Source organism: Erwinia phyllosphaerae, from assembly GCF_019132875.1.
GTDB classification, from domain to species: Bacteria; Pseudomonadota; Gammaproteobacteria; order Enterobacterales; family Enterobacteriaceae; genus Erwinia; species Erwinia phyllosphaerae.
This window is the reverse complement of the sequence record NZ_JAHSPF010000002.1, coordinates 171215-281532: the sequence shown is the minus strand read 5'-3', so window position 1 is coordinate 281532 and position 110318 is coordinate 171215. Positions and strand designations below refer to the sequence as shown.

The window sequence follows — 110318 nt, the reverse complement described above, 5'->3', positions numbered from 1 at the left end:
TTCCCTTACTGAGTTTTAGAAATGCGGGTTTTTGCCAGTGAGACAACAGCGTCCCATTCCGCCTCAACGTCATGGCCCAGCTTAACCAGCAGACCTTTCAACTCTGCCAGCAGGCTTTCGTTAGTCGAAACGGTAGTGGTCGTGGTGGTCGTTGCCGCTGGCGTAGTCACTTCAACCGGAGCTGCTACCGTGGTAGTGGTTGCGGTGCTGGTATCTGCGGTGGTTGTGGTTGCGGTAGTGTCGGTCACAGGATTTTCCTTTTTAGTCGTGAGCCATAACCAGGCTCGCTTAAAAATGTTCATTTGTTTTCTCCGCAGACGCGGGTATAGGTTTCATTGTGAATGGTGATTTCACGAACGGTGCGGATGTCCATCACGTCTGCATCTTTGCCGTATGTGTAGATGGGGCCAAACAGCGTGCAGCTAGAATCGGCGATCGTCGAGGGATTACTCTGGCCGGTTGAAACTGGACTGGCGCAGCTTGTCCCGAGCAGCGTCATCGCTGAGAGCAGAATTATTCGTCTGAACATCTTTCACCACCTTCACGTTTTCTTTCTGCTTTTCAGCGACTGCGGACACCTGAGCCGATTCAACCTTTGCCGCCGTCACATCAGCCTTAGCCTGTGTCTGCACGTTGCCGACTTTCTTACCACCGAAGTAACTGGCCGCCAGCGCAGCAACGACAGCCAGTCCGGCGAGGATGTAATTCCAGCCGCCTGACAGCAGGGAGAGAATTTCATTCATGGCTGACCGTCCATCTGCTGTTTTTTCTCCAGCAGCCGGTGCTGGCGAATGAACTGAGAGATAACCGCCATCGCCACCATGAACGCGCCAATCAGTCCGAGGTAGTTCTGCGGCAGGAAGGATTTAATATCAGGCGGCAGCATGTTCCAGGCGTTCATTGCGGCGTCCGGGAATGACTGTACCCAGGCACTGATGGCCGAGCCAACAGAAGCCAGCCACACAGACCAGGCTTTAAACAGCAGCCGGGCATGGGCGACAAACTCCAGAGAGCTGTATTTGCGGATCAGCAGCACCGCGATGATTGCCACCAGCACAATCAGGAGCCATACGATAAACGTCATATCAGCCCCTTGTAGATGTCGTAAGTGCCGGTGCGCATCACTTCGGAATGTCGCTGGGCGCGCTGTGGTGTCTGCTTTGCCCAGAGGCTTTGCAGCATGGCGCTGGATGCTCCGGTAAAATTGCCGTTGGATATCATCACCAACGTGTTTTTGAAGCTCGCCAGGCCAGCAATGCCCATTTGATAGGCCATCGAGTAGATGATGTCTGCGCGCGCCGGATTACACTGCTTCAGCGCGGCGTAAATCAGTGGATTCGTGTTGCACTGCGAGATAACCGAATCGACAAACGCCTGCAACCAGACATCGCCCACCTTTCTCGGCACCGAAAAGGTATAGCTATTGATGCTGTTTCCCTTGGGGCCAATCTTGATACCGCAGCCAACCGTTGGGTAGCCTTCCGTGTCGATGTAGGGCTTTTCTCGATAACCTTCTTCGTACGTGAGGATTGGGATAATCTGACTCATTTGCGCGCGTCCTGTTTTACGGCCTGCTTTAGCTCCTGCTGCGTCGGAAGCTGGTCTACCTGCTTTTTGATTTCATTCACGACCTTGTCACGAGCATCCGCTTTAGCCAGATACTCGCCGCGGAAATAGAAATAACCCGATACCGCGCCGCACGCGTAAATGCCAAAAGTTGTGGCCAAAATAACAACCAGCATCTGCCAGGTGATTACAGGCTCGCCATTCTTATCTTTAATCATCGCGAGACCCTCAATTCGTTACGCATCTCAGCAATCTGAGTTACGAGGTTCATATTTGATGTGGTCAGCTCTCTCACCTGGGCCTTCAGGCTTTCGTTCTGCTCTTCCAGATGCTTCTGTGAGCTTTCGATAATCTGCAGGCGGGCCTGAGTGTCAGCGATGGTCTTCCAGTACTGCCGGATAGTTTCATCCTTGGCGGCATTGTCTGCACGTAGCTCGCTGTTGGTTTTCTCAAGGCGCTCAATGTATTTTTCCTGCTTGTCGAGCATGTCGATCTGCTGATTATCGTTAGCGTTCCGCGCTTTGTTGCTGATCCAGTACCGGCTGAATGCCAGCCAGCCATTGATACCCACCGACAGTGCACCGCCCAGGCCAAGGAGTATCTCTTTTGAAAAGTATTCTGCTGCCATAAGCCGTCTCCGGCGATCCCGGTAAGACCGGCTCTTTTGCTGTGGAATAAAGTGCGCCATCCCGACAAATTCACAGGAGTGGGTTTTTTAATGATTCGGGAGGCGCAAAAACGAGAAAGGCCGCTCTGTGGCGACCTTGGATTGTTCATTTTTCAACTACCAGATGACATCTGATAGTTCGATTTGGTGTGTGGTGGCCGGTGCTGATTTCCGACATTCCCGTCGGCCGGGACTCTTTGTGCACAAGGGCGTATCAGCCTACGCATTCACCACAACGGCCAAGAGCAATCGGCGTCTCTAAAGCGCTCGAAAGCACCCACCGATAACTCTTGCCGTTGTGCGCCCATTATTAATCACACCGGGCCAGTGCGCCGAATTTGGTGGCGGGGGAACGGAAGACCCCGTGCTCGCTGGTTTCTTAGGCCGCTTGCAACATCAAATCATCGTTTGCATTTACTTTTTGTGGTCAGTTTCTTAAAACCCGCAAAGCCGCGAACCATGACGAAAACCCAATAAAAAAGCCCCAACCGGTGAAGGTCAGGGCTTTCGTTTATTCATTCGCTCAGTACGCTTTACTTCCCGAGCATATATTCAATTTGCCAGGTTTATTGCCCAATGTCTTTAACATTTCGTGCTATTAAGCAGCAATTGCAGATATTTCCCGATCCATTTCGCGCTTTACTGCGTAATAAAGCTCTCCTTCTAAGATATCAGCGGCCCATTCCATGCGGTTCCTTGCTTCCTTTTGAGTAATGCCGGTGAAGTAAATTAGCGAAGCAGCGATGTTTTGCGCGCTCTTGCACTTGCAGTATCGTAATCTGGCTACAGAGCGGATCGGGTTATCCCGTCCGAATGTTTTCACAATGACCGATTCCATAAAGGCGGCATCATCTGATTCTTTGGCGAGAGCGATGATGTTGCCTGTGGCAGATTGTGGAATCAGGATATCGCGCGCTTTACGCAATAGCTCATCCCCTCTGTAGCCTTCGCAGTGTAGCTCTGTTACGACCTTCTCAATTTGCTTAGCCTTCTGCTCGCTCCATTCGCAGCGCATCATCAGTCGGCCAATAACGTTAACCTGCCCGCGCTCGTATTCATCGCCGGACATGTGATCGCCCCATACTGCCAACAGGTGTCGTACCCATGCCTGCTGTGATTTGTTAATCGTCTTCCACCCGGTGCCGAACAAGCGTCGCATATCAGATGCGCTGCGTACGCCAGCCAGGCGAACAATTTGCTGATAATCGCGCTCTATTCTCATCGCTTCTTCCTCAGTCTGGTGTTAACGGGATAGCTGCCGGGTTTGCCTGGCTGCTGAATTACCTGGACGATTGGCCGGAACAGATCTAGTAATCGGATTAGGTGGTTCATGCTGAGCCTCCACTGAGCCTTTTTAACGTCCGATATTTGCTGCTAAAGCGATGACCTTTGTTTATGGCCCTGAGCGATCGCATCCGCCTTTTGTGTTTCCTGTAATGCAATGGCAACCAGACGAACAGGAAGGCCGCCCAGATAAGCAGGTTTAAAATCATGTCCCATGTCATGCTGCCTCTCTTTGTTTAATCAGCGCCCGCAATTTAGCCCTGTAAAACGCACGTAGCGTGTCCAGTTTTTCGCGGGTGTATCGATGAGAGTTGTTGTCAGATTCGAGCGCTAAGACGCGCTGAAGGCCGATTTTTTCGATAAGTTTGATGCGGTATGGCCCAATGTTGCCGGAGTGATGCGTATTGCACGCTGAACACTGGCTGTGGACATTGTCCTCGTTGAACCGTAACTGTGATGCCGCCGCCGTTGTCCTGAAGTGTCCGGCATGATAAGCAATCGCCGTTGTGCTGCCGCAGCTGATACAGATTTCCCCGTCCCGTGCCCGGATGTAGTCGTTAAAAGCGCGCTGAGTCATATTTATCCAATGGGATAAAGGCTTTACGTCTTTTTTCCTCTCATTCCAAGCCTTTCGCGCTGATGTAGATTCGAGCTTTTTCTTGCGCTCGGATAACTGGTTAGCGAGTTGGATTGCACAATTGGGAGAGCAGACGGTTTGCAGGCTATTGCGGGGGATGAACTTCTCAGGACAGCATTTGCACTTCTTCGGCTTCGGCGGTTTCGGCTTAATGCCTCTACCCATGCGTTAGCTCCTTCTGTCGCTCACCTTCGTGGCTGAAGTCTTCGCCGTCAATGGGCATTAGTTGCGAAGGTCTAAATATCACTAAATACTCTTCGAGGTCACACAGCCAGCCAACGCCATTCGCTTTAAAAATGTGTCGTTTTCCCTGATAAATGAATGGTCCAGGGCTTAATAGTTCAATCAGTGTTACGCATCTCCCTATAAGCTCTTGCTTTGAACTGCGAATAACCAGCGCCAGCCCACCAGCTTTTAACTCACTCATCATCGTCTCCCGTCATATCCGCGTGCGGATCGGTCATTTCGTAAAATGCACAGCAATCAGCACAGCACCAGGTTTCGTCTTCGCTGAGGGCCATTCCGCAATCTAGGCATACTCTTTCAGTTGGTTCGCTCATCTCGTCCTCCTCATCCGATCCCATTTGGCGCGCAAAAGGGTATAGCAATAATCGAAAGTGATTATTTCGCTGGCGGCCGGGATGGGTTTTCGTTTGCTGCGGGTTCGTGCGGTAGGCTGGTATATCAGGTTATCGAGGGCTTTCTGCGTGGGGCTAACTCGTCGCTGCATTGGCGCGCCTCCGCATGTGCTCACCGGTAGAACCTCGGCTTATCATCAAAACGCCATTCACAATGACATGCCCAATGGCCCCTACATCCCTGCAATACTTTCTGATTGTGCAACGGTTAGTGCCCAGAACCCTGGCTGCTTCAGTCTGATTGCCGCGCGTTTTAACAAGCAGCTCCGGAATTGTCGTTATCTTCCCTTCGAAGCTGACCGTGTTTGCCTCTTTCAGTCGCTCGTTTGTGTCCTTCATTATCTCTGAAAAGGCCTCGGTAACCTGGTTCAGCAGCGATTCGATACGATACTGCTCTTGCATAATATTCATGCCCGAACCTCACGAATTAGTCGGTCAAACGCGGATAGCTTTTCGCTGACACCGAAAGTTTCCTGACTTTCTGGAACGTAGTTTTTGAGGTACAACACCCCGCGCGGGATATCCGGATTTTCTTTTCGCTTAATGGCACCGGAGCGAACCAGGTTAGTTAGCGCTGCTCTTACACCGGCAGGGGAGTATTCAAGCTGCTGTGCTATTTCGCCGGAGGTCATCCAGTGCTCTGTTGATATTGCGTCTGATACTGCTTTGATGGTTTTGGTCATTACGCCACCTGTTTTTGTCTGAGTTGGTTGTATTCGCTATCGGCCGGCACGGTAAGTCTGCACCCGACATTGAGCGCCCACGCCTCCACCTGCGTGAGGTAGTGGTGCATATCGCCTGTGTCGAGGTCTGCCGTATGCCGCAGCGTGTGCGTCTGGGTTCGTTCGCCGGTTTTCACGTTGACCATGTCCCGCACTTCGTATCCCAAAAAGGTGTGCTTCATCGCATCCTTAACCCATTCTGGAGACGCAAAGGGCTTGCCGCGCCTGATGAGATAAGCGCTTAGCTCTGCGTACCACATGTGCTGTAGAGAGTTCTGAGGGATGCTGCGTTGGTCACGCCATTCTGTGATTTTGATGCGCCAGCGTTTGCCGGAAGAGACGAGGTCGAAAAGGTGTTTGGTGAATTGGCCCAGGGTGGATTTGTGAAGACAGAAGTCCTGCACGGTTCACCTCCCCTTTAGCTGCTCCCGATAGTGCTGGAGATCGATTTCCATCTGTTCAGCCACCAGCCTGCGGGTTTGTTTGTTGTGGCCGCCGGTTCGCTCAAACATTTCCAGCAGCGTAAGCCCGGCCTTAACTTCTGCCAGGTAGTCTTTCTGCTTAATTGGGATGATTTCAGCTGTCATTTTCTCTCCGGTGCCGCCCACTGCATTGCGGCGATAATTTCTACCTGTATAGCTGCCAGCAACCTTCCTTCTGGCCAACCCTCTATTTCGGCGATTTTCTTCAGCTGCATAATGTGCTTTGCAATATGAAGGGCGTGGCTGTCGAATGCATAGTTAGCCATCATTGCTCTCCTGTCTGGCGCGGGCCTGCCATGCTTCACGAAGCATATCTTTCAGATATGGACCGGATTTATCCGGATGAAATTCGCGCTTAAACCACTTCTCAAAAGCCTGCCTTTCTTGCTCTTCACTGCACATGCACAACCCCCGTCCAGATTCCCAAAATGATCAGGATGAAAATTACCAAAACCAACAGGGCTATGGCCTTACATACGCGCTCTGATTGCATTTAGTTTTTCTCCTGCTGATTGCTGGCCCGCTCCTGCTGCTCCAGAATGGGGAGTGCAATTTCGAGAGATTCCAAATAGAGTCCTTCTTCTGTGGTTAAACCCATACTTGGCGACAACTGCTTAACGTTTAGGTAGCTAATTTCACGTCGTGCGACTTCTGCTGTTAGCTTTTTCAAAACTCACCCCCTTTCTTTGGCTTACCCTTCTGATCAGCCAGGTAGTCCTGTAAAATATCCAGCGCTAAACCAACGTTTTCTTCTGCGATATCGCGAAGAGTTAGGCTATTTTCATCAGCAACCCGGATGCCCCTTATGACATCGCACAGGTTAAGAAGGTGATTTCTGGCCTCTTCAACAGCGTCTGGCTCTTGGTGTAACGAAATGACGTCGCCCATCAGAACCCCCTCAAAGCGAACTCTGCGCGTAATGCCGCTGAAGCAGCTATACGCATAGCTTTTTGTCTGCTGTACTCCTGCTCTTCATCTTTTATCGGAGAAAGAGCGGCCAGCGTTGCGGTTATGGCCAGTAAAGCTCCATGAGCATCTTCCAAAGCGAGCTGGTCTGGTGTTTTTGAATGTGTCGTCATACATCTGCCCCTCTTGAGTAACGGCGACCTTGTGATTGCTCCTGCTGCTGTCCACGCCTACAAGCATTCTCGGCTTCCTGCTGATTTGTGGGCTTGAAATGCCCATGGCGGAACTCCTGGAATACAGTTCCCAGCTGCCCAAAGCGGTTCTTGGTCACGATGATTTCGGCGTATTTTGCTGCCGGAGACTCTTCGTCATAGACGGCCTCGCGGTAAAGCATGATGATGCTGTCGGCATCCTGCTCAATGCTGCCGGAGTCGCGTAGGTCTGCGTTGGTCGGGCGGCGCTGGCCTTTTGGTCTTTTCTCAACATCACGCGATAATTGACTGAGGGACATAACCGGCGTCTTCAGATCCTTTGCCATACGCTTCAGGCCTCCAGAGATATGGGCGATTGCCAGGTCATTACGATCGGCCTTGGGTTTATCTATCAGGCCCAGATAGTCGACCAAAATCAGAGAAAGCGCCGGGTAGGTACGCTTGTGGCGTTCAGCGATGGCGCGGATTTGCTCAACGTTCATCTTGCTGGCATCGACAATCCACACATCCAGATTCATGAGCCGACCCAGGCCGTTCGTCACTTTTGCCCAGCCTTCATCGTCCATCTTCGCCGGATTGCGTAGCGCTGAAACAGGAAGGTTCCCGGCCCCGGCAATCTGCCGCTCGACGATCTGGTTGGCGTCCATCTCCATGCTAAAAATCAGTACGCCGCGATTCTGGCTTGTGTTCGGCAACTTCTGGCTGGCCACCCCCTCGGCAACGGTCAATGCGAACTCTGTTTTGCCCATACCAGGACGGGCAGCAACGATTACCAGGTCAACGTTGTTTATTCCGCCAGTGATGCTGTCCAGCTCCGGGATTCCGGTCTTCAGCGTGTCTGAATCTTCCCCCCGCCTAACTCGCTTATCCAGCAATTCGCTATACCCTTCCAGGACGTCACGGATATGCATTGGACGAACCTGATCGCCTGGCCGGTCGATATCACTTAGCGATGCGATGAATTCACTGATGTGGTTCATTGCGATTTCATGGTTGCCAGAAGTGCTGATTGCGTCCTGCCCCCTGGCCAGCAACTCGCTGAAGCGTCGCACCGTAGCGTACTCACTGACGACACGGGCATATCCCTTCAGGTTTGCGGCACTCGGACAGCTACGCATGGTTTCCATGACATGAGCGAAATTTCCATTGCCCATGGCTTCAGCAACCATAAGGCCGTCAATCAGACCGCGCTGCTTTGCCTGGCGCTTAATTTCCCGGAAGGTTTCCCGGTACAGACCAATGGTGAACGCTTCTTCGTCCAAGGTGGCGATCACATCGCTGGCATCTGGCGTGTATCCGCCAATCAGCAGGCCGCCTATCACACTGGCTTCAATATCGGTATTAATCATGCTGGATCCTTATGGTCTGCAAACTTGCCTTCCCGAACGCCGGTTAGCGTTGAATCTCTCAGCAGGAAATCAAGGTCTGCTGACCAGCCAGTGTTGTTATCGCCGAAGTAAAACGGCTTTGCCTGGCACACGAAAGCCCGAACGTATGACCGGAACCCGGCGACGTTTGGCGTTTTCAGTTGGGGGATTAACTTTTTGAGTCGACGACGACGCTGGTCATTGGCTGATATGGCGTGGGGAAGTTTCTCACCAACCTCGTCGTTATAGGCCATGAGGTAAGATTCAAAATCGATGCGCTCTGCCTTCCGCTTTTCAGGCTTAGCCTGCTCGCCTTCCCGATCCCCCTCTGGGGGTATGGGGGTATTTTCTTTTGTCTTTTGTATATTGTCTTTTGTGGTTAGCAACTTCTGCGAAGGTCTGTTAGCAGCTTCTGCTAAGGTTTTCTTAGCAGGTTTAGCTAATGTTTTGCAGAATCCGTTATTCTTCGTTTCCCACTCAGAAATGTTGGTATTCATCCCAACTTTACGCCCTTCCTGAAGAAGGACTTTCTTCCTGACCAGATTGTTTTTAGCAGTAGAGCAATGGGTCAGATGCTTGCCGATCATGTCCTGCAACTGCTCGTTGCTAATCCAGTCCATTTTCTTACTGTATCCGTATGTTTTGCGCCATACGGCCATCAGGATGCAGAGTTCAGTTTCCGGCAGACCGGAGCTCATGGTTGCATCAAGGAGTTCGTTGGCCAGGCGCAAGAAACCATCTTCAAGCTGCGCCACTTTCTGCTCTCTTGCCTCCTGAAGAGGCTTTATCGGATGAACGGTTGCCAGATTGCTCATTTCCCCTCCTCCTTGCGCCGGTGCTCTTCCAGCATCTCTTTCAGCTTTTCTGCCAGAATCGGACTGCACGAGCGTAAGTACCGAGATCGGGTAATGATTTTGTGTGTTCCTGTTTGGTTCACATGCTTTCTCATGTATAATCACCATTAGAAATTGATCGTGATTTGTGAATCAGCCTCGGTTGCCGCCGGGGCTTTTTTATTTGTCAGCACAGCAGCAAACCGCCGCGCCAGTTCGACTATCTCCGTGTCGTCTACCCCGTACTCCAGGATCGCCAGCATCATGCTTGCCTTGCTGATAAAGTCCTCTTTCATCCTGCTTACCTGCGACTCATGGACGCCCATGAACTTTGCAAATTTGGCCTGACCAAATACGGCCAGCTTTCCGAGTAATTGCGTCTCTATCCGCATGGCTTTCTTGCGGTATCTTGCGTTTTCCATTGCTTATAATTTTCTTCGTTGAGTTAGTTACGTGTCGGCACCGTGGGGTGCCACATTTGGTTTTGCACCTGTATCGGCGCGGCCTGGTTGTATAAAGAGCGGTACTGCTTAAGCGGCGTTAAGTTCAGGTGGGAAAACGTCATCCAGTTGAACTTTCGCGCCAAAACTATTGAGCGCTTCAACGAGCATCCGGCAGGTTCTCAGATCCGGCTGGCGCCGACCTGATTCCCAGTGGCCGATTGCTCCCTGAGTACACCCAACTTTCTCCGCCAGGGCGGTCTGGGAAACCTTCATGGATTCCCGAAATTTCCGTAGATTGCTCATACGGGCTTCTCCTGAGTTGAGCTGTAAACGAATAATACATTTCGTACTGAAAAGATGCAAGGGAATAATACGCAATGTGCGTTGTTACTATTAATACAACCCGTAATAATCCGGGCATGAAAAGACAGTGGAACGAGCTGGCTAAGGCCAGGATGAAAGAAATTGGGATGACGCAGGAGCGACTTGCTGAATCTCTTCAAAAAACCCAAGGTGCTATCGGTCACTGGCTTAACGGCCGCAGGGAGCCAAGCATTGAAGACATTGCAGCTATCATGAAAGTTATTGGCTTGAAAGAGCTTGTGCTAAATTCAGATGGATCTGTAAATTATCCGGATGATGTTGTCGGAAACGTTGGCAACCCCACGCCGCATATTGAAGCAAGGAGGTATCCCCTGATTAGCTGGGTTAGCGCTGGGCATTGGTCTGAGGCTATTGAGCCTTATCAAATGCAAGATATTGAAAAATGGCCCGAGACGACCGCTAGCGCGGGGAAAAACTCCTTTTGGCTTACGGTTAAAGGCGATTCCATGACATCTCCTACAGGGCTGAGCATTCCTGAAGGGATGATGATTTTGGTAGATCCGAGCATTGAGGCTACTAATGGCCGGCTCGTTGTCGCCAAGCTTGATTCCGAAAACGAGGCAACATTTAAAAGACTGATAATTGATGCCGGTAACAAGTACCTTAAACCTCTAAACCCCGGCTACCGGATGATCCCCATTAATGGTAACTGCCGCATTGTCGGTGTTGTCATTGAAGCAAAATGGGAAGGACTTTAACGCGATGGGCCAGCATGGATTGAGGCTATTGATCTGGCTCTCTATGACTACAGCGATCTGTGTTCTGACTTGGATAGCTTTCAGGGGAAGCATTAAGCGTGCAAACCAGCAGCTGGCCAATGCAAAAAAAGAACTACATTCAGCTGAGTTTTCAGGCGACCGCGCAAGCACCGAGGATGCAAAACATCGGGTAGCTGTTTGGCTGAAGGAAAGCCGATCAATCTATAAACAAAGGAATGTTTGCATCTTAGCCATGCCTGGTATCGTTGCCATTATCCTATTGATATACCTCTAACCAACCCCAAAATTGAAAGCCCGCTCATTGCGGGTTTTTTTTACGCCACAAGAAAATAAATAGCCTTGGAAATCACACACATCGTATTTTTCTGTAATTTGGCAGTACAAATTGTATTGACGCATCTTAGTACATTATGTATTGTTTATCTCAACAGCAGGACGCTGAACAACACGAAACGGATAGCACGCTCTTTAACAATCAGACTGGCGCCGATACAGGCGCACCAAACCAGAGATGGTTTTGGGAAGGGTGAATGTGCAGGCTGATGCGCGACCGATGTATAAACAGCGCCCATGGCAAGCCGTAACCAACCGGCGCCTCAAGACAGAGTCACTGGTAGTGTGGGCGCTCTAACCAGTAAGCCGGAGATTAGCACCGGCCATCCTTCACCAAAATCATCATAGGAGTTGGACATGAATTCACGCGAACGCCGCGCCCAGGCTTACCGGGCAAAATGTGCAGCTGATAACAAGTTCGGCCGCAAGGTTGAAGCAGCGCTTACTGGTTGCTCTGACCGCGTACTGAAAGCAGTGAGCTGTACCGAGTACAAAATGAAGATGCGCAGCAAGCCAGTGCCGGAAGCTGTGACTCGTGAGAATCCTGAGTACCGCAAGGTGAACAACCCTTACGGCCAGGTCACAAATGCCCGCCAAAAGATGCGCGGCAAGAGCATTCCACTGATTTGAGGTGATGAAAATGACAAACTTTGTCAAGCCGCGCGGAGATAAACGCCGCATGCGCCGAATCTGGCGTCAATTTGCCGTAGCGAACATCGTTGATTTTGGGGATGTAGTTGAGGCGAGAGCCTGTAGAAAAACTGCTCGCAAAGTCACAAGAAATCAGAAAAATTCAATCGGAGAGGCTGCCTAACGGCGGCCTTTTTTATTGCCCAAATATCGGGGGAGCAATGACCAGTTATATCCGAAAGCACTTTCACGAATTAGCGGTCAGGGCTCACCGAATGGGCCTCAAATATCGCCGCGCCGGTGATTACGACATGGCATTCCGGTGCTTCACAGAGCGCCGTATTCAGATAGAGCGGAGTAAGCAATGATTCGGGTTAATGGAGAGATGCGCCGTGTCGTAAGGCTGGCGTGTGGGTACTTATACAGATTGAAGCCGGAAGATGCTGGCGTAAAGGGCCGCAACGGTGAAACGGTAAACAACGACCAGCTCAGAGCGGCGGTCAGGAAACATTATCTGGAGGGGAAATGAGTAAAGAAACAGGAGGCCCAGCTTACCCGCTACCGTTGGGTAGCGAGACGGTAGAAGGTCAAGAAGGTATGGCGCTGCGCGATTACTTTGCAGCGAAAGCTATCAACGGCATTCTGTCAGACCCAGACGCTGGGTTACTTGAAGATGACCTTAATCGCTACGCCGGCATTGCTTACCGGGTGGCTGACGCCATGCTGAAAGCCCGCGAAACTCAGTAAGGAGAGAAGATGGAAGATAAATTAGAACGACTTGAAGCGGCTATTTTGCTGCAGTTCATAACTGATGCTGGATTAGAGTATATCTATGAATATGCAGATGATTATGAAGTTGATGTTGATGCATTAATCGACAAACTCAAGAGAATATCAGCCTGAGTAACAACCCAAGCCGTTATCCAGATAGCGGCTGACGATGTTACCCGTTAACCAGAGAGGAATTTATGAACAAAGAAGACATTGAACAGGCAAGAATTTGCTGTGCTGATTATCAGGAAAGAGTAAACGCAGGGGAGAGCCTGACCGCTGATGAGCTTTATGATTGGACTGCCCAGCAAAAAATTATTGATGGAGAGTGATATCGCAGAGCTGATTTAAGAGTCAGCTCGACGATGTTACCCAACCACCGCTAAACCATTTGCCCGCCACCGTGCGGGCTTTTTTATTCCCATATCAAAGCGGCTTCAAAGAGGCTGCTCCGATATGAACACCAACCATTTTAAGGAATAGCCATGCAACAGTTTGCCGTTGCAGGGTGGCCTGTTGCTGGCCGCTCTGAATCACTACTCGACGTTATCACTCGCCGCGCGCGGAAATCGTTTCGCCGCTTTATCGACATGCTCAACCAGAGGGGTCAGCCATGATGGAAAGTATCGGCTTAGCCAGACAGATGGCGCACGTAGCTGTGCTTACCCGTGATTCCGGCATGTGGGAATCAGCTCACAATATGGCGCGGAGGTGCCTTCAATGCAGATAAATCAGCCAGCCAGAACCATACCAGAAAGCATCTCAAAGCGCCGTGGACACATTATTTCCGCTCTGCATTATCGCAGCTGCGGCAACCGTAAGGCGATGCAGGCGGCATTAAATCTTGCGCGCTGCGAGAAATTAAACCAGCTCTACTTTTTGGGTGAATGCCCGTTCTGAGGTGATTGTGGAAAGCAATAAAGTTTATGTCGCAATAAGCGCAGTGGCTCGTGAGTTGTGCGAGCAAGGCATCAAAAAAGGCAGCAAGAACCAGCAGCATGGTTTTATGTTCCGTGGCATTGACGCAGTTTACAATGCACTGGCACCGGCTCTTGTAAAGCATGGATTGCTTATCCTGCCTCGCATCACTGAGCGTGTTGTTACAGAGCGTGCCACGCAGAAAGGTGGCGTGCTGTTTTACGTGGTCGTTAAGGCTGAATTCGATTTCGTCTCTACTGAGGATGGCAGCAAGCACACAGTAACGACGTACGGCGAGGCAATGGATAGCAGCGACAAGGCAACGAACAAAGCTATGTCTATCGCCTACAAATATGCAGCGTTTCAGGCCTTCTGTATCCCGACCGAAGAGACGGCGATTGATGCCGATGCAGAGGTGCATAACGTCACCCCTCTCAGTCCGGATCAGCTGCTTTCTTCGTTTACTGAATTTGCCGGGCAGACCAATAGTGAGGCTGAGCTAAAAGCCGCATATGCCAAAGTCTGGGCAGCCCTGAATGGCTATCCAGAGCATCAGGAAAAATGCAAAGACGTCACTGGCATCCGCATTAAAGAACTGAAGCAGCCCGCCTAACCCACAGGAATCAACCATGCCCCATAACAATCCTCACCAGAGGGTCGCATCGTTGCGCCCTAAATCTGAGCGAGAGCGCCAGCTGGAAGCTATAGCCGCTGATTGTATGGCGGCATGGCGGGCTGCTAAGGATGGCGAGCAGCATGCGAGGCACGTCAGTCCGGTAGATAGCCGTGGCCTTGCAGAGACGGCAAGGATGGCGCGCGAGGCGGCACATTATCCGCAGCTTCCTCAAATCCTGATACCTGAACCATTCAACAACACGCCTGGCTATCACGACTACACAACGCGTATTCACGGTGCCGGTGGTGCAGAGAGACAGGAGTAAGCATGAAGAAAATCGCAATGTACCGGCGCTCCGGCGTCGGCAGCCCAAATGCAGGGCTGAAAGAGCGGATCCTCTGGCAGCTGAGTAAAGGGCCAATGACCGGCCATCAGCTGGCTGAAGCGCTCAAAGTGTCCCTGAGCACTATCCACGAAAACCTTTCCGACTCTGTTATCTCAAAAGCGAAGGTGGCGACCGTCACCGCTGGCGAGTGGACGATTAACGATGGTCGCCGGGACAGGACGTACACAGCGGTGCGCAATCCCAAACGCGTAGCAGTGAAGAATAAAACCATCGTCATCAGCAACCGGTCATTCGCCCAGGTCGGCGAAGAGAAACGGCAGAAAAACATCATCGCGGCACAGCGTCGCGCCCGTCTTATTGCCGCTGGTCTATGGTTATGTTGATATGACCGAAGTGTTAGATAAACGAAATGAAATCGTTGGAGACACAAAATGAGTGAAAAATATTACGCACTGCGCGACGCCATGAAAATGGATATGGCTGGTAATCACTACTCGCGTCACGTCAGCGCTATGACTCGCGAAGAACTTAACAGCAAATCAGACATAGCAGCCGAACTGGGATGGCGCGACTGGCAGATTGCAAAACTTCAGCAGCAGGTGAAAGAGCTGGCGGCTGAGAATGCGTTAATCCATACAGAACCTTCTTTTGCCGCAATGATGCAGGCTCTCGATGCTTTCTTCGCGGATGAAGGGGTTCCTGAAAGAGCAATGCTGGCCGCCCATAAGATTCTGCTGCCAAAAAGACTCCCAGCAACTGACGCAGTAATCAACGAGTGGATGGCGAAAGGTGCGATAGCGGTAAGGGATGCCATCGTCTTAGCTGAGGATGGATCGGATCTATACGAGACATGCACGACCGTCGCCGCACAACTTCGCGCACAGGGAGCCAGCAAAGATAAATGCAATATCCCGCCACAAGGATGGTATTGCACGCGACAAAGTGGGCACGAAGGCCCATGCGCCGCCCACCCGGCAGACGGAGGCAACAATGAGCACGATTGAGCGTAGTCCCGATGGCGGATTGGCGGAATGGATTGAGGTTATTGAAGATAATCCAGAAGATGGCGTACTTCTTTGCCTGCTTCTTGAGCTACGCCGTCGCCGGGTAAATGACGCGGAGAAGGATAAGCGCATCGCGGAACTGTCATCACCCGGAGAATGCGGATGGCGTTATGACGAGAATGATTACTTCTGGTCTTCATCTTGTGGTGAGGATTGGCAGTTTACAGTCGATGGCCCCGTAGAGAATCGGGTTAAGTTCTGCCAGGGCTGCGGCAAGCAGGTGCGCATCATTGAGGGCAACAAAGATGAATAATCAGGAGCTGATAGAAGCTGCTAACTATTTAATTGCAGAAAGTCTCTCTGGTATGTCTATCGACGCAGAGGGTTCAGCCAAACTGAAAGCGCTGGCTAAGGTAGCCCTGGCAGCACTGGAAGCGCCGCAGCCGGAGCCAGTGGGTGAACTTTACGCAGAACTGTACCAATTACGCGAAGATGCAAAAGGCCCTGATGGGTTTAATACCTGGAAAGATGCAGCAATAGCCGAAAAGAAAGCCAGAGTTGAATGTGAGGGACGTATAAGTCGATGTGGACTCGATATCGATTATCTTACCGCAATGGCGGCTTTCCATTCCGATGAATGGCATAAGATGGGTCCTATCACAGGATATATGCATGGGTGGAACGCAAGAAAAATCAATGTGACAGATTCGAGTATTCAGCGTGATGCTTTACGTTATCGCTTTCTGCGCGACAAAGATGCGTTTGGCGATGATGACGAGCCCGGACTGGTAAGCTGGGATGACCTTGTCGATCTCGAATTGAATGATTTCGACGCAGCTGTTGATGAAAGAATGACGCATCCTGATGTTGCATGGTTTGCAACACTCACCGCACCGCCAGCGCCGGCTATGCAGCCTGTAAAGTTCACTTATTGCGATTTTGGAGCCGTTTCACATATGAGCGGCGGAAGCAAAGACTACTGCAATGGCTTCGTGGATGGCACGCAAAACGCTATGAAATTAATCCGCGCCGCTGGCTACACGGTAGAAGAATGATAGCCATCAACATCGCATTCATAGCCCTTTGCATTGTGGCTGTGTGGAAAGACTGAGTCGCTTAAGCGGCTTTTTTTGTGCCTTTAATTCGGAGTAACAGATATGCACGCTGATATTTTAGATGAAGCCGCAGAACGCGAGCAGCAAATGATTGAGATTGCCCTGGCTAACCGGAAGCCGCCGCAGATGGTGTATACCGGAGAGTGCCACTACTGTGAGTCACCAATCGACAGCGGCCACTTTTGTGACGCAGATTGCCGGAAAGACCATGAAGCAATGGTGTGGGCTGCGAGCCAGAGGAGAGTTGTATGAGCAGCGAAATGGAAAGAATGAAGGCAGAAATTAAGAAGATGTTTGCTGGCATCCCTAACGTTAAAATCATAACAGGAGATTCACCTGTTACTTGGGATGGCGCAGGTCTGCCGCCGGTTGGTTGTGAGTGTGAATTAGTAAACTTTTACGGTGAAGATTTCCCTGCGTTTGTAGGTGAAGCTGGTGAAAAAGTGAAAATAATTGGGAATGGGTTCACCAACTCCCGCCCTGTCGCTTTTTACGAAGCCGATGGTGGTCGCGGCAGCATGCTGGCATACGCGGTCGCCAATTGCTTCCGCCCAATCCTAACCGAAGCAGAGCGCAGGCGTGATCAGCTAATCGTGGATTTAACCATGGCGTTAACTTCCTTACCTCGTGATCAGCACGTTATTGATTGGGCTGAAGCGCTGGTCAACAAAATCGCCGCCGGGAAAATTCCCGGCATAAGGCTGACCGATGACGCCGGAAGCTGACAACGCTATTAAAAGCACCGCCCGCACCGCACTGAAAGAATACGCAAACCCAAACAATACCCTCACGTACCGCCAGATACTCGACAAGCACTCACCGAAAATAGCCGCCCTTATCCCCGCAAAGCACCGCGGGCGGGCATGGCTATGGCTGAATTGTGTCTGTCATCAGGTGGCGCGTGGTGGGTGACCACCCTCCCCACATCGCAACCAAAAATAGAGGCAGTATGGAAGAAGAGATCTTCACGCGTGAGGAGGCTGCCGCATTCCTGAAAATCGACAAAGGAACGGTCACGCAATGGATTTGCTCAGGAAGGCTGTTTGCCACCCAGATAAACCCAAGCCGAAAGAAAAGCCCATATCGAATTTGTAAGTCCGACTGTATTGCGGCTTTGAAGAACCCGATCCACAATCGGGCCGTGAATGCGGTTGGTATGCCGGAGGATAAAGCATGTCAATCAAACAGCGTGCCGGTACGTGGCACTGCGACTTCGTTGCGCAAAGTGGACAACGAATTAGACGCTCTCTTGAAACAACGGACAAAAGGCAGGCCCAGGAACTGCATGACAAACTGAAGGCCGAGGCGTGGCGTGTTGACCGTCTTGGTGAGTACAAAGCCAGAACATTCAATGAAGCGTGCGTACGCTGGCTCAATGAGAAGCAGCATAAAAAAAGCCTGGATGATGATAAAAGCCGGATAGGTTTTTGGATGCTGCACTTTAACGGCAAGCACCTGTCCAGCATTACCGAGGACAGAATACTCGCTGCAGTCAGTGGGATGATTAACCGTAAGCACCTGATGAACTGGGAGGCGATGAGGGATAGCCGATTAAGGAAGGGGTTGCCCGTTCCGGCATACAAGGAGAAGCCAGCAGCCCAGGCGACAAAGGCAACACACCTTGCGTTCATTCGGGCTTTATTGCGGTGCGCGGCTAATGAGTGGCGATGGATAGAGAAAGCGCCAAACATTAAATGCCCGGTACCGAAAAATAAACGTATCCGCTGGCTGACAAAAGAAGAGGCAAAGGATTTGATAAGGGAGATGCCGGATCACTTCCGGCCGGTTGTCGTGTTTGCCCTGGCGACCGGGTTGCGCCGGTCGAATATTGTTGATCTGGAATGGTCGCAAATCGACATGCAGCGTAAGGTTGCCTGGATACATCCGGAGGATGCAAAAGCAGGTAGGGCGATTGGGGTCGCCCTTAATGACTCAGCCTGCAAGATACTTCGCGATCAGGTTGGCAAACACAACCGCTGGGTATTCGTTCACACGGAATCTTCAGTCCGACCTGACGGGACCAGGACTAAAGCTATAAGGAAGATGCGTAGCGATGCTAACACGGCGTGGCGGGCGGCGTTAAGGCGTGCCGGGATAGAAAACTTCCGCTTCCACGACTTGAGGCACACCTGGGCGAGCTGGCTCGTTCAGTCAGGCGTCCCTCTATCAGCGCTTCAGGAAATGGGTGGCTGGGAGAGCATTGAAATGGTGCAGCGTTACGCTCACCTGGCACCAAGTCATTTGACGCAGCACGCCATGCAAATCGACTCTTTTTTGGGAGGCAATGGCACAAATATGGCACAAGGTACTTTTGATGAGTTGGTCAGGATGGCTTAAGCGATTGATTTTACTGGTGCCGATAATAGGAGTCGAACCTACGACCTTCGCATTACGAATGCGCTGCTCTACCAACTGAGCTATATCGGCTTTAAAGAGAAGTCCTGCGGGGATATAAAGTAGGAAAAAGCGTGGAGAGAGTCAAGAGCCTGCCAGCTCAGGTGACGGTTTTCTCAGCAATTTTTCACCCGGACGGTCTGCAAGGCAAAAAAAAGGCGAGGCCGCAGCCTCGCCAAAAATTATACTGGAATCAATCGTAGTAAGGGATCTTGTGATCCGTACCATTGATATTCACCAGTACAAATCCAGTCGGCGTTGTTTTATTTGTTGGTGTCCCGGCCGCCGTTGCCAGGGTCAATACACCTTTCTCATTCGCACCGATACCCGCCAGTCCGTTGTGCAGCCCAAAGCGCGCCTGAGGTTTCAGCGTGCCCAAAGTGCTGGTATCTGTAACGACCGAGAAGTCAGGCTGGAACAAAGAACAGGAACCAGACTCAAAACGCGTTGGCCCTGTGGTTTCCAGGTTAAACATGGTATCGCCGCTGTTCGCCGCCAGTTTCACGTAAATAGCCACATAGGTTGTGCCTACACGCGTATAGCGAATATCCAGCACCGCTGGCGTTCCCATGTGATAAGCCTCTACCCACACCGTATCACCACGCTCCATATTGATGATGGTTCTACCGCTCCCTGGAGAAGTGATTGGGCTGGCCGCCGTACTGGATGGCGCCGTGGTATTGGCTTTACCGATCATCTCCATCACCCATTGCTGATTAGCTTTAGGGAAGAAGAATTGCCCCACTTTGTACCAGTTGTCGGTCGCAGTGGTGTTAGTGATTTTGTGACCGCTGTAATAGCCAGCTTTTAGCGAGCCAGAAAGATAGGAACCGAAGTTCTCATCACGGCGATAGCCATACTCAAACGTAGAGAGCCAGCGTCCTGTAGAAGTCAGGTTGGTCGAGATGGCTGCGCCCGCCTGCAGATTTAACTGACGTACCATCATGCGGCAGTTATCCAGCACCATTGGATTACTACAGCCTTCGATATTCAGCGTATCGATAGTCCAGCCGCCATCTGACAGGTCGCCAGGGAAACGGGTATGTTCTATCCAGACGTTACGAATAATCCCCTGAGTCATACGCGGCATATAAAGAGTGGCGTCGCCGTAACCGGTCTGGAAGTTGGCGTTGCTCAGCTCAATGGCCGTAGAGTGGTCCCAGGAGCCGCTGGCGGTATCCGACCAGCCCACATCAAAGACGCGGCTATAGGTTGAAACGGTATAGATTTGGTCAAACTTACTGTCGAGCGTATCCTGCAGTTTGAACACCGTACCGCCGGTATACTGTGCACGGAAGCAGTAAATGTTTACCGTCTGGCCCGCGGTAATAATGTTCTCAAAGAAGGGTTGGGTATTATTCAACATGGTCGCAGTAATAGCAGCCGTGTTGGTGGTGGTATTGGCAGTTGCCTGACCATCCCACTGAATACCTTTAAACAGTGTGCGGCGCGCATTCACTTTGAAAACGGTAGAAGTACTTTTGTCAGAGATGATGATGGTGCGTGGAATAGATCCCAAATCCACATCATCGCCAACAACCCCAAAGAAACCGTATTCAGTTGCGCTGATATCAATAGGCTTAATCAGGAACTTACCGCCCGGCAAACGCACCGGCAGATCGCGAATATTCGAGTTATATTTCAGCGTCCACGCCAGCATACGTTTAAAAGGCTCGGTATCATCAGCATAGCCGTCGCCTACTGCGCCAAAGTGGAGAATATTAATATTCTCCGGATTATCAATAATACGCTTCCAGTAAAAATTGGTGCCAACGGCGATAGTCCCGTTATCGTCAGTGACCGAAGGGGTAGTCAGATAGCCAACAAATTGACCGCCGCCGCGGAAATTACCATCGTTCGCACTCCAGCGTTTCAGATAAGCCGTATCACCCGTTTTGGTCGGTGCGGTGGTGCGCAGGTCAGCAAAGCTGTTTACATCAATCATAGATTCCTCCTCAGGAATACTCAGGCATAAAAAAAGCCCTGCGCAGCAGAGCTTTTTGACGGTAAAGATAAATCAGGGAGTCGGGGTCTTTTGACAAAGCAGATCCCAGGTTTCGTTGTGGGTAGTGATGGCTTTTACGGTGCGAATATCTAAAAGTTTTGCATCGTTGCCGTGGGTAGTAATGGGTGCTAACAGAGTACAGGCCGAGTCGCTGATAACCGGCTTACGGCTGGTTGTGTTTTGACTGCTGCAGCTTATCGCGAGCGGCAGCGTCATCAAGATTGCTATTAATTTGTACGACACGTTTCGCCTCCTGTTGATTTTGCTGCTGCTGTTGTGCAACGGCGGCGGCCTGAGCAACCTCTTTCCGGGCGCTTTCAGTATCGGATTTGGCTTTTTGCTGCACTTTGCCGATTTTTTTACCGCCGAAATAGCTGGCGCCAACCGCAACGACCAACGCCCCCAGCGCGGCCAGCCAGTGCCAGCCGCCGCCAATCAGTGTGTTGATGAAAGTCATTTTGTTTTTCCTTCTAATGCATCCTTTTGCTGTGCCAGTGATTTCTGCCTTACAAATTGCGCCATCACCCCCATCGCCACCATAAAAGCGCCGAGCATGCCGAGAAAGTTATGCGGCAAGAAACCTTTGACGTCTTCCGGCATGCCGTTCCAGGCATCAAGGGCAGACTGAGGAAAAGATTGCGCCCAGGCGCTGAGCGCTGAACCAAGCGAAGCCAGCCAGACCGACCAGGTTTTAAATAACAATTTGGCGTGCGCAACAAACTGCAGCGTGGTAAAGCGCTGCAAAAGCAGCAAAATAATAATCGCCAGTAAAACAGCGGTAAGAAACAGCATCCATTTCATATTAATCCCCTGTAGATATCGTAATTGCCAGTACGCATGACCTCGGCATGACGCCGTGCCCGGCCTTTATTGTTCTGCGCCCATGCGCTGTCGAACATTGCTTTGGCCGCCCCATGAAAATCCTCCTGAGCGATTAACTTCAGCATCTCTTTAAACTGTGCCAGATTTTCAATGCCAGGCTGGCAGGCCATGCTGTAAAGCACGTCGCTGCGGGCGCGGTTGCATTTCTTCAGCGCCTGGCTGATAAGGTCATATTTCTTCATTTCTTGCAGTTTGCTTTCCAGAATGCACAGCTTCCAGGTATCGCCCACTAAACGAGGCATAAGAAAGTGATAATTACTCAATGACGCGCCCTGTGGCCCAATACGAATCCCTCCCGCCACCGCCGGAAAGCCCTGAGTATCCAGATAGGGAGACTCCACGTAGCCTTCCTCAAAATTTAAAATAGCGATGATTTGGCTCATACATTTCCTCATTTAAATCAACAGACACACGAAAACGCCATATGGCTAAATGGCCTAAAAAGACGAAAAAAACATAAACACTGCTGATCAGTCCCGTTAATAAGGACAGCGTCACTGCCGTGACAATGAAGTCAGACTGAAGAATGAGAAAAAGAAAGATGTTCCAGTGAGAAATGGAAGTAACAAGGAATAGTGTTACGCCTGAAAGCGTTACCAGGACCAATGTTTAACGAATGGCGTAAAGGTGAACCAATGGTAAACAGCAGTTATCGAAACTTGCCTGATCGATAATTCGTTGACCGGGTGAGGTCACTGCACGGTCGACACGAGAAATAACCTGTCGCTGACAAATCCGTTCAGCGTTGCGTAACGTAAGGGTCTCCTGTTCGGTTGTAAACGCATTATCCATACTGCATTTGAGATGATTGTGAGACTGGCGCCGCCGATGGCGACGAGTACGCGCATTACCAACAAACACTGACTTACCGTAGTGAATGATCGCCATAACTCCTCCTGTGAATGAGTCTTTGGCGATGAGGCGGATGCGCATGCTTTCGGTTGCCCGAAGAGCCACAGAGTATCCTGCCACAATCACACCTACCCCGCCCGGCTGTAAAAACAGCCAGGAGAGGAGTGACGATTGAGGGGAGCAGGCATCTGAAGACGCTGCAATCTGCGCATCCACCCCATCCCAAAGCCTTATTTGCTTTCGGATGGTTTGTGTCGCGCTTGTGCAGCGCCTCAATTGTTTAAGAGCGGTACATCCGTGTGGGTCAATGTGTTTCATCCATGATCAAATTATTAACAGGTTCTTATGCTTTATCAAACACTGATGGTTAATTTTTTATTTACTGCTGGTTAAATTTTTGAATTACTGCCATTTATTTTTTTACTGACCCGCAGATGGAAAGGCACGGCGGGCCGGTTAACCCAGCAGTTGGTAGTCGCGAGACTGGCTCATAATCACTTTGGCGTGCACCTGCATCTCTGCCGCCTCATCGTGCGTAAGATACCAGGTTTCATAGCGTTTATTATCTGAAATGACAGCAATTTTCTTATGCTGCAGCTGAAGGCGTTTAAGGTAGAGCTGGTTATCCAGCGTAAAGAGGTAGATACCGTCACCGTCGAACATGCGGATACTGATGTCGACAAATAGCTGATCGCGGGGCGCAAAAGTGCCCGCCATAGAGTCGCTGTTGATAGCGATTAAGCGAAGATTTTCTGCCGGGCGACCGTTGAACAGAACCCTCGCCTCATCGAGGTCATACTCGATAGCCTGAATCGTCTCGACAAATTCGTCGCGAGTGTGCAGGCCGCTGGCGGTTTTCTGTCCAATATCCAGACTTTCAATACGAAATACGCCCTGATGCAGCGGCAGCGAAGTCAGCCCGGACGAAACGGCCGACTTCTCCATGCCGTACTGCAACCATTCAACGCGAACCCCCAACAGTTCGCTTAATGCCAGCAGGTTGGCATTATCGGGAATTGACTGTGCGTTAAACCATTTCCACACTCCCGGCGCGGAGATTTTACACCCCTCCTGCTGCAGCGCTTTCGTAATCTGTTTGTTACGTCCGTGTCCGATAAACCCCGCGCTATCGCAAGCGGCAATCAGCCTGGCAGTAAAAGCTTGTTTCGTACTTTCTTTTTTAACCATTAGTTAATAATCTGCCATAGGAAAAACACTTAATGTTATTTTCATTTTTGCTACCAGTTCATTTTATATTACCGTTTGTTTACTACCCAACAGCTTTTGTAAAGCATTCCTGATAATCATAATCTCCCTTGCGTTGCCCGGTGCCAGGAACGATTGCCATCAAAAATGAATGCAGTACGTTTTTTATGCTGCTTTTGTCAGCCTGCGGGTACGGCGCGCCTTTCTGGCTCTTTCTGACACCATTCGGACCATATAAAGATGGCAGAAGAGCAAAATCAGCGAAAATAAGTGGTCCGAAAAAAAACGGAGATAAAAAAAAGGCGCCCCTTTGGGCGCCCGTTTATTAAGCGGAAGGAAACTATGCGCGCAGGGAATCATCGCCCCAGGCTATCCATTTCCAGGTAGTCAGCGCCTCCAGCCCCATTGGGCCGCGCGCGTGGAGCTTCTGGGTACTGACGGCAACTTCCGCGCCCAAACCGAACTGGCCGCCATCGGTAAAACGGGTGCTGGCGTTAACGTAAACCGCCGCTGAGTCGACCTGGCTGACGAAGCGTTGCGCATTTTCAATGCTGCGCGTCAGGATGCCATCGGAATGCTGGGTACCGTGCTGGCGAATATGCGCCACCGCTTCGTCAAGGTTATCTACCAGACAAACGTTCAAATCCAGCGTCAGCCACTCATCGTCAAGGTCGCCATCGGCCAGTTCAACCACGCTGGCCGGACCGCTTTTCAGCTGCGGCAGCAGTTGGGCCTCGGCATGCAGCGGAATATTTTCCTGGGCCATGCGGGCGCTAAAGGCCGGTAAAAAGCGCGGCGCGATAGCCTGATGCACCAGCAGCGTTTCCAGCGAGTTACAGGCGCTTGGGCGCTGCTTCTTGGCGTTAACGATCACTTCCAGCGCGGCGTCAATATCCATGCTTTCATCGACAAAAAGATGGCAAACGCCGATCCCGCCGGTGATCACCGGGATCGTCGACTGTTCACGGCAAAGCTTATGTAAACCTGCGCCGCCTCGTGGGATCAACATATCGACATAGCGATCCAGCTTCAGCAATTGGTTAACCAGTTCACGATCGGGATTTTCAATTGCCTGCACCGCCGCAGTGGGCAAGCTATGCTGCTGCAGCGCCTGCTGGATAACGCGCACCGTTGCGCTGTTGGTACGGAAAGTTTCTTTACCGCCACGCAGGATTGCCGCGTTACCGGTTTTCAGGCAAAGAGTAGCAACATCAACGGTAACGTTAGGACGTGCTTCGTAAATTACACCGACAACGCCCAGCGGCACGCGACGACGCTCGATGCGCAGGCCGCTGTTGAGCTGGCCGCCATCAATCAGCTGGCCGACCGGATCGGCCAGGCTGCATACCTGACGGACGTCATCGGCGATCGCTTTTAACCGCTCCGGCGTCAGCGTCAGCCTGTCCAGCAGCGCGGCGCTCATATTATTTTGCCGCGCATCGGCCAGATCCAGCTCGTTAGCCGCCAGGATCGCCCCGCTTTCCGCCTCAAGCAGTCCGGCAATGGTCAGCAGCACCGCATTTTTTTGCGGCGCGGAGAGCGTCGCCAGTTGATATGACGCGGCACGCGCCGCTTTACCCATTTCTTCAAGCATCTGCTGCTCCTTAACTGACAATCATGTCGTCACGGTGAATCGCGACCGGGCCATACTCATAGCCTAAAATTTCGCTGATTTGCTGCGAGTGATGGCCAGCAATCATCCGCATCGCATCGCTGTTATAGCGGGAGACGCCATGCGCCACATCGCGTCCTTCCAGGCTACGAATGCGGATAACTTCACCGCGCGAAAAATTGCCGGTAATGGTGCGAATGCCCTTCGGTAAGAGGGAACTGCCGCGCTCCAGAATAGCCACCAGCGCGCCGTCATCTACCGTTAATTCTCCGGCTGGCGGTGCGCCAAAAATCCAGCGTTTCCGGTTTTCCAGCGGCGTTTGCAGCGCGTGAAAACGTGTACCGACCGGCTTGCCTTCAATCACGTCGCCAATGACGCCAGCACGGCTGCCGGCGGCAATAATGGTATCAATACCCGCACGACAGGCGACGTCCGCCGCCTGGAGCTTGGTCGCCATACCCCCGGTTCCCAGACCGGAAACGCTGTCACCGGCCAGCGCGCGCAGCGCATCGTCAATGCTGTGTACATCGCTAATAAGTTCGGCCTGCGGATTACTGCGCGGATCGGCAGTAAACAATCCGGGCTGATCGGTCAACAGCAGCAGCTTGTCTGCACCGGCCAGAATAGCGGCCAGCGAGGAAAGGTTGTCATTGTCGCCTACCTTGATTTCCGCCGTGGCTACCGCGTCATTTTCGTTAATAACCGGAACGATATGGTTATCCAGAAGCGCCCGCAGCGTATCGCGCGCGTTTAAAAAGCGCTCGCGGTCTTCCAGATCGGCACGCGTCAACAGCATCTGCCCGATATGAATACCGTAAATAGAGAACAGCTGTTCCCACAGCTGAATTAACCGGCTCTGCCCCACCGCAGCCAGCAGCTGCTTTGAGGCGATGGTCGGCGGCAGTTCCGGGTAGCCCAGATGTTCACGTCCGGCGGCCATTGCGCCTGAAGTGACGATCACAATCCGGTGGCCTGCCGCATGCTGCTGCGCGCACTGACGCACCAGCTCGACAATATGTGCCCGGTTCAGCCGACGCGATCCGCCGGTTAATACGCTGGTCCCCAGTTTGACGACCAGGGTCTGGCTGCTGCTCATTGTTTCCTGCCATAGCAATTATTAATAGAAGGAGACTTTTTATCAGGTGTCACCCCGGATGCCAACAGCCGCTGCCCGAAAAGGCGTAAAAACTCCCTGCGCATAAGTAGTCTAAAAATGACCAATTAACAAGAAGTGCGAACAAATGTAATAAAAAGTTCATCTCCACAGGGTAAAACGTTCGTGCCCTGAACGAAGACGTCGGGCCATTTAAAATTTTACTCATTTGGGAATGATAACAAAATGAAGAAAAGCGCACTGGCAATCCTGACCGCCGCTCTGGCTATGACCACGGCAGCACAGGCCGCAGAAATTTATAACAAAGATGGTAATAAGCTCGATTTCTACGGCAAACTGAAAGCCATGCACTACATCAGCGATACCGCCAGCAATGACGGCGATAAATCCTATGTACGTATCGGTTTTAAAGGACAGACCCAGATTAATGACCTGATGACCGGCTACGGTCAGTGGGAATATCACGTTCCGTTGAACAATGCGGAAAGCGACGGCACTACCGGAACCAAAACGCGTTTAGGTTTTGCCGGTCTGAAATTTGGCGACTACGGTTCAGTCGATTATGGCCGTAACTACGGGCTGATTTACGATGTAGAAGCCTACACCGATATGATGCCGGAGTTTGGCGCTACCGCGTATACCAAAGCCGATAACTATATGTTGACCCGTACCAATGGCGTGGCGACCTACCGTAATACCAACTTTTTTGGCCTGGTCGACGGCCTGAAATTCGCCCTGCAATACCAGGGTAAAAACGAAAGCACTACCCGTACCGGCTCAACGGCTAACGGCGACGGCATGGCCGCTTCATTAAGCTATAAAATTATCGACGGCCTGACCATTAACGGCGCGATTTCATCTTCCGATCGTACCAACGCGCAGCGCGCCAGCACTTACGGCACCGGCGATAAAGCCGACGCGTGGGCATCCGGCCTGAAATATGACAACAACGGCGTCTATCTGGCCGCCACCTATGCCGAAACGCGCAACATGTCGCCAATTAGCGGTACGGCGCAGGTGAACGGTGCCAGCGTAGCGGTAAGCGGTTACGCTAACTATCTGCAGAACATTGAGCTGGTGGCGCAGTATCAGTTCGATAACGGCTTCCGTCCTTCTCTGGCATACGTGCAAACCAAAGCGAAAGACATTGAGAACGGCGTGGGCGATGCGGATATTTACAAATTTGCCGACGTGGGCGCGACATACTACTTCAATAAAAATATGTCCGCGTTTGTGGATTACAAAATTAACCTGCTGAACGATGACAACAAGCTTGCGCAGAATACCGACGACATCGTCGCTATGGGCGTGACCTACCAGTTTTAAATGTGAGCCGCACGGATGCGGTAGCAGTGCCCCTCGTTATGTGTCCGTAAGCAAAGGCTGGCAAACGCCAGCCTTTTTTATTCTCAGCCTCAGGCGGTCAGTTTAACCGGCTCGTCAGCGAAGTCCGCAGCGGGTTTCAGACCCAGCTCCAGCTCTTCCAGCAATGCTTTTAACCGCACGTGAAAATTACGCAGCGTCTCTTCCAGCCGTTCAAGGTTTTCCTTCCCTTTCACCGTTGCAGGCTTCCAGTTTCCTTCCTTATCAAACAGGCCGAAATGATACTCATAGGTAAAGTGATCTTCCTGTGCTTCCAGCTCCATCCACCAGCCCCAGAATTCACGCAGTTCCGGCGCGGGTTTTACATTGACGCAAACGGCCAGACAGTCGAAGAAGAAACGGTCTTCGACACATTTAGCCTCGCGGATATAAGGCCCTAATGCGCCAAAACGCTTCATTAAGCGGCTCTTGGGATGCCCACTCGGTAACGCCATTGTTAAAACTCCTTTGTTGAGCCCGTTAGTTTTAGCCGAATGTTAAGAATTAACGACTCAGCGTGTTAATCGTTTAGCTAACCAGTCAACAATATCACGTAATGCTTTATCAAAGTTGCTCATTATCGGCGAAAGTGCAATTGGCATCAGCTTGCCGTCGGTAGAAGAGCTGACGATCAGTTTTGTCTCCTCTTCCGGGCTGAAAATATCCCCCGGCCAGTAAGCGGAAAGCATTGGCGTAGGACAGCGTCTGCCCAGCAATCCCTGCATTTTTAGCGAATAGCGATTGAGTTCGACGCGCAGCGCAGAATCGGCAGCCGAAGCCATCCCCAGTCGGCTTGCCAGCACGTCCATATACATTTCCGGGATGCGATCCTGTAACGCCCGATCGCACAGTAAACCGTGAACCACCGGTCCCAGGCAGGCCACGGCCCGCAGGCGAGGCGACTCAAGATAAGCCAGCCGTACGGCGGTATTAGCCCCAAACCGGTAGCCAAAAGCGCCAACGCGCGCGTGGTCGATCCACGGTACGGTTTCCAGCTGCTTAAGCACCTGCTGATGTAGAAAGCTGGAATCCTGGGAAAGCTTCCATTTAGCGGAAAACCCAACCGACGGCATATCGATAGTTAACATTGCGATACCGCGCGGGGCGAGATAATCGTGGAAAAGCCGATAGTGGTCGGTTTGCAGTGAATCAAGGCTGCCGCACAGCAGGACGGTAGGATAAGGCGCGCGGACCTTTTCCGGCATATGCAGAAAGCCAAAAATTGAGCTGCCGCCGGGAATGGCAAATTCCAGCTCCTTTAGTTCGCCCGGCAGGCGCGACGTCGCCTCTTCGTAAGCCCGGTTCGCCAGCAGCTGCGCCTGCTCTGCCAGCTCATCCCCTTTCAGATGGGGATAACCCGCTATGCCGTACAAATTGGCGGCATGAAGCCAGCACTGACCCGCCTTTGCATCGTTCTCTGCCGCAGCGGCCTTTTCCTGCCAGCCTGCCGCCTGTTTAGACCATTCGTAAATCCAGTTACCGCCGCGATAGCCAACGACCGTATCCAGCAGCTTTTCATCAGTGCGCTCGGCCTGGCTACCGGCGATCCTCGCCAGCACCTCACCGATTTCCAGCTGCGGCACGCCACGCCACGTCCACAGCAAACGGTTAACCATGCGATACCAGCCCGCATGGCTTTCACCTTCCAGCGCGGAATGCAGCGGCAGCGGCTTGTGATGATGTAAACGGCGAACCAGAGAGGAGGTTTCAGGATGCTTGAAGCGTGGCTTGAACAGCTCTTCGCTAAGGTTTTTTGGTGACATAGCTACGATCCTTCGGCACACGGAGAATCGTTGTAGTTTATAGCAGCGCGACGGCGGCTGCGAACCTTAAAAAGCACAACGCCCGGCGGAACCGGGCGTTTTGATTGAGCTAAATCAACCTTTTACGATTGGCGGGATATAAACCACGCCCATATCCCACGGCTGCTCAATCCAGGTATTCTGTGGAATATCCACAACATAGTCATCCACCAGCGGGCGACCGGCCGGCTTAGCGAAAATCGTCACGAAACGCGCTTTAGGGTACATATCGCGAATCGCCTGAGCGGTGCCGCCGGTATCAACCAGATCGTCAATCACGATAAAGCCTTCGCCATCGCCTTCCGCACGTTTCAGCACGTGCATTTCACGCTGGTTATCGTGGTCGTAGCTGGAGATGCAGACGGTATCGACGTAGCGGATACACAGCTCGCGAGCCAGCAGCGAGGCAGGAACCAGACCACCACGGCTGACCGCGATAATGCCTTTCCACTGCTCAACAGGAAGCAGGCGCTGAGCCAGTTTACGGGCATGAATCTGCAGCATGTCCCAGGTGACGACGTATTTTTCACTCATAAAAGGAGTCCCGGCCGGTGATATCGGCTTAAAAATGTACAATGGGAGGGGTTGCGCGGAATTATAGAGATCTGAGCCGCTAAAAACCAGCACCGGATGGCACGAACCGCGCTTTTTTACCGCCGCGAACTAAGCATCCCCCTGGAAACAATGATATTCTTTTACTTTGTCGCGTCAGATCCTGACCTCCCCTATCACAAATGCTCACCATCCCACGCGCCGCTGGCCGAGGATGCCGACACAGGAGATTTAACGTGTCTGAACTATCTCAACTGTCACCACAGCCGCTGTGGGATATCTTTGCCAAAATCTGCTCGATTCCGCATCCCTCTTATCATGAAGAAGCGCTGGCCCAGTACGTTCTTGCCTGGGCAACGGAGCAAGGTTTTTATACCAGTCGTGATGAAGTGGGCAATATCCTGATCCGCAAGCCTGCCACTCCCGGCCTGGAGCACCTGAAGCCTGTAGCGTTACAGGCGCATCTGGATATGGTGCCGCAGAAAAACAACGATACCGTTCACGACTTTACTAAAGACCCGATTCAGCCATGGGTTGACGGTGAATGGGTTAAAGCACGCGGCACCACGCTGGGTGCCGATAACGGCATCGGCATGGCTTCCGCGCTGGCGGTGCTGGCGGACAAAAACGTTGAGCATGGCCCGCTGGAAGTGCTGCTGACCATGACTGAAGAAACCGGCATGGTAGGCGCTTTTGGTCTGCAACCTGACTGGCTGCAGGCGGATATCCTGATCAATACCGACTCCGAAGAGGAAGGCGAAATCTATATGGGTTGCGCGGGCGGTATTGATTTCACGACCACGCTTGCCGTAACTCGTGAGGCGGTGCCCGCTGGTTATCAGCATGTTCAGCTGATTTTAAAAGGCCTGAAAGGCGGCCACTCCGGTGCGGATATTCATCTGGGCCTGGGTAACGCCAACAAGCTGCTGGCACGTTTCCTGTTTGCGCATGCCAAAGCGCTGGATCTGCGTCTGGTGGACTTCGTTGGCGGCACGCTGCGCAACGCTATCCCACGTGAAGCTATGGCCACGCTGGCCGTGCCTGCCGATAAGCTTGACCGACTGAAAGGCCTGGCGCTGCACTATCTGGAAACGTTGCAGAACGAGCTGAGCCTGAAAGAGAAAAACATCAACGTGGTGGTAGAAAACGTGGCCGCCAGCGAGCAGGCGTTGACCACAGCTAGCCGCGATGCATTTATCGCCCTGCTGAACAGCACGCCGAACGGCGTCATCCGCAATTCTGACGTGATGAAAGGCGTGGTGGAAACGTCGCTGAACGTTGGCGTGGTCGCTCTGAAAGATAACGAAGCCCGCATCAACTGCCTGGTGCGCTCGCTGATTGACAGCGGCAAAGATTACCTGGTCGAAACGCTGACCGCGCTGGGCGATCTGGCCGGAGCAACAACCGTGGCCAAAGGCAGCTATCCTGGCTGGCAGCCCGACCCTTCTTCACCAGTGATGGCGCTGGTAGAAGAAACCTACAAAAAACTGTTTAACAAAACGCCAAATATTCAGGTGATCCATGCGGGTCTGGAATGCGGCCTGTTTAAAAAGCCGTATCCGGAAATGGATATGGTCTCTATCGGCCCGACCATCACCGGCCCACACTCACCGGATGAGCAGGTGCATATCGCAAGCGTTGGCCTTTACTGGCAGCTGCTGACGGCGCTGCTGAAGGCAATTCCGGCGAAATAAAAGCGACAGGCGGAGCAGAACTCCGCCTGTTTTACTTTTCAGTGCCGCAGCCGCCTGCCGTGGCCGCTACAGTCCCAACAGCAGTTGCCTTTCCAACTGCGGATTGAGCAGCGTTACGTGCAGCCCCACCAGCCGTACGCCCCGCCCGGCACGACGCTCTTCCCACGTCTTTTTCGCAACGTTGATAAAATCTTCTTTGTTCAGCATCGGCCAGACATGTTCCTGGGTAGTCTGCTGAAAGTCGTTAAACTTCAGCTTAACGCCCTGCCTGGCAATCTGTAAGTCGGGCTTTACCGCTTTCAGACGCCGCTCCAGCTCTGCATAGAGATAGTCGATAATTTCCAGACACGCTTCCCATTCGTGAATGTCCGCCGACAGCGTTCGCTCCACGCCCAGCGATTTGCGCAGGCGATCCGTCACCACTTCACGCTCATCAATGCCGTTGCAGCGCTCCCATAAAACCCGCCCAAACTTGCCAAAGCGTTTCAGCAGCATGGCCAAATCCGTTTTCTGCACGTCGGCACAGTTATAGAGGCCCAGCTCTTCAAGCTTTTTCGCCGTAACTTTGCCTACGCCAGGAATTTTTGCCAGCGGCAGCGTCAGCAAAAACTGCGGTAGCTCTTCTGGCGTAATGACAAACTGCCCGTCAGGCTTATTGAGATCGGAGGCGATTTTGGCGACAAACTTAATCGGCGCTACGCCTGCCGAAGCGGTAAGGTTTAATTCTTTGGCAATAGTCTGGCGGATTTCACGCGCCATCAGCGTGGCAGAACCGTGGCAGTGCGGGCTGTCGGTAACGTCCAGATAGGCCTCGTCCAGCGACAGCGGCTCAATCAGCGCCGTATAGCGCGTGAAAATTTCCCGAATATGCGCGCTGGCTTCTTTATACGCGTCGAAACGGCCGGGGATAACTTTCAGATGAGGGCAAAGCTTGAGCGCGGTGGCCGTCGCCATCGCGCTATGTACGCCAAATTTTCTGGCGGGATAGTTGGCGGTGCTGATAACCCCGCGCTTCAAATGACTGCCGCCAATCGCAATAGGGATATGACGCAACGCGGGATTATCGCGCATCTCTACCGCTGCGTAGAAGCAGTCCATATCCACGTGTATGATCTTACGCATCCACCCCTCCAGTAACACTGGATAAGTATACAGCCGGAGAGTGCAATTTCAACAGGTTAATTCTTTGTGAAAGCGCAGCGGCAGCGGGCTGGCGCAATTTTTCTCTGTTTTTATGCGTGGCTCTCTTGATAAAAAAATAGACAATGATAATGTGGCGCAGCTTTTACGGACATTTCCTAAAAAGCAGTTAACAGCGTCTTCGGACGTAGCATCCAACCCTACTATCAAGGGAACCAGAATGGGCAAAATCGCACTGCTGTTTGCGATGTTTTTTCTGCCAGCCGTTGTTTTCGCCAGCGTCCCTGTTGCACAGATCGCACCGCTGGCACCGGTAAGCAAAGAGTTAAAGAAGCAGCTCCTCGGCACCCCCGTGTATATTCAAATCTTTAAGGAAGAACGTACGCTGGAGCTGTATGGCAAAATTGGCAATGACTACCGTCTGCTGAATAGCTACCGTATCTGTAATTTTTCTGGCGGCTTAGGCCCTAAGCGTCGTCAGGGCGATTTTAAAAGTCCGGAAGGTTTTTATAGCGTGGGCCTTTCCCAGCTTAAGCCGGACAGCCGTTTTTATCGGGCCATTAATACCGGTTTTCCTAACGAATATGACCGCCAGCAGGGTTATGAAGGTAAATACCTGATGATCCACGGCAGCTGCGTATCAATTGGCTGCTATGCGATGACGGACACCAACATTGATGAAATTTATCATTATGTGGAAGCAGCGCTGCGCAACGGCCAGCCGCGAGTGGAAGTCAGTATCTACCCGTTCCGCATGACGGACAGCAACCTGCAGCGTCACCGCTATTCGGTTTACTACAGCTTCTGGCAGCAGCTACAGCCGGGCTATGCTGAATTTGTGCAGAACCGCCAGCCGCCTTCCATAAGCGTCAGCGGCGGGAAATACGTGCTGAACAACGCGGTTCTGAACAGCACGCCGGTCAATCAGTCAGCGCTCGCGCTCTCCGAGGCAAAATAACGTCCAGTCGCCTGGCGCAATCTTGTGCCAGGTTTCATTCCCCGTTAAGGGCTGAGTGGCGATTACCGTGACCACGTCGTCTGGCGTGGTCTGCTTCTGAAAATCAATTTCCACGTCCTGATCCAGCAATGTCGCTTTGCCGAACGGCGCGCGGCGCGTGATCCAGAACAGATTGGTCGAACAGAACGCCATCAGATAGCGGCCGTCCGACAACAGCATATTAAAGACGCCCTTTTCCCGCAGTTCCGTTGCCAGCTCTGCAATATAGCGAAACACCGCAGGCCAGTTGCCCGGCGTTCGCGGATAACGCGTGGTCAGCTTGTGCAGTAGCCAGCAGAAAGCCTGCTCGCTGTCCGTTTCACCAACCGGCCGAAAAGGTCCCGTCTCCAGGCCGCGATAGCCTTTCAGCTGGCCGTTATGCGCATAGGTCCAGTTACGTCCCCAGAGTTCGCGCGTGAACGGATGCGTATTCTCCAGCGAAACTTCGCCCCGGTTTGCCTGACGAATATGCGCCACCACCGAACAGGATTTGATCGGGTAATCCTGCACCAGCCGCGCTATCGGCGAATTAAAGCTGGGCTGCGGATCTTTAAACGTCCGGCAGCCTTTGCCTTCATAAAAGGTAATTCCCCAGCCGTCTTTATGCGGGCCGGTTTTTCCGCCGCGCTGTACAAGCCCGGTAAAGCTAAAACAGATGTCCGTAGGGACATTCGCGCTCATCCCGAGCAGTTCGCACATAGATGTTCCTCGTGGGTTACTTAGCCATCTCTTTTTCAATCAGCAGGATCAGGATATGGATCACTTTGATATGGATCTCCTGAATGCGATCGGCATAGCCAAAATGCGGCACGCGGATTTCAACATCGGCACTGCCTGCCATTTTTCCGCCATCTTTGCCGGTCAGCGTAACCACTTTCATGCCCTGCGCGCGCGCTGCTTCCACCGCTTTAATAACGTTAGCAGAGTTGCCGGAAGTCGAGATCCCCAGCAGCACGTCGCCAGAACGACCTACCGCTTCCACATAGCGCGAGAAAATAGCGTCGTAGCCGAAATCATTGCCTACGCAGGAGATATGGCTGACGTCAGAAATCGCAATGGCCGGATAGCCCGGACGATTGTCGCGGTAGCGGCCGGTTAACTCTTCTGCAAAGTGCATAGCATCGCAGTGTGAACCGCCGTTGCCGCAGGAAAGCACTTTGCCGCCGGCTTTAAATGAATCCGCCAGCAGTACCGCAGCACGCTGGATAGCATGGATATTTGCTTCATCGCTAAGGAAATTAGTGAGCGTGTCCTGTGCTTCATTTAACTCGGCGCGAATGATGTCCTGGTACATAGGAGAGTCCTTTTAGGTGAGGTCTGCGGCAGTTTAGCAAGTTGCCGCGCGGGCGAAAAGCGCCCCGCCTGCCCGCCGTCGGCTTTAAGGTGCCCTGGCCGCGCTTTGTGAGCCAGGTTGTAATTATTGTGTAAATAGATTGATAAAGAAAATTATCTCTATTAGATCTGTAAGCAACAGGTCAGACCTCTTACAACTTGCGGAGCGATGGTTATGATGGTTTTCAGTTGCGTTGCAACAGTGGTGCTGATTGGCGCACTGTTTTATCACCGTGTAGGCCTGGGGCTGGCAAGCCTGATTGTGCTGGTGTGGACCGCAGCCTGGGCGATGGCGCATCTCTGGACGCCATGGTTACTGCTGCCGTTAATCATTATCCTGTTGCCCTTTAATCTGCTGCCGCTGCGCCGCGCCCTTTTTTCCAGGCCGATGATGAATACTTTTCAGAAGGTCATGCCGCCAATGTCGCGTACAGAGAAAGAAGCGATCGACGCAGGCACAACCTGGTGGGAAGGCGATTTGTTTCGCGGCAAACCTGACTGGAAAAAGCTGCACGACTATCCGCAGCCACGGCTGACGCCGGAAGAACAGGCGTTTCTGGATGGCCCGGTCGAAGAAGCTTGTCGGCTGGCTAACGATTTCCAGATTACGCATGAAATGGCTGACCTGCCGCCAGAACTGTGGGCTTATCTGAAAGAGCAGCGTTTCTTTGCCATGATTATCAAGAAAGAGTATGGCGGCCTGGCATTCTCCGCCTATGCTCAGGCTCGCGTACTGCAAAAACTGGCTGGCGTTTCCGGTATTCTGGCCATCACCGTGGGCGTTCCCAATTCGCTTGGCCCCGGCGAACTGTTGCAGCACTACGGCACAGAAGAGCAGAAAGATCGCTATTTACCTCGTCTGGCGCGCGGCGAAGAGATCCCCTGCTTTGCGTTGACCAGTCCGGAAGCGGGTTCTGACGCGGGCGCAATCCCCGATACCGGTGTGGTGTGCATGGGCGAATGGCAAGGCCAGCAGGTGCTCGGTATGCGTCTGACCTGGAACAAACGCTACATTACCCTCGCCCCTGTCGCCACGGTGCTTGGCCTGGCGTTTAAGCTTTCCGACCCTGAACATCTGCTTGGCGAGAAAGAAGAGCTGGGCATTACCTGTGCACTGATCCCAACGCAGACGCCGGGCGTAGAGATTGGCAAACGCCACTTCCCGCTGAACGTACCTTTCCAGAATGGCCCGACGCGCGGCAAAGATATTTTTGTTCCCATTGATTACATTATTGGCGGGCCGGCGATGGCCGGTCAGGGCTGGCGGATGCTGGTGGAATGCCTTTCCGTTGGGCGCGGCATCACGCTGCCTTCCAACTCTACCGGTAGCCTGAAAAGTATTGCGCTGGCGATTGGTGCCTATGCTCATATCCGCCGTCAGTTCCGTTTGCCTATCGGCAAAATGGAAGGTATCGAAGAACCGCTGGCGCGTATTGCGGGTAACGCTTACGTAATGGATGCGGCGGCGTCGCTGATTACCAGCGGCATTATGCTGGGCGAGAAACCAGCGGTGCTTTCCGCTATCGTAAAATACCACTGCACCCACCGTGGACAGCGCGCCATTATGGACGCGATGGATATCGCTGGCGGCAAAGGCATTATGCTTGGCAAAAGCAATTTCCTGGCCCGTGCTTATCAGGGTGCGCCTATCGCCATTACCGTTGAAGGCGCAAATATTCTGACGCGCAGTATGATCATTTTCGGCCAGGGCGCCATTCGCTGCCATCCTTATGTGCTGGCGGAAATGGCGGCGGCACAAAGCCATGATGTAAACGCTTTTGACCGGGCACTGTTTAGCCACATCGGCCACATTGCCAGCAATAACATGCGCAGCCTGTGGCTTGGGCTGACAGCCGGGCGCACCAGCAGCACGCCAACCCGCGACGCGACGCGCCGTTATTATCAGCATCTGAACCGTTTAAGCGCCAACCTTGCACTGCTTTCCGATATTTCTATGTCGGTGCTGGGCGGTAGCCTGAAGCGTCGCGAACGTATTTCGGCACGGCTTGGCGACGTGCTTAGCCAGCTCTATCTGGCTTCCGCCTCGCTGAAGCGCTATGAAGATGAAGGCCGTAACGAAGCCGACCTGCCGCTGCTGCACTGGGGCGTGCAGGATGCGCTGAACCAGGCGGAAACGGCTGTTGAAGACCTGCTACGTAACTTCCCGAATCGCGTCGTTGCCGGTTTGCTCCAGTTTGCTATTTTTCCACTGGGCCGCCATTGCCGCGCGCCTTCCGACCGTCTGGATCACCAGCTGGCGCGCATTCTGCAAATTCCTTCGGCCACCAGAACGCGCTTAGGCCGTGGTCAGTACCTGACGCCGGGCGAAAATAATCCGGCGGGCCAGCTGGAAGAAGCATTGCAGGACGTGATGGCGGCAGAGGTAATTCACGACCGGCTGAACAAGAAGCTGAAAAAACCGCTCTCATTTACGCGTCTGGATAAGCTGGCGCAAAAAGGGTTACAGGAAAAATGGCTGAACGAAGAGGAAGCCGCCGTGCTGACCCGTGCCGAAGCCAGCCGCCTGCGCTCCATTAACGTTGACGAATTTGAGGCGGATGCGCTGGCGACCCAGCCGGTAAAGACGCAAAAAGATGAAGCACAGCAAACCACTCTAACGCAGGAAGAAGAGCACCAGGAAGGTGTAAGAAAAACGGAAGCGGCCTGAAACGGGCTTAAATTTGCCGGACAAAGTTAAGAGCGCTTGCTGGCAGATTTAACCTGTTAAACAGGGAAATATTTGTATTAACGTGTGGAGGCAGGCTATCTGGTGATAGCCTGCCTTTTTGGCCGCATGAAGCGTGTTGAAGTACTGGTAATCCCTCAGAACGGAAAAGCTTTTATCCGATAAAAAGCGCTGCCCGTGCCCTGCCTAAAATTTTTTGGAAATTGGGACACTGCACAGGGTCTGGCGCACTGCAGTTAGCTACATGCTTTAGCCCCTCGCTGGCCTTTTTCAATTGCCCAATCGTTTTATCCAGCTCTTCCGCCTTATTGAGTAATAACATTGAATCAAGAGACGGATTACCCTGCGCATCAAACATCTCGCCAATTTCATTAAGCGTAAAGCCTACCGTACGCCCCAGAGTAATAAGAGCCAGTTTATTTAAAACATCCGGCCCGTATTGTCTTCTCAGACCATTGCGTCCAACAGAGCGAATCAGCCCTTTTTTCTCATAAAACCGTAGTGCGGAAGGCGCAATATTCGTTAACTTTGCGACTTCGCCAATATCCAGTTCTTTCATGGTTGACCTGAAGCGAGCTTTAAGTTGCACAATGCCCGTCAGCTTAACATCAGAACAACCGGAGAAGGAATAACCATGGAAATGCTCTTGCGTGTCGCACTAATCGGCATTGGCGCCACGCTTTGTATGGATGGCTGGGCATTGCTATTAAAGCGGCGATGGGGAATTGCTTCCTTTGATTATGCTTTAGTGGGCAGATGGCTTTTATGGATGGGGAAAGGCCGTTTTATACATCACTCTGTTATTAATACGCCTTCGCTGGCAGGAGAAAAGCAGACTGGCTGGATGCTTCATTATGTTATCGGCATTGGATTCTCGTTTGTTCCGCTGCTGTTTTCCGGCACGACATGGTTGCACCATCCCGATTTAAGCGTAGCGATATTGAGCGGATTAGTAACGGTCGCTGCGCCCTGGTTCATTATGCAGCCCGCGCTGGGCTTTGGCGTAGCGGCTTCCCGAACGGCAAACCCATCGAAAGCACGGCTTTTCAGCCTGCTGGCGCATCTGGCCTACGGTGGCGGGCTTTATTTTTCTGCAATGGTCGTAATGGTACTGCCGGTTTAATATCGGCACTGCTATCGGTAAGCCAGGCTTTTACTCATATTATTCATTTCGTAAAAGCGCCGACGGCCTCGGTTATCAGCTGTTGTAGCAACAAATAGGCCGCATTCGGTGGGCTACTTTGTTGCAGTAGCGCAATGCCCATCTTTCCTGGTGAAGGTAGTAACCCGGCAGAGATTTGCAGCATTGCTGGCATTCCTGTTTTCGTTCGTACTGTGATACCAAGCCCGGCCTGAACCGCAGCCCAAATGCCGCTCAGACTGTAGCTGACAAAAACAATACGCCACGGAATGCCAGCACGATCGAGTACCGCCGTCGCTCGCGCCCGCATCAGGCAAGGCGTTTCAAACATAACCAGCGGCAACGGTTCGCCTTTCTTCAATAGCGAAGCAATATCAAGCTCCTGGTGATGGATCCATTGCAGCTCACACTGCCCAATCAGTTGCTGATCCTGGTAATTGTTCTCTGGTTGCCAGATTAACGCCATATCAATAGCGCGATTGTGTAAGGCATTGGTAATAGCCAGGTTTCTGTCTACGCGTGCCGTAATTTTTAGCCCTGGATGCTGCCGACTAAACTTGCCCAGTACGCCTGGCATTACTGAATCGCCAAAATCTTCCTGCATTCCCAGTCGAACCTCTCCCTGTAACAGTTCCCCTTTAACAGCTTGTAACGCTTCGTCATTCAGCGCGAGCAGACGTCGGGCATAGCTGAGCAGGACTTCTCCGCTTGTAGTAAGTTCCAGATGCCGGCCGTTTTTAGCCACCAGCGCCGTATTGCACTGCGACTCAAGTTTTTTTAACTGCGCACTCACGGCGGAAGTAGAACGGCAAAGCCGTTGTGCAGCTTGCGCAAAGCTGCCAGATTCGATCCCCATCACAAAACTGCGTAAGGCATCTGTATCCAGACAAAGTGGCACTTTATCCATCATCATCCTTATAAACGGGATTATTGAAGTGATTTAATTTGATTTTCAGGATTGTATTAATACGCCAGGATACTGCCATCAGTCAACGGGAGAAAAGTAATGGCACAATCACTGGACAGAGAGTCGCTTAGCAGAATGGCACCTAAGCTGGCGGAATTAACCCATACGGTCCTTTTTGAAGATATCTGGAAACGGCCAATACTTTCGCCTCGCGAACGCAGTTTGCTTACGCTGGCAGCCTTAACAGCTTTGGGTCGCGATCAGCAGCTCATCTGGCATATTGCCTTTGCAGCAAACAATGGCATTACGCATGATGAATTAGTCGAAGCTTTTACTCATCTGGCTTTTTATACGGGCTGGCCAGCTGCCGTTAGTGCTCTATCTTGTCTGGATGAGGAGCAAAGCTAATGCCTTTTACCCGCATTATGCTTCGCCAAAATTATCCAGAAGAAAAGCTGCGCCAGCTTTCTAAAATATTGCATCAGGCTTTAACGGAAGAATTTGCTGTACCGGCAGAAGATTGTTTCCAGGTTATTGAAATGCTCCCCGCCAGCCAGCTTATTTTTAATCGTCATTATCTTAGCGGTACGCGCAGCGAAGATTTCGTTCTGTTCCATATCCTGGCGGGAAAGCAGCGTAGTATCGAACAGAAAAAAAACTTTTATCATGCACTGAGTAGAAAACTCTTTGCAAAATTTAATATTCACCCGGACAACGTTATGGTCATCATCCAGTTTAATACGGCAGAAGACTGGAGCTTTAGCGGCGGAAGAATGTATATCCCGGAGGATCTATGTTAGCAATGCAGTATAAGTTTACGCTTCCTGCCGATTACGATATGGCAATTATTAAAAAGCGCATTGAGCTGGGTGGTGCGAAAATGGATAATTTCCCTGGCCTTTTATTTAAAGCTTACCTTTACTCCAGTAAAAAAGAAGGATTTACGGAAAATAGTTATGCGCCCTTCTATCTTTGGCGGGACCCTACGTCCATGCAACACTTTTTGCAATCTCCCGGTTTCACAACGCTTACCCATGATTTCGGCTGGCCAAAAATCGATTGCTGGCCTGTGCTTCATTCGCCTGAATTAAAAGAAATTGAACAAGCTATGTACGTCTCTATTAACGTAAATAATATCGCGCCCTATAGCGATCTGACTTCGATGGGTACCGAGAATATGCTGTGCGCATGGGATGTCACTCGATGGCAGTTACTAAAAACAAATTTCACTAAAAACCTTCCGACTCTGCACGGTTCGGAAAGAAATATTTATCGCATTGGCTATCTGGCAAAAGGTGCGGTTTGACCGTCAGTTCGGTCATTTTGTGGCTGACAAAAAATCCAGATATCAGAAAAAACGGGCTGGCGAACCGGCCCGTTTCATCAGAGGTGCTTCCAAAGAGCATCACCTTCAAAGTGAATTTTTAGCCATTCTGTCTGACACGAGCAATTAGCGCCTCAATATCCTCTACGCGGTCAGCGGCCAGAATCAGCGTCCTGCCCAGCGTTACCGCCTGACGCACGCACTCCACCTTCATCGCTTCATCCTGAATAGTTTTGATATCGGCAACCTGCGACATACCAACGGTACGGCGAATCAACTCCGTGCCGCAGTAACCCAGCGTATCGCGCCAGACTTTACCCAAAAATTCTGCGGCATAGCCGGGATAAGCCAGTGCGCGATCCTGCGTTTTCTCAGTCGCCAGTGCCAGGAACCCCTCGGCGAAGCTCTGCCAGGTAGTACGTACATCATTAAGACGCTTTTCACGGGCATCGGCCGCTTCGCGCGGTGCTAACAGGCCTGGCAAAGCGCAGTAGTTGAGCAGTAGATTACCCAGGGCACTGCCCACGTCAAAACCAATCGGACCGTAGAAACCAAATTCGGCATCAATGACCTTCAAACTGCCTTCGGCCACAAAAATCGATCCGCTATGAACATCACCATGCAGCAGCGCTTCCGCATTCGACAGGAAACGATGCTTGAGACCGGCAACCTTATGGCGCAGCTCATTATCACTGCGAAGTTGCGCAACCAGCGGCTCCAGCGCGCGCGGATAGCCGTTGCGTTCGTGTACTTCATACGGCTCGTTAAAGAAAAGCTCTTCCGTGATGTCGCACAGTTCAGGATTGGTAAAGCGGACGACGTCTGCTTTTTTCTTGTAAGGATGCTGATAAAAATCGGAAGTATGAAACAGCGTTTGCGCCAGATATTCACCCAGCTGTACGGCAGCCTGCGGATAATCGACGCCCTTGACTTGTTCGCCACGCCAGATTGCATGACTGGATAGATCTTCCATTACCATCACGGCCAGTGCAGGATCGTAATGCAGAATTTTCACCGTATGTTCCGGGCAAAACTCGCTATGAATTTGCAGCACTTCTGCTTCAATGCGGGCGCGATCGAGCGATAACGGCCAGGATTCGCCTACACAGCGGACATACGGCAAGGCCTGCTTAACGACAATTTTACTGACGCCATTGTGGTCAAAGATTTTGAAAACGAGGTTAAGATTGCCGTCACCGATTTCCTGCGCATCGACCAGGCTATCAGGTTCAGCCACGCCGCCAAACTGGCGGGCATATTCCACGGCGTCCGCTGCGGTGAAAGTACGATATTGCGACATTAACTCACCTCATCAAAATTTATCACTGGCCGATAAGGCCCTGACCGGTTTCTTTTATTTAGGCCGTGCAGACGTCTATACATCTGCCAGGCATGTTGGCACAATATGGCCTGATTACGCAACCGGGATTTAACCTTCATGCAAACACTGAGCACAACCAGCTTACAAGTTCGTGATAACCAGCTCTGGATCCTTGACCAGCAGGCGCTGCCGCAAAAGAAAATCTGGTGCCCGACGCCCGGCGTAGCGGAGCTGGTAGACCATATCCGGGCGCTGAGAGTGCGCGGTGCGCCACTGATTGGCCTTTCTGCAAGCCTGTTGCTGGCGCTGCTGGCGGAAAACGGCATGCCGAAACCGGCCCTGCATGAAGCCCTGGAAGTATTGCGAGCCGCGCGGCCAACGGCCGTTAACCTGATGAATAATCTTGACAGAATGAAGCAGGCACTGACGCAGGAAAACTTTGTTACGGCGCTGACCTTTGAAGCGCTGCGCCTGGTCGAAGAAGATAAAGCACTGTGCGATAACATTGCCGCTGCGGGCGCAAAGCTGATTAAACCCGCCAGCCGTCTGCTGACCCACTGCAACACGGGCGGTCTGGCAACGGCGGGCGTAGGCACGGCGCTGGGCGTAATTTCGCGCGGCTGGCAGGAAGGCAACGTGGAAAAAGTTTGGGTTGATGAGACTCGCCCGCTACTGCAAGGCGGCCGTTTGACCGCATGGGAACTCGGTGAGCTTGGCGTACCTTATCGCCTGATTTGCGATAGCATGGCGGCAAGCCTGATGGCGCAAAACCAGGTCGATGCTGTCTGGGTTGGTGCAGACCGTATTGCCGCAAACGGCGACGTGGCCAATAAAATTGGCACCTATAGCCTGGCGGTGCTGGCGCATTATCACAATATCCCTTTCTATGTCGCTGCACCGCACACCACGCTTGATCCAGCTTGCCCAAACGGAAGCGCAATCCCTATTGAGCAGCGAGCGGCAAATGAAGTCACGGGCGTAGCCGGTAGCTTTGGCGCGGTAAACTGGGCACCGGAAGAGGCGCAGGTTTACAACCCCGCTTTTGATGTGACGCCAGCAGCGTTAATCAGCGGCTGGGTTTTGGATACCGGCGTAGTGACGCCAGGACAGGTAGAAACCGGGATTTTTCACACGATCCGTTAAGGGACGACCGCAGAATGGGCAGTGCTCTTGTTCCAGAATTTGCCGTTTCCAACTGGCGTAACTCAAAAAAATTTTACTGCGATGTTTTGGGTTTTGTTTGCGTATACGAACGTCCTGAAGAGGGATTTTGCTACCTCAAGTCAGGCGATGCCGAACTGATGATCGACCAGATTGGCGAAGGAAGAACATTCGATAACGGTCATCTGCCGGACAGCTATCCGTTTGGTAAGGGGTTAAACGTGCAGATCCGCGTACCTTCCGTTGAGCCCTTGCTTTCTTCCTTATCGCGGCACGGTGTGAAGCTATTTCTTGCCGTCGAAGATCGCTGGTATCGCAAAGACGCCGAAGAAAGCGGCAACCGTCAATTTATGGTTGCCGATCCGGACGGCTACCTGCTTCGTTTTTATCAAAGCCTGGGTACACGAACTGTATCCAATTCCGATTAATCACCAGCCAGTTTTTTTTAAATAAGCGGAGCCAATAAAAAAGCGGGTTCCGGACCTGTACCGCCAGAAGGCAGCACAACGTCCAGAACCCGCTTTTAAAGCTGAAAAACTATCAGGCGTAGCCGTAGCTCATCAGGCGCTGATAGCGACGATCCAGCAGTTCTTCTTTGGTCAGTTCATCCAGTTCGGCCAGATCAGCCAGCAGCTGCGCCTTCATGGAAGCACCGATAGCCAGCGGATTGCGGTGCGCGCCGCCCAGTGGCTCCGGGATTACCGTATCGATCAGCTTCAGCTCTTTCAGGCGCGGTGCAATAATACCCATCGCTTCTGCAGCCAGCGGCGCTTTATCCGCGCTTTTCCACAGAATTGACGCACAGCCTTCCGGTGAAATCACCGAATAGGTGCTGTACTGCAGCATATTCACTTTATCGCCAACGCCAATCGCCAGCGCGCCGCCGGAACCACCTTCACCGATAACGGTACAGATGACCGGCACGGTTAACCCGGACATCTCACGCAGGTTGCGTGCGATAGCCTCAGACTGCCCACGCTCTTCTGCACCCACGCCCGGATAAGCCCCTGGCGTATCGATAAAGGTGATGATCGGCATATTAAACCGCTCGGCCATCTCCATCAGACGCAGCGCTTTGCGATAGCCTTCCGGTGCCGGCATACCAAAGTTACGACGAATTTTCTCTTTGGTTTCGCGTCCTTTCTGATGACCAATGATCATCACCGGACGTCCTTCCAGACGAGCGATACCGCCAACAATGGCTTTATCATCCGCATAGGCACGGTCGCCTGCCAGCTCGTCAAAGTCGGTAAACACGTTGCGGACATAGTCCAGCGTGTACGGACGCAGAGGATGACGCGCCAGCTGCGCGATCTGCCATGCACCCAAATCGGAGAAGATTTTACGGGTCAGCTCAACGCTTTTTTCGCGCAGACGCTGAATCTCTTCATCCAGATTAATATCCAGTTTTTCATCCTGACGGCCAACCGACTTGAGCGAATCAATTTTCGCTTCAAGTTCTGCGATTGGCTGTTCGAAATCCAGGTAATTAAGACTCATAATATTCCTGTTTTAGTCAAACTCCAGTTCCACCTGCTCCGACCCTATCAGCGATCGCAGTTCATTTAATAAACGATCGCTGGGTGACACGCGCCACGCTGCGCCAAAGCGCAACTTCGCCCGCGCATCCTCTCTCTGATAATAGAGATGTACCGGAATAGTCCCCGAACGGTGAGGTTCAAGGGATTGCCGGAGACGGTTTAAAAGCTGGTCATCAATTTGCCTGTCCGTCAGCGAGATAGCAAGCCCGCGCGCATATTTTTCGCGAGCTTCATCAATGTCCATCACATCGCGAGCGGTCATTTTCAGGCCGCCGCTGAAGTCATCGAAGCTGACCTGTCCGCTGACGATCAGGATACGGTCTTTTTCCAGCAAATGCTGGAACTTATCAAGTGCATCGGTGAAGAGCATTACTTCCAGACGGCCTGAACGGTCATCCAGCGTACAAATCCCGATGCGGTTACCACGCTTTGTTACCATTACGCGGGCCGCCACCACCAGACCAACAGCCATGGTCATCTTGCCACGTTCGGTCGGGTGCATGTCTTTCAGGCGCATTCCTCCAACGTAGCGCTCGATCTCTTTCAGATACTGATTAATCGGGTGCCCGGTTAAGTAAAGCCCTAAGGTTTCTCTTTCGCCATCCAGCCTGACCTGTTCCGGCCACGGCGTGACGTCAGCATAGGATTTTTCAATCTGCTCCGGCTCTTCTGCCAGCACGCCAAACATATCCGCCTGGCCGATGGCTTCTGCCTTCGCATGCTGATCTGCCGCTTTCAATGCATCGTTGAGCGCGCTCATTAATGCAGCACGATGCGGCCCAAGCCTGTCGAACGCGCCGGACATAATCAGCTTTTCCAGCACGCGCCGGTTCAGCTTTTTGGTATCGGTACGCGCGCATAGATCGAACAGTTCCCGGAAATAACCGTCTTTATTACGCGCTTCCAGGATGGCTTCAATCGGGCCTTCGCCTACGCCTTTAATCGCGCCGATGCCGTAAACGATCTCGCCGTCATCGTTAACGTGAAACGGATAAAGCCCGGAATTGATATCCGGCGGCAGCACTTTCAGCCCCATCCGCCAGCATTCGTCTACCAGACCAACCACTTTCTCGGTGTTATCCATATCGGCAGTCATGACCGCAGCCATAAACTCAGCCGGATAGTGCGCTTTTAACCACAGCGTCTGATAGGAAACCAGCGCGTAGGCGGCGGAGTGCGATTTGTTAAAACCATAACCGGCAAATTTTTCTACCAGGTCAAAGATTTTAATCGCCAGCTCGCCGTCCACGCCGCGCGCCTTCGCGCCGTCTTCAAAACCGCCGCGCTGCTTGGCCATTTCGACCGGGTTCTTTTTACCCATCGCACGGCGCAACATGTCCGCGCCGCCAAGGCTGTAGCCAGCCAGCACCTGAGCAATCTGCATCACCTGTTCCTGATACAGGATAATGCCGTAGGTCGGCTCCAGTACCGGCTTCAGTGACTCATGCTGCCACTGAATATCAGGATAGGAAATGGCTTCACGCCCGTGTTTACGGTCGATAAAGTTATCTACCATGCCCGATTGCAGCGGCCCCGGACGGAACAGCGCTACCAGCGCGATCATATCTTCAAAACAGTCCGGCTTCAGGCGCTTGATCAAATCTTTCATGCCGCGCGATTCAAGCTGGAATACCGCCGTGGTTTCCGAGCGCTGTAGCATATCGAAACTTTTTTTGTCATCAAGCGGAATCGCCGCGATATCGATTGGCGGCTCGCCGTGCTTTTTGCGGCGGGCATTAATCATCGCCAGCGCCCAGTCGATAATGGTCAGCGTACGCAGGCCCAGGAAGTCGAACTTGACCAGACCGGCGTATTCCACGTCATTCTTGTCGAACTGCGTCACCGGATGGTTGCCGTTTTCGTCGCAGTAAAGCGGCGCAAAATCGGTGATCTGCGTTGGCGCGATGACCACGCCACCCGCATGCTTACCAGCGTTACGCGTGACGCCTTCCAGCTTGCGTGCCATGTCGATCAGCGCTTTAACTTCCTCGTCGGCTTCGTAGATTTCCGGAAGCTGCGGCTCGGCGGCAAAGGCTTTTTCCAGCGTCATGCCCGGATCGGGCGGCACCAGCTTGGAGATACGATCGACAAATCCGTATGGATGCCCCAGTACGCGGCCCACGTCGCGAATTACCGCTTTCGCCGCCATCGTACCGAAAGTAATAATCTGCGATACCGCTTTCCGACCGTACATTTCGGCGACGTGCTCGATCACCAGATCGCGTTTTTCCATGCAGAAGTCGACGTCAAAGTCAGGCATGGAGACACGTTCCGGGTTAAGGAAACGTTCAAACAGCAGGTCGAACTCCAGCGGATCGAGGTCGGTAATTTTCAGCGCATAGGCCACCAGCGACCCGGCGCCGGAGCCACGTCCTGGCCCGACCGGCACGTCGTTGTCTTTCGACCACTGGATAAACTCCATAACGATCAGGAAGTAGCCGGGGAAGCCCATCTGGTTAATAACGCCCAGCTCAATATCGAGGCGCTCGTCGTACTCAGGCCGTTTCTGCGCACGCTCTTCTGGATCGGGGAATAAAAATTCCAGACGCTCTTCCAGTCCCTCTTTCGACTTCATCACCAGAAAATCTTCGGTGGTCATGTCGCCAGTAGGAAACTGCGGCAGGAAGTATTCACCCAGGCGGATGGTGACGTTACAACGCTTAGCAATCTCTACGCTGTTGGCCAGCGCTTCAGGAATGTCTGAGAACAGCTCACACATTTCTTCTTCGCTGCGTAGATATTGCTGAGGACTGTAGAGGCGCGGACGCTTGGGATCGTCCAGCGTAAAGCCGTCGTGAATAGCCACGCGGATTTCGTGCGCGTCAAAATCGCCCTCTTCCAGGAAGCAGACTTCGTTGGTGGCCACCACCGGCACGCCCTCGGCAATCGCCAGCTCAACGGCGGCATGCAGCCAGGACTCTTCGTCAGGACGGCCAGTACGGCTTAGCTCAAGGTAGTAGCGGTTGGGGAAGTACTGCTGGTAAAACGCCAGGCATTCGGCCACCAGCGTTTGGTTGCCGCGCAGCTGCATCTTGCCCACGTCGCCGCGACGACCGCCGGAAAGCAGGATCAGGCCCTCGTTCAGCTCAATCAGCCAGTCGCGATCGATAACGGGGCCGGCCGCGCCATAGCCACGCTGATAGGCGCGGGAAATCAGCAGGGTAAGATTTTGATAGCCGGTATTAGTCGCTGCCAGCACGGTAAGCTGCGAAAGCTCATCGCCCATCGCCTCGCTGGCAACGTTAAAGTCCGCGCCGATAATCGGCTTGATACCCTGCCCGTGCGCCGTTCCGTAAAACTTCACCAGCCCGCAAAGGTTGGTGAAATCGGTGATCGCTATCGCGGGCATGCCCATCGCGGCCGCTTTTTTCACCAGCGGGGCAGTCTTGGCTAGTCCATCTACCATGGAATAGTCGCTGTGTACGCGTAAATGAATAAAACGAGGTTCGGCCATCTTTAATCCTGCTGAAAACTAACTGTGAACGCGGGCAAGAACTTCTGCATCCAGCAGCGCATTGCGCACCGGCGCGAAGCTGCGGCGATGATGCGGCGTGGCACCATGGAGCGCCAGCTTTGCCATATGCAGCGCTGTAGGATAGCCCTTGTGTTGGGCAAAACCATATTCCGGGAACAGCAGATCCAGCTCCGCCATCTCGCGATCGCGCGTTACCTTGGCAATGATCGACGCGGCGCTGATTTCCGCGACCAGGCTATCGCCTTTTACCACTGCCTGAGAAGGCATTGGCAGTGCCGGACAGCGGTTGCCGTCAATCAGCACAAAATCTGGCGTAATGGCCAGGCCCGCCACCGCTCGCTGCATGGCCAGCATGGTGGCATGCAGAATATTGAGCTGGTCGATCTCTTCCGGCTCTGCGCGGCCCAGACTCCAGCTCAACGCTTTCTCTTTGATCTCGTCAAACAGCGCCAGACGGCGTTTTTCCGACAGCTTTTTTGAGTCGGCCAGGCCAATAATTGGCTTTGCGGGATCGAGGATCACCGCAGCGGTAACGACCGCCCCCACCAGCGGGCCGCGCCCTACTTCATCCACGCCGGCAATCAACGCGGCCTGAGGATAGATAAAACTCATTTACATAGCTCCAGTACGGCCGTGGCAGCCTGTTCGTCCGCACTCCAGCGGATCTGGTGGTGCAGCTCGGCAAAGGTTGCCAATAGCTGGTCACGGGTGTCGCCTTTTGCCAGCAGCGGCTCCAGCGCGGCAGCCAGCTGCTCTGGCTGGCATTCGTCCTGCAGTAGCTCTTTCACCAGCTCGCGTCCGGCCAGCAGGTTGGGCAGGGAAACGTAGTCAGTTTTTACCAGCCGCTTCGCCAGCCAGAAGGTAAACGGCTTCATCCGGTAGCCTACGACCATTGGACATTTTGCCAGCATACACTCCAGCGCAGCCGTGCCGGAAGCCAGCAGCGCCGCGTCGCTGGCAACCATCGCCTGACGTCCTTTGCCATCCAGTAAATGCACGGGTAAATCGGGGGCGACTTCAGCCTTAATTTTTTCAAACTGCTCGCGGCGGCGTGGATTGACCAGCGGCACCACGATTTCGAGATCGGGCCATTTTTTGCGGAGCAAAATCGCCGTTTTCAGAAAGTCCGCGCTCAGCATTTCTACTTCTGCATTGCGGCTGCCTGGCAGCAGAGCCAGACAAGGGACGTTATCCGCAATACCCAGCTCCCGGCGAGCGGCGCTTTTGTCCGGCTCAATCGGCATCGCATCGGCCATTGTATGACCAATAAAGCGGCAGGGAACGTTATAGCGATCGTAGAAAGCTTTTTCAAAAGGTAAAAACGCCAGCACCAGATCGGTAGCACGGCCAATTTTGAAAACGCGCTTTTGACGCCACGCCCAGACGGAAGGGCTGACGTAATGAATAGTACGGATACCACGCGCTTTCAGCCGACCTTCCAGCGTGATATTGAAATCTGGCGCATCAATGCCGACAAAAACATCGGGTTTGAGCTCGCTAAACCTTTGCGTTAAATCGCGGCGGATTTTTAACAGACGCGGCAGCCTTTCCAGCACTTCCACCACGCCCATTACCGCCAGCTCTTCCATTTCATACCAGGCTTCGCAGCCTTCAGCCTGCATCAGCGGCCCCGCAACGCCAACGAAACGCGTATCGGGATGCTTTTCTTTCAGCGCGCGGATCAGGCCGGCACCAAGAATATCGCCGGAGGTTTCTCCGGCGACCAGGGCTATCGTTAAAGGTTTTGGCATGCGTTAACGAATCAGGCCCCGCGTAGAGCGGGCAAAGAAATCAAAGAAAGGCTGCACTTCAGGATGCTCGCGAGCGATGTCGGCGATTTCCGGCTTCGCTTCATCCAGCGTTTTACCGCTGCGGTACAACACTTTGTAAGCGTTACGGATCGCGTGTAGCGCTTCTTTGCTGAAGCCGCGACGCTGCAGGCCAACCAGGTTGATACCAAATGGCGTGGCGTGATTTCCCTGCGCAATAACAAAAGGAGGAACGTCCTGTGCAACGCCGGAACAGCCGCCAACCATGACGTGCGCGCCAATGATGCAGAATTGATGAACTGCCGTCATCCCGCCAATAATAGCGAAGTCATCCACGGTAACGTGACCGCCAAGCGTAGCATTGTTGGCCAGAATGCAGCGATCGCCGATAATGCAGTCGTGTGCGACATGCACGTTAACCATCAGCAGGTTATCGCTGCCGATTTTGGTCAGGCCGTCGGCCTGTGAAGTGCCACGATGAATCGTTACGCTTTCACGAATGCTGTTGCGATCGCCAACTTCTACGCGAGTAGGTTCACCCGCATATTTCAAATCCTGGTTAACTTCACCAATGGTCGCGAACTGGTAAATCGTATTGTCTTTACCAATTTTGGTATGGCCGTTGATGACCACGTGCGACTTCAGCACGGTGCCTTCGCCAATTTCAACGTTCGCGCCGATAAAGCAGAACGGGCCAATATGAACGCGAGCGCCAATAACGGCACCCTCTTCAATTACAGAGCTGGGATGGATCACAGCAGTTTCATCAATCACGAATTACGCCTCCCGGCTGCGGGCACACATCATGGTTGCTTCGCAGACAATTTTACCGTCAACGGTCGCCACGCCTTTAAAGCGGGTCAAACCCCGGCGGGTTTTCTCGAAGGTGACTTCCATAATCATCTGATCGCCTGGGACAACCGGACGCTTGAAGCGGGCTTCATCAATACCAGCAAAGTAGTAAAGTTCGCCTGGTTCCAGCTTACCTACGCTTTTAAACGCCAGAATACCGGTCGCCTGCGCCATGGCTTCTAAAATCAGCACGCCTGGAAAAATCGGTTTACCAGGGAAATGGCCCTGGAAAAACGGTTCGTTGACCGATACGTTCTTGACCGCGCGTAAAAACTTGTGCTCTTCAAATTCAAGTACGCGATCGACCAGCAGAAACGGATAGCGGTGCGGCAGCAGTTCAATAATCTCTTCAATTTTCAGAGTATGAGTTTCAGTAGTCAAAATACTCTTCCTGTCCTAAAAAATTCTGATGGCATCAATAACACGGCCTGCAACGAAAGTGTCGTTCGCAGGCCGCAAATCAGTTTCCGTGCCCCAGCCTTCCATGCTTAGCATTCTTTTTATATTCCGCTTCAGGGCGAAATAGTGAAGGCTGGTCGACCGCTGGTAAGGCGCCTAGTCCTTGTGGACTTTGCGCTCGATGGCTTTTAAGCGCTTGCTCATTTCATCGATATTCATTACCAGCGCGGCGGTCTTGCGCCAGTTTTTGTTGGGCTGCAGCGGAATTCCGGAGGAGTATACCCCAGGTTCGGTAATTGGTCTCATGACCATTCCCATTCCCGTTACCGTCACTTTGTCACAAATTTCCATATGGCCATTAATGACGCTGGCACCGCCAATCATGCAGTAGCGGCCGATTTTCAGGCTGCCCGCCATGATCACGCCGCCCGCCACCGCGGTATTGTCGCCAATCACCACGTTGTGTGCAATCTGGCACTGGTTGTCAATGATAACACCATTCCCGATCTGAGTGTTATCCAACGCGCCGCGATCGATGGTAGTACAGGCACCGATTTCAACACGATCGCCAATAATCACCGTGCCAAGCTGGGGGATTTTCACCCAGTTGCCGCGATCGTTAGCGTAACCGAATCCGTCCGCGCCGATGACGGTGCCGGACTGGATCAGGCAATTTTCACCGATTTGCACTTCGTGATAAACAGAAACGTTGGCCCACAGGCGAGTTCCCGCACCGATGCGGCTATTTTTTCCAACAAAGCAGCCAGCGCCAATGACCACGTTATCGCCCAGCGTGACGCCGGATTCGATAACGGCGTTAGCGCCGATTGCCACGTTGTTGCCCAGCGTCGCAGCGGCATCAATAACCGCGCTCGGCGCGATATTGGCAGCAGGCTGCGGCGTGGTATCAAGAATTTGCGCCATACGCGCATAGGTCAGATAAGGATCTTTTACGACCAGTGCAGAGCCCTGGAAGTAGTCAAGATCAGCAGCCAGTAACACTACGGCTGATGCCTTACAGGCAGCAAGCTGATCGCGGTAACGACTGTTAGAGAGAAACGTGATTTGGCCGGCCTGGGCGGAGTGCATAGAAGCAATGCCGGAGATGACGATATCGCCATCTCCGTGCAAATCTGCATCCAACTGCTGGGCTAAATCAGCCAGTCGAATTGAAGACATTGATTATTTAACCTGTTTCAGTACATCAGCAGTGATGTCTTTAGATGAGCTGGCGTACGCTACAGCGTTAGCGTCAACAACGACGTCGTAACCTTCGTCAGCCGCAACTTTCTTCACTGCATCCTGAATACGGCTCAGGATTTTGTTACGCTCTTCTGCCTGGCGACGACGGTTATCCTGCTCGAAAGCCTGCGCTTTGCTGGAGAAGGTTTCACGCTGCGCCATCACGTCTTTTTCCAGACGGCTGCGCTCGCTTGCTTTCATGGTAGAACCATCGCGCTGTAGACGCTGCATTTTGGTTTGCAGATCGCGCTCCATGCCCTGCAGCTCAGTTGCCCGGCCTTTGAACTCATTTTCAAGCTGTTTCGCAACTGTCGCACGCGCCGGTAACTGTTGGAAAATGCTGGAAACGTTTACCACTGCAATTTTGTCAGCGGCCTGAGCACCGGCGGAAACCGCCAGAGCGAGAGAGAGGCCTGCGGCACACAACAACTTTTTCACTATAAACTCCTTACCATCAACGTTTGTGTCAAAGACACATGTGTTGCGCGTTAAGGCAGCCGGAGCTGCCCGTGAACGGCGCGATACTCGCGGTGCAACACCGCGAGCGTTGAGAAAAGTCAGACTTCTCTTTTCTCAAATTTTGCCAGCCGCGGCAGTTTACCAGGTTTTACCGATATTAAACTGGAACTGCTCGGCTTTGTCTCCATCGTACTTCTTGAACGGCTGGGCGTAAGAGAACACCAGCGGCCCCAGCGGCGACATCCATTGTAGTGCCAGACCAGCCGACATACGAATGTTGCCCGGATCGCTATAGTCCGGAATACCTGCCGCGCGCGTTTCCGCCGTATTTTCCCATGCGGTATCCCATACGGTACCGGCATCGACAAACAGCGAGGTACGTACGGAATTTGCATATTTTTCGCTCAGGAACGGCGTTGGCGTAATCAGCTCGGCGCTGGCCGTAGCCATCGCGTTACCGCCCACCGCATCGCTTGAGTCACACAGCGTACCGGTTGAGCAGGTGCTTGAACCGTTATTGTAGTAAGCCGCTTTTGGACCAATGGTATTGGAGCGGAAACCACGTACGGTGCTGGAACCACCGGCGTAGAAGTTCTCGTAGAACGGCAGCTCTTTGCCATTCAGGCCATCACCGTAACCAACCTTACCGCGACCCAACAGCACCCAGGTACGATCCTGGTTGAGCGGTACGTACTGCTGCGTATCCAGCGTCGCTTTGTAGAAGGCGTTATCCGAACCAGGAATCGTTACTTTACCATTCAGGTTGGTGCGGTTACCGGAAGTTGGGAAGAAGCCGCGGTCCAGCGTGTTGTACGTCCAGCCGTAGTTAAACGTGAAGTCGTCAGCTGAATAGCTGGCGTTCTTATCGAAACTCGGGTTCTGTCCTACAGATTGCAGATAGCGGAACATCGCGATCTGTGGCTGAATGTGGGACAGGTCGTTATGCACGTAACCCAGACCCACGCGCAGCGTGTTGTTTTCGTTAACCGGGAAGCCCAGCGTACCGTCTGTACCGTAACTTCTGTTGGTATAGTCGGAAAGATCTGCATCATCTGCTTTAAAATCGTTGTAGAAGATGCGGCCGCCCAGGCTGACGCCGTCGACCGTAAAGTACGGATCGGTCAGCGAGAACTCAGCATAGGTCTGGTAGTCGTTTTTGGTGCCGCTGATGCCAACGGTATTACCCGTGCCCAGCCAGTTATCCTGCGTCACGCCAACCTGGAAGCTAACGCCGCTTTCGGTGCCGTAACCTACGCCAAAGTTAAAGGTACCGGTATTACGTTCCTTAACTTTATAAACCACATCAACCTGGTCAGGCGAGCCCGGTACGCGCTGCGTATCGGTATCAACCGTTTCGAAATAGCCGGTACGGTTCAGACGCTCTTTACCCTGCTCAACCAGATCGCTACCCAGCCATGCGCCTTCCATCTGGCGCATTTCGCGGCGCAGCACGGAATCTTTTGAGGTATCGTTGCCTTCAAAACGGACTTTACGTACGTAGTAACGGTTGCCCGCATCAACGTTGACGTGCAGCTTAACGGTTTTATCCGCATCGTTGATTTCCGGCTGCGTCACCACGCGCGGATAGGCATAACCATAGCGACCAAACATCTTCTTGATGTCGTCTTCCATTTTGGTGACTTTGGCACCGTTATAGAGTTCGCCCGGCTGGATTTTAGTCAGAGACTCAACTTCCGCCGAATGGCCCGCCATGCTGCCGTTTACCACTACGCTTGAAAGCTTGTACTTATCGCCTTCGGTAATGTTAATGGTGATGTAGATGCCTTTTTTGTCCGGCGTCAGGCTGACCTGCGTCGAATCAATATTAAAGCGCGCATAGCCGCGATCCAGATAGAAGCTGCGCAGCGTCTCTAAGTCGCCAGCCAGCTTTTGCTTCTGATATTTGCGATCGCCAACCAGGTTCCACCACGGCACTTCATCACGCAGCTGGAAGCGAGAAATCAGTTCGTCGGAACTGAACGCTTTGTTGCCGACAACGTTAATCTGCTGGATTTTAGCGGAAACGCCTTCGGTAAAGACCAGTTTAAGATCGACACGGTTACGCGGCAGTGGCGTAACAACCGCTTTCACGCTGGCACTGTATTTACCCACGCTGTAGTAGAAATCTTCCAGCCCTTTCTCGATAGTCGAGATGGTGGTGCGATCCAGTGCTTCGCCCACGCGCACGCCAGAAGCCTCAAGGTTCTGCTTGAGCATGTCGTCCTTCACCGCCTTGTTGCCGGAGAAGGTGATGCTGGCAATGGTCGGGCGCTCTTTCACCTGCACGATTAGCGTATTGCCGTCTCGCAGAACCTGAACATCCTCAAAGTTCCCGGTCGCGAAAAGAGCGCGAATGGTATTACTGATATCATCATCGGAGACGGTATCTCCCACGCGGACAGGCATACTGAGCAATGCCGCCCCGACGGCGACTCGCTGCAGGCCTTCGAAATGGATATCCTTCACCACGAAGCCGTCTGCCGCGTATACGGTGGCGCTGCTAAACAGCAGCGACGCTATGAGCAACTTTTTCATCGCCATCGTTGTTATGCATTCTTCCTAACTGGTTCTCGCATCAAACGGTCAGGCCGTTAAAGACGCGAGAAATCATTGAATAGTGCAAGCCCCATTAACAGCACCAGCAAAACAGAGCCAATGCGATAACTGAAGTCCTGAACTCGCTCAGACACCGGCCCACCTTTGATCTTTTCGATCGCCAGAAACAGCAAATGTCCACCATCTAGTACCGGCAAGGGGAACAGATTGATAATTCCAAGGTTCACGCTGATTAAAGCGAGGAACATCAGATAATAAATCAAGCCATATTCCGCCGACATCCCAGCACCCTGGGCGATTGAAATCGGCCCGCTGAGATTGTTCAACTTCACTTCGCCGACAATCAGCTTGCCCAGCATCGTTACCGTCAGCTTCATTAGCTGCCAGGTTTTCGCGCTGGCCTCACCAACGGCCGCAAACGGTCCATACTGGCGTACCGTTTTGTATTCATCCGGCAGAGGAATAATACGCGGGATTACGCCCGCAAAGCCTTCTGCTTTATTTCCCGGTCTTGCGTCCGGCGTCAACGTCAAGCTTACAGGGCTGCCCTGACGCTCGACCTCAACCGCCAGCGGTTGACCAGGATTATCGCGAACCAATGTGACAAACTGCTGCCACTGGTCCAGCGGCTGACCATCGACTTTAACGATCCTGTCACCTGCTTGCAAACCTGCTTTGGCCGCCGCCGAGTTGGTCTGGATTTCAGCCAGCACGGTTTCTACCTGCGGCCCGCGTGGCCGAATGCCCAGCGAAGCGACCGGATCCTGCCTGTCAGGCTCAAAATGCCAGTTGCGCAAATCGAGCCGGACGTCACGAACCTGAGCAGTGCCAAACGGCGCCACGCTGAGCGTAGTCTGCTGGTCGCCAATTTTAGTTACCAGCGCCATACGCACAGCTTCCCAGTCAGGCGTTTCGATGCCGTCAACGGCCTTAAGTTCCATTCCTGGCGTAATTTGCGCTTCTGCAGCCTGCGAACCGCTTACTATTTCGCCAACTACCGGGCGAACACCCGGTACGCCGATAATAAAAACGAGCCAGTAAGCCACGATAGCGAACAGGAAATTGGCCAGCGGCCCGGCGCTGATAATCGCCGCGCGTTGCAGCACGGTTTTATTATTGAAGGAGAGATGGCGGAGTTCAGGCGGGACGCTTTCGACGCGTTCATCCAGCATCTTAACGTAGCCGCCCAGCGGGATCAGTGCGATGACATACTCGGTACCCTGGCGATCGCGGCGTCGCCACAGCGCTTTGCCAAAGCCAACGGAGAACCGCTCTACCTTGACGCCGCAGCGGCGAGCCACCCAGAAATGCCCAAATTCGTGCACGGTTATCAGAATACCCAGCGCAACGATAAAAGCGCCAAGGCTCCAGAGTATACTCAACATAAAGTCCCTTATAGCGTGCCGAACACCAGCAGCAGCAGGCAGGCAAACACCGGCACCGCCGCCGTCAGGCTATCGATACGATCCAATATCCCACCGTGGCCAGGAATAAGCTGGCCGCTGTCTTTGATGCCCGCTTCGCGTTTGAACATACTTTCGGTCAAATCGCCTAACACGGACGCCAGCGCCGCGACGAGAGAGCAGGTTAGCAGAACGCCGGGCGAAATGCTCAACGGTGCCCACAGGCCGAACAGCCAGGCGATAACGGCTGAAGTGACGAGACCGCCAAAAAAACCTTCCCAGGTTTTTCCTGGCGATACTTTCGGCGCCAGTTTGTGCTTACCGAACAGGCGGCCAAACATATACGCGCCCGAATCTGCACCCCATACCAGAAGCATGACGTACAGCAGCCACCAGGCACCACTAAAGTGGTCAGTTTCATAATGGTACTGGCGCAGCGCCACCATACCCCAGAAAAACGGCACGATAGTTAACACGCCAAACAGCAGGCGCAACACGCGAGAGCGACGCCATAGCGCCGCAGAACCAGGATAGGTTAGCACCAGCAACAGCGCTGCGATCCACCAGACCAGGGCCGCCCATAGCGAACCGGCAATCTGCGTCAAATGAACGGAATGATGATAGGCAGGAAGGGTAAACATCATCACAGCAAGCAGCAGCCCGCACAGGACGGCCAGCCAGACGCGCTGCGAGCGCGAGGCCAGGCCAGCGAACTGTCCCCATTCCCAGGCCGCCAACATGCAGACGGCCAGCGTGACAATAGCAAATCCGGGAGGCGGCAGCAGAAACAGCGCTGCAATCACGATCGGAATGAGTATTAATGCGGTAATCAGGCGTGACTTCAGCAAAGATTACCTCCAGTGCGCTCAGGCGCCGCCGGGTGCTGCACCGCCAAAGCGGCGCTCTCGTTGTGCAAACGCATTCAGTGCACCTTCAAAAACTTGTTCATCAAAATCAGGCCAGAGAACATCGGTAAAAAAGAACTCCGCGTAGGCAACCTGCCACAGCAAAAAGTTACTGATTCGATGCTCTCCCCCTGTCCTTATTACCAGATCCACCGGCGCCAGGTCATTGAGACAAAGGTACTGACCGAGATTTTCTTCCTCGATCTGGTCTGGACGAATCAGACCTTCCTGCACCTGCTCTGCGATTTTCCTGACACCATGAATAATATCCCAACGTCCGCCATAATTCGCGGCAATGTTCAGGGTGAGTCCATTATTTTGCTGAGTAAGTTCCTCGGCACGGCGAATACGTTCCTGTAAACGGGCGTTAAAGCGGCCGGTGTCGCCAATGATCCGCAGGCGAACATTATGCTTATGGAGGCTTTTTACCTCGCTGTCCAGCGCCCAGACAAACAGTTCCATCAACGCCATCACTTCTTGTGGCGGACGATTCCAGTTTTCGCTGCTGAAAGCATACAGGGTAAGCGCGTCCAGCTTATTGCTGACGGCAAAGCTGACGGCACGACGGACCGATTTTACACCCGCCTTATGCCCCGTAATGCGCATTTTGCCCTGGTTTTTGGCCCAGCGGCCATTGCCATCCATAATGATGGCCACATGACGGGGATGTTCACCCTGCTGGTCATCGGTTTTTATTTGATTTTCGGACGACATAACGCGTAATTATTTCCTTTAATCAGAAATACAATGGTTTCTGAAATACCTTACCTGCTCGACGTAAACAGCCGTATCCTTCACGGCAATGGCAACCAGTTTGTGGCTACTACGCTATACAGGCGGCCGAAGATTGTACCATCTCCGCCCTCACCTCACAAATGGACGCTACCCGTACCAGAAAAACGCGACAGGCATGTTTGTGCCGCTTCTCGCGCCTGGCGATCGATATCCAACACGGCCTCTACGCTTGCTGGCTCACGACAGGAAAGCATTTCCAGCACGCTCATATTTACGCTGGCAATATCCGTAAAGCGGATCTGCTTAGCCAGGAAAGCCGCCACGGCAATTTCATTCGCGGCGTTTAGTGCTGTAGTAGCCGCCTGGCCCGTTTTGCAGGCGTCGATAGCGAGCTTTAAACAGGGATAGCGCGCATAGTCTGGCTCAGCGAAGGTCATTGCGCCCATGCGGGTAAAATCCAGCGGCTTTGCACCGGACTGCACGCGCTGCGGCCATGCCATAACATGAGCAATCGGCGTACGCATATCTGGCGAACCCAGCTGCGCCAGTACGCTGCCGTCACGGTAACGAACCATTGAGTGGATAACAGACTGCGGATGCAGGATCACTTCCATTTGCGCGTCGGTAGCGTTAAACAACCAGCGGGCTTCGATATATTCCAGACCTTTATTCATCATGGTGGCCGAATCGACGGAAATTTTTCGTCCCATCGTCCAGTTCGGATGCGCGCAGGCCTGGTCTGGCGTCATTGTTGCCAGCTCGGCTAACGGCGTTTCGCGAAAAGGGCCACCCGATCCCGTAAGGATAATGCTTTCAATGCCATTATCCCGCAGAGAAGCGTATCCTAACTGGCGCTGGAGGGAAGCGGGCAAACTCTGAAAAATGGCATTATGTTCGCTGTCGACCGGGAGAAGCTGCGCCTTATACTGGCTGACGGCCTCCATAAATAGCTGGCCGCATGTGACCAGCGACTCTTTATTGGCCAGCAGCACCTGTTTACCGGCGCGAATGGCCGCCAGCGTTGGCAACAGTCCCGCCGCGCCAACAATTGCTGCCATCACCTGATCCACATCGTCCAGAGCAGCCAGTTCACAGGCTGCTTTTTCACCGCTCATGACTTCCGTCGCAACATTTAAATCCGCCAGCTTCAGGCGCAACGCAGCGGCAGAAGCCTCATCGGCCATGGCTGCGTAAGCGGGCCGGAAAATATGGCACTGTTCAGCCATCAGCTCAACGTTGTGACCGGCAACTAACGCCTTAACGGCAAACAGTTCGGGATTCGCTTTAATCACGGCCAGCGTGCTGGTGCCGATAGAACCGGTGGAACCAAGAATGGTCAGTTGCTTCATGAGGATGCTCTGTGTAGTAGCCCGCGAGAGCGGCTCGCCAGGCAAAGGAATAAATGCAAAACGCCGTAAGACTGCCCGATAAAAGCGGCAATCTGTACGGCGTTAAGTCACGATACCGATCGACTCAGAAGTCCATCAGTTCCGCTTCTTTTTCTGCCAGCGCGGCATCAACTTTCTTGATGAACACGTCGGTCATTTTTTGAATATCATCCTGAGAGCGACGCTCTTCGTCTTCGCTGATCTCTTTGTCTTTCAACAGAGCTTTCACTTTGTCGTTAGCATCACGGCGAACGTTGCGCACGGAAACGCGCCCCTGCTCGGCTTCGCCACGAACGATTTTAATCAGGTCTTTACGACGCTCTTCCGTCAGCGCTGGCAGCGGAACGCGGATATCGCTGCCCGCCGAGCTTGGGTTCAGGCCCAGGTCAGAAGCCATAATGGCTTTTTCTACCGCTGCGCTGATTGAACGGTCAAATACGTTGATTTTCAGTGTACGGGAATCTTCAACCGTGACGCTTGCCAGCTGGCGCAGCGGCGTGGAAGAACCGTAGTAATCAACCATAATGCCATCAAGAATACTTGGCGAAGCGCGGCCGGTACGGATTTTGCTGATGTGGTTTTTAAACGCTTCCAGGCATTTGTCCATGCGCGTTTCGGCATCTTTTCTGATTTCGTTAATCACGTTGTAACCCTTGGATTCTGGTTAACCTGCCAGGCTCTGCGACCAGAGCCCGTTTTAAGTCATAATATGGGTGCGTTCAGCACTATGAAGGCAGAATATACCTTATTTTACGCGCTAACAGATATTATTGCGTAATCAGGGTGCCTTCTTTTTCGCCCATCACTACACGGCGCAGCGCGCCCGGCTTGTTCATGTTGAAAACGCGAATCGGCAGTTTATGGTCACGAGCCAGCGTAAAGGCGGCCAGATCCATCACTTTCAGTTCACGTTCCAGCACTTCGGTGTAGCTCAGCTGATCGTACAGGGTAGCGTCCGGATTTTTGACCGGATCTTCAGAGTAGACGCCGTCTACTTTGGTTGCTTTCAGTACGACGTCAGCTTCAATCTCAATACCACGCAGGCAGGCTGCTGAGTCGGTAGTAAAGAATGGGTTGCCGGTTCCCGCAGAGAAAATCACCACGCGGTTGTTACGCAGCAGGCTGATGGCCTCTGCCCAGCTGTAGTTATCACAGACGCCGTTCAATGGAATAGCTGACATCAGGCGAGCGTTGACGTAGGCACGATGCAGCGCATCACGCATGGCCAGTCCGTTCATTACGGTCGCCAGCATGCCCATGTGGTCACCCACAACGCGATTCATGCCGGCTTGCGCCAGACCTGCGCCACGGAACAGATTACCACCACCGATAACCACACCCACCTGAATGCCCAGCTCTACCAGTTCCTTCACTTCCTGAGCCATACGATCCAGCACGCTTGCATCGATACCGAAGCCTTCGGCACCTTGCAGGGCTTCGCCGCTCAGTTTTAGCAGGATACGTTGATAAACAGGTTTTGCATTGGTCGCCATGGTTTTTTTTCCTGGAAGATGTCTGTCGATGTGAGGAGTTAAATCTGCACTATCATCCCGCGGGCATTGAAAAAATACTATTGGGATGAGGCTGAAAATTGCCTGAGAAGGCAGATAAAAAAGAACCGCCGGTTGGCGGTTCTTTTCAAGCGATTAAGACTGCTTGGACATTGCCGCAACTTCTGCAGCGAAATCTGTTTCAGCTTTCTCAATACCTTCGCCCACTTCAAAGCGGATGAAGTTAACGACGTCAGCACCCTGCTCTTTCAGCAGCTGGCCAACGGTTTTAGACGGGTCGATAACGAAAGGCTGACCGGTCAGAGAAACTTCGCCGGTGAATTTCTTCATGCGGCCTTCAACCATTTTCTCTGCGATTTCTTTCGGCTTGCCGGACTGCATAGCGATGTCCAGCTGAACCTGGTACTCTTTTTCTACTACTTCAGCAGAAACGTCTTCTGGCTTAACAAACTCAGGCTTGCTTGCAGCAACGTGCATAGCCAGCTGCTTAACCAGCTCTTCGTTAGCGCCGGTTGCAGAGATCAGTACGCCGATACGCGCGCCGTGCAGGTAGCTGCCCAGCACGTCGCCTTCCAGGGAAGCTACGCGACGGATGTTGATGTTCTCACCGATTTTAGCAACCAGTGCAACGCGCTCTTCTTCGAACTGTGCTTTCAGCACTTCGACATCAGTGATTTTGCCGGCAACAGCCGCATCCAGCACTTTGTCAGCGAACGCCTGGAAACCGCCATCTTTAGCAACGAAGTCGGTCTGGCAGTTAACTTCCAGGATCACGCCGTAGTTGCCGTCGATTTTGGTTTTGATCACGCCGTCAGCAGCTACGTTGCCTGCTTTTTTCGCCGCTTTGATCGCGCCAGATTTACGCATGTTTTCGATGGCCAGCTCGATGTCGCCGCTAGCTTCAGTCAGCGCTTTCTTACAATCCATCATGCCAGCGCCAGTGCGCTCGCGCAGTTCTTTTACCAGAGCAGCAGTAATTTCAGCCATTCTCTAATCCTCGGTTAGCTCAGCACCTGCCCGGTTCGCCGGATGGCGCCACGACAGATACCTGTTTCTCGGGAGAAATATTGCCCCGCCGATGGGTCACCAGCGGCAAAGCGAATTCAAAATAAAGGGGCCAATCAAGGCCCCTTACAGATTAACATCTGATTTTACCCTGACGGGTATAAGGGCTCTCTGTGGAGCAAACCTTATTACTCAGCTTCAGCGAAGCTTTCTTCAGCCTGCTGAGCCAGGTCCTGAGAGCGACCTTCACGCACGGTGGTAGCCACAGCGGTCAGGTACAGGCTTACAGCACGGATTGCATCGTCGTTGCCTGGGATGATGTAGTCAACGCCGTCTGGATCAGAGTTAGTATCAACGATAGCGAACACCGGGATACCCAGGTTGTTAGCTTCTTTGATTGCGATGTGCTCGTGGTCAGCATCAACAACGAACAGCGCGTCTGGCAGGCCGCCCATGTCTTTGATACCGCCCAGGCTGTTTTCCAGCTTGGCCAGCTCACGATTACGCATCAGCGCTTCTTTCTTGGTCAGTTTATCAAACGTACCGTCCTGAGACTGAGTTTCCAGATCTTTCAGACGTTTGATGGACTGACGAACGGTTTTCCAGTTAGTCAGCATGCCACCCAACCAGCGGTGGTTAACGAAGAACTGATCGCAGCTCAGAGCGTGCTCTTTTACCGCTTCGCTTGCAGCGCGCTTGGTACCAACAAACAGGATCTTACCTTTACGGGAAGAGATCTTGGTCAATTCAGCCAGAGCTTCGTTGAACATTGGTACGGTTTTTTCAAGGTTGATGATGTGAACTTTGTTACGAGCGCCGAAAATGAATGGCTTCATTTTTGGGTTCCAGTAACGGGTCTGGTGACCGAAGTGTACACCAGCCTTGAGCATGTCGCGCATGGAAACAGTTGCCATGATTACCTCTGTAAATTGATTGGGGTTAAGCCTCCATGTATCCCATACGACCGACCTCGCAGACTGCTTGCGCAGTGATTAAGGCACCCCGGCGTATGTGTCGATACATGTGTGTTATTTACACATAGTGAGATTTATGCGTTTCTCTGCAAACTTTCCCACAGAGAATCGTCGGCGCGCTTTATACCATAAAGCTGCCCGTGAAGCCAATGATTGTTAGCTATCCGTCCCCTGCCGCAAACTGCAATTGGCAGCAGCAAGGTGGGCTGCTAACATTGCTGCACTTCCTTTATTATTGTCGAAAATAGCGACAGCTGCGGACTAAATTAATGGCAATTACAATCAAAACCCCTGAAGAAATCGCAAAAATGCGCGTCGCCGGACGCCTGGCGGCCGAAGTGCTGGAAATGATCGAAGAGCACGTTAAACCCGGCGTCAGCACCGGCGAGCTTGACCGTTTGTGCCACGATTACATCGTTAACACCCAGAAAGCGGTGTCGGCCAGCCTTGGCTATCACGGTTTTCCTAAATCGGTCTGTATTTCAGTCAACGAAGTTGTTTGCCACGGTATCCCGAGTGACGAGAAAATCCTGAAAGATGGAGATATCGTGAACATCGACGTGACCGTCATTAAAGATGAGTATCATGGCGACACGTCAAAAATGTATATCGCGGGCAAGCCGACTATTCAGGGCGAACGTCTGTGCCGCGTAACGCAGGAAAGCCTTTACCTGGCGCTGCGCATGGTCAAACCGGGTATTCGACTGCGCACCATTGGCCGTGAAATCCAGAAATTTGTTGAAGCACAGGATTTCTCTGTGGTTCGTGAGTATTGCGGACACGGCATTGGGAAAGGCTTCCACGAAGAGCCTCAGGTGCTGCATTACGATGCGGATGATGGCGGCGTTGTGCTGCAGGCCGGTATGGCTTTTACCATTGAGCCAATGGTTAACGCAGGCGATTACCGCATTCGCAGCATGAAAGATGGCTGGACGGTAAAGACCAAAGATCGCAGCCTCTCTGCACAATATGAGCACACTATCGTGGTTACGGAAGACGGCTGCGAAATTATGACGCTGCGCAAAGACGATACCATTCCGGCTATTCTGACTGCCGACGCTTAATTCTCTTCCTTGCCAAACCCGACGGCCATTCCGCTGTCGGGTTTTAACAACGCATCAACTCTGCTGCTACTGATTTATCTGGCCCGTCCGTGCGTCCACACTGCAAAAGCATCACGTTAAACGCATTATGGAATCGGATTTTTCTGCCCATTCCAACGCCCGCTTTCCGTTAAAAAGGCAGCTTTTGCGTGATATGCCGCATTTCCTTACCGAAAGCGAAATCAGCCGGTCCTTTTCGATAGACATCAACAGGCGTTTGGTTATAAATTGCACTGACCATAAAGAGTGTAAGGGCATTCCCTTTTTTGCAGGACGCAAGACATTCATACAAGGAGATCGACTTATGGAAACGCCAGTTCCCTTCCTGAACAGATACAGCGATTTTTTATTTTCTGTTTTCCAGAAAAATGGCCACGGCATGAGCGGCTTTACTTTTAGTCAGACTGCAAGCAACTTCCTTTTTTATCCATTCCGCAACAGGTTTAACGTCAGAACTCCAGGCCTCTGCCTTATGCCAGCGATAATCGGGCAGCCAGAGAAGGGAAGAAATAAAGGAGGCAACCATGGGTTATGCGCTCAGGAATGCCACCGCGAATGAATGCAACGAGGATGGTAAGTCCGCTTTACCTGTTTTGCCTGTGTCTGACTGCAGGAGTGATGAAGGAGGAAACGTGACGGAAAATCTTGAACCAAGGGTGAAGAAACTTGAGAGCGACGTGGCCACTATCAGTAAAAATCTGGCTACCCTTACCGTTCGCTCTGAAAGTTTTGCCACCCACGCCGACGTCGCGAACGTTCGTACTGAAATGACAGCTTTGCGCGGCGAGCTGAAAGAAGATATTGCTTCACTGCGTGGCGAGCTTAAAGCAGATATTGTTTCACTGCGCGGCGATCTTACCGGACAAATCATCGCTTCACGCGGTGAATTGCGGGAGGAGCTGCAAAAAGCCATCAACAGGCAAACCGTCCTGCTGCTAACCGTTATCCCGGCAACGCTTGCCGCTATCGCCGCCGTCGCCGCCTGGTTCAGGTAACTACCGTAGACGAACGCCCATCGTTTTCTTTGATCTCTGGTGCCCTGTGACGCTATTGTCACTGCTTGTCTTGATGCCGACAGGCAAACTGCAGGAGCTCTGGCGTGAATACCACAATGAAAGAATACGGGCAGGCTTCTTCTCCTGCTGACTGGCAAGACGCTGAACTGACGCGCGATACGCTAAAACAGCATCTGGAAGATTTTCAGCAGTATCTGGCTGGTGCCTTTGACGCGGGTAAAAATGTTGAGCAGCTAATCGCCGCACGCACGTTGTTTATCGATCGTCTGCTGCGCCGCCTGTGGCGTTTTTACGGTTTTCCCGAGCAGGAAGACATCGCGCTGGTTGCCGTTGGCGGCTATGGTCGCGCCGAACTGCATCCGCTTTCCGATATCGACGTGCTGATCCTCAGCCGCTACCCTCTTTCTGCAGAAGATGCCCAGCGTACCAGCGAGCTGCTCACGCTGATGTGGGATCTCAAACTGGAAGTGGGCCACAGCGTTCGAACGCTGGAAGAGTGCCTGCTGGAAGGTCTGTCGGATCTTACCGTTGCCACTAACCTGATTGAGTCCCGTTTGCTGACTGGCGACGTCGCGTTATTTCTGGAGCTGCAGAAAAACGTTTTCAGCGAGGGCTTCTGGCCTTCCGATCGCTTTTTCGCGGCTAAAATCGACGAGCAGCAGGAACGGCATCAGCGCTATCACGGCACCAGCTACAACCTTGAGCCGGATATCAAAAGCAGCCCGGGTGGATTACGTGATATCCATACCTTGCTGTGGGTAGCGCGCCGCCATTTTGGTGCGACCTCACTGGATGAAATGGTTGGCTTTGGGTTTCTGACCGAGGCGGAACGGAACGAGCTTAACGAGTGCCAGACCCTGCTCTGGCGGATCCGTTTTGCGCTGCATCTGACGTTGAACCGGTACGATAACCGGCTGCTGTTCGACCGTCAGCTAAACGTGGCGCAACGCCTGAACTATCAGGGCGAAGGCAACGAACCCGTTGAGCGGATGATGAAAGATTTTTACCGCGTCACCGGCCGTATCAGCGAGCTAAACCAGATGTTGCTACAGCTGTTTGACGAAGCGATTCTGGCGCTGGGCGAAGATGAAAAGCCGCGCGCTATTGACGAAGAATTTCAGCTGCGCGGCACGCTGATCGATCTCATCGATGAAACGCTGTTTACGCGCGATCCTGTCGCTATTATGCGCCTGTTTTACACCATGGTGCGGACGCCAAACATTACCGGCATCTATTCCACGACGCTGCGCCAGTTAAGATACGCGCGCCGTCATTTGCAGCAGCCGCTCTGCACCATCCCACAGGCTCGTCAACTCTTTCTGTCAATTCTGCGCCATCCCGGCGCGGTCAGCCGCGCGCTGGTGCCGATGCATCGGCATAGCGTGCTGTGGGCTTATATGCCGCAGTGGGGCAATATCGTTGGGCAAATGCAGTTCGACCTTTTCCACGCCTATACCGTAGATGAACACACCATCCGGGTGCTGCAAAAACTGGAAAGCTTTGCTGATGAAGCTACCCGGCCGCGTCATCCGCTCTGTGTGGAAATCTGGCCGCGCCTGCCGCAGCTTGAACTGCTGTTAATGGCCGCGCTGTTTCATGATATCGCCAAAGGGCGCGGCGGCGACCATTCGGTGCTTGGCGCGCAGGATGCGCTGGAATTTGCCGAACTGCACGGGCTTAACTCACGGGAAACACAGCTCGTCGCCTGGCTGGTACGTCACCACCTGCTGATGTCGGTCACGGCACAACGCCGCGATATTCAGGATCCGGCAGAAATCCAGAAGTTTGCCGAGGCGATGCAGAATGAAAACAGGCTGCGCTACCTGGTTTGCCTGACCGTGGCGGATATCTGCGCCACTAACGAAACCTTGTGGAACAGCTGGAAGCAGAGCCTGTTGCGCGAGCTCTTTTTTGCTACGGAAAAACAGTTGCGCCGCGGGATGGAACACAGTCCCGATCTGCGTGAACGGGTTCGGCATCATCGTTTGCAGGCGCTGGCGCTGCTGCGCATGGATAACCTGGACGAGCAGGCGCTGCGTGACATCTGGGCACGCTGCCGGGCGGATTATTTTCTGCGCCATACGCCCAATCAGCTGGCCTGGCACGCCCGTCATCTGATGGAACATGACCTGTCTCAGCCGCTGGTGTTATTAAGCCCGCAGGCCACGCGCGGCGGTACGGAAATCTTTATCTGGAGTCCCGACAGGCCCTATCTGTTTGCTACGGTGGCGGGTGAGCTGGATCGCCGTAACCTCAGCGTGCATGATGCGCAAATTTTCACCAGCCGCGATGGAATGGCGATGGATACCTTTATCGTGCTGGAGCCGGACGGCAGTCCGCTGGCCGCAGATCGCCATGAAACTATCCGCCAGGCGCTGGAGCAGGCCATTGGGCAAAGCAGCTTCCAGCCAGCCAGAACCCGACGCCAGTCGGCCAGGCTAAAGCATTTTAGCGTCGATACCGAGGTTAAATTTCTGCCGAACCATACCGACAGACGCACCTATATGGAGCTTATTGCCCTGGATCAGCCTGGCTTGCTGGCCCGGGTAGGTGAAATTTTTGCCGATTTAAACATTTCGCTTCACGGCGCGCGTATCAGCACCATCGGCGAACGAGTTGAGGATTTATTTATTCTGGCTAACAGCGACCGCCGCGCGCTCAAGCGCGAATTGCGGCACGAGTTGCAACAACGGTTGACAGAGGCCCTTAATCCAAACGATAAAGTGTGACCGAGATTTAATTTTACCCCCGTTTTCGGACAGGGCCCGCTCGCTCGCCGTTTCTATTCTGGCGGGTTACAGGCTTTTTCCGGAACATGATTTGACACAGGAAATCGGAATTAATGCAACAATTACAGAGTGTTATTGAGAGCGCCTTTGAGCGCCGCGCCGACATCACCCCCGCCAGTGCCGATGCGGTTACGCGGGAAGCGGTCAACCAGGTTATCGCGTTGCTGGACAGCGGTGCTCTGCGCGTAGCGGAAAAAATCGACGGTCAGTGGGTGACGCACCAGTGGCTGAAAAAGGCCGTGCTGCTCTCTTTCCGTATCAATGACAATCAGGTGATTGATGGCGCTGAAAGTCGTTATTACGACAAAGTACCCATGAAATTCGCCGATTATGACGATGCACGCTTCAAAAAAGAAGGTTTTCGCGTCGTTCCGCCAGCGGCCGTTCGTCAGGGTGCTTTCATCGCGCGCAACACCGTATTGATGCCTTCTTACGTCAATATTGGTGCTTACGTCGATGAAGGCTCTATGGTCGACACCTGGGCTACCGTAGGTTCCTGTGCGCAGATCGGTAAAAACGTTCACCTTTCCGGCGGCGTCGGCATTGGTGGCGTGCTGGAACCGCTGCAGGCTAATCCAACCATTATCGAAGACAACTGCTTTATCGGCGCGCGTTCTGAGATTGTGGAAGGTGTGATTGTAGAAGAAGGCGCGGTCATTTCCATGGGCGTTTATATTGGCCAGAGCACCAAAATCTACGACCGTGAAACCGGCGAAGTCCATTATGGCCGCGTACCCGCTGGTTCCGTAGTCGTTTCCGGTAACCTACCTTCTAAAGACGGTAGCTACAGCCTTTACTGTGCCGTTATCGTGAAAAAAGTAGATGCTAAAACCCGCAGTAAAGTAGGGATCAACGAACTTCTGCGCACCATCGACTAATTTCCCCACGGGCTGCTTTCCGCAGCCCGTCATTTTTTCTTTACAGTTTCCCCGCCCAAAAGATGTTTTCCGACGCAAAATAAGTAATGCTATCGCACACTATCCAGGCGATAATTCGCGCCGTCGCATCAACTAATCATTTCTGACGTACTTCGTGCTGTGACTTTTACGACTACATTTATCGCATGAGTCCGGAACAAGCGAGCCCGGTGAAGACAAGGCGTAAGCGCGCAGCCCGTTTATGGATTATCGGTCCATAAATAGGGCGAGCACTGCACAACGCAGTATTCACGACGCGCGGCCGGAACGACATTAACTTCACTCAGGAACAAAACCCATGTATGACAATCTGAAAGGTTTAGGCATTGCTAACCCTGATGACATTGACCGCTACAGTCTGCGCCAGGAAGCCAGCAACGACATTCTGAAAATCTATTTTCGCAAAGACAAAGGCGAATTTTTTGCCAAAAGCGTGAAGTTTAAATATCCGCGCCAGCGCAAAACCGTGGTCGCTGATAACGTTAATCAGGGCTTTAAAGAAATTCAGGAGATCAGTCCTAACCTGCGTTACGTGATTGATGAGCTGGATCAGATCTGCCAGCGGGATCAGGTGGAAGTCGATCTTAAGCGCAAGATCCTGGACGATCTGCGTCACCTGGAAAGCGTTGTCACTAATAAGATCCAGGAGATTGAAGCCGACCTGGAAAAACTGACGCGCAACAGCCGTTAAATGCTACCGGCTGCGCCAGGGAAAACTCCCCTGCCCAGCCGGCTTACCTACGCCTCATCATCCAGCTGTAGCGCCACGTACAGCAGCAGACGGTCGTCAAAGCTGCTCAGGTTAAGCCCCGTCAGTTCCGAAATCCGGTTTAGCCGGTATTCCAGCGTATTACGATGAATATATAGCGCTTTTGCCGTAGCGGAAGGCTGCACGTTATTGCTAAACCAGGCGATAAGCGTTCTTCTGAGCAGTCCGTTGTTATCCATGGTCTTCAATTTTGCCAGCGGACGGGAAAGCTCACCCGCCTGCCAGCCGCCGCGCAGGCTGTCGAGCAGGACAGGCAGCACCAGGTCCTGATAAAAATAGCTGCGTTGCTCCGGCATCCGTTGCTTGCCAACCAGCATTGTTGTCTGCGCGGTACGGTAAGAGCGCGCAATACTGCCGGGCCCGGTAAAAAAATTGCCTAAGGCAATACGCATTCTCAGCTGGCCGCTGTCCTTCATTCTGGATTGCAGTAGCGCAATGCGTTTGCGGTGATCTTCGGCATCAAAGCGGCCATGCGCATTAAAAGCGGGTTTTAACACCACCATTTCCGTTAGCGAAACGATGGCGATCAGATTATCCCTTTCCGGCGTGGTCAATAACGTTTGCAGCTGCTGAAGCTCCGACATAGCGCTGTCTACGCCAAGCTGGCCGCTGTCGACTTCTACCACGGCAACCACGCGCGGTTGATTTAGATCTATACGTAAACGCTGCGCCCATTCGGTAAGTGCCGGAGAAATCGTCTCGCTGCGGATCAGATTGAGCACCAGCTCCTCTCGCAGACGGCTGTCCTGCGCCAGCATATGCAGCAGCCGGGCCTGTTCCAGCATCATTTCCGCCGTCATACAGACCAGCTCGCCATAGTGCCGCAGCGATTCTGGTTCGCCGGTCAGGCCAATGACGCCGACAATTTCGCCATCAATACGCATAGGAAGATTAATGCCGGGACGAACGCCGTGCAGATGTTTTGCTACCGCATCGTCAATATCCACAACTCGCGCCTGCGACAGCGCCAGCAGCGCACCTTCGTGCATTTCTCCAATACGTTCGCGGTCGCCGCTGCCGATAATACGGCCGCGCGCGTCCATCACATTGACATTGCTGTCAATTATTTTCATGGTACGGGCAACGATTTCCTGCGCCAGGCGGGCATCAAGGTGATAAGTGGCCATCCGTTACTCCTGAAAAGGCTTATCGGGCCAGCATACTCGCAGGCTCGTAGCGCGACATCAGGCAAATGCACCAGGCGTGATCCAGGCTGGAAAAATAACGGCAAGGCCAGACAGGCGGATGCTGGCTGCAATAAGCCAGCATCCCGAGGAAGTTACTGCATTAACAGATAGATAGTGCTGTCACCACGCTGGATATTCAGCGCCAGAACCGAAGGCTTGCTGTCGAGGATTTTACGCAGTTCGCCAAGGTTAGCGACGGCCTGCTGGTTAACGCCCAAAATCACATCGTCTTTTTTCAGACCGACACGTGCCGCGGCCGAACCAGCCTTCACGTTATCGACCTTAACGCCCTTCACGCCTTTTGCGTCGTAGTTGCTCAGGTCGGCACCTTCAATTCCGACATAGATATTGCCGGAATCGACCTTCGCCTGAGAGCTTTGCTGTAGCTCGACGTTAACCGTCAGCGGCTTGCCGTCGCGGATCAGGCCCAGCGCCATTTTGGTGCCAACCGGTAGCGAGCCAACCTGGGCACGCAGCGCCGCAAAGCTGGAAATAGGTTTCCCGTTGATGGAAACCACGACGTCACCCGCCTTCACGCCGGCCTTGGCCGCAGAAGATTTTGGCAATACCTGACTGACAAAGGCGCCGCGCTGTGCGTCAACCTTCATGGCTTTTGCCAGCTCGGAGTTCAGCTCGGTGCCCATAATGCCCAGCTCGCCGCGTTTTACCTGGCCATATTCAACCATCTGCGCCGTCAGGTTTTTGACCATGTTGCTGGGGATAGCGAAACCGATGCCGATATTGCCGCCGTCCGGTGCCAGAATCGCGGTATTGATCCCGATTAATTCACCGTTAAGGTTGACCAGCGCGCCGCCCGAGTTGCCGCGGTTAATGGCCGCATCAGTTTGAATAAAGTTTTCATAGTTTTCCACGTTCAGGCCGCTGCGTCCCAGTGCAGAGACGATGCCGGAGGTCACGGTTTCGCCCAGGCCATACGGGTTACCGATAGCCACGGTATAGTCGCCAACGCGGAGATCGTCAGAATCGGCGACTTTAATTGCGGTCAGGTTTTTCGCATCGTTAAGCTGGATAAGCGCAATGTCGGAACGCGGATCTTTGCCAATAACCTTGGCATCATATTTACGACCGTCGCTCAGCTGCACCTGAATTTTAGTGGCGTTATCTACCACGTGATTATTAGTGACGACATACCCTTTTTCAGCATTGATCACTACGCCCGATCCCAGCGCGCGGAATTTTTCCTGCTGCGTATCGGCACCGCCGCCCTGCTGGCCGCCCCCCTGACACATTGGCGAACTCTGGAAAGGCGAACCGTCCTGGCAGAATGGCGAATTGCCGCCAAAGAACTGCTGGAATTGCTGAGGTAAACGTGGTGTACGTACCGTTGTGCTGCCTTCAACGTTGATACTCACCACTGACGGCATCACTTTTTCTAACATAGGTGCCAGGCTGGGTAACTGCTGGCTGGTGGAAGAAGCCGTTTCGGCTGCTATTGCTGAGGGGCCAATTGCCATTCCCAGGCTCAGGGCTAACGCGCTGGCTAAAAGTGTTTTTTTCATGCGTTTGTTTCTCTTCTGTTCCGGTCAGGAAAAATTAAGACGAATGTGCTGTTGAGATTCAATTTTTAGCGCTAAGTTCATGTATAAGTTTCAGCAAAAGGTAAAAATTTATTCGCTACCTTTACAAAGTTGCCGAACAGGATGTTTATTCCAGCGCCATTAACCGCCGATATTCATCCCAGGCATAGAGATCGGTCATGCCGCTAACATAATCCTGCAACAGCCTGGCGCGATAATAACGCTCCCAAAGAAGACGTTCAAATCGCTCTTCAATTTTTACGTTCTTCATGTGGACAAGATAGGCTTTACGATGCTTGCCGGAGAGTTTATGAAACAGTCGTGTTTCAATCGGGTAATCTTTATGGAAGTCTTCATTTATCAGTATGTTAAAATCTGCATAAGACATTTTAAGCAGCGGCTGATAAATATTTAACAAGCCTTTAATGATTTGATATCCCTGCAGCTCAAGCTGCTCGACCTCTGCATGATTAAATACATGCTTTCTGGCCACGACTTTAAATAAATTCAGCAGCTGATTTTCATCACCTTCATCTTCCAGCAGCGAATGATTAAAACTCCCCTGCCAGATTTGATCGATATTATCGACAAAACGTTTTACGGCATGTTCAACAAGAGCAGACTGCACCTTTACCCGTAACTTCATAAAAAAGGTGTCGCTTCTGCTGCGAAAGCGCTCTTTACTTTGCGCCTCCGTGTAAGCAAAGCCGACTATCTTTACAAAAAGCTCGTCAGAACTGACCTTGTTCTGTTTTTTTAACAATAGCCACTCGTCCTGCAAAAATTTATACAGCTGGTCGACGCTAAAAATGGCTTTTTCTACCGCATCGTCGAGGTCGGCAATGCAGTAAGAAATATCGTCAGCGGCTTCCATAATATAGGTTAGCGGGAAACGGTGATATTGCTGTGTATTGGTGGCTCTTAGCAGATCGGCGACATATTTTTCTTCCGAAAGATAATACCCTGGCTTTTTCATTAGCGTACTGAACTGCTCCGGTTTCTTTCCCTGAAACCAGGCGGGTGCCGTATATTTTAATATGCAGGCAACCTGCACATAGGAAAGGTTAAGCTGAAGCAACGTATGCACCAGGCGAATAGCCTGCGCGTTACCTTCAAAATGGCAAAGATCCTGGCGAAGACGCGCATTCATAGCGAGAAACTTTTCATTCTGCTCGCTGCTTTCCACGCCAGCGGCCTGCGGTTCAATCAGCATGCCGGGAAGATTAACGCGAAACCAGTCGTTAATTGCCGCTTCGCCAAAATGTCCAAAGGGCGGATTGCCAACGTCGTGCAGCAGACAGGCCATCTCAACCAGGCTTTCAAACGCGCCGGTCAGCTCGGTCAGGCCATATTGCTCCAGGCCGCCAGGCTGTTTTTTTAACGCCTGAACAATCTCTTTAACGATATAGCGGCCGGTTTGCTGTACCTCCAGCGAATGCGTCAGCCGGGAACGCACCGCAGCGTTACGCTCCAGTGGAAACACCTGTGTTTTCTGCTGAAGTCGGCGGATTGCTGCGGAATTAATAATGCGCCCGCGATCGCTTTCAAAATGGCGGGTTATATAATATTCACCCTCAGGCTTTTCCCGATTATTAAAGGGGCGCTCGAAACTGAATTTCGTCCTGAAATCTGTCGCTGTCATAATAGCCCTCGCCTGACCGGCTCTGGTGAGTTTATGCAATCAATCATGATAAACTATGTACCACATTTGTCAGGTTCTACAACAATAGCGAGTATCCGTATGAAAGCAGGCATTATTGGTGCAATGGAGCAGGAAGTTACGCTGCTGCGCGACAAAATTGAAAATCGTCAGACTATCGCGCTGGCCGGTTGTGAAATTTATACCGGAACGCTGAACGGCGTTGAGGTCGCTCTGCTGAAATCAGGCATCGGCAAAGTGTCGGCGGCAATGGGTACCACGCTGCTGCTGGAACTGTGCAAACCAGACTTTATCATCAATACCGGCTCGGCAGGCGGCCTGGCCTCGACGCTGAAGGTGGGCGATATCGTGGTGTCGGACGAGGTGCGCTATCACGATGCCGACGTTACCGCTTTCGGTTACGAGCCAGGCCAGATGGCGGGCTGTCCGGCCGCTTTTGCCGCCGATGAAAAGCTGATTGCCGCAGCGGAAAGCTGCATCAGCCAGCTGGGGCTAAACGCCGTGCGCGGCCTGGTGGTCAGCGGCGACGCTTTTATCAACGGCGCCGAGCCGCTGGCGCGAATTCGCTCAACTTTCCCGCAGGCTGTAGGCGTTGAAATGGAAGCAACCGCCATCGCACACGTCTGCCATCAGTTCGCTACGCCGTTTGTAGTCGTACGTGCAATTTCTGACGTTGCGGATCAGGAATCTCACCTCAGCTTTGATGAGTTTCTGGTCGTGGCCGCTCAGCAGTCATCCCTGCTGGTTGAAACGCTGCTGACGCATCTTCGTGGCTAAGCTGTTTTGGTTGCTGCTGCTGTATTGCACGGCGGCAGCCGCCGCACCTCGCATCATAACTCTTGCGCCAAATTTAACCGAGCTGGCGTTCGCGGCGGGGATTACGCCCGTTGGCGTCAGCGCGTATTCGGATTACCCGCCCGCAGCGGTCAATATCGAACAGGTGGCCAACTGGCAGGGTATTAACGTGGAACGCATTCTCAGCCTGAAGCCGGACGTGGTGCTGGCGTGGCGCGAAGGAAATCCACAGCGCCAGGTCGAACAGCTGGCCGCTTTTGGCATCAAAGTTATCTGGCTGGCGCCGAAAACGGTAAACGAGATGATAGCCAGCGTGCGCAGCCTGAAAAGCTGGAGCCCACAGCCGCAAAAAGCGGAACAGGAAGCCGCGCAGCTGCAACAGCAGTGGAATGGTTTAAAACAACGTTATAAAAACGCTTCGCCGGTATCCGTGTTCCTGCAGTTCGGCCAACAGCCGCTTTTCACCGCCTCGCGCAATACCTTACAGAATGAAATTATCGAGCTTTGCGGCGGAAAAAATATCTTTGCCGACAGCCGCGTTCCCTGGCCGCAGGTCAGCCGCGAGCAGGTACTGATGCGGCATCCGCAGGCGATCGTTACCGGCGGCGAAGCAACTAAAATAGCGGCGATTAACGCCTTCTGGCAACCGCAGCTCAATGCCCGCGTAATTGTAATAAAGGATGACTGGCTTAGCCGACCTGGACCCCGTATTATTCAGGCCGCTCAGCAATTGTGCAGCGAACTACAGCCTTAGAGAGCAGAGCACTGTACTAAAGTCGTGTAAAGTTTCAACGAAGTTGGTCGTTAACTTAAGTACGAGGCGGCAAGCAGTTATAAACGCCACCCGGAAATTCAGGGCTATGCCCTTTACACCAGGAAACTACAGCAATGAAAGCCGCTTCACTGGCCTTAGGCCTGATGATGGCTGGTCAGGTCTGTGCTGCTTCGATTACCGGCAGTATCGGCGTCAAACTGACCATTTACTCGCAATGTCACATTGACGGGCGAAGTACTACATCAGCAGCAACACCAGCAGTAGATTGCGGTAAGCAAATTGCCGCGCAGCCAAAAGTAACGCAGACGGTGCTTTCGCAAGACCGCAAAATGCACCAGACGTCGAAACTGGTTACAGTAGAATGGTAAGTAAAAACCCCGGCCGTCAAACGTCGGGGTTTTTTTATATCAGATGCTGAATGAAGAACCGCAGCCGCAGGTCGTTTTGGCGTTGGGATTGGTTACGATAAAGCGTGAGCCTTCCAGCCCTTCGGTATAGTCCACGGAGCCGCCAACCAGATACTGCAGGCTCATTGGATCCACCACCAGCGCCACGCCCGATTTTTCAATGGTCATATCGCCATCGTTGACCTTGTCGTCAAAGGTAAAACCGTACTGGAAGCCGCTGCAGCCGCCGCCGGTGATATAAACGCGCAGTTTCAGATCCGGATTCTCTTCATCTGAAATCAGGTTTTTGACTTTACTGGCCGCTGCTTCGGTAAATTGCAGGGGCAGAGCTACATCGTCACTCATTTGATACTCCATCAGGCACTCGGGCCGGTCATATTTCGACCATTAATTGCACCATTATCTTACACACCAGTATAGCAATCAAGTATCGGCCCTTCCTGCGGCTGGCGTGTTGGCACTACGTGCGGCGGCGTCATCGGCCTGCTGCTGCTTTTCCAACGTGCGGGCCAACAGCGAAGAGTAAAGCGGTTTGCCGCCAAGGAACTGCGCCAGCAATGTTGCCCCAAGACAGGTGATAATCATAGGCAGAATAAGCTGGTAATTATCGGTCATTTCCAGCACCAGTACGATGCCGGTCAGCGGCGCTCTGACCGAAGCGGCAAACAACGCGCCCATGCCGGCAATGGCAAAAGTGCCCGCTTCCAGATGATAAGCGGGAAACAGCGATGCGCTGGCCATTCCAAAGGCGGTGCCCAGCAGCGTGCCGAGCGCCAGCATCGGTGCAAAAATGCCGCCCGGTGCGCCGGAGCCAAAGCAGAGCAGCGTGGTAACCACTCGCGCAATAAAGATAAACAGCAGCGTGCCTACGGTGTAATTGCCCGCCGCTGCGATAGGGATCAGCTCAAAACCGCCACCGGCCGCTTCCGGCTCGATAACGCCAAGCACGCCGCACACGCCGCCCAATATTGCACCGATAATCAAAACTTTACGTAAATTGCCGCCGTGAAAGCGCTGAAACATATCCTGCGTTTTAAAAATCAATGCGTTAAACGCCACGCCTACAATGCCGAAAATCATGCCTAACAGCAGATACAGCCAAAGCGTATTAACAGGAGAAATAGAAAGTTTGCCGACCGCGATGACCGCGTGTTCGCCATTGAATACGCGAAAAACGATGCTCGACATAATAACGCCGATGAACACCGCCTTAATTGAAATGACGCTGTAGCGAAACTGCAAACGCATCTCTTCGATAATAAACAGTATGCCTGCCAGCGGCGCATTAAAGGCCGCCGACAGTCCCGCCGCCGCGCCGGTCGCCAATAGTGAGTGGCGGGCTTCGGCGCTTTTCATGCGGAAAATATCCAGCACCATGCGGCCAATATTGCCGCCCAGCTGTACCGTTGGCCCTTCACGGCCCAGCACCATACCCGCCCCCAGCGATCCCATGCCGCCGATAAACTTAACGGGAATAACGCGCCACCAGCGCACCGGACGCAGCTCTTCCAGCGCGCCTTCTATTTCAGGAATGCCGGACCCTGAAGCTTCCGGCGCAAAACGCCGCACCAGGTAATAACCGATAACGGCCAGCAGCGCAGAAAGAATAAACGCCAGCGGGAAAAGCAATATCCAGTGTTTTTCTACGTCAGCCAGCAGGGAGAGTCGCCAGCTGCTCACCGCATGCACCGCTTTTTCAAAAACAACGCCAACCAGACCGGCCAGCAAACCGACAATACCCGCCATAATTAGCACGATGACGGGCGTTTTATCACGTCTTAACAACAGGCGGAGAAAGTCACCGCGGCGGGCAGGCACAACGTTTAACTGGTCGGACGAAGAGGTTGTCTGGTGCATATTCCATTCGTTATCAGTTCAGTCGAAGCAAATAGTTTACTCATCCTGGCGCTGATGTCGCGGATAAATCCTTGTCGTTTCGTGTCAAAAGCGCGACTGGCCTTCCAACGCGGCCGCATGTTCCCTTAGAATGGCAGCGTTTTTTTAATGCATCCTCAGGAGCGGAACCATGAGTAAGTCTGAAAATCTCTATGCTCAGGCACAGCAAGTTATCCCCGGTGGCGTTAACTCGCCGGTGCGCGCCTTTACCGGCGTTGGCGGTGTACCGCTCTTTATTGAACGCGCGAACGGCGCCTATCTGTACGACGCCGACGGCAAAGCCTATATCGACTATGTCGGTTCCTGGGGACCGATGGTGCTGGGCCATAACCATCCCGCTATCCGTAATGCGGTCATTGAAGCCGCCGAGCGCGGGCTAAGCTTTGGCGCGCCAACCGAGATGGAAGTGAAAATGGCCGAGCTGGTGACCGAACTGGTGCCAACGATGGACATGGTGCGCATGGTTAACTCCGGTACCGAAGCGACCATGAGCGCTATTCGCCTGGCTCGCGGCTTCACCCATCGCGATAAAATCATCAAATTCGAAGGCTGCTACCACGGTCATGCCGACTGCCTGCTGGTGAAAGCCGGTTCCGGCGCGCTGACGCTGGGCCAGCCAAACTCGCCTGGCGTCCCGGCAGATTTTGCTAAGCATACGCTGACCTGTACCTATAACGATCTTGATTCCGTACGGGCCGCTTTTGAGCAGTATCCACACGAGGTGGCCTGTATCATCGTTGAGCCGGTTGCGGGCAACATGAACTGCATCCCGCCGCTGCCGGAATTTCTGCCGGGCCTGCGTGCGCTGTGCGACGAGTTCGGCGCGCTGCTGATTATCGACGAAGTGATGACCGGCTTCCGCGTGGCGCTGGCTGGCGCGCAGGCGCACTACGGCGTGGTACCTGACCTGACCTGCCTGGGTAAAATTATCGGCGGCGGCATGCCGGTTGGCGCGTTTGGCGGACGTCGTGAAGTGATGGAAGCGCTTGCCCCAACTGGCCCGGTTTATCAGGCGGGTACGCTTTCCGGTAACCCAATCGCTATGGCCGCTGGTTTCGCCTGCCTGAGCGAAATTGCGCAGCCCGGCACGCATGAGACGCTGGACGAACTCACTACGCAACTGGCGGAAGGCCTGCTTAAGGCAGCAAAAGAGTGTGATATTCCGCTGGTCGTCAACCACGTCGGCGGCATGTTTGGCCTGTTCTTTACCGACGCCGATAAGGTCACCAGCTACCAGGATGTTACTCAATGCGACGTTGAGCGCTTCAAAAAGTTCTTCCATCTGATGCTGGAAGAAGGCGTGTACCTTGCACCTTCTGCTTTCGAAGCGGGCTTTATGTCGCTGGCACACAGCCCGGAAGACATTCAGCGCACGGTAGATGCCGCGCGCCGTAGCTTTGCAAAGCTGGCCTGATCGGCCCCCTGGCGCATGGACGCGCCCTTCACACCTTCCGCAGCAGATAAATAAAATAAGGCGCACCGATAAACGTCGCCAACAGCCCCGCCGGCACCTGCGCCGGGAAGGCCACCATGCGTCCGCACCAGTCTGCAATCATCATCAGTCCGCCACCCAGCAACACTGCAATGACCAGCTGTGGAAGCGCACGCCGGAAGCCCAGCATCCTCGCGATATGCGGTGCCATCAGGCCCACAAAGCTAAGCGGCCCGATGGTTAGCGTTGCTGCCGCCGTCAGCGCCGCCGCCAGCAATAAAAGCGCCATCCGCGACGTTCTGAGCGCTACGCCGAGCGAGCGAGCCGTTTCCCCACCTAACGGCAACAGCGTCAGCCAGCGTCGACACAGCGGCGTCAGGGCCAACAGGACCGTCGCGATAATTGCCGTGCGCATCGCCTGGCGACCATCAACGTTATAGGTTGAACCAGAAATCCACGTCATCAGCTCGGCCATGCGCGGATCGCCGCTGGCCATCAGCAGCAATAACAACGTGGCGAAAGCGGTACTCAACGCCATCCCCGCCAGCAACATTCGCTCCGGCGAAAAGCCGCCGCGACCGCCAACAAAGGTAATTATCAGCAGCGTCGCCGCCGCGCCAAGACTGCCAGCGGGTAACAGCCAGCCAAAGGCATCGCCCGGCACCAGGAACAGCATCACCACCACGCCAAACGCCGCGCCGGAGCTGATCCCTAACACCTCCGGGCTGGCCATCGGATTTCCGGTTAAACGCTGCACCAGACACCCGGCTGCGCCAAGCATCATGCCCGTGGCTAAGGCGGCTACCAAACGCGGCATCCGCCACGGCAGCAGCTGTTGCCATAGTTCACCGCTCGCCCACTGCCAGCCGTGTGCTCCCCGGCCAAAGCTGAGCGAGACCAGGGTCAGAATCAACAGCAATGCTACACCGCCAAGGCTCCACCACCACAAATGATGCCGCTCGGCCGGAACGCGATCGCCCTGATTCATAGCAGGTGCCGCAGCAGAGGCGCGCAGCCGTGGCAGCAGCCACAGCAGCAGCGGCGCGCCGATAATCGCGGTGGCCGTGCCGGTTGAAACTTCCTGCCAGCGAGCGGCCAGCCAGAGTACGCTTTGGTCGGCCAGCCACAGCAGCAGCATGCCGATAAAAGGCGCTAACAGCATCCGGCTAAGCAGCCGCCTTGCGCCCAGCATTTTTGCCAGCAGCGGCGCAAACAGCCCGATAAAGCCGATTACGCCAGCGGCGTTGACCAGCTGCGCGCTGAGCACAATCGCCAGCGTCAGTACGCCAAACCTTGCCAGTGAAAGCGCCAGGCCAAGGTTTTTCGCCACGCCGTCGTCCAGCCCCATAAGCGTCATCGGCCTTCGCAATAGCAGCGCCAGCAGAAAACCTACCAGCAGCTTCGGCCAGAGAAACGTGACGTTATTCCAGTCCATCTGGTTAAGCGAACCCGTTCCCCACAGAAAAATATTTTGTAGCCGGTCGTGATGAAATAAGCCAATAAGCTGGTTAACCGCGCCGCAGTACAGCGACAGCACCAGGCCCGCCAGAATCAAGGTGACCGGAGAAAGCCTTTTGCCCCAGGCAATGCCAAACACGAGCAGCCCGATAACCAGTGCGCCGAGCATCGCGGCAATTTGTTGACTGAACAGCGGCAGGCTCCACAGCGCGGCTACCGTCAGCCCAAGCTGCGCGCCGGTTGCCACGCCAAGCGTTGTGGGTTCTGCCAGCGGATTACGCAGCACCTGTTGGAACAGCAAACCAACCAGTCCCAGCCCCGCGCCGACCAACAGCGACAGCGTCAGGCGCGGCAGCAGGCTGTAATGAAAAAGCATCTGGCTGACGTTATCCGGGCTGGCGGCTTTTATCGCGCCCAGCCACTGCGCAGGCGGCAGCTGCTGGCTAAAGTTTTCATAAGTCAGGCCGAGCGCCAGCAGCAGCAACAGCGCCAACAACAGGACAGGAAAGCGTAATGGTTTCATAGCGACTCCAGCGCGCGGTTAAGCGACTGGCAAAAACGCATTGCGGAAAGCGTCGCGCCATAAAACCAGACCTGGGGAACGCGGCAGAAACGCTTCTCGCGCACAAAGGCAAAAGATTGCCAGAGCGGCGTCGCGCTTACCTGCTGCATTAAATTATCGTCACCGTGGGCAAAGCAAATCACATCTACATTATCCATGGTTGCCAGCCGCTCCAGGCCCACTACCGCGCTTCCCCAAAAGTTAGTTTCGCCTTGCCAGGCGCTGGTTAGCCCCAGCTCGTCCATGACCTGCAAAAACAGGCTTCCTTTGCCAAAAACCAGCGCGTGGCGCGCATCCAGCAGCGACATCAGCAGCACGGGCCGCTGCGCCTTACCGGCAATACGCGCTCTGGAAGTGGCCATAAAGGCATCAAACTCCAGCAGATGCTGCTGTGCCTGCGGCACGCGATCGAGACGTTCGGCGAGCTGCATTAAAGATTTTCGCGCCATCGTCAGCGGCTTACCGCTGGCATCGCTGAAGGCGAAACCCATGGCTGGCGCAATGCGCGCAATCTTTTCCGCAGACGGGCCATAGCCGGAAGAGTAGAGAATAAGGGAAGGCCGCATCTGGATCATCAGTTCCAGATTGGGTTCAGTACGCAGACCAACGTCCACCGTTGCAGCGGGCAGCTTTGGTTCGCCGACCCACAGCTGATAGTTGTACATTTCCGCCACGCCCATCGGCATCACGCCAAGCGCCAGCAGCAGCTCGGTCGGCAGCCACTCCAGCGAGATAATACGGCTGTCGTCAACGGATGCGGCGCGTGCGCCGAGCGCGGGCAGCCACGGCGATAGCGCCATCGCCATCAGCAAACGGCGGCGAAAAAAGTCCGGCATGGTCGTCCCTTTAATAAACAAAGCTCACCGGCGTACCGCCGTCCGGATGCGGCAAAATCCCCATCGGAATACCATAGATTTCTTGCAGTACCCGTGGCTGCATAATTACGCTGGCATCGCCCTGCGCTATCATCTCGCCGCTGCGTAGCGCCACCAGACGATCGCAATAGCGCGCGGCCATATTGATATCGTGCAGCACGGCGATAACCGTTAATCCGCGCTCGCGGCTAAGGCGTTGAATAAGCTTCAGCACTTCTACCTGATGCGCAATATCCAGCGCAGAAGTGGGTTCATCCAGCAGCAGGCAGCGGCTGTTTTGCGCCACCAGCATCGCTATCCACGCACGCTGGCGCTCGCCGCCGGAAAGGCTGTCGACCAGACGTTGCGCAAAAGGGTTGAGTCCCACCAGCGCAATAGCTTCCTCGACGCGCTCACGGTCTTCCACGCCAAAGCGGCCCAGCGCGCCATGCCACGGATAGCGCCCCATCGCTACCAGCTCCCGTACCGTCATGCCTTCGGCCGGCGGCAGCTGCTGCGGTAAATAAGCCACTTCACGGGCGAAAAGCTTGCCGGGCCATTGTGCCAGCGCCTTATCGTTAAGCGTTATTTCGCCGCCGGTTGCCGCATGATGACGACCTAACAGTTTTAATAACGTGGATTTGCCGGAGCCGTTATGGCCTATCAGGCCACAAACTTTCCCGGCCGGAAAAGTCAGCGAAAGAGGCTGAAGCAGCACTCGTCCAGGCACGGCAAAAGTAGTTTGATGCAGCGAGAAGGTGCTGTCGGTAAGAGGATGCATAACAATCTTCTGTCTGACGGGCGCGGCGAACCGCGCCCGATGTCGATTAGAAACGGAAGGTAGCAGTACCGACAATTTGACGCTCGGCGCCCCAGTAGCAGGCGTAGTCGCGGTAGCAGCTGGCAACGTAATCGCGATCGAAGAGGTTGCTGACGTTCACGCCAACCGACGAGCCTGGCAGCCCGAAACGGCCCAAATCGTATTTCACTACGGCGTCAACGGTAGTGTAACCCGCTACGCTAAAGTTCTGGTTAGCATTGGTGCCGGTGCTGTACAGGCTCTTGCTTTCACCCACGTAACGTAAACCTGTCCCCACGGTCAGGCCGGACAGCGCCGTTTCGTGGAAGGTGTAATCCGCCCACAGCGATGCCATATTTTTCGGCACCTCTACCGGCGTTTTGCCTTTCAACAGCGTATCGTGGGTATATTCCGCGTCGGTATAGGTGTAAGACGCCGTCACGTTAACGTTAGCATTAACGGCCGCTTTCGCTTCCAGCTCAACGCCGCGCGAACGGATTTCACCGCTCTGCACGCTATAAGCTGAATCAGCCGGATCGGCCGTCAGGTTTTTCGTTTTGGTCAGCTGGTAAAGCGCACCGGTAATAACAATCGGGCGGTCTTTCGGCACGTATTTCACGCCTGCTTCATACTGCTTCGCGCGTGAAGGATCGAACACCTGCCCTTCTTTAGTCGTACCCGAAGTTGGAATAAAGGATTCGCTGTAGCTGAAGTACGGCGCAACGCCGTTATCAAAGACGTAGTTCAGACCGCCGCGCCAGGTAAAGGCCTGGTCGTGGCTTTTCGTCAATGCACTGGAGTCGCGGTTATACGCCGAGGTCATAGCGTAATCGTAGCGGCCGCCCAGCGTCATTACCCAGCGATCCCACTCCATCTGATCCTGCGCATAAAGCCCGGTCTGCTGCTGCTTGTTCAGATAGTGGTAAGGGAATGTGATGGTGGTGCTGTCGTTGCCGTACTGCGGATTCAGCGCATTGAGGGACGACGCCGTTCCAAAGCCCGCGTTGATATCGTTGCGCGTGCGCTGATAGTCGACGCCCAGCAGCAACGTATGATCCAGCTCTCCGGTGGCAAATTTAGCCTGCGCCTGGTTATCCAGCGCAAACTGGTTCAGCTCTTCTTCTGAACCGGCGTAAGCGCGGGTAATCGAGTTGCTCGCGCTGTCATAGCCGTTGCCATAGATGCTGCGATAGTCGGTACGCAGATCGGCATAGCGCAGATTCTGGCGCACGGTCCAGGTATCGTTAAAGCTGTGCGAGAAGTTATAACCCACCATTTTGGTGTTGCGGGAGATCTTGTTGCTCGCTTCGCCTTCGTCAAAGTCGCTAGAAAGCTTGTGCTGCTTGCCGCTGGCATCGGTAATGGGCACCACCGTGCCTTCACGCGGCAGCCAGCCGTAATAGCCGGTTTCAGGTTCGTTCTGGAAATAGGTCAGCAGCGTGAAGTTGGTGTTTTCATCGGGCTGCCAGCTGAAGGAAGGCGCAATGGTATAGCGCTTTTCTTTCTGCATATCCTGCTGCGCATCCTGGCTGCTCGCCTTGCCGGTCAGACGATAAGAGTAAACGCCATTGTCATCCAGTGCGCCGCCAAAATCGAAGCCGGTCGAGAACAGGTTATCCGTGCCCATCTGAAACTGCACTTCGCGCAGCGTTTCCGTGGTTGGACGCTTACTGACCAGCGCTACGACGCCGCCAGGGTTGCTCTTGCCGTAAAGTACGGAAGCCGGGCCGCGCAGCAGTTCGGCGCGCTCCAGGAAGTAAGGATCGATGGCAAATTCAGAATAGTTGTCGCCCTGGAGCTTCAGGCCGTCCAGATATTGATTGGTGTTAGTTTCGCTAAAGCCGCGGATTGACAGCGCATCAATCACCTGTGAACTGCCACGGTTGCCGGTCAGCACGCCTGGCGTGTAGCTAAAAGCTTCTTTAACCGTATTGGCATTACGCAGCGACATCTCTTCTTTAGTCACTACCGAAACGGACTGCGGATTTTTTTCAATCGGCGTATCCGTTTTCGTGCCGGTAGCGCTGCGTTTGGCGGCGATAGTTGGCGCCGGCCCCCAGGCATTTTCGCTGCCCGTATCGGCGCTGGCGCTAACGGTAATCGTCTTTTCGCTGGCGGCAAAAGCGGAAGAAGAAAGTGCGAGAGCAACAAAACAGGCCAGACGGCATAAATGTGTGTTCACTGGCAAAGCTGATGATTTCAAAGCTGAAAGAGCCATTTAGCGATTCTCTGGATGAAAAAGTTGAATGTAAACGAGAATTATTATTATAACGAGAGGATATTATGCGAATTGGCGAAAGTTTCGCAAGAGAAAATCCGCTGCTTTTTGACCAGATCACGGTAAAAACGCGCTTAAAAATGTGAAAACGAAGGGCTGATTTTTGTGTCAGGACGAAAGGCGTGTTTTATGACTTTCAGAAGCAACCGGTAAGCGAGGTTGAGAGAGTAAACTTTCCAGTGCCGATAATGTAGTGGCTTGCATCAGGCTGTCTTTCATTGCGATCGTGCGGACAATGCTCCCCATAAAAAAACCGGCCCACAAGGAGCCGGTTTTCTTCATCACGTCAGTTACTTACCAAACATATCTTTAATCCAGCCCGCCACGCCATCGGCGTCCTTTTGCTCATTCTGCGGCGGCGGCTGCTGTTGCTGCTGTTGCTGCATTTGCTGTTGCTGCTGCTGAATCTGCTGCTGTTGCTGCTGGCAGAGCGCGTTGGCATCGGTCGTCCAGACCGGCAATGTCCGCCAGCTGCTGCTGCCCGTGCCGCAGACAAAATTGCCTGCCGAATCAACGTTCATCGGCGCAATATCTTCCGGTGGCGTTGGCATCAGCGGCATCGGTGCCTGGTTGTCCAGATAGCGACGGTAAATCTGCATCGCGCCGCTGGCACCATACAGTTTGGTGGTCTGGTTGTTATCACGGCCAATCCAGGTGATAGCGACTTCTTTACCATCCACGCCCGCAAACCAGCTGTCGATTTGGTTATTGGTGGTACCGGTTTTCGCGGCCAGATGCGCTTTCGGATAACGTACACCCAGCGCGTGCGCCGTGCCCTCTTCCGCAACCTGCTGCATAGCGTACAGCGTCAGGTAAGCGGCCTGAGCCGGAACGGTGCGTTCAGCCTGCGGGAAGCTCTGATAAAGCACGGTGCCATCTTCCGCAATAACCGAGCGCAATGCCGAAAGCTGCGCACGGTTACCGCCGCTGGCGATGGTCTGGAACGCCTGCGCCACTTCAACCGGCGTCAGGTTCAACGCGCCCAGCAGCATCGCCGGAACCGCCTGCAGCTGATCTTTCGACACGCCCAGTTTACCCCAGGTATCTACAACCTGCGGCAGGCCCAGCGTCATCCCCAGGTTTACCGTTGGCACATTCATTGAGTGCGCCAGCGCGTCTACCAGCATGACCTGGCCGCTAAAGCGATGGTCATCGTTCTGCGGTTTCCAGATCTGCCCATTTGGCTGCTTCAGCGCAATCGGGTTATCGGCAATCCAGGTATTCAGACGGTAGCTATCCGGCTGGCTCAGCGCGGTCAGATAGGTCGCAGGCTTCGCCAGAGAACCAATTGAGCGGCGCGCCTGAAGCGCACGGTTATAACCGGCAAACTGCGGATCGGCACCGCCCACCATAGCGCGGACTTCGCCGCTGAAGCGGTCAACGATCACCATGGCGGTTTCCAGATCCTTCAGGCCACGCTGTTTGCGCAGGGCAGGAATTCCCTCTTCCACCGCTTTTTCTGCCGCATCCTGCGACACGGGATCCAGCGTGGTGAAGATTTTCACGCCGGACAGATCTTTCACCTTATCGCCCAGCTTCGCCTGTAGCTCGTTGCGCACCATCTGCATAAAGGCAGGCTGTGGCGTAATCACGCCGCCTTTCGGCTGCACGCCAAGCGGACGCGCGCTAAGCATGTCATACAGCTCCTGGTCGATCACCTTCTGCTGTTGCAGCAGGCGCAGCACCAGATTACGACGCTCCAGCGCCAGCTTTGGATTACGCCACGGATTGTACAGCGACGCGCCTTTCACCATGCCCACCAGCAGCGCCTGCTGATCCAGGCTCAGCTCATCCACCGGACGGCCAAAGTAGTAAAGGCTGGCCAGCGGGAAGCCGCGGATCTGATCGTTGCCCGCCTGCCCCAGGTAAACCTCATTCAGATAGAGTTCAAGAATGCGGTCTTTGCTGTAGCGCGCGTCCATGATCAAAGCCATATAGGCTTCGTTGGCCTTACGCCACAGCGAACGCTTGTTGGTCAGAAACAGGTTTTTTACCAGCTGCTGCGTCAGCGTACTGCCGCCCTGCACCGCTTTACCCGCCGTGATGTTTGCCAGAAACGCGCGGCCAATAGAGTAAAGGCTGATGCCGTCATGCTGATAGAAATGGCGGTCTTCGGTCGCGACCAGCGTATCCACCAGCAGATCCGGGAAACCTGCGCGCGGCACAAACAGGCGCTGCTCGCCGTTTGGCGATTGCAGCATGGTAATCAGGCGAGGATCGAGGCGGAAGAAGCCAAAGTCACGGCCGTTGTCGAGGTTTTTAATCTCGGTCAGCGAGTCGTTATTAAAGCTCAGGCGCGCGCGGATTTGCCCTTCTTTGCTGTCCGGGAAGTCAAACGGACGGCGGATCATCTCAATGCTGTTACCCTGAACGGTAAACTCGCCGGGACGCGTCATGCGCGTGACCTCACGGTACTGCGTCCCTTCCAGCAGCGCGATCATCTCTTTTTTGTTATAGGCCATGCCGGGTTCAAGGTTGACCATGCGGCCATAAACCGTGGCGGGCAACTGCCAGACTTTGCCGTCAATACGGCTGCGGATCTGTGAATCCAGGTAAACGCCATATACCGCCATCACGACGATAAATATCAGCAGCAGCTTAATCATTAAGCTTAGCCAGCCTCTTTTTTTACGCGGCGGGCCTCCCTTTCCTGTTCCTTTTCCTTTACGTGGCACGGCTACTGTCTCCTCGTTATCCTGGTCATCCTGAAAATCAACATTCTCAATATCCCTGCGGCGACCTCGGCCCGTTGTTTTACGCGGGGGTGTGGGCTGTTTACCTTTACGCCCAATAGGTTCGCGATCGTCTGACATTCGTTTTTTTCTCCGGCGCCGCAGTCGGCAAGGCCGACTACTTTGTTCTTACATCAACTGCTGTGGAACGGGAACCTTCCGAAACGCGGATCAGGAAGGTGCAGAATACTTTTTGGTTCGCCGCGTAGGCTGGGCGTTTGCCGGATCGTCTGGCCAGAGATGTTTGGGATAGCGTCCCTTCATCTCTTTTTGTACTTCACGGTATGCACCTTGCCAGAACGCGGCCAGGTCACGGGTGATCTGTAACGGCCTTTGCGCAGGTGAAAGAAGCTCTAACACCAGCGGAATACGGCCGTTAGCCACGCACGGGTTCTGCGCTTCGCCAAACATCTCCTGTAACCGCACGGCCAGCACCGGCGGCTTCTCTTCGTCGTAACGGATTGGCAGCCGACTTTCGGTGGGCACAGTGTAATGAGTTGGCAGCACAGTATCCAGCAGCTGACGTTGCGGCCATGTGAGTAATTGTAATAACGCGTTGACACAATCTATCTGTTTTAACCCTTTTGCATCACGCACGCCGTTCATCATCGGCAGCAGCCATTTTTCCAGACTGGCCAGCAGTGCGGCCTCGCTGGCCGCTGGCCATGCCTGCTCCGGTAACCACGTAGCGGCACAGACCAGCCGTACGCGAAGCTGTTCCGCAGCGGTAGTCCAGTTCAGTACCGACAGTCCTTTATGGCGGATCCAGCGTAATATCGCAGGATGCAGCACTTCATCATCTGGCTTGCTCAGGGGCTGATTTTTTAAAACCAGCTCGCCGATCTGCTCGCGACGCCAGGCCGAAAGCGTGCCGCGTTCATCGTGCCATTCAACCTCGACGCGCTGCTCAAGGAGCTGCGGCCGCTGCTTAATCAGCGTCTCTATTTCCAGCGGCAGAGCCTGTAGCACTCTGGCATCCGGCTGCGCGCCGGTTTGCAGCAGTGCAGGCGCTATCAACCACTCATAGCGGGTTAACGCCGCTTCGCTGTCGAGCATGGCGCCCGTGCCGTTCGCCAGCTGGTAGCGACCATCGGCACCGCGACGGCGGGCGATACGGTCGGGAAAAGCATCAGCCAGTAAAGAAGGCGCTAAATCAGCATCAACGACACCACCGCTAACGCGAAGCCGCCGCTGAAGCTGAACGGCTCGTTTCTGCCAGTTTGGTTGTTGACGATGCAGCGCGTCACGCAAATCGACATTGCCGCGCGGCGGTTCTTCCAGGATAGCGACCAGCAAGGCCGCCGTGGCAACGCTGTCGGCATGTTCGCCTGCGTCAGCCAGCATGGCAGCAAAACGAGGTTCGCTACCCGTCGCGGCCATGCGCCGACCTTTTGCCGTTAGCTGGCCTGCATTATTGGTTGCGCCAAGCTGTTGCAGCAGGCGCTGCGCCTGGGCAAGACTGGCGGCTGGTGGCGTATCCAGCCAGCTTAACTGGGTAACGTCGTGGCAGCCCCACTGTAATAAATCCAGCCACAGCGAGCTTAAATCGCTTTGCAGGATCTCCGCATCGCCGTGGGCCGCCGCTCGTTCTGCCTGCTCCCTGGCAAGCAGATGAACGCAGATACCCGGCTCCAGACGGCCAGCGCGACCGGCGCGCTGGGTCATCGAAGCCTGGCTGACCCGCTGCGTTTGCAGCCGTGTTAAACCAGTACGCGCATCAAACAGCGCTGAGCGTTCCAGCGCGCTGTCCACGACCAGCCGGATACCTTCAATCGTCAGGCTGGTTTCCGCAATATTGGTTGCCAGTACCACTTTACGTCGACCGGCCGCAGCGGGAAAAATAGCCTTACGCTGTTCTGCCAGCGGCAGAGCGCCATATAAAGGACAAAGGTCGATATCGTTAGCGACCAGTGAAGAAAGATGCGTTTGCACGCGCTGGATCTCGCCCACGCCCGGCAAAAATAGCAGTAGCGAGCCGGCCTCTTCGCGCAGAAGCTGGCTGACCTGGCGCGCCACCGCCTCTTCAAAACGATAGCCGGATGATAAAGCAGCATAACGCCGCTCGACCGGAAAAGAGCGGCCTTCTGAGCAAATCATCGGCGCGTCCGGCAGCAGCGCCTGTAACCGTTGATTATCGAGCGTGGCCGACATCAGCAGGATCTTCAGATCGTCACGCAGCCCCTGCTGCACATCCAGCAGCAGCGCCAGCGCCAGGTCGGCCTGCAGGCTGCGCTCGTGAAACTCATCCAGGATCACCAGCGAAACGCCTTCCAGCATCGGATCCTGTTGCAGCATGCGCGTAAGAATACCTTCCGTGACCACTTCAAGCCGCGTTGACGGGCCGCTGCGGCTTTCCGAACGCATCCGGTAGCCCACGGTTTCGCCGGGCTGTTCCCCCAGCAGTTCTGCCAGCCGCTGCGCCACGTTGCGTGCCGCCAACCTGCGCGGTTCCAGCAGCAGAACGCGGCCGCTGACCTGCTGGAGAATTTGCAGCGGCAGCCACGTCGATTTCCCTGCGCCCGTCGGCGCTGCCAGCAATACCTGGTGTGATGTCTGCAATGCTGTCAACAGCTGAGGTAAAACCGCGCTGATAGGTAGTGAACTCACGTCTCTGCTCCTGGCCTTAAATTGCCGGGCATTGTAGCATTCCCGCATCGGTAATACCGGAGAGCATCATGAGTGAGCAAAAAAGGCTGTTTTTCGCCGTTGAACTGCCAAAAGAGAGCAGCCAGAGCATCGTTCAGTGGCGGGCCGCCACCTTTGCAGAAGAAGCCGGTCGCCCGGTAGCGGCGGCTAATTTACACCTTACGCTGGCCTTTTTGGGCGACGTCAGCGAAGAAAAAACGCAGGCGCTAAAGCAGATGGCGGGCAAAATTAAGCAGTCGCCGTTCGATCTTAAGCTGGATGATGCCGGACACTGGCCGCGTTCCGGCGTGGTGTGGCTGGGGCCAAAGCAGGCCCCGCGCGGGCTTTTACAGCTGGCGGCTATTCTGCGATCCCAGGCGGCTCGCAGCGGCTGTTATCAAAGTTCGCTCCCCTTTCATCCGCATGTAACATTACTGCGCCATGCTCTCCAGCCGGTTGCGTTGCCGCCGCGTAATTTTAGCTGGCAGTTTCGCGTCAGCCGCTTTGCGCTCTTTGAATCCGTTTTTGCCAAAGGCCGCACGCGTTACCGGGAACGGGCTGGCTGGACGCTGCAACAGGAAATTTTATGAATTTTTATCCTCCTTTGCGCCAGGCCACGCTGGTTAAACGCTATAAACGTTTTCTGGCCGACGTCATCACGCCAGAAGGTGCGGAATTAACGCTGCACTGCGCCAATACCGGCGCGATGACAGGTTGCGCCACGCCCGGCGACACGGTGTGGTATTCCACGTCACAGAGTCCGACAAGGAAATACCCGCACAGCTGGGAACTGACGCAGACGCAGCAGGGGCACTGGATTTGCGTCAATACGCTGCGCGCCAATACGCTGGTGAAGGAAGCGCTGCTGGCGCAAAGGATTCCGGAATTATCCGGTTATGCCAGCCTGCAAAGTGAAGTCAAATACGGCGCTGAAAAAAGCCGTATTGATTTCCTGTTAAAAGCAGATCAACGCGCCAACTGCTATATTGAAGTCAAATCCGTAACGCTCTTACATCTTGGTAGGGGATATTTTCCGGATGCGGTGACCGAGCGGGGCCAAAAGCATCTACGCGAACTGGCGAAGATTGCGGAAAATGGCGAACGCGCGGTACTTTTCTTTGCCGTTCTGCACTCGGGGATTGAGGACGTCACCCCGGCACGTCATATTGATGCGCAATACGCAGAACTTTTGGCTCAGGCACGCTTAAGCGGCGTTGAGGTGCTTTGCTATAAAGCAGGCTTTTCACCTGAAGGTCTTTTGCTTGAGAGGAAACTGGCGGTAAATCTGTAATGCACTGTATACGAAGACTCTTATCGTGCGCCAGATACGCTTTTCCTCACGCTCTTGTCAAGGGATGTTCAGGAATAATTGCCAACCTTAACCGCTTCTGCTATTTATAGCGGCCTGTTTTTATCCCCGTTGGGGATCGATAGTGCGTGTTATCCAGGAGAAACAACATGCAAGAAGGGCAAAACCGTAAAACCTCGTCCCTGAGTATTCTCGCCATTGCTGGTGTGGAACCCTATCAGGAGAAGCCGGGCGAAGAGTACATGAATGAAGCCCAGCTGGCGCATTTCAAGAAGATCCTTGAAGCCTGGCGTAACCAGCTTCGGGATGAAGTTGATCGCACCGTCACGCATATGCAAGATGAAGCCGCTAACTTCCCCGACCCGGTTGACCGGGCAGCACAGGAAGAAGAGTTCAGTCTTGAACTGCGTAACCGTGACCGCGAGCGCAAACTGATTAAGAAGATCGAGAAGACGCTGAAGAAAGTGGAAGATGACGATTTCGGCTACTGCGATTCCTGCGGCGTTGAAATTGGTATCCGACGTCTGGAAGCGCGTCCGACCGCCGATCTTTGCATCGACTGTAAAACGCTGGCGGAAATCCGCGAAAAACAAATGGCCGGTTAATGGCTAATGGATTGCGCAGTGAGGCTTCTGCTTCACTGCCTGTCTTTACTTCTATGTCGTCTTACATCGGGCGTTTCGCCCCCTCTCCTTCCGGTGAACTCCATTTTGGCTCACTGGTTGCCGCCCTTGGCAGCTATCTACAGGCACGCGCGCAGCACGGCAAATGGCTGGTGCGTATTGAAGATCTCGATCCGCCTCGCGAAGTACCAGGTGCTGCCCGGCGTATCCTTGAGCAGCTGGAACAGTACGGGTTGCACTGGGACGGCGAGGTGCTCTGGCAGTCGCAGCGGCACGCAGCCTACCGTGAAGCGCTGCACTGGCTGCAACAGCACGGCCATAGCTATTACTGCACCTGCACGCGCAGCCGTATTCAGCAAATCGGCGGCCTGTACGATGGCTACTGCCGGACGCGTAACTGCGGCCCCTCTGACGCGGCATTACGTTTGCGCGTCGATCGTCCCGTTAAGCATTTTTCTGATAATCTGCGTGGCGAAGTTGTCGCCGATGCCGCCCTGGCGCAGGAAGATTTTATCATTCATCGCCGCGACGGGCTGTTTGCCTATAACCTGGCAGTGGTAGTGGACGACCATTTTCAGGGCGTGACGGAAGTGGTCAGAGGCGCCGACCTGATTGAGCCGACGGTAAGACAGATAACCCTTTATCAGCGCTTCGGCTGGCCGGTGCCGGACTATCTCCACTTACCGCTGGCGACAGGCGATAACGGCAGCAAGCTTTCCAAGCAAAACCACGCGCGGCCTTTACCACAGGGCGATCCGCGTCCCGTGCTGGTCCGGGCGTTACGGTTTCTTGGCCAGCCGGTCAGCGACGGCTGGCAGGATGAGACGCTTGCCCATTTACTGGAACAGGCTGTCATCAAATGGAACCTGGCAACCGTGCCGCAGCAAAATGCACTGGTTCAGGATGTTTAACTTTCTGTTGTTCACGCCCGCCGGTGCGGCAGAGAAATATTGCCGTCAGCGCCCTTCCGAACCCAAAAGATACAGGGGATTCGAGATGATCATTCTCAAATGCGCCGCACTGAGCTATGATTAGCCGCTGTTTTTTATCGCTACGCGTAAACGTCACTATCGAGGTGTCCCATTTTTACCCGAGTTGCTAATTTTTGCCGAAAAGTTTTGAGCCGCGAAAGCGAAGCGCCAGTCGAGGTGGAAGAAGCGCCTCAGATGACCGTGATCCCGCGCGACGGTCATACTATCTCGCGTAAAGACATCAGTGAAAATGCCCTCAAGGTACTGTACCGACTGAATAAAGCCGGGTATGAGGCTTATCTTGTGGGTGGTGGCGTTCGCGATTTACTGCTGGGCAAAAAACCGAAAGATTTTGACGTCACCACCAACGCCACGCCGGAGCAAATGCGCAAGCTGTTTCGCAACTGCCGTCTGGTTGGACGTCGTTTCCGTCTGGCTCACGTCATGTTTGGTCCGGAAATCATCGAGGTTGCTACCTTCCGTGGCCACCACGAGGCCGAACAGCCGGAGTCGGATCGCAACAATTCGCAGCGTGGCCAGAACGGTATGCTGCTGCGCGACAATATTTTCGGTTCGATTGAAGATGATGCCCAGCGCCGCGATCTGACGATTAACAGCCTCTATTACAGCGTGGCTGACTTTAGCGTGCGCGACTATGTGGGCGGCCTGAACGACCTGCAACAGGGAATTATCCGCCTGATTGGCGACCCTGAAACGCGCTACCGTGAAGATCCGGTGCGCATGCTGCGCGTGATCCGCTTTGCCGCCAAGCTGGATATGAGCATTGCCGCTGAAACGGCAGAGCCGATTCCGCGCCTGGCGACGCTGCTGCATGATATTCCGCCAGCGCGCCTGTTTGAGGAAACGCTGAAGCTGCTGCAGGCTGGCTATGGCTACACGACCTATTTGCAGCTACGTGAATACCAGCTGTTCCAGCCGCTGTTCCCGCTGATTACCCGTTACTTTACGGAAAAAGGCGACAGCAATATGGAGCGGATGGTGATTCAGGTGCTGAAAAACACCGATAACCGTATTCACAACCAGATGCGCGTTAACCCGGCGTTCCTGTTTGCGGCAATGTTCTGGTATCCACAGCTGGAAATGGCGCAGAAGATCGCGCAGGAAAGCGGGCTGGCCTACTACGACGCCTTTGCGCTGGCCATGAACGACGTGCTGGACGAAGCGTGCCGCTCGCTGGCCATTCCAAAACGCATTACCACGCTGGTGCGCGATATCTGGCAGCTACAGCTTCGCCTGTCGCGCCGCCACGGCAAACGCGCCTGGAAGCTCATGGAGCATCCTAAGTTCCGCGCCGCCTACGATCTGCTGGCGCTGCGTGCGGAAGTGGAAAATAACCAGGAGCTGCTGCGTCTTTCCGCGTGGTGGGGTGAATTCCAGGTTGCCGCGCCGCCGCAGCAGAAAACCATGCTTAACACGCTGGGCGACGATCCGGTGCCGCGTCGCCGCACTCGCCGTCCGCGCAAGCGCGTTCCCGGTCCACGCCGCGACGGTAACAATACCAACGCATGAGGGCGTATCTCGCCTTAGGCAGTAACCTGGCGGATCCTTTGCATCAGGTGCGGGCCGCGCTTGATGCGCTGGCCGCCCTGCCGCAAACCCGGCTGCTTGCCACCTCTTCGCTTTACCGCACGCCACCTTATGGCCCGCCGGATCAGCCGGACTACCTTAATGCCGCCGTCCTGCTGGAGACCACGCTTGCGCCAGAAGCGCTGCTGGACCTTACCCAGCGCATTGAGCTGGAGCAGGGCCGCGTGCGCAAGGATGAACGCTGGGGGCCGCGCACGCTGGATCTGGACATCATGCTGTTCGGCAATCTCACGCTAAACACGCCGCGCCTGACCGTGCCGCATTACGATATGCATAACCGCGCCTTTATGCTGGTACCGCTGTTTGAAATCGCACCGGATCTTATCTTCCCCAACGGCACCTCGCTTAAAAGCCTTATCGCCACCCTGGACAGCAGCGCCATTCAACCCTGGTAGCCAGGCTTACGCACTTCCATTAAGATACGCCCACTAAAAAACTTTCTCAGAGGTTGCGATGAAACCGACGACGGTCTCTACTCTTCGCCAGTGGAAAAAGAGCGGGCGCAAATTCGCCTCTATTACCGCTTATGATTACAGCTTCGCCCGGCTGTTTGCCGACGAAGGGATCCAGGTATTGCTGGTTGGTGATTCGCTTGGCATGGTCGTGCAGGGACACGATTCCACGCTGCCCGTGACGCTGGAAGATATCGCTTACCACACTCGCCTTGTCCGTCGCGGTGCCCCGGCGGCGCTGCTGATGGCCGACCTGCCTTTTATGACCTTCGCTACCCCTGAGCAGACGTTTGCCAGCTCGGCTGAGCTAATGCGCGCCGGGGCCAATATGGTCAAAATTGAAGGCGGCGCGTGGCTGAGCGACACCGTTCGCCAGCTGGCAGAACGCGCGGTGCCGGTTTGCGGCCATCTGGGCTTAACGCCACAGTCGGTAAATATCTTTGGCGGCTATAAAGTTCAGGGCCGGGAAAGTGAAGCGGCAGAAACGCTGCTGGCCGACGCGCTGGCGCTGGAAGCCGCTGGCGCACAGATGCTGGTGCTGGAGTGCGTACCGGTGGCGCTGGCGCAGCGCGTAACCGAAGCGCTGGCCATTCCGGTTATCGGTATCGGTGCGGGCAACGTTACCGATGGTCAAATCCTGGTGATGCATGATGCCTTCGGCATCACCGGTGGGCACATTCCTAAATTCGCTAAAAATTTCCTGCTGGCAACCGGGGAAATGCGCGCGGCCGTCCGACAGTATGTGGCGGAAGTCGAGGCGGGAACGTATCCTGCCGATGAACACAGTTTTTACTGAGACGGGGAACTGCAAGTGCTGATTATTGAAACGATACCGATGCTGCGCCGTGAGATTCGTCGCTGGCGGCAGGAAGGCAAGCGCATTGCGCTGGTGCCGACGATGGGCAATCTGCATGACGGTCACATGACGCTGGTAGATGAAGCCCGCGAACGCGCCGACATTGTAGTCACGAGCATTTTTGTTAACCCCATGCAGTTTGAACGCGCCGACGATCTGGCTCGTTATCCGCGCACGCTGCAGGAAGATTGTGAAAAGCTGAACCGCCGCAAGGTGGATCTGGTGTTTGCACCCGCGCCTGCCGCCGTCTATCCCAAAGGGCTGGAAGAGCAAACCTTTGTCGAGGTGCCGGGTCTCTCTTCACTGCTGGAAGGTGCCAGTCGCCCGGGCCATTTTCGCGGCGTCTCCACTATTGTCAGTAAGCTTTTTAACCTTGTGCAGCCCGATCTGGCCTGCTTTGGCGAAAAAGATTTTCAGCAGCTTGCGCTGATCCGCAAGATGGTCACGGACATGGGCTACGACATTGAAATTGTCGGCGTACCTACCGTGCGCGCGAAAGATGGCCTTGCGCTCAGTTCGCGTAACGGTTATCTGACCGCTGACGAGCGTAAAATTGCGCCCGCGCTCAGCCGCGTAATGAACAGCATGGCGGAAAGATTGTCCAATGGAGAACGCTATGTGGACGAGATTGTCGCTGATGCCGAGGCCGCGCTGGCTATCCTGGGCTTGCGTGCTGATGGTCTGGCTATCGTTGATGCAGAAACGCTGCTGCCGCTGACGGTAGAAAGTAAAACGGCGACGATCCTGATGGCGGCCTGGCTGGGTAAAGCGCGTCTTATCGATAACCAGCAGGTTGATTTAACCGAATAAAAATTGCCGGCACGCGCTGGTATTGATGGGTTTTCACCAGAGGTAAATGATGAACCGTACTATGCTGCAGGGCAAACTGCATCGGGTTAAAGTGACTCAGGCAGATCTGAACTACGAAGGCTCCTGCGCCATTGACCAGGATTTTCTGGACGCTTCCGGTATTCTGCAATATGAAGCGATTGATATCTACAACGTGACCAACGGCCAGCGCTTTTCTACCTACGCTATCGCCGCCGAGCGCGGTTCGAAAATTATCTCCGTTAACGGCGCAGCCGCTCGCTGCGCCTGCGAAGGCGATATTCTGATTATCTGTTCATACGTTGAGATGCCGGATGCCGAAGCTCGCACATGGCAGCCGAAGGTAGCCTACTTTGAAGGCGATAACGTGATGAAGCGCCTGGCAAAAGCCGTTCCGGTCCAGGTTGCCTGATCCACAGGCGGGGGATCGCTCCCCCGCCCTTTTTTGCAGCTTACCCTCTCTTTTCCTGCCTGCTGGCTTACGCCTGTTTACTCTTACCCAATGGCTGCATTTCAATATTCTCCGTTACCGACTGTGGACGAGCAGCTGCGCTTTGCGGCGCTGGCCTTGCAGCTGGCGCAGACGTTGACGCCTGCGCGGTTTGTGCTGCGACCCGTGCGGCTGGCGTGGATGTTGCGGCCTGCACGGGTTGCGGTGTTGGTCGGGCAGCTGGCGTGGATGTTGAGGACTGTGCCGTTTGTGCTGCTGCCCGTGCGGCTGACGCGGATGTCGAAGCCGGCGTGGGTCGTGTTGTTGGCCGAGCGGCAGGCGTGGATGTTGAGGCCTGTGCCGTTTGTGCTGCTGCCCGTGCGGCTGACGCGGATGTCGAAGCCGGCGTGGGTCGTGTTGTTGGCCTTGCAGCTGGTGCAGACGTTGAGGCCTGTGCGGTTTGTGATGCTGGTCGTGCGGCTGGTGCAGACGTTGAAGCCTGCGCGGTTTGTGCCGCTGGTGCGGACGTTGAAGCCTGTGCCGTTTGTACGGCTGGTGCGGACGTTGAAGCCTGTGCCGTTTGTACGGCTGGTGCGGACGTTGAAGCCTGAGCGATGTGGGCCGCTGGCATTGCAGCTGGTGCAGGCGTGGAAGCCTGGCCGCCGTGTGTAACTGCCTGCAAAGGTATGGGTGCCGCAGGCTGTGGCTGAGGAGCAAACTGTCGTCTTATCTGCTCTCCCGCCCACTGATGAACGGAGGTTGCGGTATCAGAAACGTTGTTTTTCATCCTCCTCAGGCCATCGTCCAGTCTGTCGCCCGTCCTGACGGCGCTGTCCGCCAGTGAGTGAGCACCTTGCGCCATCAGGTCTTTGGCCTGTACCGCTTTATGTCCGGCTCCCGTCACGCCCTGCTGTAGCAGCTCCACGCTCTTATCTCTCAGCTCGCCGGTTTTCTGCCCGGCCAGGCTGTTCACCACTTTATCTGCCAGAAAATCGACCGCCTCATCGTTGCGGGTGGGTGCCGGCCCCGCTAACGCCCCGGCTACGCCCTGAAAAGCATAAGCCAGCGCGGCACCCACAAGGTTAACGGCCTGGTCTTTAGCAATTTCTTTGGGCGAGGTCAGTTCACCCGCGCCAATTCGCCCGGTTGCCGCATCGATTGCGGCAGAAGAAGCCGAGGTGACCGCCTCGCTCACGCCCGGATTACGGACAATGTTACGCAACGCGTTGTTTCCTGCCAGCGCCACTGCCAGCGCGCCAATTTCCGACACCATATTGCCGGAGGTAATATTTAGCGCGCCTTTCGCATAATTACGCGGCGTCATCAGGCTAAGCAGCAAGGTTTTTAATCTTTCCGCTCCGCCGGACGTCATCTGCTGCTTCACGCTGGTGTTTTTCAAAGACTCATACTGCGCTTTCCAGTCGGTACGCCCTAATAAGTATTCCGGGCCATGAGAAGCGCTGAACTTGTTAGTCAGTACATTTCCCGCCGCGCCTGCCGCCATACTCAGCACGTTGCTGGTATGCGACACCGCCTGGGGATTATTATGCGAAACCGTGGCGACCGTCCCTACCACGGCGTTACGGCCATCAAAGCCCAGGCCTCCCAGCGGAGCCAGTTTCAGGCTCTCTCCCAGTCCCTGGCGCTTTTTCAGCGCTTCCTGCATCTCAGGCTCCAGTTTTTCCGCATCGGCAGCCAGCCACATCGTATCCTTTACCACGTTAGCAAAAACCTTATCACCTACCGATTTGAGTACCATTGCCGTGGCCCCGTCGATCGCCCCCGCCAGGGCTTCCGATCCTGGCGACGTACCGGAGACGCCAGCCCCCAGCTTAAGTGCTCCCGACGCGTAGCCAGAAATAGCAAACGGAAAAGCCTTGACCGCGCCGCCTACCGCATCGCTGATGTAATCCATTTTCTGCGCTTTGGCCATGTTTGCAGCGATAGTTTCGGGCGTTTCTCCCATTGAGTGCAGCTCGGCGGCACGATCCTGCACGATATCATTCATCCCGCTGCTGCCGGGGAAATAGTTATTCAGATGGGTGGCAATATCACTGATAGCCTGCTGACGCGCGGCATCTGCCGTGGCAACGGTAGATCCGGATGGGCCTGCGGTGGTGTGTCGGGCGCGCGGCCCGTGGCTGGACGACGCCTGCGCTGAAGGCTCGGAGGATGTCGCCTGCCTAACGGTTGAAGGTAATGAATTAATACCGGCCATAAGTAAGTTCCAGGTTAAACAAGAAGATAACAGGCGCGCAGCCTGCCTGGTTTATCGTGATAACACTGGCCGTTCGGATACCAGAACAACGTATTCGCGATACGGTTGAGTGGCGATATGCGGGAAAGAGTTTGCGGCGGAATAAGGTTTTCTTATATTTAGTGATCGGTATCAAATAATTTCGGGTGGGAAATAGCACAAAGAAGAAGCTAAAAACGGGGGTGTTTATCCCTTCCCGTTGCAGGAAGGGATAAGAACTGAAGCTTAGGTTCGCAGACCTCTGCCGCGCTGGATCAGCGCCCAGACCAGCATATAAAACACGGCGATAAAGGCCACCAGTACCGCCAGGGTAAACACCAGCGGCACGTCGGAAATGCCCAGAAAACCAAAGCGGAAGCCGCTGATCATATAGACGATCGGGTTCAGCTTCGACACCATCTGCCAGAACGGCGGCAGCAGCGTCAGCGAATAGAACACGCCGCCCAGATAGGTTAACGGCGTCAGCACAAAGGTGGGAATGAGGCTGATATCGTCAAACGTCCGCGCAAACACCGCGTTCAGCAAGCCCGCCAGCGAAAACAGGATCGCGGTCAGCACCAGCGTTACCGCCACCATCAGCCAGGAATGCACATGGAAAGGCACAAAAAACAGCGAGATAGCCGTCACCAGCACGCCTACGCAGATGCCGCGCGCCACGCCGCCGCCAACGTAACCGGCAATAATGACGTGCGTCGGCACCGGTGCCACCAGCAGCTCTTCAATGTTGCGCTGAAACTTGGCGCTAAAGAAGGAAGATGCCACGTTGGCATAGGCATTGGTGATAACCGCCATCATGATCAGGCCCGGCACAATAAACTGCATATAGCTAAAGCCGTGCATATCGCCAATGCGTGAACCAATCAGGTTACCAAAGATAATAAAGTAGAGCGTCATGGTGATCACCGGCGGCACCAGCGTCTGGATCCAGATGCGGGCAAAACGGTTGATCTCTTTTCCCCAGATACTTTTCAGGGCGACCCAGTACAGATGTGTCATGCTTTTTCTCCTTTGCGACCGTTCACCAGGTCAACAAACAGCTCCTCAAGACGGTTAGCCTTGTTGCGCATACTTAATACTTTTACGCCCTGCTGGCTAAGCTGGCTGAAGACGCTGTTCAGTCCCTGCTCGCGCATGACTTCGACTTCCAGCGTTGACGTATCGACTAAGCGGTACTGAAAACCTTCCAGCTCCGGCAGCGGGCTTTTTGCCACCAGATCGAGAATAAAGGTTTCCGATTTTAGCTTGGACAGCAGCCCCTTCATGGTGGTGTTCTCCACCAGCTGACCATGCTGAATAATGCCGATATTGCGGCAAAGCATCTCTGCTTCTTCCAGGTAGTGGGTCGTCAGGATAATGGTGGTGCCTTTGGCATTCAGATCCTGAAGGAAGCTCCACATTGAACGGCGCAGCTCGATATCCACGCCCGCGGTTGGCTCATCCAGAATCAGCAGCTTGGGCTCATGCATCAGCGCGCGGGCAATCATCAGACGCCGTTTCATCCCGCCGGAAAGCATACGCGCCCGCTCGTTGCGTTTATCCCACAGGTCCAGCTGCTTAAGGTATTTTTCCGCTCGCTTCAGCGCATCAGCCTTTTCCACGCCGTAAAGGCCTGCCTGGCTGACCACAATTTGCAGCACGGTTTCGAACTGGTTGAAGTTAAATTCCTGCGGCACCAGGCCCAGCTGACGCTTGGCGTTGACCACGTCCTGCTGCAAATCGTAGCCAAACACCCGCACTTTACCGGCAGTTTTGTTTACCAGCGAACTGATAATGCCGATAGTCGTGGATTTGCCCGCCCCGTTTGGGCCAAGCAGCGCATAGAAATCACCCGCCTCTACGTTAAGGTCGATTCCCTTCAAGGCCTGAACGCCACCCGCATAGGTTTTGGTCAGTTTTTCGAGTTCCAGTGCATAAGTCATAGGTAAAGGATTGCCCTGTTTTGTATGGTTTTCTTGTTTAGCGTTTTAAATCACAGTTTGATGGCCTATATTACTGCCACGCATATCAAGTTATTGGCGCTATAAAAATGAAAGATATCGATACTCTCATTAGTAACAATCGCGAGTGGTCTCGCCTGCTGAAAGAAGAAAACCCGGCTTTTTTTGAAGGCCTGTCAGTGGCACAAAAGCCGCGTTTTCTCTGGATTGGCTGTTCTGACAGCCGTGTTCCCGCCGAACGTCTGACCGGCCTTGAGCCTGGCGAACTGTTCGTCCATCGCAACGTGGCTAACCTGGTTATCCACACGGATTTGAACTGCCTTTCCGTTGTGCAGTACGCTGTTGAAGTGCTGCAGGTAGAGCACATCATTATCTGTGGCCACTACGGCTGCGGCGGCGTCCAGGCGGCAGTTGAGAACCCGGAACTGGGCCTGATCAACAACTGGCTGCTGCATATCCGCGATCTGTGGTACAAGCATAGTTCTTCATTGAAACAGCTGCCGACACCGGAAGCGCGTTTTAACAAACTTTGTGAAATCAACGTGATTGAACAGGTTTATAACCTCGGCCACTCCACCATCATGCAGTCAGCATGGAAGCGCGGCCAGAATGTTAAAATTCACGGCTGGGTTTACGGTCTGCAGGATGGTCATCTGCACGACCTTGAGGTCGGCGCATCCAGCATGGACGTGCTTGAACAGCGCCACCATGATGGTATTGCTAACGCGCTGAAAGGCCTGCAAAACCCGAACTGATTTTCGGGCTGCATCATATATCAGGCCGGATAATCCGGCCTTAGTCGATCGTGCGGCAGAGGTTACTCTTCCAGCATCACCACGTGGCCTACATAAGGCAGATGACGATAGCGCTGGGCGTAGTCAATGCCGTAACCGACCACAAATTTATCCGGGATGGTAAAGCCGACATACTCCACCGGCACATCCACTTCACGACGTTCGGGCTTGTCGAGCAGCGTACAGATTGCCAGCGATTTTGGCTGGCGCAGGCTGAGGATCTCCCGCACTTTGCTCAGCGTGTTGCCGGAATCGATAATATCCTCCACGATTAACACATCCTTGCCGCGAATATCTTCATCCAGATCTTTCAGAATTTTCACATCACGCGTGGTAGACATGCCGCTGCCATAGCTGGAAGCCGTCATAAAATCGACCTCGTGCGATACCTCTATCTTACGGCACAGATCTGCCATAAACATAAAGGAACCGCGCAACAGCCCCACCAGCACCATTTCGCTGCCGCTATCGCGATAGTTTTCGGTAATCTGCTGGCCCAGCTCAGCGATGCGTTTAGCAATCTCCTGTTCAGAGATCATGACTTCTACAGTGTGTTTCATAAATCACATATCTCACTGATTTTATTCAGTTAAAAACCATGTAAAGCGTGTATAAAAAGTGAATATTGGTACGCCGAATATCGCACAATCCAGTACAGCAGCGATAGCATGAGAACTTTTCCAGGCGGGGATTATATCAGGGATTCCTGTTACGGTCAGAAAGCCTAAAGAAGCCTGCCCGTAACCTGCCTTAAAACACAACCAACTTAATAAGAAGAAGCCAGCATTCATATTGCTTCTATAAAAAATGTAACTTAGTATGTCCCGAAAAACCAAAAGACCCTGCATAATTAATGGTTTTTATAACCGCAACAATCAACACCTGAAAATGAGAGTTCAGGGTCAGGTGTTTGTATAGCCTGATTTTTTTGACAAGGATTCGTCAATGCCGAGATTTTCTCTTCTCGATCTTTTGCGCTATAAAAGCGCTTACCTTGTTCTTCTCGCGCTCTTTGTCGCGCCGCTGCCGATGGCGCAGGCTGCTGAAATCAACGAGCCACTGCTTCTACAGCAGCAGCGCCAGAAAGCGCTGGAACAACAGCTGACGCCGCCCGCGCCGGATGTGCGGCTTTCCCCGCCCTCTGCCGGCTTTGACCTGTTGTTTCCCGATGAAAAACCCTGCTTCCCGATTTCGCGGGTGACTCTCAACGGCAACGACGCTCTGCCACACTGGCTACCTCTGCAACGCCTGAGTAATCAGGCTGCTGGTCGCTGCCTGGGCGGCAAAGGCATTAATCTGCTGATGAGCACGTTACAAAATCGCCTGATCGACCACGGCTATATCACTACTCGCGTGCTGGCTCCGGCGCAAGATCTAAACAGCGGTGAACTAAAGCTGACTATCGTGCCGGGCAAGGTTCGTAAGGTTATCCTGATGCCTGACAGCGGCCAGTATATTTCGCTGTATAGCGCTTTTCCGGTTCACGCCGGTGTGCTGCTGGATTTGCGCGATATCGAACAGGGGCTGGAAAATCTCCAGCGGCTGCCGACCGTAGAGGCCAGCATGGAGATTATGCCGGGCGCGCAGCCGGGTGAAAGCGACGTACAGCTGCGCTGGCAGCAGAGTAGAATGTGGCGCGTCGGCGCCTCGCTGGATGATTCCGGCACCCGCAGTACCGGTCGCTATCAGGGCGGCCTCACGCTCTCGCTGGATAACCCCTTTTCCCTTAGCGATCTGTTTTATATTTCCGCCAGCAGCAGCCTGGAAAAGCATCACGATAAAGGCAGCAGCAACCTGACCGGGCATTACTCGCTGCCCTTTGGCTGGTGGACCGCCGGGCTGACCGTTAACAGCTATGACTATCACCAGCTGGTGGCAGGGCTAAATCAGGACTACCGCTACAGCGGCAAAAGCCAGAACCTGAATTTCCAGCTGAGCCGCGTGCTGCACCGTAGCGGCAGCCAGAAAACCACGCTGAGCTGGGACATGCTGGCGAAGGAGTCGAAAAACTTCATTAACGATACCGAAGTCGAAGTACAGCGCCGCCGTACCTCCGCGTGGCGCGTTGGCTTACAGCATCGTCACTATATCGCGCAGTCTACGCTGGATGCCGGAATAAGCTGGCAGCGCGGCACCCGCTGGTTCGGAGCGCTTTCCGCGCCGGAAGAATACTTTGGCGAAGCCACCGCGCTGTCCAAAATTCTTCAGCTATCCGCGCAGCTGGATATTCCTTTTGCGCTGGGCCAGCAGCAGTTCCGCTACAACGTGCAGTATCAGCGCCAGCTCAGCAATACGCCGCTGACGCCACAGGAACAGTTCGCTATCGGTAGCCGCTGGTCGGTGCGCGGCTTTGACGGTGAGCGCTCGCTAAATGCCGATCGCGGCTGGTTTGTGCGTAACGAACTGGCGTGGACAACGCCACTGCCGCAGCAGGCGCTCTACCTGGGCATTGACTATGGCGAAGTCGGCGGCAAAGGCACGGAAAACCTGGTCGGCAACCATCTGGCCGGTGGTGCCATCGGCCTGCGCGGACAGGCGTGTAAAACGGGCTATGAGCTGTTTGCGGCCGTGCCCTTTTCAAAACCGAACGGCTTTAAAACCGACCCGGTTTCGCTGGGTTTCAATCTCAACTGGCAGTACTGAATGAGCTGACAAGGACGCAGCCATGAACAAAAACTTCTACCGTATCATTTTCAATAAAGCCCGTGGCATGCTGATGGTCGTGGGCGAATTCGCTATTTCGGCACACGGCACTGCCTCCGCTTCTTCTGAACCCGGTCAGATACCGTGCCTGATAAGCAGACTCACTGCACTGCAATTTGCGCTGCTGGTTTCTTTAAGCTGCGTCAGCATGACCTCATTTGCCGCAGTTGTTGCGGACGCCCAGGCGCCGGGTAATCAACAGCCGACCATTATTAGCTCGGCCAACGGCACGCCGCAGGTCAATATTCAGACCCCCGGTAGCGGCGGCGTCTCGCGCAACGTCTATAGCCAGTTTGACGTCGATAACAAAGGCGTGGTGCTGAACAATTCCCACGTCAGTACGCAGACTCAGCTGGCCGGCATGGTTAACGGCAACGGCAACCTCGCCAGAGGCGAAGCGAAAGTTATCCTTAACGAAGTCAATGCGCGCAACGCCAGCCAGCTCAACGGCATGATTGAAGTAGCCGGACAAAAAGCCCAGGTGGTTATCGCCAATCCCTCCGGCATTACCTGTGACGGCTGTGGCTTTATTAACGCACACCGCGCCACGCTGACCACCGGCCAGGTGCAGATGAATAACGGCCTGATCGCCGGTTACGATGTGAATAAAGGTGAGATTGTGATCCAGGGCGCGGGCATGGACAGCCGCCAGCAGAACAGCACCGATCTGATTGCCCGCGCGGTAAAGGTTAATGCCGCTATCCACGCAAAAGAACTGAACGTGACCGCTGGCCGTAACACTGTCGACGCCGCGCATCAGGAAGTCACCGCGAAATCAGCAGACGGCAGCGAGCCCCCGCAGTTCGCCGTGGATGTTGCTCAACTGGGCGGCATGTATGCCAACAAAATCCGCCTGCGCGGTACCGAAAACGGCGTGGGCGTGCACAATGCCGGAAGCATCGGCGCTTCCGCCGGTGAGGTGGTGGTCAACGCCGACGGCAGCATCAGCAACAGCGGCCGCATCACCGCGTCACAGAACCTGCTGCTGACTTCTCAACGTCTGGTAGAGAACAGCGGCAAGGTTTATGCCGCAGGCAACACGGCTATCACGGCCGGGGGCATGCTGAATAACAGCGGAATTATTGCCGCAGGCAATAACACCACGCTGAACGCCGCATCGGTTGCCAGCAGTTCCGCTGCGGCGCTGGCGGCGGGAATGAACAGCGACGGCACTCTGGGGTCGGCCGGTAACCTGAACGTGACCAGCCAGGGCGAGCTGAAGGTCAACGGCCAGGCTCTGGCGGCCGGTCAGCTGACCGCGACGGGTACCGCGCTTGATTTCAGCGGCAGTCAGACCTTTGGCAATGACATCTCATTACGGGCCAGCGCAGGCAGCATCAGTACGGCAAAAGCCACCGTGGCCGCCACGCATCAGCTTACTGCGTCAGCCCGTGATGCCATTAATAACGATAGCGGCAAAATTTCGGCTGATGCACTGAACCTTAGCGCCCGCTCGCTCTCCAGCCAGCAGGGACTGGTACAACAGCTCGGCACTGGCGACCTAAGGTTGTCCTTTATCAACGGCCTGAATAACGCCGGTGGCACCCTTGCCAGCAAAGGCCTGAATCTGACGCTGAGCACCTCATCATTCAATAATCAACAGGGTTCGCTACTGCACACCGGCAGCGGTAACCTGTCGGTGATGGTCAACGACCTGCTGGACAATCAGAAAGGCAGCATTGCGGCTAACGGCAATATCCTGCTAACAGCAGAATCCTTGAATAATCATCAGGGACAGCTGATTGCCGCGCAGAACGGCGATTTGCAGATTACTACCCAGGCTCAGCTTAACAACCTGCAGGGTGTGATGGCCGCAGCCGGGGATCTGTCGCTACAAAGCACTGGCCTGAATAACGCGGGTGGCACGCTGCAGTCCGGCACAAATATGACGCTGACGTTATCGGGTGGCGATCTTAATAACCGTGATAGCGGCAGCAACGGCGGCATTCTCAGCGGTGGAACCCTGTCCGTTGAAGGTGGAAATATTGATAACACCGTCGGGTTTATTGCCGCAGGCGGTCATGCCTACCTGAGCGGACTAAGTCTGACCAACCAACGGGGCACGCTTGCCAGCGACGCGAACCTCAGCCTGACCACTGGCGCAATGAATAACCAGTCCGGCCGCGTGCAGGCAGGCACCAGCCTGAACCTGAACACGCAGAACAATACGCTGACCAATACCGGCGGTGTGTTCAGCGCGGGCAAAACCCTGACGCTGTTGACAGGCGCACTGCTCAACTCGTCAGGGCAGTTAATCAGCGCAGGCGGGCTGCAGCTCAACACGCAGGGCCAGCAGCTGGATAATACCAGCGGCACCATTACGTCATCCGGTGATGCGCGGCTGAATACCGGTACGCTGTCGAACATCGGTGGTCAGATGCAGATAGTGGGTAACGCGCTGATTGACGCAGCCGGCGCCGGTCTGGACAACACCGCCGGACTGATACGCGGCGGCGCAAGGCTGGCGCTCACCACCACTTCGCTCAACAACCGCAATACTCAACGCGAAAACACCGGTATCGAAGGCCAGTCGGTCATTCTCACCAGCGCCGAACTCGATAACTCAGGCGGTGCGATTCGGGCAAACGACCTGCTCGATATCACCACCAGCAGCACGCTGAATAACAGCGGCGGCCTGATTTCTTCGGCTTCCCGGCTCAGTTTCAACGGCGGCGGCTCGCTGGCTCTTACCAACACCGCCGGCACGCTTATTGGCGGAAGTAACCTTAGCCTGACCGCATACTCATTAAGTGGCGATGGCCGGGTACTGTCTCAGAACGCCATGGATCTGGTCTTACAGCAGGCTTTTTTCAATCAGGGCCAGGTCGTTGCTAACGGTAATATGAATGTCACCTTTAGCGGTGGCCTGGTGAATCAGTCGCTGATCAAAGCCGGTGGCGTGCTTAACCTGCATACCGCAAAGCTGGAAAACCAGCAGTCGGCGGAAATCAGCGCCGCAGAAAATCACCTGCTGATTTCCGGCAGCGTTACCAACCGTGGCCTGCTTGATGGCGGACTGACGCATGTCTCCTCCTCTGTCCTGACCAATACCGGCACCGGACGCATCTACGGCAACCATATTGCGCTACAGGCCGGGACGCTGAATAACCTGGCCGAAAATGGCGCCGCCGCAACCATTGCCGCTCGTGAGCGGCTGGATATCGGTGCTGGCCAGATAAACAACTATGAACATGCGCTGATCTACAGCCAGGGCAATATCGCCGTCGGCGGCGTGCTGGACGACAGCTGGCAGGCCAGCGGCAAAAGTGCCGTGTTTAATAACCACAGCGCCACGCTGGAATCCGTCGGGGATATGACGCTTGATATCGGCGAAATTAACAATATCAACGACCATCTCGTCACCGAAGTGGTGATGGTTGAGCGGTCTTCTCATCACGAAGCGGTGCTGAGCGGCTCAACCATCCGTTTTGACTGGAACGATGTGGATACCAGTACCAAAAACAAATACAACGTTCACGCGGCCATCATGCCTGACGGCTCAAGCGGCCGGACCTTCTACGAATATCAGTACGAGCGCACCATCACCGAAACGCAGGTAAAAGAGAGCGATCCGGGCCAGATTATGGCCGGCGGCAATCTGACCATCAACAGTGACCGGGTCAATAACCACGACAGCCGCATCGTGGCTGGCGGCCTGCTCGGTGGC

Annotated in this window: 118 protein-coding genes and 1 tRNA gene (1 of these 119 cut by a window edge); 47 read left to right on the top strand and 72 right to left on the bottom strand. The window is 53.9% G+C overall.

What is annotated here, in order from left to right:
• Window positions 1–5: 5 nt before the first annotated feature.
• The 22 genes from KUE00_RS04605 to KUE00_RS04500 all read right to left on the bottom strand — a co-directional run bounded on the left by KUE00_RS04605 (window position 6) and on the right by KUE00_RS04500 (window position 10060).
• Window positions 6–248, bottom strand: coding sequence for a hypothetical protein (locus KUE00_RS04605; RefSeq protein ID WP_246758377.1), 243 nt, complete (start codon window positions 246–248; stop codon window positions 6–8).
• 198 nt (window positions 249–446) lie between these two features.
• Entirely contained in the window at window positions 447–743 is a 297-nt protein-coding gene (locus KUE00_RS04600) for a hypothetical protein (RefSeq protein WP_246758376.1), read from the bottom strand.
• Window positions 740–1084: a DUF7940 domain-containing protein gene (locus KUE00_RS04595; RefSeq protein WP_246758375.1), complete on the bottom strand. Its 345-nt coding sequence runs from the start codon at window positions 1082–1084 to the stop codon at window positions 740–742. The genes KUE00_RS04600 and KUE00_RS04595 overlap by 4 nt, the downstream gene beginning before the upstream one ends.
• Entirely contained in the window at window positions 1081–1548 is a 468-nt protein-coding gene (locus KUE00_RS04590) for a glycoside hydrolase family protein (protein WP_246758374.1), read from the bottom strand. The genes KUE00_RS04595 and KUE00_RS04590 overlap by 4 nt, the downstream gene beginning before the upstream one ends.
• A complete protein-coding gene (locus KUE00_RS04585) occupies window positions 1545–1784 on the bottom strand; it encodes a hypothetical protein (RefSeq protein WP_246758372.1) in 240 nt (79 codons plus the stop codon). Before KUE00_RS04585 ends, KUE00_RS04590 begins: the two co-directional genes overlap by 4 nt.
• A complete protein-coding gene (locus tag KUE00_RS04580; protein ID WP_246758371.1) occupies window positions 1781–2194 on the bottom strand; it encodes a hypothetical protein in 414 nt (137 codons plus the stop codon). The genes KUE00_RS04585 and KUE00_RS04580 overlap by 4 nt, the downstream gene beginning before the upstream one ends.
• A 637-nt stretch (window positions 2195–2831) precedes the next feature.
• On the bottom strand, window positions 2832–3455 hold the full coding sequence (locus tag KUE00_RS04575; RefSeq protein ID WP_246758370.1) for a hypothetical protein: 624 nt from the start codon (window positions 3453–3455) through the stop codon (window positions 2832–2834).
• A gap of 279 nt (window positions 3456–3734) precedes the next feature.
• Complete coding sequence (locus KUE00_RS04570) at window positions 3735–4319, bottom strand: recombination protein NinG (RefSeq protein ID WP_246758369.1); 585 nt, start codon at window positions 4317–4319, stop codon at window positions 3735–3737.
• Window positions 4312–4581, bottom strand: coding sequence for a hypothetical protein (locus KUE00_RS04565; RefSeq protein ID WP_246758368.1), 270 nt, complete (start codon window positions 4579–4581; stop codon window positions 4312–4314). Before KUE00_RS04565 ends, KUE00_RS04570 begins: the two co-directional genes overlap by 8 nt.
• A gap of 129 nt (window positions 4582–4710) precedes the next feature.
• Window positions 4711–4884 (bottom strand): NinE family protein, encoded by a 174-nt coding sequence (locus tag KUE00_RS04560; RefSeq protein ID WP_246758367.1) that lies wholly within the window; start codon window positions 4882–4884, stop codon window positions 4711–4713.
• Complete coding sequence (locus KUE00_RS04555; RefSeq protein ID WP_246758670.1) at window positions 4868–5131, bottom strand: phage NinH family protein; 264 nt, start codon at window positions 5129–5131, stop codon at window positions 4868–4870. Before KUE00_RS04555 ends, KUE00_RS04560 begins: the two co-directional genes overlap by 17 nt.
• Window positions 5132–5199: 68 nt before the next feature.
• Window positions 5200–5475, bottom strand: coding sequence for a hypothetical protein (locus KUE00_RS04550; RefSeq protein ID WP_246758366.1), 276 nt, complete (start codon window positions 5473–5475; stop codon window positions 5200–5202).
• Window positions 5475–5918 (bottom strand): YbcN family protein, encoded by a 444-nt coding sequence (locus KUE00_RS04545; protein WP_246758365.1) that lies wholly within the window; start codon window positions 5916–5918, stop codon window positions 5475–5477. The genes KUE00_RS04550 and KUE00_RS04545 overlap by 1 nt, the downstream gene beginning before the upstream one ends.
• A gap of 3 nt (window positions 5919–5921) precedes the next feature.
• The gene (locus KUE00_RS04540; protein WP_246758363.1) at window positions 5922–6101 is read right to left on the bottom strand and encodes a hypothetical protein; all 180 of its coding nucleotides are present in this window, start codon (window positions 6099–6101) and stop codon (window positions 5922–5924) included.
• Window positions 6098–6265, bottom strand: coding sequence for a hypothetical protein (locus tag KUE00_RS04535; RefSeq protein WP_246758362.1), 168 nt, complete (start codon window positions 6263–6265; stop codon window positions 6098–6100). Before KUE00_RS04535 ends, KUE00_RS04540 begins: the two co-directional genes overlap by 4 nt.
• Before the next feature lie 224 nt (window positions 6266–6489).
• The gene (locus tag KUE00_RS04530) at window positions 6490–6666 is read right to left on the bottom strand and encodes a hypothetical protein (RefSeq protein ID WP_246758361.1); all 177 of its coding nucleotides are present in this window, start codon (window positions 6664–6666) and stop codon (window positions 6490–6492) included.
• Complete coding sequence (locus KUE00_RS04525; RefSeq protein WP_246758360.1) at window positions 6663–6884, bottom strand: hypothetical protein; 222 nt, start codon at window positions 6882–6884, stop codon at window positions 6663–6665. Before KUE00_RS04525 ends, KUE00_RS04530 begins: the two co-directional genes overlap by 4 nt.
• Window positions 6884–7075 carry a hypothetical protein gene (locus KUE00_RS04520; RefSeq protein ID WP_246758359.1) on the bottom strand — a complete coding sequence of 64 codons (192 nt, stop codon included), beginning with the start codon at window positions 7073–7075 and terminating at the stop codon, window positions 6884–6886. The genes KUE00_RS04525 and KUE00_RS04520 overlap by 1 nt, the downstream gene beginning before the upstream one ends.
• A complete protein-coding gene (locus KUE00_RS04515) occupies window positions 7072–8460 on the bottom strand; it encodes a replicative DNA helicase (protein ID WP_246758669.1) in 1389 nt (462 codons plus the stop codon). The genes KUE00_RS04520 and KUE00_RS04515 overlap by 4 nt, the downstream gene beginning before the upstream one ends.
• Window positions 8460–9296 (bottom strand): replication protein, encoded by an 837-nt coding sequence (locus KUE00_RS04510; RefSeq protein WP_246758358.1) that lies wholly within the window; start codon window positions 9294–9296, stop codon window positions 8460–8462. Before KUE00_RS04510 ends, KUE00_RS04515 begins: the two co-directional genes overlap by 1 nt.
• 146 nt (window positions 9297–9442) lie before the next feature.
• The gene (locus KUE00_RS04505; protein ID WP_246758357.1) at window positions 9443–9736 is read right to left on the bottom strand and encodes a CII family transcriptional regulator; all 294 of its coding nucleotides are present in this window, start codon (window positions 9734–9736) and stop codon (window positions 9443–9445) included.
• Between the two features lie 108 nt (window positions 9737–9844).
• The gene (locus tag KUE00_RS04500) at window positions 9845–10060 is read right to left on the bottom strand and encodes a helix-turn-helix transcriptional regulator (RefSeq protein ID WP_246758356.1); all 216 of its coding nucleotides are present in this window, start codon (window positions 10058–10060) and stop codon (window positions 9845–9847) included.
• A 116-nt stretch (window positions 10061–10176) separates the two neighbouring features.
• On the opposite strand from KUE00_RS04500, the gene KUE00_RS04495 reads away from it, so the two are divergent.
• From KUE00_RS04495 to KUE00_RS04430, 15 genes are all read left to right on the top strand, one after another.
• The gene (locus KUE00_RS04495; RefSeq protein ID WP_246758667.1) at window positions 10177–10839 is read left to right on the top strand and encodes a LexA family protein; all 663 of its coding nucleotides are present in this window, start codon (window positions 10177–10179) and stop codon (window positions 10837–10839) included.
• Window positions 10840–11550: 711 nt separating this feature from the next.
• Entirely contained in the window at window positions 11551–11823 is a 273-nt protein-coding gene (locus KUE00_RS04490; RefSeq protein ID WP_246758354.1) for a hypothetical protein, read from the top strand.
• A 525-nt stretch (window positions 11824–12348) separates the two neighbouring features.
• Window positions 12349–12570 carry a hypothetical protein gene (locus KUE00_RS04485; RefSeq protein ID WP_246758353.1) on the top strand — a complete coding sequence of 74 codons (222 nt, stop codon included), beginning with the start codon at window positions 12349–12351 and terminating at the stop codon, window positions 12568–12570.
• 9 nt (window positions 12571–12579) lie between these two features.
• Window positions 12580–12726 carry a hypothetical protein gene (locus KUE00_RS04480; RefSeq protein WP_246758352.1) on the top strand — a complete coding sequence of 49 codons (147 nt, stop codon included), beginning with the start codon at window positions 12580–12582 and terminating at the stop codon, window positions 12724–12726.
• A 65-nt stretch (window positions 12727–12791) separates the two neighbouring features.
• Window positions 12792–12926 carry a hypothetical protein gene (locus KUE00_RS21815; protein WP_281434485.1) on the top strand — a complete coding sequence of 45 codons (135 nt, stop codon included), beginning with the start codon at window positions 12792–12794 and terminating at the stop codon, window positions 12924–12926.
• A 153-nt stretch (window positions 12927–13079) separates the two neighbouring features.
• Complete coding sequence (locus KUE00_RS04475) at window positions 13080–13211, top strand: protease FtsH-inhibitory lysogeny factor CIII (RefSeq protein ID WP_246758349.1); 132 nt, start codon at window positions 13080–13082, stop codon at window positions 13209–13211.
• A 290-nt stretch (window positions 13212–13501) separates the two neighbouring features.
• The gene (locus KUE00_RS04470) at window positions 13502–14125 is read left to right on the top strand and encodes an ERF family protein (RefSeq protein WP_246758347.1); all 624 of its coding nucleotides are present in this window, start codon (window positions 13502–13504) and stop codon (window positions 14123–14125) included.
• A gap of 16 nt (window positions 14126–14141) precedes the next feature.
• Window positions 14142–14453 carry a hypothetical protein gene (locus KUE00_RS04465; RefSeq protein WP_246758345.1) on the top strand — a complete coding sequence of 104 codons (312 nt, stop codon included), beginning with the start codon at window positions 14142–14144 and terminating at the stop codon, window positions 14451–14453.
• A gap of 2 nt (window positions 14454–14455) precedes the next feature.
• Window positions 14456–14857 (top strand): winged helix-turn-helix domain-containing protein, encoded by a 402-nt coding sequence (locus KUE00_RS04460; protein ID WP_246758343.1) that lies wholly within the window; start codon window positions 14456–14458, stop codon window positions 14855–14857.
• A gap of 48 nt (window positions 14858–14905) precedes the next feature.
• Window positions 14906–15478 carry a hypothetical protein gene (locus KUE00_RS04455; RefSeq protein WP_246758341.1) on the top strand — a complete coding sequence of 191 codons (573 nt, stop codon included), beginning with the start codon at window positions 14906–14908 and terminating at the stop codon, window positions 15476–15478.
• A complete protein-coding gene (locus KUE00_RS04450; protein WP_246758340.1) occupies window positions 15465–15791 on the top strand; it encodes a hypothetical protein in 327 nt (108 codons plus the stop codon). The genes KUE00_RS04455 and KUE00_RS04450 overlap by 14 nt, the downstream gene beginning before the upstream one ends.
• Window positions 15784–16533: a hypothetical protein gene (locus KUE00_RS04445; protein WP_246758339.1), complete on the top strand. Its 750-nt coding sequence runs from the start codon at window positions 15784–15786 to the stop codon at window positions 16531–16533. Before KUE00_RS04450 ends, KUE00_RS04445 begins: the two co-directional genes overlap by 8 nt.
• A gap of 308 nt (window positions 16534–16841) precedes the next feature.
• A complete protein-coding gene (locus KUE00_RS04440) occupies window positions 16842–17318 on the top strand; it encodes a hypothetical protein (RefSeq protein WP_246758338.1) in 477 nt (158 codons plus the stop codon).
• Window positions 17319–17542: 224 nt separating this feature from the next.
• A complete protein-coding gene (locus tag KUE00_RS21895; protein WP_246758337.1) occupies window positions 17543–17890 on the top strand; it encodes a helix-turn-helix domain-containing protein in 348 nt (115 codons plus the stop codon).
• Entirely contained in the window at window positions 17773–18930 is a 1158-nt protein-coding gene (locus KUE00_RS04430; protein WP_246758665.1) for a site-specific integrase, read from the top strand. The genes KUE00_RS21895 and KUE00_RS04430 overlap by 118 nt, the downstream gene beginning before the upstream one ends.
• Window positions 18931–18944: 14 nt before the next feature.
• On the opposite strand, the gene KUE00_RS04425 is transcribed toward KUE00_RS04430, so the two are convergent.
• The 9 genes from KUE00_RS04425 to proB all read right to left on the bottom strand — a co-directional run bounded on the left by KUE00_RS04425 (window position 18945) and on the right by proB (window position 26640).
• Window positions 18945–19020 (bottom strand) — tRNA-Thr (locus KUE00_RS04425).
• Between the two features lie 160 nt (window positions 19021–19180).
• Window positions 19181–20932, bottom strand: a complete 1752-nt coding sequence (locus KUE00_RS04420; protein WP_246758336.1) for an amylovoran biosynthesis protein AmsF — start codon at window positions 20930–20932, stop codon at window positions 19181–19183.
• 223 nt (window positions 20933–21155) lie between these two features.
• Complete coding sequence (locus KUE00_RS04415; protein WP_246758335.1) at window positions 21156–21449, bottom strand: hypothetical protein; 294 nt, start codon at window positions 21447–21449, stop codon at window positions 21156–21158.
• The gene (locus KUE00_RS04410; RefSeq protein ID WP_246758333.1) at window positions 21446–21793 is read right to left on the bottom strand and encodes a DUF7940 domain-containing protein; all 348 of its coding nucleotides are present in this window, start codon (window positions 21791–21793) and stop codon (window positions 21446–21448) included. The genes KUE00_RS04415 and KUE00_RS04410 overlap by 4 nt, the downstream gene beginning before the upstream one ends.
• Window positions 21790–22257, bottom strand: a complete 468-nt coding sequence (locus KUE00_RS04405; protein ID WP_246758332.1) for a lysozyme family protein — start codon at window positions 22255–22257, stop codon at window positions 21790–21792. Before KUE00_RS04405 ends, KUE00_RS04410 begins: the two co-directional genes overlap by 4 nt.
• Window positions 22258–22483: 226 nt before the next feature.
• On the bottom strand, window positions 22484–22762 hold the full coding sequence (locus KUE00_RS22040; RefSeq protein ID WP_484840043.1) for a transcriptional antitermination N peptide: 279 nt from the start codon (window positions 22760–22762) through the stop codon (window positions 22484–22486).
• 420 nt (window positions 22763–23182) lie between these two features.
• Window positions 23183–23914 (bottom strand): S24 family peptidase, encoded by a 732-nt coding sequence (locus tag KUE00_RS04400; RefSeq protein WP_246758331.1) that lies wholly within the window; start codon window positions 23912–23914, stop codon window positions 23183–23185.
• Between the two features lie 358 nt (window positions 23915–24272).
• Window positions 24273–25526 (bottom strand): glutamate-5-semialdehyde dehydrogenase, encoded by a 1254-nt coding sequence (gene proA, locus KUE00_RS04395; protein WP_246758330.1) that lies wholly within the window; start codon window positions 25524–25526, stop codon window positions 24273–24275.
• 10 nt (window positions 25527–25536) lie between these two features.
• Entirely contained in the window at window positions 25537–26640 is a 1104-nt protein-coding gene (gene proB / locus KUE00_RS04390) for a glutamate 5-kinase (RefSeq protein ID WP_246758329.1), read from the bottom strand.
• A 243-nt stretch (window positions 26641–26883) separates the two neighbouring features.
• Here proB and KUE00_RS04385 point away from each other — a divergent pair, with 243 nt between their 5' ends.
• Entirely contained in the window at window positions 26884–27984 is a 1101-nt protein-coding gene (locus KUE00_RS04385; RefSeq protein WP_246758328.1) for a porin, read from the top strand.
• Between the two features lie 89 nt (window positions 27985–28073).
• Here KUE00_RS04385 and crl read toward each other — a convergent pair whose 3' ends face one another.
• The 3 genes from crl to gpt form a co-directional block, all read right to left on the bottom strand.
• Complete coding sequence (gene crl / locus KUE00_RS04380; protein WP_246758327.1) at window positions 28074–28475, bottom strand: sigma factor-binding protein Crl; 402 nt, start codon at window positions 28473–28475, stop codon at window positions 28074–28076.
• Window positions 28476–28532: 57 nt separating this feature from the next.
• Window positions 28533–29783, bottom strand: coding sequence for an esterase FrsA (gene frsA / locus KUE00_RS04375; protein ID WP_246758325.1), 1251 nt, complete (start codon window positions 29781–29783; stop codon window positions 28533–28535).
• Between the two features lie 114 nt (window positions 29784–29897).
• Window positions 29898–30356, bottom strand: coding sequence for a xanthine phosphoribosyltransferase (gpt, locus tag KUE00_RS04370; RefSeq protein WP_125289117.1), 459 nt, complete (start codon window positions 30354–30356; stop codon window positions 29898–29900).
• 254 nt (window positions 30357–30610) lie between these two features.
• Between gpt and pepD the strand changes: the two genes are divergently transcribed.
• Entirely contained in the window at window positions 30611–32068 is a 1458-nt protein-coding gene (pepD, locus tag KUE00_RS04365) for a beta-Ala-His dipeptidase (RefSeq protein ID WP_246758324.1), read from the top strand.
• Window positions 32069–32134: 66 nt separating this feature from the next.
• Here pepD and dinB read toward each other — a convergent pair whose 3' ends face one another.
• Window positions 32135–33190, bottom strand: a complete 1056-nt coding sequence (gene dinB, locus KUE00_RS04360; RefSeq protein WP_246758323.1) for a DNA polymerase IV — start codon at window positions 33188–33190, stop codon at window positions 32135–32137.
• Between the two features lie 238 nt (window positions 33191–33428).
• On the opposite strand from dinB, the gene dpaA reads away from it, so the two are divergent.
• The gene (dpaA, locus tag KUE00_RS04355) at window positions 33429–34166 is read left to right on the top strand and encodes a peptidoglycan meso-diaminopimelic acid protein amidase (protein WP_246758322.1); all 738 of its coding nucleotides are present in this window, start codon (window positions 33429–33431) and stop codon (window positions 34164–34166) included.
• On the opposite strand, the gene KUE00_RS04350 is transcribed toward dpaA, so the two are convergent.
• Together KUE00_RS04350 and lpcA are read right to left on the bottom strand one after the other, a co-directional pair.
• A complete protein-coding gene (locus KUE00_RS04350) occupies window positions 34137–34904 on the bottom strand; it encodes a class II glutamine amidotransferase (protein ID WP_246758321.1) in 768 nt (255 codons plus the stop codon). The genes dpaA and KUE00_RS04350 overlap by 30 nt on opposite strands.
• Window positions 34905–34920: 16 nt before the next feature.
• Window positions 34921–35499 (bottom strand): D-sedoheptulose 7-phosphate isomerase, encoded by a 579-nt coding sequence (gene lpcA, locus KUE00_RS04345; protein ID WP_246758320.1) that lies wholly within the window; start codon window positions 35497–35499, stop codon window positions 34921–34923.
• A gap of 213 nt (window positions 35500–35712) precedes the next feature.
• On the opposite strand from lpcA, the gene fadE reads away from it, so the two are divergent.
• Complete coding sequence (gene fadE, locus KUE00_RS04340) at window positions 35713–38205, top strand: acyl-CoA dehydrogenase FadE (protein WP_246758319.1); 2493 nt, start codon at window positions 35713–35715, stop codon at window positions 38203–38205.
• Window positions 38206–38377: 172 nt separating this feature from the next.
• Here fadE and KUE00_RS04335 read toward each other — a convergent pair whose 3' ends face one another.
• Entirely contained in the window at window positions 38378–38782 is a 405-nt protein-coding gene (locus KUE00_RS04335) for a helix-turn-helix domain-containing protein (RefSeq protein ID WP_343215874.1), read from the bottom strand.
• Window positions 38783–38857: 75 nt separating this feature from the next.
• On the opposite strand from KUE00_RS04335, the gene KUE00_RS04330 reads away from it, so the two are divergent.
• Window positions 38858–39346, top strand: coding sequence for a DUF2938 domain-containing protein (locus KUE00_RS04330; RefSeq protein WP_246758317.1), 489 nt, complete (start codon window positions 38858–38860; stop codon window positions 39344–39346).
• Window positions 39347–39389: 43 nt separating this feature from the next.
• On the opposite strand, the gene KUE00_RS04325 is transcribed toward KUE00_RS04330, so the two are convergent.
• Entirely contained in the window at window positions 39390–40271 is an 882-nt protein-coding gene (locus KUE00_RS04325; RefSeq protein ID WP_246758316.1) for a LysR substrate-binding domain-containing protein, read from the bottom strand.
• Window positions 40272–40370: 99 nt separating this feature from the next.
• Between KUE00_RS04325 and KUE00_RS04320 the strand changes: the two genes are divergently transcribed.
• The 3 genes from KUE00_RS04320 to KUE00_RS04310 are packed head-to-tail and all read left to right on the top strand — an operon-like array spanning window position 40371 to window position 41577.
• Window positions 40371–40679 (top strand): carboxymuconolactone decarboxylase family protein, encoded by a 309-nt coding sequence (locus tag KUE00_RS04320; protein WP_246758315.1) that lies wholly within the window; start codon window positions 40371–40373, stop codon window positions 40677–40679.
• A complete protein-coding gene (locus KUE00_RS04315) occupies window positions 40679–41071 on the top strand; it encodes a tautomerase family protein (RefSeq protein WP_246758314.1) in 393 nt (130 codons plus the stop codon). Before KUE00_RS04320 ends, KUE00_RS04315 begins: the two co-directional genes overlap by 1 nt.
• Window positions 41065–41577, top strand: a complete 513-nt coding sequence (locus KUE00_RS04310; RefSeq protein ID WP_246758313.1) for a DUF4865 family protein — start codon at window positions 41065–41067, stop codon at window positions 41575–41577. Before KUE00_RS04315 ends, KUE00_RS04310 begins: the two co-directional genes overlap by 7 nt.
• A gap of 118 nt (window positions 41578–41695) precedes the next feature.
• On the opposite strand, the gene mtnK is transcribed toward KUE00_RS04310, so the two are convergent.
• Window positions 41696–42895, bottom strand: coding sequence for an S-methyl-5-thioribose kinase (gene mtnK, locus KUE00_RS04305; protein ID WP_246758312.1), 1200 nt, complete (start codon window positions 42893–42895; stop codon window positions 41696–41698).
• Between the two features lie 138 nt (window positions 42896–43033).
• Here mtnK and mtnA point away from each other — a divergent pair, with 138 nt between their 5' ends.
• A complete protein-coding gene (gene mtnA, locus KUE00_RS04300) occupies window positions 43034–44059 on the top strand; it encodes an S-methyl-5-thioribose-1-phosphate isomerase (RefSeq protein ID WP_246758311.1) in 1026 nt (341 codons plus the stop codon).
• Between the two features lie 14 nt (window positions 44060–44073).
• Window positions 44074–44505: a bleomycin resistance protein gene (locus tag KUE00_RS04295; RefSeq protein WP_246758308.1), complete on the top strand. Its 432-nt coding sequence runs from the start codon at window positions 44074–44076 to the stop codon at window positions 44503–44505.
• Window positions 44506–44617: 112 nt separating this feature from the next.
• Here KUE00_RS04295 and accA read toward each other — a convergent pair whose 3' ends face one another.
• From accA to rpsB, 17 genes are all read right to left on the bottom strand, one after another.
• Window positions 44618–45577 (bottom strand): acetyl-CoA carboxylase carboxyl transferase subunit alpha, encoded by a 960-nt coding sequence (gene accA / locus KUE00_RS04290; RefSeq protein WP_246758305.1) that lies wholly within the window; start codon window positions 45575–45577, stop codon window positions 44618–44620.
• Between the two features lie 12 nt (window positions 45578–45589).
• The gene (gene dnaE / locus KUE00_RS04285) at window positions 45590–49072 is read right to left on the bottom strand and encodes a DNA polymerase III subunit alpha (protein WP_246758304.1); all 3483 of its coding nucleotides are present in this window, start codon (window positions 49070–49072) and stop codon (window positions 45590–45592) included.
• A gap of 18 nt (window positions 49073–49090) precedes the next feature.
• On the bottom strand, window positions 49091–49705 hold the full coding sequence (gene rnhB, locus KUE00_RS04280) for a ribonuclease HII (RefSeq protein ID WP_246758302.1): 615 nt from the start codon (window positions 49703–49705) through the stop codon (window positions 49091–49093).
• The gene (gene lpxB, locus KUE00_RS04275; protein WP_246758301.1) at window positions 49702–50844 is read right to left on the bottom strand and encodes a lipid-A-disaccharide synthase; all 1143 of its coding nucleotides are present in this window, start codon (window positions 50842–50844) and stop codon (window positions 49702–49704) included. Before lpxB ends, rnhB begins: the two co-directional genes overlap by 4 nt.
• A gap of 3 nt (window positions 50845–50847) precedes the next feature.
• The gene (gene lpxA / locus KUE00_RS04270) at window positions 50848–51636 is read right to left on the bottom strand and encodes an acyl-ACP--UDP-N-acetylglucosamine O-acyltransferase (RefSeq protein ID WP_246758300.1); all 789 of its coding nucleotides are present in this window, start codon (window positions 51634–51636) and stop codon (window positions 50848–50850) included.
• A 3-nt stretch (window positions 51637–51639) separates the two neighbouring features.
• On the bottom strand, window positions 51640–52095 hold the full coding sequence (gene fabZ, locus KUE00_RS04265; RefSeq protein WP_024965665.1) for a 3-hydroxyacyl-ACP dehydratase FabZ: 456 nt from the start codon (window positions 52093–52095) through the stop codon (window positions 51640–51642).
• Between the two features lie 174 nt (window positions 52096–52269).
• A complete protein-coding gene (lpxD, locus tag KUE00_RS04260; RefSeq protein ID WP_246758298.1) occupies window positions 52270–53292 on the bottom strand; it encodes a UDP-3-O-(3-hydroxymyristoyl)glucosamine N-acyltransferase in 1023 nt (340 codons plus the stop codon).
• Between the two features lie 3 nt (window positions 53293–53295).
• The gene (gene skp, locus KUE00_RS04255; RefSeq protein WP_125289099.1) at window positions 53296–53793 is read right to left on the bottom strand and encodes a molecular chaperone Skp; all 498 of its coding nucleotides are present in this window, start codon (window positions 53791–53793) and stop codon (window positions 53296–53298) included.
• A gap of 159 nt (window positions 53794–53952) precedes the next feature.
• The gene (bamA, locus tag KUE00_RS04250; RefSeq protein ID WP_246758297.1) at window positions 53953–56355 is read right to left on the bottom strand and encodes an outer membrane protein assembly factor BamA; all 2403 of its coding nucleotides are present in this window, start codon (window positions 56353–56355) and stop codon (window positions 53953–53955) included.
• Between the two features lie 50 nt (window positions 56356–56405).
• Window positions 56406–57755: a sigma E protease regulator RseP gene (gene rseP, locus KUE00_RS04245; RefSeq protein ID WP_246758296.1), complete on the bottom strand. Its 1350-nt coding sequence runs from the start codon at window positions 57753–57755 to the stop codon at window positions 56406–56408.
• Window positions 57756–57763: 8 nt separating this feature from the next.
• A complete protein-coding gene (cdsA, locus tag KUE00_RS04240) occupies window positions 57764–58621 on the bottom strand; it encodes a phosphatidate cytidylyltransferase (RefSeq protein WP_246758295.1) in 858 nt (285 codons plus the stop codon).
• A gap of 18 nt (window positions 58622–58639) precedes the next feature.
• A complete protein-coding gene (gene ispU / locus KUE00_RS04235) occupies window positions 58640–59392 on the bottom strand; it encodes a (2E,6E)-farnesyl-diphosphate-specific ditrans,polycis-undecaprenyl-diphosphate synthase (protein ID WP_246758294.1) in 753 nt (250 codons plus the stop codon).
• Between the two features lie 155 nt (window positions 59393–59547).
• Window positions 59548–60762 carry a 1-deoxy-D-xylulose-5-phosphate reductoisomerase gene (gene ispC, locus KUE00_RS04230; protein WP_246758292.1) on the bottom strand — a complete coding sequence of 405 codons (1215 nt, stop codon included), beginning with the start codon at window positions 60760–60762 and terminating at the stop codon, window positions 59548–59550.
• Between the two features lie 124 nt (window positions 60763–60886).
• Entirely contained in the window at window positions 60887–61444 is a 558-nt protein-coding gene (frr, locus tag KUE00_RS04225; RefSeq protein WP_246758290.1) for a ribosome recycling factor, read from the bottom strand.
• A 124-nt stretch (window positions 61445–61568) separates the two neighbouring features.
• Window positions 61569–62294, bottom strand: a complete 726-nt coding sequence (pyrH, locus tag KUE00_RS04220; protein ID WP_246758288.1) for a UMP kinase — start codon at window positions 62292–62294, stop codon at window positions 61569–61571.
• 153 nt (window positions 62295–62447) lie between these two features.
• A complete protein-coding gene (gene tsf / locus KUE00_RS04215; protein ID WP_246758287.1) occupies window positions 62448–63299 on the bottom strand; it encodes a translation elongation factor Ts in 852 nt (283 codons plus the stop codon).
• A gap of 206 nt (window positions 63300–63505) precedes the next feature.
• Window positions 63506–64231 (bottom strand): 30S ribosomal protein S2, encoded by a 726-nt coding sequence (gene rpsB / locus KUE00_RS04210; protein WP_158781750.1) that lies wholly within the window; start codon window positions 64229–64231, stop codon window positions 63506–63508.
• A 329-nt stretch (window positions 64232–64560) separates the two neighbouring features.
• Here rpsB and map point away from each other — a divergent pair, with 329 nt between their 5' ends.
• From map to KUE00_RS04180, 6 genes are all read left to right on the top strand, one after another.
• Window positions 64561–65355, top strand: a complete 795-nt coding sequence (gene map, locus KUE00_RS04205; protein ID WP_246758286.1) for a type I methionyl aminopeptidase — start codon at window positions 64561–64563, stop codon at window positions 65353–65355.
• 343 nt (window positions 65356–65698) lie between these two features.
• Entirely contained in the window at window positions 65699–65953 is a 255-nt protein-coding gene (locus KUE00_RS04200) for a hypothetical protein (protein WP_246758285.1), read from the top strand.
• 73 nt (window positions 65954–66026) lie between these two features.
• The gene (locus tag KUE00_RS04195; RefSeq protein WP_246758284.1) at window positions 66027–66389 is read left to right on the top strand and encodes a hypothetical protein; all 363 of its coding nucleotides are present in this window, start codon (window positions 66027–66029) and stop codon (window positions 66387–66389) included.
• 116 nt (window positions 66390–66505) lie between these two features.
• Window positions 66506–69139: a bifunctional uridylyltransferase/uridylyl-removing protein GlnD gene (gene glnD / locus KUE00_RS04190; protein WP_246758663.1), complete on the top strand. Its 2634-nt coding sequence runs from the start codon at window positions 66506–66508 to the stop codon at window positions 69137–69139.
• 113 nt (window positions 69140–69252) lie between these two features.
• Entirely contained in the window at window positions 69253–70077 is an 825-nt protein-coding gene (gene dapD, locus KUE00_RS04185) for a 2,3,4,5-tetrahydropyridine-2,6-dicarboxylate N-succinyltransferase (RefSeq protein WP_246758283.1), read from the top strand.
• Window positions 70078–70414: 337 nt separating this feature from the next.
• Window positions 70415–70807 carry a DUF3461 family protein gene (locus KUE00_RS04180; RefSeq protein WP_246758282.1) on the top strand — a complete coding sequence of 131 codons (393 nt, stop codon included), beginning with the start codon at window positions 70415–70417 and terminating at the stop codon, window positions 70805–70807.
• Window positions 70808–70854: 47 nt separating this feature from the next.
• Here KUE00_RS04180 and KUE00_RS04175 read toward each other — a convergent pair whose 3' ends face one another.
• From KUE00_RS04175 to dgt, 3 genes are all read right to left on the bottom strand, one after another.
• Entirely contained in the window at window positions 70855–72012 is a 1158-nt protein-coding gene (locus KUE00_RS04175) for a CdaR family transcriptional regulator (RefSeq protein ID WP_246758280.1), read from the bottom strand.
• A 152-nt stretch (window positions 72013–72164) separates the two neighbouring features.
• Window positions 72165–73592 (bottom strand): serine endoprotease DegP, encoded by a 1428-nt coding sequence (gene degP / locus KUE00_RS04170; RefSeq protein WP_246758278.1) that lies wholly within the window; start codon window positions 73590–73592, stop codon window positions 72165–72167.
• A 145-nt stretch (window positions 73593–73737) separates the two neighbouring features.
• A complete protein-coding gene (dgt, locus tag KUE00_RS04165; protein ID WP_246758276.1) occupies window positions 73738–75252 on the bottom strand; it encodes a dGTPase in 1515 nt (504 codons plus the stop codon).
• Window positions 75253–75351: 99 nt separating this feature from the next.
• Between dgt and mtnN the strand changes: the two genes are divergently transcribed.
• The 3 genes from mtnN (at window position 75352) to KUE00_RS04150 (ending at window position 77208) form a co-directional block, all read left to right on the top strand.
• Window positions 75352–76047 carry a 5'-methylthioadenosine/S-adenosylhomocysteine nucleosidase gene (gene mtnN / locus KUE00_RS04160; RefSeq protein WP_246758275.1) on the top strand — a complete coding sequence of 232 codons (696 nt, stop codon included), beginning with the start codon at window positions 75352–75354 and terminating at the stop codon, window positions 76045–76047.
• Window positions 76040–76819: a vitamin B12 ABC transporter substrate-binding protein BtuF gene (btuF, locus tag KUE00_RS04155; protein WP_246758274.1), complete on the top strand. Its 780-nt coding sequence runs from the start codon at window positions 76040–76042 to the stop codon at window positions 76817–76819. Before mtnN ends, btuF begins: the two co-directional genes overlap by 8 nt.
• Window positions 76820–76953: 134 nt before the next feature.
• The gene (locus KUE00_RS04150) at window positions 76954–77208 is read left to right on the top strand and encodes a hypothetical protein (protein WP_246758273.1); all 255 of its coding nucleotides are present in this window, start codon (window positions 76954–76956) and stop codon (window positions 77206–77208) included.
• Between the two features lie 39 nt (window positions 77209–77247).
• On the opposite strand, the gene erpA is transcribed toward KUE00_RS04150, so the two are convergent.
• Together erpA and clcA are read right to left on the bottom strand one after the other, a co-directional pair.
• Window positions 77248–77592 (bottom strand): iron-sulfur cluster insertion protein ErpA, encoded by a 345-nt coding sequence (gene erpA, locus KUE00_RS04145; protein ID WP_246758272.1) that lies wholly within the window; start codon window positions 77590–77592, stop codon window positions 77248–77250.
• Between the two features lie 78 nt (window positions 77593–77670).
• Window positions 77671–79104: a H(+)/Cl(-) exchange transporter ClcA gene (gene clcA / locus KUE00_RS04140; RefSeq protein ID WP_246758270.1), complete on the bottom strand. Its 1434-nt coding sequence runs from the start codon at window positions 79102–79104 to the stop codon at window positions 77671–77673.
• Window positions 79105–79273: 169 nt separating this feature from the next.
• Here clcA and hemL point away from each other — a divergent pair, with 169 nt between their 5' ends.
• Window positions 79274–80557 (top strand): glutamate-1-semialdehyde 2,1-aminomutase, encoded by a 1284-nt coding sequence (hemL, locus tag KUE00_RS04135; RefSeq protein ID WP_246758267.1) that lies wholly within the window; start codon window positions 79274–79276, stop codon window positions 80555–80557.
• Between the two features lie 28 nt (window positions 80558–80585).
• On the opposite strand, the gene fhuB is transcribed toward hemL, so the two are convergent.
• From fhuB to hrpB, 6 genes are all read right to left on the bottom strand, one after another.
• Entirely contained in the window at window positions 80586–82556 is a 1971-nt protein-coding gene (gene fhuB, locus KUE00_RS04130) for a Fe(3+)-hydroxamate ABC transporter permease FhuB (protein ID WP_246758266.1), read from the bottom strand.
• Window positions 82553–83431, bottom strand: a complete 879-nt coding sequence (gene fhuD / locus KUE00_RS04125; protein ID WP_246758265.1) for a Fe(3+)-hydroxamate ABC transporter substrate-binding protein FhuD — start codon at window positions 83429–83431, stop codon at window positions 82553–82555. Before fhuD ends, fhuB begins: the two co-directional genes overlap by 4 nt.
• A 10-nt stretch (window positions 83432–83441) precedes the next feature.
• Window positions 83442–84230, bottom strand: coding sequence for a Fe3+-hydroxamate ABC transporter ATP-binding protein FhuC (fhuC, locus tag KUE00_RS04120; protein WP_246758264.1), 789 nt, complete (start codon window positions 84228–84230; stop codon window positions 83442–83444).
• A gap of 46 nt (window positions 84231–84276) precedes the next feature.
• The gene (fhuA, locus tag KUE00_RS04115) at window positions 84277–86466 is read right to left on the bottom strand and encodes a ferrichrome porin FhuA (RefSeq protein WP_246758263.1); all 2190 of its coding nucleotides are present in this window, start codon (window positions 86464–86466) and stop codon (window positions 84277–84279) included.
• 350 nt (window positions 86467–86816) lie between these two features.
• Window positions 86817–89339 carry a bifunctional glycosyl transferase/transpeptidase gene (gene mrcB / locus KUE00_RS04110; RefSeq protein ID WP_246758262.1) on the bottom strand — a complete coding sequence of 841 codons (2523 nt, stop codon included), beginning with the start codon at window positions 89337–89339 and terminating at the stop codon, window positions 86817–86819.
• A gap of 90 nt (window positions 89340–89429) precedes the next feature.
• Window positions 89430–91865 carry an ATP-dependent helicase HrpB gene (gene hrpB / locus KUE00_RS04105; RefSeq protein ID WP_246758260.1) on the bottom strand — a complete coding sequence of 812 codons (2436 nt, stop codon included), beginning with the start codon at window positions 91863–91865 and terminating at the stop codon, window positions 89430–89432.
• Window positions 91866–91933: 68 nt separating this feature from the next.
• Between hrpB and thpR the strand changes: the two genes are divergently transcribed.
• The 9 genes from thpR to panD all read left to right on the top strand — a co-directional run bounded on the left by thpR (window position 91934) and on the right by panD (window position 98942).
• Window positions 91934–92473, top strand: coding sequence for an RNA 2',3'-cyclic phosphodiesterase (thpR, locus tag KUE00_RS04100; RefSeq protein WP_246758258.1), 540 nt, complete (start codon window positions 91934–91936; stop codon window positions 92471–92473).
• Complete coding sequence (gene sfsA, locus KUE00_RS04095) at window positions 92470–93174, top strand: DNA/RNA nuclease SfsA (protein ID WP_246758257.1); 705 nt, start codon at window positions 92470–92472, stop codon at window positions 93172–93174. The genes thpR and sfsA overlap by 4 nt, the downstream gene beginning before the upstream one ends.
• Before the next feature lie 167 nt (window positions 93175–93341).
• Window positions 93342–93797 carry an RNA polymerase-binding protein DksA gene (gene dksA / locus KUE00_RS04090; protein WP_246758256.1) on the top strand — a complete coding sequence of 152 codons (456 nt, stop codon included), beginning with the start codon at window positions 93342–93344 and terminating at the stop codon, window positions 93795–93797.
• 53 nt (window positions 93798–93850) lie between these two features.
• A complete protein-coding gene (gluQRS, locus tag KUE00_RS04085) occupies window positions 93851–94726 on the top strand; it encodes a tRNA glutamyl-Q(34) synthetase GluQRS (RefSeq protein WP_246758662.1) in 876 nt (291 codons plus the stop codon).
• Window positions 94727–94897: 171 nt separating this feature from the next.
• Complete coding sequence (pcnB, locus tag KUE00_RS04080) at window positions 94898–96316, top strand: polynucleotide adenylyltransferase PcnB (protein ID WP_246758661.1); 1419 nt, start codon at window positions 94898–94900, stop codon at window positions 96314–96316.
• On the top strand, window positions 96313–96789 hold the full coding sequence (gene folK / locus KUE00_RS04075) for a 2-amino-4-hydroxy-6-hydroxymethyldihydropteridine diphosphokinase (protein WP_246758255.1): 477 nt from the start codon (window positions 96313–96315) through the stop codon (window positions 96787–96789). Before pcnB ends, folK begins: the two co-directional genes overlap by 4 nt.
• A 58-nt stretch (window positions 96790–96847) precedes the next feature.
• Window positions 96848–97642, top strand: coding sequence for a 3-methyl-2-oxobutanoate hydroxymethyltransferase (panB, locus tag KUE00_RS04070; RefSeq protein WP_246758254.1), 795 nt, complete (start codon window positions 96848–96850; stop codon window positions 97640–97642).
• Between the two features lie 15 nt (window positions 97643–97657).
• Complete coding sequence (panC, locus tag KUE00_RS04065) at window positions 97658–98512, top strand: pantoate--beta-alanine ligase (protein ID WP_246758253.1); 855 nt, start codon at window positions 97658–97660, stop codon at window positions 98510–98512.
• A gap of 49 nt (window positions 98513–98561) precedes the next feature.
• The gene (gene panD, locus KUE00_RS04060; RefSeq protein ID WP_246758660.1) at window positions 98562–98942 is read left to right on the top strand and encodes an aspartate 1-decarboxylase; all 381 of its coding nucleotides are present in this window, start codon (window positions 98562–98564) and stop codon (window positions 98940–98942) included.
• 67 nt (window positions 98943–99009) lie between these two features.
• Here the strand turns inward: panD and KUE00_RS04055 are convergent, their stop codons facing one another.
• The 3 genes from KUE00_RS04055 to KUE00_RS04045 form a co-directional block, all read right to left on the bottom strand.
• Window positions 99010–101178 carry a hypothetical protein gene (locus KUE00_RS04055; protein ID WP_246758252.1) on the bottom strand — a complete coding sequence of 723 codons (2169 nt, stop codon included), beginning with the start codon at window positions 101176–101178 and terminating at the stop codon, window positions 99010–99012.
• 264 nt (window positions 101179–101442) lie between these two features.
• Window positions 101443–102213 (bottom strand): ABC transporter permease, encoded by a 771-nt coding sequence (locus KUE00_RS04050; protein ID WP_246758251.1) that lies wholly within the window; start codon window positions 102211–102213, stop codon window positions 101443–101445.
• Window positions 102210–103136 carry an ABC transporter ATP-binding protein gene (locus tag KUE00_RS04045; protein WP_246758249.1) on the bottom strand — a complete coding sequence of 309 codons (927 nt, stop codon included), beginning with the start codon at window positions 103134–103136 and terminating at the stop codon, window positions 102210–102212. The genes KUE00_RS04050 and KUE00_RS04045 overlap by 4 nt, the downstream gene beginning before the upstream one ends.
• 107 nt (window positions 103137–103243) lie before the next feature.
• Between KUE00_RS04045 and can the strand changes: the two genes are divergently transcribed.
• Complete coding sequence (gene can / locus KUE00_RS04040) at window positions 103244–103909, top strand: carbonate dehydratase (RefSeq protein WP_246758248.1); 666 nt, start codon at window positions 103244–103246, stop codon at window positions 103907–103909.
• Between the two features lie 62 nt (window positions 103910–103971).
• On the opposite strand, the gene hpt is transcribed toward can, so the two are convergent.
• Window positions 103972–104508, bottom strand: a complete 537-nt coding sequence (gene hpt, locus KUE00_RS04035) for a hypoxanthine phosphoribosyltransferase (protein WP_246758247.1) — start codon at window positions 104506–104508, stop codon at window positions 103972–103974.
• A 469-nt stretch (window positions 104509–104977) separates the two neighbouring features.
• Here hpt and KUE00_RS04030 point away from each other — a divergent pair, with 469 nt between their 5' ends.
• Both KUE00_RS04030 and KUE00_RS04025 read left to right on the top strand, forming a co-directional pair.
• Entirely contained in the window at window positions 104978–106591 is a 1614-nt protein-coding gene (locus KUE00_RS04030; protein ID WP_246758659.1) for a ShlB/FhaC/HecB family hemolysin secretion/activation protein, read from the top strand.
• 22 nt (window positions 106592–106613) lie between these two features.
• On the top strand, window positions 106614–110318 hold the beginning of the coding sequence (locus tag KUE00_RS04025; protein WP_246758246.1) for a hemagglutinin repeat-containing protein. 4611 nt of this gene lie beyond the right edge of the window; 3705 of the gene's 8316 nt are visible here — the first part of the coding sequence; the start codon lies at window positions 106614–106616; the stop codon falls past the right edge of the window.

What these genes read in the sequence shown, in the direction of transcription:
- KUE00_RS04315 (WP_246758314.1), top strand. Translation starts at nt 40,679, where the DNA reads ATGCCTTTTACCCGCATTATGCTTCGCCAAAATTATCCAGAAGAAAAG.
- can (WP_246758248.1), top strand. Translation starts at nt 103,244, where the DNA reads ATGAAAGATATCGATACTCTCATTAGTAACAATCGCGAGTGGTCTCGC.
- mtnK (WP_246758312.1), bottom strand. Translation starts at nt 42,895, where the DNA reads ATGTCGCAATATCGTACTTTCACCGCAGCGGACGCCGTGGAATATGCC.
- erpA (WP_246758272.1), bottom strand. Translation starts at nt 77,592, where the DNA reads ATGAGTGACGATGTAGCTCTGCCCCTGCAATTTACCGAAGCAGCGGCC.
- KUE00_RS04590 (WP_246758374.1), bottom strand. Translation starts at nt 1,548, where the DNA reads ATGAGTCAGATTATCCCAATCCTCACGTACGAAGAAGGTTATCGAGAA.
- mtnN (WP_246758275.1), top strand. Translation starts at nt 75,352, where the DNA reads ATGAAAGCAGGCATTATTGGTGCAATGGAGCAGGAAGTTACGCTGCTG.
- KUE00_RS04175 (WP_246758280.1), bottom strand. Translation starts at nt 72,012, where the DNA reads ATGGCCACTTATCACCTTGATGCCCGCCTGGCGCAGGAAATCGTTGCC.
- KUE00_RS04440 (WP_246758338.1), top strand. Translation starts at nt 16,842, where the DNA reads ATGAGCAGCGAAATGGAAAGAATGAAGGCAGAAATTAAGAAGATGTTT.
- KUE00_RS04570 (WP_246758369.1), bottom strand. Translation starts at nt 4,319, where the DNA reads ATGGGTAGAGGCATTAAGCCGAAACCGCCGAAGCCGAAGAAGTGCAAA.
- KUE00_RS04580 (WP_246758371.1), bottom strand. Translation starts at nt 2,194, where the DNA reads ATGGCAGCAGAATACTTTTCAAAAGAGATACTCCTTGGCCTGGGCGGT.
- thpR (WP_246758258.1), top strand. Translation starts at nt 91,934, where the DNA reads ATGAGTGAGCAAAAAAGGCTGTTTTTCGCCGTTGAACTGCCAAAAGAG.
- KUE00_RS04565 (WP_246758368.1), bottom strand. Translation starts at nt 4,581, where the DNA reads ATGAGTGAGTTAAAAGCTGGTGGGCTGGCGCTGGTTATTCGCAGTTCA.
- KUE00_RS04320 (WP_246758315.1), top strand. Translation starts at nt 40,371, where the DNA reads ATGGCACAATCACTGGACAGAGAGTCGCTTAGCAGAATGGCACCTAAG.
- degP (WP_246758278.1), bottom strand. Translation starts at nt 73,592, where the DNA reads ATGAAAAAAACACTTTTAGCCAGCGCGTTAGCCCTGAGCCTGGGAATG.
- KUE00_RS04415 (WP_246758335.1), bottom strand. Translation starts at nt 21,449, where the DNA reads ATGACTTTCATCAACACACTGATTGGCGGCGGCTGGCACTGGCTGGCC.
- folK (WP_246758255.1), top strand. Translation starts at nt 96,313, where the DNA reads ATGAGGGCGTATCTCGCCTTAGGCAGTAACCTGGCGGATCCTTTGCAT.
- proA (WP_246758330.1), bottom strand. Translation starts at nt 25,526, where the DNA reads ATGCTTGAAGAAATGGGTAAAGCGGCGCGTGCCGCGTCATATCAACTG.
- ispC (WP_246758292.1), bottom strand. Translation starts at nt 60,762, where the DNA reads ATGAAGCAACTGACCATTCTTGGTTCCACCGGTTCTATCGGCACCAGC.
- hpt (WP_246758247.1), bottom strand. Translation starts at nt 104,508, where the DNA reads ATGAAACACACTGTAGAAGTCATGATCTCTGAACAGGAGATTGCTAAA.
- KUE00_RS04450 (WP_246758340.1), top strand. Translation starts at nt 15,465, where the DNA reads ATGAGCACGATTGAGCGTAGTCCCGATGGCGGATTGGCGGAATGGATT.
- KUE00_RS04560 (WP_246758367.1), bottom strand. Translation starts at nt 4,884, where the DNA reads ATGCAGCGACGAGTTAGCCCCACGCAGAAAGCCCTCGATAACCTGATA.
- KUE00_RS21895 (WP_246758337.1), top strand. Translation starts at nt 17,543, where the DNA reads ATGGAAGAAGAGATCTTCACGCGTGAGGAGGCTGCCGCATTCCTGAAA.
- KUE00_RS04445 (WP_246758339.1), top strand. Translation starts at nt 15,784, where the DNA reads ATGAATAATCAGGAGCTGATAGAAGCTGCTAACTATTTAATTGCAGAA.
- KUE00_RS04030 (WP_246758659.1), top strand. Translation starts at nt 104,978, where the DNA reads ATGGCGCAGGCTGCTGAAATCAACGAGCCACTGCTTCTACAGCAGCAG.
- KUE00_RS04550 (WP_246758366.1), bottom strand. Translation starts at nt 5,475, where the DNA reads ATGACCAAAACCATCAAAGCAGTATCAGACGCAATATCAACAGAGCAC.
- KUE00_RS04405 (WP_246758332.1), bottom strand. Translation starts at nt 22,257, where the DNA reads ATGAGCCAAATCATCGCTATTTTAAATTTTGAGGAAGGCTACGTGGAG.
- KUE00_RS22040 (WP_484840043.1), bottom strand. Translation starts at nt 22,762, where the DNA reads ATGGCGATCATTCACTACGGTAAGTCAGTGTTTGTTGGTAATGCGCGT.
- KUE00_RS04180 (WP_246758282.1), top strand. Translation starts at nt 70,415, where the DNA reads ATGTATGACAATCTGAAAGGTTTAGGCATTGCTAACCCTGATGACATT.
- KUE00_RS04325 (WP_246758316.1), bottom strand. Translation starts at nt 40,271, where the DNA reads ATGGATAAAGTGCCACTTTGTCTGGATACAGATGCCTTACGCAGTTTT.
- KUE00_RS04335 (WP_343215874.1), bottom strand. Translation starts at nt 38,782, where the DNA reads ATGAAAGAACTGGATATTGGCGAAGTCGCAAAGTTAACGAATATTGCG.
- KUE00_RS04540 (WP_246758363.1), bottom strand. Translation starts at nt 6,101, where the DNA reads ATGACAGCTGAAATCATCCCAATTAAGCAGAAAGACTACCTGGCAGAA.
- KUE00_RS04465 (WP_246758345.1), top strand. Translation starts at nt 14,142, where the DNA reads ATGCCCCATAACAATCCTCACCAGAGGGTCGCATCGTTGCGCCCTAAA.
- dnaE (WP_246758304.1), bottom strand. Translation starts at nt 49,072, where the DNA reads ATGGCCGAACCTCGTTTTATTCATTTACGCGTACACAGCGACTATTCC.
- crl (WP_246758327.1), bottom strand. Translation starts at nt 28,475, where the DNA reads ATGGCGTTACCGAGTGGGCATCCCAAGAGCCGCTTAATGAAGCGTTTT.
- KUE00_RS04045 (WP_246758249.1), bottom strand. Translation starts at nt 103,136, where the DNA reads ATGACTTATGCACTGGAACTCGAAAAACTGACCAAAACCTATGCGGGT.
- KUE00_RS04475 (WP_246758349.1), top strand. Translation starts at nt 13,080, where the DNA reads ATGCAACAGTTTGCCGTTGCAGGGTGGCCTGTTGCTGGCCGCTCTGAA.
- KUE00_RS04310 (WP_246758313.1), top strand. Translation starts at nt 41,065, where the DNA reads ATGTTAGCAATGCAGTATAAGTTTACGCTTCCTGCCGATTACGATATG.
- proB (WP_246758329.1), bottom strand. Translation starts at nt 26,640, where the DNA reads ATGAGCAGCAGCCAGACCCTGGTCGTCAAACTGGGGACCAGCGTATTA.
- KUE00_RS04495 (WP_246758667.1), top strand. Translation starts at nt 10,177, where the DNA reads ATGAAAAGACAGTGGAACGAGCTGGCTAAGGCCAGGATGAAAGAAATT.
- KUE00_RS04400 (WP_246758331.1), bottom strand. Translation starts at nt 23,914, where the DNA reads ATGGTTAAAAAAGAAAGTACGAAACAAGCTTTTACTGCCAGGCTGATT.
- tsf (WP_246758287.1), bottom strand. Translation starts at nt 63,299, where the DNA reads ATGGCTGAAATTACTGCTGCTCTGGTAAAAGAACTGCGCGAGCGCACT.
- clcA (WP_246758270.1), bottom strand. Translation starts at nt 79,104, where the DNA reads ATGCACCAGACAACCTCTTCGTCCGACCAGTTAAACGTTGTGCCTGCC.
- fhuA (WP_246758263.1), bottom strand. Translation starts at nt 86,466, where the DNA reads ATGGCTCTTTCAGCTTTGAAATCATCAGCTTTGCCAGTGAACACACAT.
- KUE00_RS04420 (WP_246758336.1), bottom strand. Translation starts at nt 20,932, where the DNA reads ATGATTGATGTAAACAGCTTTGCTGACCTGCGCACCACCGCACCGACC.
- sfsA (WP_246758257.1), top strand. Translation starts at nt 92,470, where the DNA reads ATGAATTTTTATCCTCCTTTGCGCCAGGCCACGCTGGTTAAACGCTAT.
- fhuB (WP_246758266.1), bottom strand. Translation starts at nt 82,556, where the DNA reads ATGAAACCATTACGCTTTCCTGTCCTGTTGTTGGCGCTGTTGCTGCTG.
- KUE00_RS04460 (WP_246758343.1), top strand. Translation starts at nt 14,456, where the DNA reads ATGAAGAAAATCGCAATGTACCGGCGCTCCGGCGTCGGCAGCCCAAAT.
- KUE00_RS04600 (WP_246758376.1), bottom strand. Translation starts at nt 743, where the DNA reads ATGAATGAAATTCTCTCCCTGCTGTCAGGCGGCTGGAATTACATCCTC.
- dapD (WP_246758283.1), top strand. Translation starts at nt 69,253, where the DNA reads ATGCAACAATTACAGAGTGTTATTGAGAGCGCCTTTGAGCGCCGCGCC.
- panD (WP_246758660.1), top strand. Translation starts at nt 98,562, where the DNA reads ATGAACCGTACTATGCTGCAGGGCAAACTGCATCGGGTTAAAGTGACT.
- KUE00_RS04050 (WP_246758251.1), bottom strand. Translation starts at nt 102,213, where the DNA reads ATGACACATCTGTACTGGGTCGCCCTGAAAAGTATCTGGGGAAAAGAG.
- KUE00_RS04535 (WP_246758362.1), bottom strand. Translation starts at nt 6,265, where the DNA reads ATGATGGCTAACTATGCATTCGACAGCCACGCCCTTCATATTGCAAAG.
- KUE00_RS04520 (WP_246758359.1), bottom strand. Translation starts at nt 7,075, where the DNA reads ATGACGACACATTCAAAAACACCAGACCAGCTCGCTTTGGAAGATGCT.
- KUE00_RS04490 (WP_246758354.1), top strand. Translation starts at nt 11,551, where the DNA reads ATGAATTCACGCGAACGCCGCGCCCAGGCTTACCGGGCAAAATGTGCA.
- KUE00_RS04505 (WP_246758357.1), bottom strand. Translation starts at nt 9,736, where the DNA reads ATGGAAAACGCAAGATACCGCAAGAAAGCCATGCGGATAGAGACGCAA.
- KUE00_RS04575 (WP_246758370.1), bottom strand. Translation starts at nt 3,455, where the DNA reads ATGAGAATAGAGCGCGATTATCAGCAAATTGTTCGCCTGGCTGGCGTA.
- dinB (WP_246758323.1), bottom strand. Translation starts at nt 33,190, where the DNA reads ATGCGTAAGATCATACACGTGGATATGGACTGCTTCTACGCAGCGGTA.
- mtnA (WP_246758311.1), top strand. Translation starts at nt 43,034, where the DNA reads ATGCAAACACTGAGCACAACCAGCTTACAAGTTCGTGATAACCAGCTC.
- KUE00_RS04330 (WP_246758317.1), top strand. Translation starts at nt 38,858, where the DNA reads ATGGAAATGCTCTTGCGTGTCGCACTAATCGGCATTGGCGCCACGCTT.
- gpt (WP_125289117.1), bottom strand. Translation starts at nt 30,356, where the DNA reads ATGAGTGAAAAATACGTCGTCACCTGGGACATGCTGCAGATTCATGCC.
- mrcB (WP_246758262.1), bottom strand. Translation starts at nt 89,339, where the DNA reads ATGTCAGACGATCGCGAACCTATTGGGCGTAAAGGTAAACAGCCCACA.
- KUE00_RS04485 (WP_246758353.1), top strand. Translation starts at nt 12,349, where the DNA reads ATGAGTAAAGAAACAGGAGGCCCAGCTTACCCGCTACCGTTGGGTAGC.
- KUE00_RS04455 (WP_246758341.1), top strand. Translation starts at nt 14,906, where the DNA reads ATGAGTGAAAAATATTACGCACTGCGCGACGCCATGAAAATGGATATG.
- accA (WP_246758305.1), bottom strand. Translation starts at nt 45,577, where the DNA reads ATGAGTCTTAATTACCTGGATTTCGAACAGCCAATCGCAGAACTTGAA.
- KUE00_RS04410 (WP_246758333.1), bottom strand. Translation starts at nt 21,793, where the DNA reads ATGAAATGGATGCTGTTTCTTACCGCTGTTTTACTGGCGATTATTATT.
- KUE00_RS04150 (WP_246758273.1), top strand. Translation starts at nt 76,954, where the DNA reads ATGAAAGCCGCTTCACTGGCCTTAGGCCTGATGATGGCTGGTCAGGTC.
- lpxB (WP_246758301.1), bottom strand. Translation starts at nt 50,844, where the DNA reads ATGCCAAAACCTTTAACGATAGCCCTGGTCGCCGGAGAAACCTCCGGC.
- KUE00_RS04510 (WP_246758358.1), bottom strand. Translation starts at nt 9,296, where the DNA reads ATGAGCAATCTGGCAACCGTTCATCCGATAAAGCCTCTTCAGGAGGCA.
- KUE00_RS04585 (WP_246758372.1), bottom strand. Translation starts at nt 1,784, where the DNA reads ATGATTAAAGATAAGAATGGCGAGCCTGTAATCACCTGGCAGATGCTG.
- ispU (WP_246758294.1), bottom strand. Translation starts at nt 59,392, where the DNA reads ATGTCGTCCGAAAATCAAATAAAAACCGATGACCAGCAGGGTGAACAT.
- lpxD (WP_246758298.1), bottom strand. Translation starts at nt 53,292, where the DNA reads ATGTCTTCAATTCGACTGGCTGATTTAGCCCAGCAGTTGGATGCAGAT.
- KUE00_RS04555 (WP_246758670.1), bottom strand. Translation starts at nt 5,131, where the DNA reads ATGAAGGACACAAACGAGCGACTGAAAGAGGCAAACACGGTCAGCTTC.
- dpaA (WP_246758322.1), top strand. Translation starts at nt 33,429, where the DNA reads ATGGGCAAAATCGCACTGCTGTTTGCGATGTTTTTTCTGCCAGCCGTT.
- fadE (WP_246758319.1), top strand. Translation starts at nt 35,713, where the DNA reads ATGATGGTTTTCAGTTGCGTTGCAACAGTGGTGCTGATTGGCGCACTG.
- glnD (WP_246758663.1), top strand. Translation starts at nt 66,506, where the DNA reads ATGAAAGAATACGGGCAGGCTTCTTCTCCTGCTGACTGGCAAGACGCT.
- KUE00_RS04480 (WP_246758352.1), top strand. Translation starts at nt 12,580, where the DNA reads ATGGAAGATAAATTAGAACGACTTGAAGCGGCTATTTTGCTGCAGTTC.
- KUE00_RS04595 (WP_246758375.1), bottom strand. Translation starts at nt 1,084, where the DNA reads ATGACGTTTATCGTATGGCTCCTGATTGTGCTGGTGGCAATCATCGCG.
- rseP (WP_246758296.1), bottom strand. Translation starts at nt 57,755, where the DNA reads ATGTTGAGTATACTCTGGAGCCTTGGCGCTTTTATCGTTGCGCTGGGT.
- bamA (WP_246758297.1), bottom strand. Translation starts at nt 56,355, where the DNA reads ATGGCGATGAAAAAGTTGCTCATAGCGTCGCTGCTGTTTAGCAGCGCC.
- hemL (WP_246758267.1), top strand. Translation starts at nt 79,274, where the DNA reads ATGAGTAAGTCTGAAAATCTCTATGCTCAGGCACAGCAAGTTATCCCC.
- panB (WP_246758254.1), top strand. Translation starts at nt 96,848, where the DNA reads ATGAAACCGACGACGGTCTCTACTCTTCGCCAGTGGAAAAAGAGCGGG.
- fhuC (WP_246758264.1), bottom strand. Translation starts at nt 84,230, where the DNA reads ATGCATCCTCTTACCGACAGCACCTTCTCGCTGCATCAAACTACTTTT.
- lpcA (WP_246758320.1), bottom strand. Translation starts at nt 35,499, where the DNA reads ATGTACCAGGACATCATTCGCGCCGAGTTAAATGAAGCACAGGACACG.
- KUE00_RS04200 (WP_246758285.1), top strand. Translation starts at nt 65,699, where the DNA reads ATGGAAACGCCAGTTCCCTTCCTGAACAGATACAGCGATTTTTTATTT.
- fhuD (WP_246758265.1), bottom strand. Translation starts at nt 83,431, where the DNA reads ATGCCGGACTTTTTTCGCCGCCGTTTGCTGATGGCGATGGCGCTATCG.
- KUE00_RS04525 (WP_246758360.1), bottom strand. Translation starts at nt 6,884, where the DNA reads ATGGGCGACGTCATTTCGTTACACCAAGAGCCAGACGCTGTTGAAGAG.
- pyrH (WP_246758288.1), bottom strand. Translation starts at nt 62,294, where the DNA reads ATGGCGACCAATGCAAAACCTGTTTATCAACGTATCCTGCTAAAACTG.
- KUE00_RS04500 (WP_246758356.1), bottom strand. Translation starts at nt 10,060, where the DNA reads ATGAGCAATCTACGGAAATTTCGGGAATCCATGAAGGTTTCCCAGACC.
- map (WP_246758286.1), top strand. Translation starts at nt 64,561, where the DNA reads ATGGCAATTACAATCAAAACCCCTGAAGAAATCGCAAAAATGCGCGTC.
- rnhB (WP_246758302.1), bottom strand. Translation starts at nt 49,705, where the DNA reads ATGAGTTTTATCTATCCTCAGGCCGCGTTGATTGCCGGCGTGGATGAA.
- KUE00_RS21815 (WP_281434485.1), top strand. Translation starts at nt 12,792, where the DNA reads ATGAACAAAGAAGACATTGAACAGGCAAGAATTTGCTGTGCTGATTAT.
- rpsB (WP_158781750.1), bottom strand. Translation starts at nt 64,231, where the DNA reads ATGGCAACTGTTTCCATGCGCGACATGCTCAAGGCTGGTGTACACTTC.
- gluQRS (WP_246758662.1), top strand. Translation starts at nt 93,851, where the DNA reads ATGTCGTCTTACATCGGGCGTTTCGCCCCCTCTCCTTCCGGTGAACTC.
- dksA (WP_246758256.1), top strand. Translation starts at nt 93,342, where the DNA reads ATGCAAGAAGGGCAAAACCGTAAAACCTCGTCCCTGAGTATTCTCGCC.
- frsA (WP_246758325.1), bottom strand. Translation starts at nt 29,783, where the DNA reads ATGTCACCAAAAAACCTTAGCGAAGAGCTGTTCAAGCCACGCTTCAAG.
- KUE00_RS04350 (WP_246758321.1), bottom strand. Translation starts at nt 34,904, where the DNA reads ATGTGCGAACTGCTCGGGATGAGCGCGAATGTCCCTACGGACATCTGT.
- KUE00_RS04055 (WP_246758252.1), bottom strand. Translation starts at nt 101,178, where the DNA reads ATGGCCGGTATTAATTCATTACCTTCAACCGTTAGGCAGGCGACATCC.
- KUE00_RS04385 (WP_246758328.1), top strand. Translation starts at nt 26,884, where the DNA reads ATGAAGAAAAGCGCACTGGCAATCCTGACCGCCGCTCTGGCTATGACC.
- dgt (WP_246758276.1), bottom strand. Translation starts at nt 75,252, where the DNA reads ATGACAGCGACAGATTTCAGGACGAAATTCAGTTTCGAGCGCCCCTTT.
- KUE00_RS04295 (WP_246758308.1), top strand. Translation starts at nt 44,074, where the DNA reads ATGGGCAGTGCTCTTGTTCCAGAATTTGCCGTTTCCAACTGGCGTAAC.